The 114,424-nt window shown below is 73.3% G+C and carries 100 protein-coding genes and 1 tRNA gene (1 of these 101 only partly in view); 27 read left to right on the top strand and 74 right to left on the bottom strand.

Going from position 1 to position 114,424, the window contains the following annotated elements; all coding sequences use genetic code 11:
- Window positions 1–771: the 3' portion of an MFS transporter gene (locus LQ327_RS30940; protein ID WP_230740101.1), read on the top strand. Its footprint begins 642 nt before the window's first position; only the last 771 of its 1,413 coding nucleotides appear in the window; its start codon lies beyond the left edge, outside the window; its stop codon occupies window positions 769–771.
- Here LQ327_RS30940 and LQ327_RS30935 read toward each other — a convergent pair.
- The 6 genes from LQ327_RS30935 to LQ327_RS30910 form a co-directional block, all read right to left on the bottom strand.
- A complete protein-coding gene (locus LQ327_RS30935; RefSeq protein WP_230740099.1) occupies window positions 768–2,024 on the bottom strand; it encodes a hypothetical protein in 1,257 nt (418 codons plus the stop codon). The two genes, LQ327_RS30940 and LQ327_RS30935, sit on opposite strands and share 4 nt — an antisense overlap.
- 186 nt (window positions 2,025–2,210) lie before the next feature.
- Entirely contained in the window at window positions 2,211–4,049 is a 1,839-nt protein-coding gene (gene aspS, locus LQ327_RS30930; protein ID WP_230740097.1) for an aspartate--tRNA ligase, read from the bottom strand.
- 73 nt (window positions 4,050–4,122) lie between these two features.
- The gene (locus LQ327_RS30925) at window positions 4,123–4,533 is read right to left on the bottom strand and encodes a PPOX class F420-dependent oxidoreductase (protein WP_230740094.1); all 411 of its coding nucleotides are present in this window, start codon (window positions 4,531–4,533) and stop codon (window positions 4,123–4,125) included.
- Between the two features lie 51 nt (window positions 4,534–4,584).
- Complete coding sequence (locus tag LQ327_RS30920) at window positions 4,585–5,529, bottom strand: NAD(P)H-dependent flavin oxidoreductase (protein ID WP_230740091.1); 945 nt, start codon at window positions 5,527–5,529, stop codon at window positions 4,585–4,587.
- A gap of 70 nt (window positions 5,530–5,599) precedes the next feature.
- On the bottom strand, window positions 5,600–7,234 hold the full coding sequence (locus tag LQ327_RS30915; protein WP_230740089.1) for a sulfatase family protein: 1,635 nt from the start codon (window positions 7,232–7,234) through the stop codon (window positions 5,600–5,602).
- Between the two features lie 99 nt (window positions 7,235–7,333).
- Window positions 7,334–8,893, bottom strand: a complete 1,560-nt coding sequence (locus tag LQ327_RS30910; RefSeq protein WP_230740087.1) for an Rv2578c family radical SAM protein — start codon at window positions 8,891–8,893, stop codon at window positions 7,334–7,336.
- A gap of 111 nt (window positions 8,894–9,004) precedes the next feature.
- Between LQ327_RS30910 and LQ327_RS30905 the strand changes: the two genes are divergently transcribed.
- Entirely contained in the window at window positions 9,005–10,372 is a 1,368-nt protein-coding gene (locus LQ327_RS30905; protein WP_230740085.1) for an acyl-CoA dehydrogenase family protein, read from the top strand.
- A 91-nt stretch (window positions 10,373–10,463) separates the two neighbouring features.
- Entirely contained in the window at window positions 10,464–11,453 is a 990-nt protein-coding gene (locus LQ327_RS30900) for a hypothetical protein (RefSeq protein ID WP_230740083.1), read from the top strand.
- Window positions 11,454–11,455: 2 nt separating this feature from the next.
- Here LQ327_RS30900 and eutC read toward each other — a convergent pair whose 3' ends face one another.
- The 4 genes from eutC to surE all read right to left on the bottom strand — a co-directional run bounded on the left by eutC (window position 11,456) and on the right by surE (window position 16,237).
- On the bottom strand, window positions 11,456–12,187 hold the full coding sequence (eutC, locus tag LQ327_RS30895) for an ethanolamine ammonia-lyase subunit EutC (RefSeq protein WP_230740081.1): 732 nt from the start codon (window positions 12,185–12,187) through the stop codon (window positions 11,456–11,458).
- Window positions 12,184–13,581, bottom strand: a complete 1,398-nt coding sequence (locus LQ327_RS30890; RefSeq protein ID WP_230740079.1) for an ethanolamine ammonia-lyase subunit EutB — start codon at window positions 13,579–13,581, stop codon at window positions 12,184–12,186. Before LQ327_RS30890 ends, eutC begins: the two co-directional genes overlap by 4 nt.
- A 68-nt stretch (window positions 13,582–13,649) precedes the next feature.
- On the bottom strand, window positions 13,650–15,296 hold the full coding sequence (locus LQ327_RS30885; protein WP_230740077.1) for an NAD-dependent malic enzyme: 1,647 nt from the start codon (window positions 15,294–15,296) through the stop codon (window positions 13,650–13,652).
- Window positions 15,297–15,361: 65 nt separating this feature from the next.
- Complete coding sequence (gene surE, locus LQ327_RS30880) at window positions 15,362–16,237, bottom strand: 5'/3'-nucleotidase SurE (RefSeq protein WP_230740075.1); 876 nt, start codon at window positions 16,235–16,237, stop codon at window positions 15,362–15,364.
- Window positions 16,238–16,516: 279 nt separating this feature from the next.
- On the opposite strand from surE, the gene LQ327_RS30875 reads away from it, so the two are divergent.
- Window positions 16,517–17,425, top strand: a complete 909-nt coding sequence (locus tag LQ327_RS30875; protein ID WP_230740072.1) for a DUF8692 domain-containing protein — start codon at window positions 16,517–16,519, stop codon at window positions 17,423–17,425.
- A gap of 61 nt (window positions 17,426–17,486) precedes the next feature.
- Here the strand turns inward: LQ327_RS30875 and hisS are convergent, their stop codons facing one another.
- Both hisS and LQ327_RS30865 read right to left on the bottom strand, forming a co-directional pair.
- On the bottom strand, window positions 17,487–18,755 hold the full coding sequence (gene hisS, locus LQ327_RS30870; RefSeq protein WP_230740071.1) for a histidine--tRNA ligase: 1,269 nt from the start codon (window positions 18,753–18,755) through the stop codon (window positions 17,487–17,489).
- 11 nt (window positions 18,756–18,766) lie between these two features.
- Window positions 18,767–19,459, bottom strand: coding sequence for an MBL fold metallo-hydrolase (locus LQ327_RS30865; RefSeq protein ID WP_230740070.1), 693 nt, complete (start codon window positions 19,457–19,459; stop codon window positions 18,767–18,769).
- A 155-nt stretch (window positions 19,460–19,614) separates the two neighbouring features.
- Here LQ327_RS30865 and LQ327_RS30860 point away from each other — a divergent pair, with 155 nt between their 5' ends.
- The gene (locus LQ327_RS30860; RefSeq protein ID WP_230740068.1) at window positions 19,615–20,418 is read left to right on the top strand and encodes a peptidylprolyl isomerase; all 804 of its coding nucleotides are present in this window, start codon (window positions 19,615–19,617) and stop codon (window positions 20,416–20,418) included.
- Between the two features lie 69 nt (window positions 20,419–20,487).
- Here the strand turns inward: LQ327_RS30860 and LQ327_RS30855 are convergent, their stop codons facing one another.
- The 9 genes from LQ327_RS30855 to LQ327_RS30815 form a co-directional block, all read right to left on the bottom strand.
- Complete coding sequence (locus LQ327_RS30855; RefSeq protein WP_230740066.1) at window positions 20,488–22,020, bottom strand: glutamate synthase subunit beta; 1,533 nt, start codon at window positions 22,018–22,020, stop codon at window positions 20,488–20,490.
- A complete protein-coding gene (gene gltB / locus LQ327_RS30850) occupies window positions 22,013–26,641 on the bottom strand; it encodes a glutamate synthase large subunit (RefSeq protein ID WP_230740064.1) in 4,629 nt (1,542 codons plus the stop codon). Before gltB ends, LQ327_RS30855 begins: the two co-directional genes overlap by 8 nt.
- A gap of 325 nt (window positions 26,642–26,966) precedes the next feature.
- Window positions 26,967–28,058 (bottom strand): prolipoprotein diacylglyceryl transferase, encoded by a 1,092-nt coding sequence (gene lgt / locus LQ327_RS30845; RefSeq protein WP_230740231.1) that lies wholly within the window; start codon window positions 28,056–28,058, stop codon window positions 26,967–26,969.
- 460 nt (window positions 28,059–28,518) lie between these two features.
- Window positions 28,519–29,331: a tryptophan synthase subunit alpha gene (trpA, locus tag LQ327_RS30840; RefSeq protein WP_230740062.1), complete on the bottom strand. Its 813-nt coding sequence runs from the start codon at window positions 29,329–29,331 to the stop codon at window positions 28,519–28,521.
- Window positions 29,328–30,638: a tryptophan synthase subunit beta gene (trpB, locus tag LQ327_RS30835; protein ID WP_230740059.1), complete on the bottom strand. Its 1,311-nt coding sequence runs from the start codon at window positions 30,636–30,638 to the stop codon at window positions 29,328–29,330. Before trpB ends, trpA begins: the two co-directional genes overlap by 4 nt.
- Window positions 30,639–30,667: 29 nt before the next feature.
- The gene (gene trpC, locus LQ327_RS30830; protein WP_230740058.1) at window positions 30,668–31,477 is read right to left on the bottom strand and encodes an indole-3-glycerol phosphate synthase TrpC; all 810 of its coding nucleotides are present in this window, start codon (window positions 31,475–31,477) and stop codon (window positions 30,668–30,670) included.
- 93 nt (window positions 31,478–31,570) lie between these two features.
- On the bottom strand, window positions 31,571–32,275 hold the full coding sequence (locus tag LQ327_RS30825; RefSeq protein ID WP_230740057.1) for a Trp biosynthesis-associated membrane protein: 705 nt from the start codon (window positions 32,273–32,275) through the stop codon (window positions 31,571–31,573).
- Window positions 32,272–33,873 carry an anthranilate synthase component I gene (locus LQ327_RS30820; protein ID WP_230740229.1) on the bottom strand — a complete coding sequence of 534 codons (1,602 nt, stop codon included), beginning with the start codon at window positions 33,871–33,873 and terminating at the stop codon, window positions 32,272–32,274. The genes LQ327_RS30825 and LQ327_RS30820 overlap by 4 nt, the downstream gene beginning before the upstream one ends.
- Before the next feature lie 52 nt (window positions 33,874–33,925).
- Complete coding sequence (locus LQ327_RS30815; protein WP_230740056.1) at window positions 33,926–34,873, bottom strand: DMT family transporter; 948 nt, start codon at window positions 34,871–34,873, stop codon at window positions 33,926–33,928.
- A gap of 74 nt (window positions 34,874–34,947) precedes the next feature.
- On the opposite strand from LQ327_RS30815, the gene LQ327_RS30810 reads away from it, so the two are divergent.
- A complete protein-coding gene (locus LQ327_RS30810; RefSeq protein ID WP_230740055.1) occupies window positions 34,948–35,895 on the top strand; it encodes a LysR family transcriptional regulator in 948 nt (315 codons plus the stop codon).
- A gap of 40 nt (window positions 35,896–35,935) precedes the next feature.
- Here the strand turns inward: LQ327_RS30810 and LQ327_RS30805 are convergent, their stop codons facing one another.
- The 12 genes from LQ327_RS30805 to LQ327_RS30750 form a co-directional block, all read right to left on the bottom strand.
- Window positions 35,936–36,142: a DUF4177 domain-containing protein gene (locus LQ327_RS30805; protein ID WP_230740054.1), complete on the bottom strand. Its 207-nt coding sequence runs from the start codon at window positions 36,140–36,142 to the stop codon at window positions 35,936–35,938.
- Window positions 36,143–36,167: 25 nt separating this feature from the next.
- Entirely contained in the window at window positions 36,168–36,533 is a 366-nt protein-coding gene (hisI, locus tag LQ327_RS30800; protein WP_230740053.1) for a phosphoribosyl-AMP cyclohydrolase, read from the bottom strand.
- Window positions 36,530–37,303: an imidazole glycerol phosphate synthase subunit HisF gene (hisF, locus tag LQ327_RS30795; protein WP_230740051.1), complete on the bottom strand. Its 774-nt coding sequence runs from the start codon at window positions 37,301–37,303 to the stop codon at window positions 36,530–36,532. The genes hisI and hisF overlap by 4 nt, the downstream gene beginning before the upstream one ends.
- Before the next feature lie 46 nt (window positions 37,304–37,349).
- Complete coding sequence (gene priA, locus LQ327_RS30790; protein WP_230740050.1) at window positions 37,350–38,081, bottom strand: bifunctional 1-(5-phosphoribosyl)-5-((5-phosphoribosylamino)methylideneamino)imidazole-4-carboxamide isomerase/phosphoribosylanthranilate isomerase PriA; 732 nt, start codon at window positions 38,079–38,081, stop codon at window positions 37,350–37,352.
- Between the two features lie 90 nt (window positions 38,082–38,171).
- The gene (locus tag LQ327_RS30785) at window positions 38,172–39,452 is read right to left on the bottom strand and encodes an RNA polymerase sigma factor (RefSeq protein ID WP_230740049.1); all 1,281 of its coding nucleotides are present in this window, start codon (window positions 39,450–39,452) and stop codon (window positions 38,172–38,174) included.
- Window positions 39,445–39,882 (bottom strand): YciI family protein, encoded by a 438-nt coding sequence (locus LQ327_RS30780; protein WP_230740048.1) that lies wholly within the window; start codon window positions 39,880–39,882, stop codon window positions 39,445–39,447. Before LQ327_RS30780 ends, LQ327_RS30785 begins: the two co-directional genes overlap by 8 nt.
- An 11-nt stretch (window positions 39,883–39,893) precedes the next feature.
- Complete coding sequence (locus LQ327_RS30775) at window positions 39,894–40,346, bottom strand: YciI family protein (protein WP_230740047.1); 453 nt, start codon at window positions 40,344–40,346, stop codon at window positions 39,894–39,896.
- A 99-nt stretch (window positions 40,347–40,445) separates the two neighbouring features.
- The gene (hisH, locus tag LQ327_RS30770; protein ID WP_230740046.1) at window positions 40,446–41,084 is read right to left on the bottom strand and encodes an imidazole glycerol phosphate synthase subunit HisH; all 639 of its coding nucleotides are present in this window, start codon (window positions 41,082–41,084) and stop codon (window positions 40,446–40,448) included.
- A gap of 32 nt (window positions 41,085–41,116) precedes the next feature.
- The gene (locus LQ327_RS30765) at window positions 41,117–41,779 is read right to left on the bottom strand and encodes a class I SAM-dependent DNA methyltransferase (RefSeq protein WP_230740045.1); all 663 of its coding nucleotides are present in this window, start codon (window positions 41,777–41,779) and stop codon (window positions 41,117–41,119) included.
- A gap of 80 nt (window positions 41,780–41,859) precedes the next feature.
- Window positions 41,860–42,027 (bottom strand): CG2302 family histidine operon protein, encoded by a 168-nt coding sequence (locus tag LQ327_RS30760; protein WP_230740044.1) that lies wholly within the window; start codon window positions 42,025–42,027, stop codon window positions 41,860–41,862.
- A 28-nt stretch (window positions 42,028–42,055) separates the two neighbouring features.
- Window positions 42,056–42,664 (bottom strand): imidazoleglycerol-phosphate dehydratase HisB, encoded by a 609-nt coding sequence (hisB, locus tag LQ327_RS30755; protein WP_230740043.1) that lies wholly within the window; start codon window positions 42,662–42,664, stop codon window positions 42,056–42,058.
- Between the two features lie 61 nt (window positions 42,665–42,725).
- A complete protein-coding gene (locus LQ327_RS30750; protein ID WP_230740042.1) occupies window positions 42,726–44,276 on the bottom strand; it encodes a bifunctional NAD(P)/FAD-dependent oxidoreductase/class I SAM-dependent methyltransferase in 1,551 nt (516 codons plus the stop codon).
- A 95-nt stretch (window positions 44,277–44,371) separates the two neighbouring features.
- Between LQ327_RS30750 and LQ327_RS30745 the strand changes: the two genes are divergently transcribed.
- The gene (locus LQ327_RS30745; protein WP_230740041.1) at window positions 44,372–44,947 is read left to right on the top strand and encodes a helix-turn-helix domain-containing protein; all 576 of its coding nucleotides are present in this window, start codon (window positions 44,372–44,374) and stop codon (window positions 44,945–44,947) included.
- A 306-nt stretch (window positions 44,948–45,253) separates the two neighbouring features.
- Here the strand turns inward: LQ327_RS30745 and LQ327_RS30740 are convergent, their stop codons facing one another.
- Complete coding sequence (locus tag LQ327_RS30740) at window positions 45,254–46,369, bottom strand: histidinol-phosphate transaminase (protein WP_230740040.1); 1,116 nt, start codon at window positions 46,367–46,369, stop codon at window positions 45,254–45,256.
- Window positions 46,366–47,718 (bottom strand): histidinol dehydrogenase, encoded by a 1,353-nt coding sequence (hisD, locus tag LQ327_RS30735; protein WP_230740227.1) that lies wholly within the window; start codon window positions 47,716–47,718, stop codon window positions 46,366–46,368. The genes LQ327_RS30740 and hisD overlap by 4 nt, the downstream gene beginning before the upstream one ends.
- Window positions 47,719–47,828: 110 nt before the next feature.
- Between hisD and LQ327_RS30730 the strand changes: the two genes are divergently transcribed.
- Window positions 47,829–48,419: an NADPH-dependent FMN reductase gene (locus tag LQ327_RS30730; RefSeq protein WP_230740039.1), complete on the top strand. Its 591-nt coding sequence runs from the start codon at window positions 47,829–47,831 to the stop codon at window positions 48,417–48,419.
- Window positions 48,420–48,478: 59 nt separating this feature from the next.
- Here LQ327_RS30730 and LQ327_RS30725 read toward each other — a convergent pair whose 3' ends face one another.
- Window positions 48,479–49,330 carry a GH12 family glycosyl hydrolase domain-containing protein gene (locus LQ327_RS30725; protein ID WP_230740038.1) on the bottom strand — a complete coding sequence of 284 codons (852 nt, stop codon included), beginning with the start codon at window positions 49,328–49,330 and terminating at the stop codon, window positions 48,479–48,481.
- A 152-nt stretch (window positions 49,331–49,482) separates the two neighbouring features.
- Here LQ327_RS30725 and gnd point away from each other — a divergent pair, with 152 nt between their 5' ends.
- The gene (gene gnd, locus LQ327_RS30720; protein WP_230740037.1) at window positions 49,483–50,922 is read left to right on the top strand and encodes an NADP-dependent phosphogluconate dehydrogenase; all 1,440 of its coding nucleotides are present in this window, start codon (window positions 49,483–49,485) and stop codon (window positions 50,920–50,922) included.
- Between the two features lie 71 nt (window positions 50,923–50,993).
- On the opposite strand, the gene LQ327_RS30715 is transcribed toward gnd, so the two are convergent.
- Window positions 50,994–51,701: a hypothetical protein gene (locus LQ327_RS30715; RefSeq protein WP_230740036.1), complete on the bottom strand. Its 708-nt coding sequence runs from the start codon at window positions 51,699–51,701 to the stop codon at window positions 50,994–50,996.
- Between the two features lie 124 nt (window positions 51,702–51,825).
- Here LQ327_RS30715 and LQ327_RS30710 point away from each other — a divergent pair, with 124 nt between their 5' ends.
- Window positions 51,826–52,737 carry a cation diffusion facilitator family transporter gene (locus LQ327_RS30710; RefSeq protein WP_230740035.1) on the top strand — a complete coding sequence of 304 codons (912 nt, stop codon included), beginning with the start codon at window positions 51,826–51,828 and terminating at the stop codon, window positions 52,735–52,737.
- A complete protein-coding gene (locus tag LQ327_RS30705; RefSeq protein ID WP_230740034.1) occupies window positions 52,734–53,327 on the top strand; it encodes a hypothetical protein in 594 nt (197 codons plus the stop codon). Before LQ327_RS30710 ends, LQ327_RS30705 begins: the two co-directional genes overlap by 4 nt.
- Window positions 53,328–53,399: 72 nt before the next feature.
- Here LQ327_RS30705 and LQ327_RS30700 read toward each other — a convergent pair whose 3' ends face one another.
- From LQ327_RS30700 to LQ327_RS30685, 4 genes are all read right to left on the bottom strand, one after another.
- Window positions 53,400–54,224 carry a mycofactocin-coupled SDR family oxidoreductase gene (locus tag LQ327_RS30700; protein WP_230740033.1) on the bottom strand — a complete coding sequence of 275 codons (825 nt, stop codon included), beginning with the start codon at window positions 54,222–54,224 and terminating at the stop codon, window positions 53,400–53,402.
- 78 nt (window positions 54,225–54,302) lie between these two features.
- On the bottom strand, window positions 54,303–55,133 hold the full coding sequence (locus LQ327_RS30695; protein WP_230740032.1) for a PaaI family thioesterase: 831 nt from the start codon (window positions 55,131–55,133) through the stop codon (window positions 54,303–54,305).
- Between the two features lie 2 nt (window positions 55,134–55,135).
- On the bottom strand, window positions 55,136–57,052 hold the full coding sequence (gene typA / locus LQ327_RS30690; RefSeq protein WP_230740031.1) for a translational GTPase TypA: 1,917 nt from the start codon (window positions 57,050–57,052) through the stop codon (window positions 55,136–55,138).
- A gap of 42 nt (window positions 57,053–57,094) precedes the next feature.
- Window positions 57,095–58,114: an NAD(P)/FAD-dependent oxidoreductase gene (locus LQ327_RS30685; protein WP_230740030.1), complete on the bottom strand. Its 1,020-nt coding sequence runs from the start codon at window positions 58,112–58,114 to the stop codon at window positions 57,095–57,097.
- Window positions 58,115–58,150: 36 nt separating this feature from the next.
- On the opposite strand from LQ327_RS30685, the gene LQ327_RS30680 reads away from it, so the two are divergent.
- Window positions 58,151–58,390 (top strand): hypothetical protein, encoded by a 240-nt coding sequence (locus LQ327_RS30680; RefSeq protein WP_230740029.1) that lies wholly within the window; start codon window positions 58,151–58,153, stop codon window positions 58,388–58,390.
- Window positions 58,391–58,628: 238 nt separating this feature from the next.
- Here the strand turns inward: LQ327_RS30680 and LQ327_RS30675 are convergent, their stop codons facing one another.
- On the bottom strand, window positions 58,629–59,504 hold the full coding sequence (locus LQ327_RS30675) for an SCO6745 family protein (protein ID WP_230740225.1): 876 nt from the start codon (window positions 59,502–59,504) through the stop codon (window positions 58,629–58,631).
- 52 nt (window positions 59,505–59,556) lie between these two features.
- On the opposite strand from LQ327_RS30675, the gene LQ327_RS30670 reads away from it, so the two are divergent.
- A complete protein-coding gene (locus LQ327_RS30670; RefSeq protein WP_230740028.1) occupies window positions 59,557–60,411 on the top strand; it encodes an esterase/lipase family protein in 855 nt (284 codons plus the stop codon).
- Between the two features lie 71 nt (window positions 60,412–60,482).
- On the opposite strand, the gene LQ327_RS30665 is transcribed toward LQ327_RS30670, so the two are convergent.
- Window positions 60,483–61,361 (bottom strand): SDR family NAD(P)-dependent oxidoreductase, encoded by an 879-nt coding sequence (locus LQ327_RS30665; protein WP_230740027.1) that lies wholly within the window; start codon window positions 61,359–61,361, stop codon window positions 60,483–60,485.
- A gap of 27 nt (window positions 61,362–61,388) precedes the next feature.
- Window positions 61,389–61,934 carry a hypothetical protein gene (locus LQ327_RS30660; protein WP_230740026.1) on the bottom strand — a complete coding sequence of 182 codons (546 nt, stop codon included), beginning with the start codon at window positions 61,932–61,934 and terminating at the stop codon, window positions 61,389–61,391.
- 82 nt (window positions 61,935–62,016) lie between these two features.
- On the opposite strand from LQ327_RS30660, the gene LQ327_RS30655 reads away from it, so the two are divergent.
- Window positions 62,017–62,481 carry a MarR family winged helix-turn-helix transcriptional regulator gene (locus LQ327_RS30655; RefSeq protein WP_230740025.1) on the top strand — a complete coding sequence of 155 codons (465 nt, stop codon included), beginning with the start codon at window positions 62,017–62,019 and terminating at the stop codon, window positions 62,479–62,481.
- The gene (locus tag LQ327_RS30650; protein WP_230740024.1) at window positions 62,478–64,271 is read left to right on the top strand and encodes a chloride channel protein; all 1,794 of its coding nucleotides are present in this window, start codon (window positions 62,478–62,480) and stop codon (window positions 64,269–64,271) included. The genes LQ327_RS30655 and LQ327_RS30650 overlap by 4 nt, the downstream gene beginning before the upstream one ends.
- On the opposite strand, the gene LQ327_RS30645 is transcribed toward LQ327_RS30650, so the two are convergent.
- From LQ327_RS30645 to LQ327_RS30625, 5 genes are all read right to left on the bottom strand, one after another.
- Window positions 64,211–65,110: a Dyp-type peroxidase gene (locus LQ327_RS30645; protein ID WP_230740023.1), complete on the bottom strand. Its 900-nt coding sequence runs from the start codon at window positions 65,108–65,110 to the stop codon at window positions 64,211–64,213. The two genes, LQ327_RS30650 and LQ327_RS30645, sit on opposite strands and share 61 nt — an antisense overlap.
- Before the next feature lie 57 nt (window positions 65,111–65,167).
- Entirely contained in the window at window positions 65,168–66,190 is a 1,023-nt protein-coding gene (locus tag LQ327_RS30640) for a DUF2705 family protein (RefSeq protein ID WP_230740022.1), read from the bottom strand.
- A complete protein-coding gene (locus LQ327_RS30635; protein ID WP_230740021.1) occupies window positions 66,187–67,254 on the bottom strand; it encodes an ABC transporter ATP-binding protein in 1,068 nt (355 codons plus the stop codon). The genes LQ327_RS30640 and LQ327_RS30635 overlap by 4 nt, the downstream gene beginning before the upstream one ends.
- Entirely contained in the window at window positions 67,251–68,480 is a 1,230-nt protein-coding gene (locus tag LQ327_RS30630; protein WP_230740020.1) for a hypothetical protein, read from the bottom strand. Before LQ327_RS30630 ends, LQ327_RS30635 begins: the two co-directional genes overlap by 4 nt.
- Window positions 68,481–68,582: 102 nt before the next feature.
- Complete coding sequence (locus LQ327_RS30625) at window positions 68,583–69,617, bottom strand: TerC family protein (RefSeq protein ID WP_230740019.1); 1,035 nt, start codon at window positions 69,615–69,617, stop codon at window positions 68,583–68,585.
- 280 nt (window positions 69,618–69,897) lie between these two features.
- Between LQ327_RS30625 and LQ327_RS30620 the strand changes: the two genes are divergently transcribed.
- Both LQ327_RS30620 and LQ327_RS30615 read left to right on the top strand, forming a co-directional pair.
- Window positions 69,898–72,861: an alpha/beta fold hydrolase gene (locus LQ327_RS30620; protein WP_230740223.1), complete on the top strand. Its 2,964-nt coding sequence runs from the start codon at window positions 69,898–69,900 to the stop codon at window positions 72,859–72,861.
- Window positions 72,858–73,724 (top strand): ABC transporter permease, encoded by an 867-nt coding sequence (locus LQ327_RS30615; protein ID WP_230740018.1) that lies wholly within the window; start codon window positions 72,858–72,860, stop codon window positions 73,722–73,724. The genes LQ327_RS30620 and LQ327_RS30615 overlap by 4 nt, the downstream gene beginning before the upstream one ends.
- A 41-nt stretch (window positions 73,725–73,765) precedes the next feature.
- Here LQ327_RS30615 and LQ327_RS30610 read toward each other — a convergent pair whose 3' ends face one another.
- Entirely contained in the window at window positions 73,766–74,911 is a 1,146-nt protein-coding gene (locus LQ327_RS30610; protein WP_230740015.1) for a citrate synthase, read from the bottom strand.
- A gap of 54 nt (window positions 74,912–74,965) precedes the next feature.
- Between LQ327_RS30610 and LQ327_RS30605 the strand changes: the two genes are divergently transcribed.
- From LQ327_RS30605 to glmS, 3 genes are all read left to right on the top strand, one after another.
- Window positions 74,966–76,129, top strand: a complete 1,164-nt coding sequence (locus LQ327_RS30605) for a citrate/2-methylcitrate synthase (RefSeq protein WP_230740013.1) — start codon at window positions 74,966–74,968, stop codon at window positions 76,127–76,129.
- 243 nt (window positions 76,130–76,372) lie between these two features.
- Window positions 76,373–76,630, top strand: a complete 258-nt coding sequence (locus tag LQ327_RS30600; protein ID WP_230740011.1) for a hypothetical protein — start codon at window positions 76,373–76,375, stop codon at window positions 76,628–76,630.
- A gap of 24 nt (window positions 76,631–76,654) precedes the next feature.
- The gene (gene glmS / locus LQ327_RS30595; RefSeq protein WP_230740009.1) at window positions 76,655–78,469 is read left to right on the top strand and encodes a glutamine--fructose-6-phosphate transaminase (isomerizing); all 1,815 of its coding nucleotides are present in this window, start codon (window positions 76,655–76,657) and stop codon (window positions 78,467–78,469) included.
- Window positions 78,470–78,531: 62 nt separating this feature from the next.
- Here the strand turns inward: glmS and LQ327_RS30590 are convergent, their stop codons facing one another.
- The 8 genes from LQ327_RS30590 to LQ327_RS30555 form a co-directional block, all read right to left on the bottom strand.
- Window positions 78,532–80,490 carry an AAA family ATPase gene (locus LQ327_RS30590; RefSeq protein ID WP_230740007.1) on the bottom strand — a complete coding sequence of 653 codons (1,959 nt, stop codon included), beginning with the start codon at window positions 80,488–80,490 and terminating at the stop codon, window positions 78,532–78,534.
- Window positions 80,491–80,557: 67 nt separating this feature from the next.
- On the bottom strand, window positions 80,558–82,297 hold the full coding sequence (locus LQ327_RS30585) for an ABC transporter ATP-binding protein (RefSeq protein WP_230740005.1): 1,740 nt from the start codon (window positions 82,295–82,297) through the stop codon (window positions 80,558–80,560).
- Window positions 82,294–83,796: an ABC transporter transmembrane domain-containing protein gene (locus LQ327_RS30580; RefSeq protein ID WP_230740003.1), complete on the bottom strand. Its 1,503-nt coding sequence runs from the start codon at window positions 83,794–83,796 to the stop codon at window positions 82,294–82,296. The genes LQ327_RS30585 and LQ327_RS30580 overlap by 4 nt, the downstream gene beginning before the upstream one ends.
- 219 nt (window positions 83,797–84,015) lie before the next feature.
- Window positions 84,016–84,324, bottom strand: coding sequence for a hypothetical protein (locus tag LQ327_RS30575; protein ID WP_230740001.1), 309 nt, complete (start codon window positions 84,322–84,324; stop codon window positions 84,016–84,018).
- Between the two features lie 268 nt (window positions 84,325–84,592).
- Entirely contained in the window at window positions 84,593–85,378 is a 786-nt protein-coding gene (locus LQ327_RS30570; RefSeq protein ID WP_230739999.1) for an acetoin reductase, read from the bottom strand.
- A complete protein-coding gene (locus LQ327_RS30565) occupies window positions 85,375–86,430 on the bottom strand; it encodes a 2,3-butanediol dehydrogenase (protein WP_230739997.1) in 1,056 nt (351 codons plus the stop codon). Before LQ327_RS30565 ends, LQ327_RS30570 begins: the two co-directional genes overlap by 4 nt.
- 50 nt (window positions 86,431–86,480) lie before the next feature.
- Window positions 86,481–87,725 (bottom strand): GAF domain-containing protein, encoded by a 1,245-nt coding sequence (locus LQ327_RS30560; protein ID WP_230739996.1) that lies wholly within the window; start codon window positions 87,723–87,725, stop codon window positions 86,481–86,483.
- 76 nt (window positions 87,726–87,801) lie between these two features.
- Entirely contained in the window at window positions 87,802–88,005 is a 204-nt protein-coding gene (locus tag LQ327_RS30555) for an SDR family oxidoreductase (protein ID WP_230739995.1), read from the bottom strand.
- Between the two features lie 25 nt (window positions 88,006–88,030).
- On the opposite strand from LQ327_RS30555, the gene LQ327_RS30550 reads away from it, so the two are divergent.
- A complete protein-coding gene (locus LQ327_RS30550) occupies window positions 88,031–88,327 on the top strand; it encodes a hypothetical protein (protein ID WP_230739994.1) in 297 nt (98 codons plus the stop codon).
- 6 nt (window positions 88,328–88,333) lie between these two features.
- Here LQ327_RS30550 and uvrB read toward each other — a convergent pair whose 3' ends face one another.
- Complete coding sequence (gene uvrB / locus LQ327_RS30545) at window positions 88,334–90,574, bottom strand: excinuclease ABC subunit UvrB (RefSeq protein ID WP_230739993.1); 2,241 nt, start codon at window positions 90,572–90,574, stop codon at window positions 88,334–88,336.
- Between the two features lie 57 nt (window positions 90,575–90,631).
- Window positions 90,632–91,960 carry a DUF5685 family protein gene (locus LQ327_RS30540; protein ID WP_269071256.1) on the bottom strand — a complete coding sequence of 443 codons (1,329 nt, stop codon included), beginning with the start codon at window positions 91,958–91,960 and terminating at the stop codon, window positions 90,632–90,634.
- 162 nt (window positions 91,961–92,122) lie between these two features.
- On the opposite strand from LQ327_RS30540, the gene LQ327_RS30535 reads away from it, so the two are divergent.
- On the top strand, window positions 92,123–92,635 hold the full coding sequence (locus tag LQ327_RS30535; protein ID WP_230739992.1) for a ribonuclease FAU-1 family protein: 513 nt from the start codon (window positions 92,123–92,125) through the stop codon (window positions 92,633–92,635).
- Window positions 92,636–92,686: 51 nt separating this feature from the next.
- On the opposite strand, the gene coaE is transcribed toward LQ327_RS30535, so the two are convergent.
- The 3 genes from coaE to rpsA all read right to left on the bottom strand — a co-directional run bounded on the left by coaE (window position 92,687) and on the right by rpsA (window position 95,535).
- On the bottom strand, window positions 92,687–93,610 hold the full coding sequence (gene coaE, locus LQ327_RS30530) for a dephospho-CoA kinase (protein WP_230739991.1): 924 nt from the start codon (window positions 93,608–93,610) through the stop codon (window positions 92,687–92,689).
- A 40-nt stretch (window positions 93,611–93,650) separates the two neighbouring features.
- Window positions 93,651–93,842, bottom strand: a complete 192-nt coding sequence (locus LQ327_RS30525) for a hypothetical protein (protein ID WP_230739990.1) — start codon at window positions 93,840–93,842, stop codon at window positions 93,651–93,653.
- A gap of 142 nt (window positions 93,843–93,984) precedes the next feature.
- The gene (rpsA, locus tag LQ327_RS30520) at window positions 93,985–95,535 is read right to left on the bottom strand and encodes a 30S ribosomal protein S1 (protein WP_230739988.1); all 1,551 of its coding nucleotides are present in this window, start codon (window positions 95,533–95,535) and stop codon (window positions 93,985–93,987) included.
- Window positions 95,536–95,824: 289 nt separating this feature from the next.
- Here rpsA and LQ327_RS30515 point away from each other — a divergent pair, with 289 nt between their 5' ends.
- Together LQ327_RS30515 and LQ327_RS30510 are read left to right on the top strand one after the other, a co-directional pair.
- On the top strand, window positions 95,825–96,730 hold the full coding sequence (locus LQ327_RS30515; RefSeq protein ID WP_230739986.1) for a class I SAM-dependent methyltransferase: 906 nt from the start codon (window positions 95,825–95,827) through the stop codon (window positions 96,728–96,730).
- Window positions 96,727–97,701 carry a GNAT family N-acetyltransferase gene (locus tag LQ327_RS30510; protein WP_230739985.1) on the top strand — a complete coding sequence of 325 codons (975 nt, stop codon included), beginning with the start codon at window positions 96,727–96,729 and terminating at the stop codon, window positions 97,699–97,701. The genes LQ327_RS30515 and LQ327_RS30510 overlap by 4 nt, the downstream gene beginning before the upstream one ends.
- On the opposite strand, the gene LQ327_RS30505 is transcribed toward LQ327_RS30510, so the two are convergent.
- From LQ327_RS30505 to polA, 3 genes are read right to left on the bottom strand one after another with little or no spacing between them, the layout of a single operon-like run.
- Window positions 97,694–98,539 (bottom strand): NAD(P)-dependent oxidoreductase, encoded by an 846-nt coding sequence (locus tag LQ327_RS30505; RefSeq protein WP_230739984.1) that lies wholly within the window; start codon window positions 98,537–98,539, stop codon window positions 97,694–97,696. The genes LQ327_RS30510 and LQ327_RS30505 overlap by 8 nt on opposite strands.
- 12 nt (window positions 98,540–98,551) lie before the next feature.
- Window positions 98,552–100,078: a flavin-containing monooxygenase gene (locus tag LQ327_RS30500; protein ID WP_230739983.1), complete on the bottom strand. Its 1,527-nt coding sequence runs from the start codon at window positions 100,076–100,078 to the stop codon at window positions 98,552–98,554.
- A 52-nt stretch (window positions 100,079–100,130) separates the two neighbouring features.
- Window positions 100,131–102,818: a DNA polymerase I gene (gene polA, locus LQ327_RS30495; protein WP_230740219.1), complete on the bottom strand. Its 2,688-nt coding sequence runs from the start codon at window positions 102,816–102,818 to the stop codon at window positions 100,131–100,133.
- Between the two features lie 153 nt (window positions 102,819–102,971).
- On the opposite strand from polA, the gene LQ327_RS30490 reads away from it, so the two are divergent.
- Window positions 102,972–103,448: a hotdog fold thioesterase gene (locus LQ327_RS30490; RefSeq protein WP_372460791.1), complete on the top strand. Its 477-nt coding sequence runs from the start codon at window positions 102,972–102,974 to the stop codon at window positions 103,446–103,448.
- A 226-nt stretch (window positions 103,449–103,674) separates the two neighbouring features.
- Here LQ327_RS30490 and LQ327_RS30485 read toward each other — a convergent pair whose 3' ends face one another.
- The 7 genes from LQ327_RS30485 to LQ327_RS30455 all read right to left on the bottom strand — a co-directional run bounded on the left by LQ327_RS30485 (window position 103,675) and on the right by LQ327_RS30455 (window position 111,152).
- Window positions 103,675–104,394, bottom strand: a complete 720-nt coding sequence (locus tag LQ327_RS30485; protein ID WP_230739982.1) for an ABC transporter ATP-binding protein — start codon at window positions 104,392–104,394, stop codon at window positions 103,675–103,677.
- Window positions 104,391–105,287, bottom strand: a complete 897-nt coding sequence (locus LQ327_RS30480; RefSeq protein ID WP_230739981.1) for an ABC transporter ATP-binding protein — start codon at window positions 105,285–105,287, stop codon at window positions 104,391–104,393. Before LQ327_RS30480 ends, LQ327_RS30485 begins: the two co-directional genes overlap by 4 nt.
- Window positions 105,284–106,507: a branched-chain amino acid ABC transporter permease gene (locus tag LQ327_RS30475; protein ID WP_230739980.1), complete on the bottom strand. Its 1,224-nt coding sequence runs from the start codon at window positions 106,505–106,507 to the stop codon at window positions 105,284–105,286. The genes LQ327_RS30480 and LQ327_RS30475 overlap by 4 nt, the downstream gene beginning before the upstream one ends.
- On the bottom strand, window positions 106,504–107,448 hold the full coding sequence (locus tag LQ327_RS30470; RefSeq protein WP_230739979.1) for a branched-chain amino acid ABC transporter permease: 945 nt from the start codon (window positions 107,446–107,448) through the stop codon (window positions 106,504–106,506). Before LQ327_RS30470 ends, LQ327_RS30475 begins: the two co-directional genes overlap by 4 nt.
- A gap of 201 nt (window positions 107,449–107,649) precedes the next feature.
- Complete coding sequence (locus LQ327_RS30465; protein ID WP_230739978.1) at window positions 107,650–108,852, bottom strand: branched-chain amino acid ABC transporter substrate-binding protein; 1,203 nt, start codon at window positions 108,850–108,852, stop codon at window positions 107,650–107,652.
- A 174-nt stretch (window positions 108,853–109,026) separates the two neighbouring features.
- Complete coding sequence (locus tag LQ327_RS30460) at window positions 109,027–110,217, bottom strand: branched-chain amino acid ABC transporter substrate-binding protein (RefSeq protein WP_230739976.1); 1,191 nt, start codon at window positions 110,215–110,217, stop codon at window positions 109,027–109,029.
- 290 nt (window positions 110,218–110,507) lie between these two features.
- On the bottom strand, window positions 110,508–111,152 hold the full coding sequence (locus LQ327_RS30455) for an ANTAR domain-containing response regulator (protein ID WP_230739973.1): 645 nt from the start codon (window positions 111,150–111,152) through the stop codon (window positions 110,508–110,510).
- A gap of 198 nt (window positions 111,153–111,350) precedes the next feature.
- Here LQ327_RS30455 and LQ327_RS30450 point away from each other — a divergent pair.
- Together LQ327_RS30450 and LQ327_RS30445 are read left to right on the top strand one after the other, a co-directional pair.
- A tRNA-Leu gene (locus LQ327_RS30450) sits at window positions 111,351–111,424 on the top strand.
- Between the two features lie 98 nt (window positions 111,425–111,522).
- The gene (locus LQ327_RS30445) at window positions 111,523–112,749 is read left to right on the top strand and encodes a tyrosine-type recombinase/integrase (RefSeq protein ID WP_230739971.1); all 1,227 of its coding nucleotides are present in this window, start codon (window positions 111,523–111,525) and stop codon (window positions 112,747–112,749) included.
- A 440-nt stretch (window positions 112,750–113,189) separates the two neighbouring features.
- Here LQ327_RS30445 and LQ327_RS30440 read toward each other — a convergent pair whose 3' ends face one another.
- Window positions 113,190–114,194 (bottom strand): hypothetical protein, encoded by a 1,005-nt coding sequence (locus tag LQ327_RS30440; RefSeq protein WP_230739970.1) that lies wholly within the window; start codon window positions 114,192–114,194, stop codon window positions 113,190–113,192.
- Window positions 114,195–114,424: the final 230 nt, after the last annotated feature.

Genomic DNA, 114,424 nt, shown 5'->3' with positions numbered 1-114,424 from the left:
CGCATCGACCTCGCCGGCATCGCGCTGTTCACCGTCGCGCTGGTCGCGCTGCTGCTCTTCCTCGTCCACCCGGAGTCCTGGCTGTGGTTCCTGCCGGTGATCGCGGTCCTCGCGGCGGCCGGCCTGGTGTGGTGGGAGCTGCGGGCGTCGTCGCCGTTCCTCGACCTGCGCCTGCTCGGCGGCAACGGGCCGCTGCTCGCGACCTACGCGCGTTCCCTCCTCACCGCGGTGTCGTCGTACTCCCTGCTCTACGGATTCACGCAGTGGCTGGAGGAGGGATCCCCCGACGACGGCGGGCTGGGTCTCGACCCGTCGCTCGCCGGGCTCGTGCTCCTGCCGGTGTTCGGCACCGGGATCCTCGTCTCGACGCTCACCGGCCGGCGTCCCGAGATCCGCGGGAAGCTGCTCGTCGGGGCGGTCACGCAGGTGGTGGTCGCCGGGCTGCTGCTCACCCTCGGGCCGTCGAGCGCGGTGTGGGTCGTCGTCGTGGTCGCCCTGGTGGCCGGGGTGCCGCAGGGCCTCAACAACCTCGCCAACCAGAACGCGGTCTACCACCAGGCCACACCGGAGCGGATCGGCTCCTCGGCGGGCCTGCTCCGGACCTTCTACTACCTGGGCGCGATCGTCGCCTCGACCGCGGGCGGGGTCTTCCTCAGCCCGCGCGCCGACACGCCGGGCCTGCACCACCTCGCCTGGTTCATGATGGGCGCGGCGGTGCTCTTCGTGGTCGTGACGCTGGCCGACCGCTCCCTGGGTGCGCCGCGCACCTAGCGTCCGGAGCACTTCTTGAAGGCCGGGAACGGCGGCAGCGGCTCGTCGCCGCCGTAGGGCTCGAGGGCGGTGACGACGGCGTCGGCGAGGGCCATCGGGGCGTCCTCCCGGTGGCGCTCCGCGTCGGTGCGCAGCCGGCGCCAGTAGCTCGCGAGCACTGCGGCGGCGTACTCGGTCGGGCGTCCGACGACGACCTGCTCCGGTCCGGGCCCATGCCCGACGACGCTCGGGAGCAGCGAGCGGGTGCACACCCACACCCAGAGCGTGGTGGCGGCCAGGTGGCGCGGCCCGGAGACCGTCGGGTCGGCGAGCTCGGGCCACACGCCCGCGACCTCCGACTGCCATGAGGCGTGCATCGCCTCGGCCATGCCGGTCGGCAGGACGGCGGCTCGGCCCCAGCCCGGGAACGGCAGCCGGACCGACGCGGCGGTCAGCGCGACGTCGCGGAAGCAGCCCCACTCGAAGTCCAGGAAGCGGGCCCCGGCCCCGGTGAGCAGGCAGTTGTCCGGGGAGACCTCGGACGGGCTGAACGCGCGGTACTCGGTGCCCCCGAGCAGGCTCGCCGCCGACCGGGCGTGCGAGACCGCCGCCGGCGCGGCCTCCACCCGCAGCAGGTGCGCGAGCAGGTCGGGCACCTCGGCGAGGGCGGAACGGGCGTCGTCCGCGAGCGGGTCCCGCCAGTGCCGGACGCCGGAGCGGCGCAGCAGGGCCCCGAAGTCGCCCTCGCGGGCCGCCGTCACGGCCTGCAGGGTCCCGAGCGCGCGCGTGGCCCCGAGCAGGGCGCGCTCGGCGGCCTTGGGGTCGTCCCCGTCCAGCTTGTCGGCGAGCGTCGAGCAGCGCCCCAGGTCCTCGAGGACCAGCAGGCGCCGCTCGGGATCGTTCGCGTAGAGGGTCGGGGTGGCCCGGTCCTCGGCGGGCAGCGCCGTGAAGAGCTGGCAGCTTGCCGCCTCGTACGGGAACGGGTCGGTCCGGTCGGTGCCGTCCGCCGGACCCGGCGCGCCCACGTAGTGCTTCACGACCAGGGAGCGCGGCAGCGAGAACGGGTTCTCGGACACCCGCACGCGCACCACCCGCGAGCGGGTGCTGCCGCCCAGATCCTCGGCGTCCGCGAGGCGGACCTGCGCCCCGCTGCGACGGGTCAGGAGCTCCTCGGCGAGGGCCACGGTGCGGTCCAGCGCCCCGTCCTCGTGAGGGTCGCCTGGAGCGTCGGACGGGGAGGGAGCACCGGATTCGTCGGCCGTCAGCGGGGTCATCAGACGATGGACCCTACCGTCCACCACGTCTGCTACTCGCGAGTAATAGGAACGTGACGAACTCGGAATCGATGCACGTCCGCGTTCGGACGAACACGGGGCGGTGTCAGCAGGTAACCCTACGTGCGCGGACGGCGGTGACCGATGTGACGTTCGCCGCCCACGGATCCGCAGCTCATCCGCAGCTCAGGCGCCGGTCGCGCCGCCGGAGCCGCTGTCCTCCACCGGCCGCTCCTGCGGCTTCACCGGGTTCGCCGGTGCCGGCTTGGAATCCACCCCGGCCTCCTTGCGCTGCAGTGCGGTGATCGGCGCGGGCGCGGCCGTCAGCGGGTCGTAGCCGCCGCCGGTCTTGGGGAACGCGATCACGTCGCGGATGGAGTCCATGCCGGAGAGCAGGGCGCAGATGCGGTCCCAGCCGAACGCGATCCCGCCGTGCGGCGGGGGGCCGTAGGAGAAGGCGTCGAGCAGGAAGCCGAACTTCTCGCGCTGCTCCTCCGGCGAGAGGCCCATCAGGGCGAACACCCGCTCCTGCACGTCCTGGCGATGGATACGGATGGACCCGCCGCCGATCTCGTTGCCGTTGCAGACCAGGTCGTAGGCGTAGGCCAGTGCGTTCGCCGGGTCGGACTCGAAGGAGTCCACCCACTCCGGGGTGGGCGAGGTGAAGGCGTGGTGCACCGCGGTCCACTGCCCGGACCCGACGGCGACGTCACCGGCGGCGGTGGCCTCGTCCGCGGCCTCGAACAACGGGGCGTCGACGATCCACACGAACGACCAGGACCCCTCCTCGATGAGCTCCAGCCGGCGCGCCACCTCGCCCCGGGCCGCGCCGAGCAGCGCCCGCGCCTCCGAGCGGGCGCCGGCGGCGAAGAAGACGCAGTCGCCCGGGTTCGCGCCGACGGCCTTGGCCAGGCCCTCGCGCTCGGCGTCGGACAGGTTCTTGGCGACGGGGCCGCCCATGCCGACCTGCCCGTCGTCGCCGACCAGCACGTACGCCAGGCCGCGGGCCCCGCGCTGCTTGGCCCACTCCTGCCACCCGTCGAAGGTCCGGCGGGCCTGCGAGGCGCCGCCGGGCATGACGATCGCGCCGACGTAGGGGTTGCGGAACACCCGGAACGGCGTCTCCGCGAAGTACTCGGTGAGCTCGGTGAGCTCGATCCCGAAGCGCAGGTCGGGCTTGTCCGAGCCGTACCGCGCCATGGCGTCGGCGTAGGTCATCCGCGGGATCGGTGTCCGGATCTCGTAGCCGGCCAGCTGCGACCACAGCGCCGACACGATCGCCTCGCCGAGCGCGATGACGTCGTCCTGGTCGACGAAGCTCGCCTCGATGTCGAGCTGGGTGAACTCCGGCTGGCGGTCGGCGCGGAAGTCCTCGTCGCGGTAGCAGCGGGCGATCTGGAAGTAGCGTTCCATGCCGGAGACCATCAGGAGCTGCTTGAACAGCTGCGGGGACTGCGGCAGCGCGTACCAGCTGCCGGGGCGCAGACGCGCGGGCACGAGGAAGTCGCGGGCGCCCTCCGGGGTCGACCGGGTCAGCGTCGGGGTCTCGATCTCGACGAACTCGCGGTCGTGCAGGACGTCGCGCGCGATCTTGTTCGCGTCGCTGCGCATCCGGATCGCCCGCCCCGGCCCCTCGCGGCGCAGGTCGAGGTAGCGGTAGCGCAGCCGGACGTCCTCACCGGGCGTCTCGTCCATCTGGAAGGGCAGCGGGGCCGACTCGGAGAGCACCGTCAGGCCGGTCGCGTTGACCTCGACGGCGCCGGTGGCCAGCTCGGCGTTCTCGCTGCCGCCGGGCCGGGCCTCCACAGCGCCCGTGACCTGCACGCAGTACTCCGAGCGTAGCCGGTGGCTGGCCTCGGCGACCTCCCCGGAGCGGAACACCACCTGCACCACGCCGGAGGCGTCGCGCAGGTCGATGAACACCACGCCGCCGTGATCCCGACGGCGGGCCACCCATCCGGCGAGGGTGACGGTGGCGCCGACGTTCTCGGCGCGCAGCGTGCCGGCGGGGTGCGTGCGCATCATCGGGGGTGAATCTCCTGGTCGTCGCGTCCGGTGTCTGGCGCATACACCAGACAACACCAGATTATTCGACGTCTCAGCCGCTCACGGTCGGGCCCGCCCGGTCGAGGTGGATGCGCACCGCGACCCGCTTCTCGCGCTCCATCGCCGCGTCGAAGTCCGCCCAGTCGGGGTGCTCCCCCGCGACCTGGCGGTAGAGCGCGCGCAGGTGCTCGAGCGCGCCGGGCAGGTCGACGATCTCCACGTCACCCTCGACCTGCGCCCACTCCCCGAAGAACCCGTCGTTGAGCACGGCGAGCCACGCGCGCGGCGTCCGGCGCAGGTTCCTCGTCTTCACCGCGGTCTCCCGGGTGCTGATGACGGCGGCGCCGTCCCCGTCGATCCCGACGGCGACCGGCGAGAGCTGCGGGGCGCCGTCGGAGCGGGTCGTCGCGAGGACGGCGTGGTGGTGGGTGCGGAGGAAGTCGCGTGCCGCGTCGAGGTCCATGTCCCCGGAGTATCCGCCGATCGGGCGGCGCGGGGGTCGTTCGACGGCGCGTCAGTCGACGACGGCGCGCCCGGCCCGGCGCAGCGCGTCCCCGGCCTCCGCGGCGACCGTGCCGACGATCTCGGCGGCGGGGACCAGGTCGGTCACGAGGTCGAGCGACTCCCCGGCCCAGACCACCTCGGTGTCGGTGAACTCCCGCCGTGCCCCGGCGTCGTCCCGGAGCTCCTCCTCGTGGTCGCGCCAGCGCCGGGAGAACGGGGTGCTCAGGGCCCGGCCGGTGTAGCGCCGGGGCCACGCCGACTCCCGGGCGATGTCGTACACCCGCGACCGCTCGGTGTCCTCCCCGCCGCTCTCGAGCAGGGCCTTCCCGTACGCGGCCGACACCAGCGCCTCCGGGCTGGCCAGCAGCCGGGTGCCGATCAGCGCGCCCGCCGCCCCGAGCGTCAGCGCCGCCGCCACCCCGCGCCCGTCGCCGATCCCACCCGCGGCCAGCACCGGGATGCCGCCGGCGAGGTCCGCCACGACCGGGACGAAGCCGAGCGTGCCGCGGGACCCGCCGTGCCCGCCGGCGTCGGAGCCCTGCGCGATGACGACGTCCGCGCCCAGCTCGACGGCCTGCCGCGCCTCCGCCAGATCGGTGACCATGAGGATCAGGGCCGCACCGCTGCCGCGGACCGCGTCGAGGTAGGGCGTCGGGTCACCGAAGGCGAGCATGATCGCGGCCGGTCCGCGCTCGAGCGTCCGCGCCACGAGATCGACGGGGGCCGCCCAGCACTGGAAGCCCGCGCCCCACGGCGCGGTCGTCGTCGCGGTGAGGACGTCGAGCTCGCGCTCCACCCACGCCGGGTCACCACCCGAACCGGCACCGAGCAGTCCCAGCCCGCCGCCGTTCGACACCGCCGCGGCCAGCGCGCCGCCCGCCGCACCGCCCATCGGGGCGAGCGCGATCGGGTGGGAGATCCCGAACCGCTCGGTGAACGTCGTCGACAGCGCCATCGCCGGGCCTCCTCGCGTGATCACGACGGGGCCCACCGTGCCCGACGGCGACGGGATCTCCCACCCGGCGTCAGGCCGACCGCCCGGCCGGCACGGCGTCCCCCCGCCATGTCGGCCAGCCGAGCAGCCGGGGACGCTCCGGGACCCAGGCGCGGGTGTCCGGGCCGATCTCGGCGTCGATGAGGGCCTCCAGGCGTCCGGAGAGCTCGGCGACGAGGTCGCGGTGCGCCGGGTCGGCGGCGAGGTTCACCTGCTCGTCGGGATCGGTCTCGCGGTCGTAGAGCACGACGTCGTTGTCGGCGAGCAGGCCGTCGAGGGTGCGGGGCCGGTTCGGCTCGAGCGGCGAGAAGTACCGCCCGAAGGTGTGGCGCCGGTCGGTGTAGCCGCGCAGGAACCCCCGTTTCGTCCAGTCCGGCCGAAGCTCGCCGGACCGGATCCCCCCGGCTCCCTCGTCGCCCAGGCGTCGCCAGAAGCCCGCGTCGAGGGTCGTGATCGCCTCGACCGCGGTGAGGACCCCCTCGCGGCCGCTCGAGCCGCCGTAGAGCGCGGGGACGAGGGACCGGCCGGGGAGGTCCGGGAACCGGGTGGCGATCTGGTCGCGGTCCAGCCCCGCGAGCTCGAGGACCGTGGGCGCCAGGTCGACCGCGGACGCCAGCTCGTCGGTCCGGGTACCGCCCGGCGCGTCGGGGTGGGCGATGACGAGGGGCACGTGGAAGTTCTCGTCGTAGACGAGGTTGCCCTTCTGGCGCAGGCCGTGCGAGCCGGCGAGCTCGCCGTGGTCGGAGGTGAAGACCACGACGGTCCGGTCGGCCTGACCGCTGGCGGCCAGCGCGTCGAGCACGACGGCGATGTTGCGGTCCACGTCGCGGGTGCAGTTGAGGTAGAAGCTCAGCCCCAGCCGCCAGCTCTGCTCGTCGACGACCGGACCGAACATCGTCCGCATGACGTCCGCGTACTCCCGGACGGCGGGAGCGGCGCCGGTGAGATCGTCGTGGTTGCTGTCGGGCACCTCGACGTCCCACGTCCGCCGGTAGAGCGGGATGTCGGCCGGCGGGCGGACCACCATCGCCTCGGCCAGGTTGGGCGGTGGGGTCACGGCCCGCCGGCCACCGTAGTCGTAGCTCATGACGTCGTGCGGGTTCACGAAGTTCACGGCGAGGAACCACGGCTGCTCGGCCCGCACCGAGGCGGCCCGGTTGCGCAGCCACTTCACCGCCTGCCCGGCGATCACCGGGTCGACCGTCAGTCCGGCCCAGGCCCCGCCGTCGAGGTCGCCCCAGTCGTTGAACTCCGAGAACCCGTACGGCTCGAGGGCGTGCTCGGTGCTGCGGGTGTCACCGGGTGCCCGGTAGGCGTTCGAGAGATGCCATTTCCCCTGGTAGGCGCAGTAGTAGCCGACCTCGCGCATCATCGTCCCGAGCGTGCCCAACGACGGGTCGAGCGGCCGGACGTAGGGCATGTTGTCGTTGTCGTAGATCTCGGTGTTCGGCATGTGGCGGCCGGTGTAGATCACCGAGCGGGACGAGCTGCACATCGCGGACGCCACGTAGTAGTGGTCGAAGGTCGTCCCGTTCTCCGCCAGGCGCTCGCGGGCGGAGAGGGCGAAGCCGTCCGCGCGGGGCAGGCGGTACCGCTCCTCGTCCGTCGTGATCAACAGGATGTTGGGTCGGCCGACGGCCGATCGTTCCGCGTCGTCGAGCGACATCGCCGACTCCTTCCACGATCACATCGGGACTCGGCGCCATGCTCGTGACGTCGCCGGTCCCGCGGCTCACCCACGGGGGATGAGTCGGTCGGGGAGTTGTCACAGCAGCGAGAGCTGCTCCGGCGGTGTCTCGGTGACGACGCGCTCCGGGACCTGCGGCATCGCGCCCTCCGGCCAGCCCTCGGGGTTCTCCGGCGCGGTCGACCGGCCCCCGGCCCGGCCGCCCATGTGGTGCCCCCCGCCGTCGAGCCCGTGACGACGGAGCAGCGGCGCCACCCGCGCCGCGAGGTCCTCCCGGTACGCCTTCTGCACGTAGGCCCCGCGCCGGTAGAGCTCAGCGTACCGCTCGAGCTGCTCCGGGCGCTCCCGGGCGAGCCAGCCGTGGAACCACTCGCGCGTCCCCGGCCGCAGGTGCAGGGCGAGCACCGAGACCCCGGCCGCGCCCGCCGCCGCGATCTCGGCGAGCAGTGCGTCGAGGGCCGCGTCGGAGTCGGTTAGCCCCGGCAGCACCGGCGCGACGAACACCCCGACCGGCAGGCCCGCGTCGGCGATCCGGCGGATCAGGTCCAGCCGGGCCCGCGGGGTCGGTGTGCCGGGTTCGACGGAGCGGTGCAACTCCGGGTCGAGCAGGGCCAGCGAGACGCCGACGCCGACCGGGACGTCCCGGCCCGCCGCGACGATCTCCGGCAGGTCGCGGGCGAGCAGCGTCCCCTTGGTGAGGATCGAGAGCGGGGTGCCCGAGCGTCCCAGCGCCCGGATGATCCCCGGCATCAGCCGGTAGCGGCCCTCGGCGCGCTGGTAGGGGTCGGTGTTGGTGCCCATCGCGACGTGCTCGCGGGTCCAGCGCGACGACCGCAGTTCCCGGGCGAGCACCTCCGGCGCGTTGAGCTTCACGACCACCTGGCGGTCGAAGTCCTCGCCCGCGTCGAGGTCGAGGTAGGTGTGGGTGTTGCGCGCGAAGCAGTTGTGGTGGATCAGGCCGGCGGCCACGTAGTCGCCCGTCCCGGTGCTGACGTCGTAGACCACCTCCCGGCCCGCCGGCTCGACGGCGACCACCGTGCGGTCGGCGCCGCGGGAGTCGGCCAGCACGTCCCGCACCCCGGCGAGCCCGGGCGCGGCCAGCGTCTCCGCCCCGACGAGGACGTCTCCCGGCACGAGCCACACGCCGTCGTCGCCGGCGCACCCCTCGCGGACGACGTGGCGCCACCCGACCGTGGTGAGGACGCGGTGCTCGGGCCCGGTGACGACCTCGGTGCCGTCGGCCAGGCGCATTCGCACCACGTCGACCGTCCGCGACCAGTGGGCGGTGACCTCGGTGCGCACGAGCCGCCGCAGCCCGGCCTCCGCGACGCTCCCGACGACCGCGTCGCCCACCCGCAGCCGCTCCATCGGCACCGTGCCGCCGTCGGCGCGGAGGACCGGCGTCGACCCGATCACGCAATAGGTACAGGCGTGCGAACAGCCGCGGTACGGGTTGACCGTCCACGAGAAGGGCATCGGCGAGCCGCCCGGCACCTTGTTGAGCACCGAGCGGGCCCGGACCTCGTGGAACGTCACGCCCTGGAACTCCGGCGTGCGCACGCTGCGGACGAGACCCTTGAGGGCGGGCATGCCGGGGAGCGCCCCGTCGTCGGTCACCTGCTGCCCCGCCCATCGCATGGCTTCATTCGAACACGTGTTCGCATGAACGGCAAGCGTCGGCCCGCGAGGTTTCGGTACCGCCGGTACGCGGTATTTGCGGTCACCGGATCCGGCAGGAGGCAGCGACCGATGAGCGGCTTCACCCTCGAACTCACGCCCGCCCACCACGAGCTCGTGCGGCGGGCCCACGCGTTCAGCGAGGACGTGATCCGTCCGGCTGCACCCACGTACGACGAGCTCCAGGAGTGCCCCTGGGAGATCGTCGAGGCCGCGGCGCGCGCGGGCTTCTACAACCCGCTCTTCTACGCCGACCTGATCTCGGACCCGACGGGGCTGTCGCTGCCGCTGTTCCTCGAGGAGATCTTCTGGGGCTGCGCGGGCATCGGCCTGACGATCGTGCTGCCCGCGCTCGCGCTCTCCGCGCTGAACCAGGCGGGCACCCCCGAGCAGATCGCCCGCTGGGCGCCCGAGATGTTCGGCTCCCCCGGCGACATCAAGCTCGCCGCCCTCGCGGTCTCCGAACCGCAGGGCGGCAGCGACGTCGCGAAGCTGCAGACGCGAGCCGTCAAGGACGGTGACGAGTGGGTCCTCGACGGCACCAAGATCTGGATCGGCAACGGCGGCATCGCCGACGTCACGATCGTCAACGCCGTCGTCGACCCTGACCTCGGCACCAAGGGCCAGGCCATGTTCGTCGTCGGCAAGGACACGCCGGGGATGGAGCAGGTCCGCCGGCTCGACAAGCTCGGGCACCGCGCGTCGCACACCGCGGAGCTCGCGTTCACCGGCTGCCGCATCCCCGCGGAGAACCTCCTCGGCGGCGAGGGCAAGCTGAACCACAAGCTGGAGAAGGCCCGGCGGGGTGAGGGCCGCTCGGCGGCGCTCGGGACCTTCGAGCAGACCCGCCCGATGGTGGCCGCGATGGCGCTCGGCGTCGCGCGGGCCTCGTTCGAGTACGCCTGCGACTACGCCTCGCGCCGCGAGGCCTTCGGTGGCCCGATCATCGAGAACCAGGGCGTCTCGTTCCCGCTGGCCGACCTCGCCGCGGACATCGACGCGGCCCGCCTGCTGTGCTGGCGCGCGTCGTGGATGGCCGCGAACGGCGTGCCCTTCCACCTCGGCGAGGGCTCGATGTCCAAGCTCAAGGCCTCCGAGGTCGCCGTCCGGGCCGCCGAGCAGGCCGTCCAGGTCTGCGGCGGCTGGGGCTACGTGAGCGACCTGCCGGTCGAGAAGTGGTACCGCGACGCGAAGCTGTACACGATCTTCGAGGGCACCAGCGAGATCCAGCGGATGGTCATCGGCCGCACCCTGGCCACCGAGGCGGTCAAGGGCCCGCAGCACCACCAGCTGCCCGGCGACCACGGCGGGCTGTCGCGGCGGTTCGGGCACGGCTCCCTGGCCCGCGCCCGGGCCGGCGAGGCGTTCCTGAAGCTCGCGAAGAACGCCCCGCACGCGCTGCTCGAGCTCGGCGGACGGCTCGCCTCCCCGGGACGGTGATCATCGCCGCCGCGTCGCCGACGCGGCCCGACCGGCGACCCTCTAGGGTCGGCCCCCGAATCCGCCGCAGGCCCGAACGAGGTGCAGCCCCATGCCGGAGTCCTCGACGCCGAGGTCACCTGCCCCCGCGTCGACCGGGCCAGGGGTGCTCGACACCGTCTACGCGCTGGCCGCGGCCTCGGCGCGCACCGCGGTGGAGCTGACGTTGTCCGGCCCGGCCATCGTCCGGGGGCTGGCCGGGGCCGCGCAGTCGGTCACCACGGACCTCGGACCGCTCGTCGGCGACGCCCTGCGGGCCCTCCCCCGGGTCGCCGTCGTGCTCGAGGCGCTGCTGCCGCTCGCCCGCGACCTGCAGCACTCGCTGGACCGGCTCGCCGAGGTCGGGCCCGACCTGCACGCCTTGGCCGAGGCCGTACCCGCGCTGCAGCAGCTCGGCGGGGCGGCCGAGGACATCCACACCCTGGCGGAGGCCGCCCCGGCGCTGGCGAAGCTCGGCGAGGCCGCGGACGACATCCACGCGCTGGCCGAGGCGGTCCCGGCGCTGCAACAGCTGGGAGCGGCCGCGGAGGACATCAGTGCGCTGCGCGAGGCCGTGCCCGCCCTGGTCCAGCTGGGCGCCGCCGCGGAGGACATCAGTGCGCTGCGCGAGGCCGTGCCCGCCCTGGTCCAGCTCGGCGGCGCGTCGGAGGACATCCGCGCGCTCACCGCCGCCGTCGACCCGCTGACCCGGCTCGCGGCGATGGAGCACGACCTGCGCCGCGTCGCCGACGCCGTCCCCGAGGTCGAGAAGATCACCGGGGCGATCTCCCACGTCGAGGTGCTCGCCCGCCACGCGGACACCACCTTCCCGGAGATGCCGCCCCGGCTGCAGGAGCTCGACAGCTCCCTCTCGGTGGCCGCCGCCGAGCTGGTCAAGGTCACCCCGGACCTGCGCACCGTCGCGGGCCGCATCGAGGAGCTCGACGGACAGATCAAGGTGCTCGCCGACGCCCTCGCTCCGCTGCAGGGCACCACCGAGCGCCTCGGTCGGCTGGTGGACCGGCTGCCGCAGCGCACCCGGCAGCGGGCCGTCGAGGGCTGAGGTCAGCCCAACGCCGCCCCGGTGTCCTTGAGCTCGACCCCGGACAGACCGCGTCGCCGTGACTCGGTCAGCAGCGCGGCGAGCACCTCCGCCGCGTGGTCGTAGGACAGCCCGTGCGGCGGGCGGATGTTGGACACGCAGTTGCGCTCGGAGTCGACCAGGCCCGCTCGCGGGCCCCAGGTCAGGTAGGCGCCCAGCGAGTCCGGCGCGGACATCCCCGGTCGCTCGCCGACGAGCACCAGCACCATGGCCGCCCCCAGCCGTGCCCCGACGTCGTCGCCGAGCGCGACCCGCGCCTGCGTCGCGACGACGGGCGGCGCGACCGCCCAGCCCGCCAGGCGGGGCAGCAGTGCGGCGAGCAGGCCCGCGGCGTGGGACTGCACGGCGCGGGCGGACAAGCCGTCGGCGACGACGACGGCGAGGTCCCATCCGTCCGGTCCGGCGTCGAGCTCGGTGTCCTCGGCGAGGCGTCGTCCCAGGTCGGGACGCTGCAGGTACTCCGCGCGGTCGGCCGCCTCACTGGCCACGCGCACGACGTCGAGCCCGCTCGCCTCCTGCAGGTGCGCCGCGAGCGTGTCGACGTCGAGCGGCGAGTGGACCGCGTCGCGGGCCAGGGCGTGCGCGGCGTCGAGGCGCAGGATCTCCGCGGTGGGCAACGCGTCGCCGGCGCGGCCGAGCCCGACGCGCGCCTGGGTCGCCTGCCGCAGCAGCCGCCAGGCGTCGGGGGCGCTCACCGGCCCAGTCCGCTCGTCAGGGCCGGCAGGGCGCCGGGATCGAGCGGCGGGACGCGCCCGGCGTCGTCGAGCAGTCCGACGGAGGCCAGCCAGGACTCGAACTCCGGGGCCGGGCGCAGCCCGAGCACCTGCCGCACGCCGAGCACGTCGGTGAACGACAACGACTGGTAGGCGAGCATCACGTCGTCCCCGCCCGGCACGCAGATGACGAAGGAGCACCCGGCGGTCGCGAGCGTGACGAGCAGGGTGTCCATGTCGTCCGCGTCGGCCTCGGCGTGGTTGGTGTAGCAGACGTCGACGCCCATCGGGACGCCCAGCAACTTCCCGCAGAAGTGGTCCTCCAGCCCGGCGCGGAGGATCTGCTTGCCGTCGTAGAGGTACTCCGGCCCGATGAACCCGACGACGGTGTTCACCAGCAGCGGGTCGAACGCCCGGCACACCGCGTAGGCCCGGGCCTCGAGGGTCTGCTGGTCGACGGGACCGCCGACGCCGTGGTGCGCGTCGGCGGAGAGCGCCGAGCCCTGCCCGGTCTCGAAGTACATGACCTGGTTCCCGACGATGCCGCGCTCCAGCGCGAGCGCCGCCTCCCGCGCCTCGCTCAGCTGGTCGAGCGTCACCCCGAACCCGCGGTTCGCTGCCTGCGTCCCGGCCACCGACTGGAACACCAGGTCGATCGGCGCACCCTCGGCGAGCAGGTCGAGCGTCGTCGTCACATGGGTGAGCACGCAGGACTGGACGGGGGCGTCGATCCGCTGCCGGGCGTCGTCGATCAGCTCCAGCAGCGCCCGGACGGTCGCGGGCCGGTCGGTGGCGGGGTTGATCCCGACGACGGCGTCCCCGGACCCGTGCAGCAGGCCGTCGACGAGGCTCGCGGTGATCCCCACCGGGTCGTCGGTGGGGTGGTTGGGCTGCAGCCGGGTCGCGAGGCGTCCGGGCAGCCCGACGGTGGTGCGGAACCCGGTGACGACGCGAGTCTTGGCGGCGATCCCGACGAGGTCGGCCACCCGGCACAGCTTGGCGACCGCCGCGACCATCTCCGGGGTCAGGCCGGGGGCGAGCGCGGACAGCGTGGCCGCGTCGGTGTCCCAGGCCAGCAGCCGGTCGCGGAGGCCGCCGACGGTCAGCGAGCGGACCGGCGCGAAGGCCTCGGCGTCGTGGGTGTCGAGGATGAGCCGGGTGACGTCGTCGGTGTCCGGGTCGACGACCGGCTCGTCGAGGAAGTGGGTCAGCGGCAGGTCCGCGAGCGCGGTGCGGGCCGCCACCCGCTCGGCGGCGCTGGACGCGGCACAGCCCGCGAGCACGTCGCCGGAGCGTGGCGGGGAGGCCTTGGCGAGCAGGTCGCGCAGGCCGCCGAAGCGGTAGGAGTGCCCGCCGACGGTCGCCGTCCAGCTCATGTCCGCCAGCCTGACCCGCGCACGCCCGTCGCGGGTGACGGTCAGGTCAACGCCCGGACTCCGTCGTATCAGTAGCCGGGCGACCAGCGGGTGCGACGGATCGCGGCGCGCAGCTCGTCGTCGTCGGCCTTCGGGGCGACCCCGTCCGCGACCGCCTGCGCCGCGACCGCGAGCGCGATGCCGTCCGCGACGTCGCGGACGTCGGCCCAGGCCGGGAGCAGCGGGGCGTGACTGTCGGCCAGGGCGGGTGAGGCGTCGCCGAGGGCGCGGGCGGCGGCGCGCATCATCGCGTCGGTCACCCGGGTCGCCCGCGCCGCGGTCACCGCGAGGCCGACCGCCGGGAAGATGTAGACGTTGTTGCACTGGGCGACGGGGATGTCCCTATCGGCGTGCTCCCCTTTCTGGTCGCGCGACAGTGGCGGGAACGGCGAGCCGGTGGCGATCAGCGCCTTCCCGTCCGTCCAGTCGTCGACGTCGGCGGGACGGGCCTCGGCGTTCGAGGTCGGGTTCGACAGCGGGAAGACGATCGGCCGGTCGACCTTCGCGGCCATCGTCCGGATGATCTCCTCGGTGAACGCGCCCTGCGCGGTGGAGAGGCCGAGCAGCACCCCGACGTCGAGGTGCTCGACGAGGTCGCCGAGCCCGGGGAGGCCGTCCACGCCCCAGCCGGAGACGTCCGACGGGTCGTGGGCGAAGGCCCGCTGGTCGTCGGAGAGGTCGTCGCGGTCGGTGGTGAGCAGCCCGCGGACGTCGACGACCCAGCAGTGCGCCCGGGCCTCGTCGTCGGACGCGCCCTCGTCGATCATCTCCTGGCGGACCATGTCCATGACGCCGATGCCCGCCGAGCCGGCGCCGAGCATGACGACCTGCTGGTCGCGCAGCCGCGTCCCCGCGACCGCGGCGGCCCCCTGCAGCGCGCCGAGGGCGACGGCGGCGGTGCCCTGGATGTCGTCGTTGAAGGTGAGCAGCCGGTCGCGGTAGCGCTCGAGGATCGGCGCGGCGTGCGGCGTCGCGAAGTCCTCCCACTGCAGCAGGACGTCGGGCATCTCGTCCTCGACGGCGGCGACGATGTCCTCGACGAAGGCGACGTAGGCCTCGTCGTCGATCCGGCGGTGCCGCCAGCCGAGGTAGAACTCGTCGTCGAGCAGGTCGGCGTTGTCGGTGCCGACGTCGAGGAGGATCGGCAGCGTGCGGGCCGGGTCGATGCCCCCGATGAGTGTGTAGAGCGACAGCTTCCCGACGGGGATCCCCATCCCGCCGACGCCCTGGTCGCCGATGCCGAGAATGCGCTGACCGTCGGTCACGACGATGACGTCGACGTCGGAGTGCGGCCGGTTGCGCAGCATCTCGCGCAGGTGCTCACGGTCCGGCCACGACAGGTAGAGGCCGCGCGGGCGGCGCCACAGCTCGGAGAAGCGGCGGCAGCCCTCGGCGACCGTCGGGGTGTAGACCAGCGGCAGCGCGGTGGGCACGTCCGCGGCGAGCACCGAGTAGAAGAGGTTCTCGTTGCGGTCCTGCAGCGAGCGCAGATAGACGTAGCGGTCGAGGTCGGTCGCCTGGCGCCGCACCTCGTTCCAGGAGCGGCGCACCTGCTCGTCGAGCGTGGTCACCGAGTGCGGGAGCAGGCCGAGCAGCCCGTGCTCGCGGCGCTGCGCCTCGGTGAACGCGGTCCCCTTGGTGCGGAGCGGATCGTTGAGTAGCGGGCTCGGCTCCATCGTCGGGACTCCGTCCCTCGTGCGTGTGTTTCCGTGTCGGGACACGGAAACACACGCACATGGCGTCAGCCGAACCCTGCGAGCCGATCCCGCACCGAGGGCGGCGCCCCGTCCTTCCCGTCCGCGTCCAGCTCGGCGATCGTGGCCCGGCCGCGGCCGAGCCCGCCGTCGTTGTCGTCGCCCGGGCTGTCGAGCTTCATCCGGTCACCCTCGAGGGTGATCTCCTGCGCGGGCAGCCAGGCGAGGCCGGACGCCTGCTTCACCGGGTGGTTGACGTTGAGCACCAGGCCGGGGGCGAACGGCGGCCGGGCGGTGGCGAGCGCTCCGACGAGCCGTACGACGAAGGCCGCGGTCGGCTCGCAGTCGGACTCGTCCTCGGCGCGGTCGGTGGACACCGCGATCGCGGGGAGCCCGGCGTGCGCCGCGGTCACCGCCGCGCCGACGGTGCCCGACTCGGTGATCCCCGACCCGGTGTTGCGGCCCAGGTTGGTACCCGACACCACCAGGTCCGGCGGCCGGCCCGCCGCCCGCAGCGCGGCGAGTCCGGCGATCACCGCGTCGGCGGGGGTGCCGGTCACGGTGCGGACGCCGGGATCGTCGGTGTTGTGCAGCGTCTGCTTGCCGCTGGTCTCGGCCCCCGACCCGCTCCGGTTGCCGTCCGGGGCCACCGTGCTGACGTCGTAGCCGGCCCGGGTCAGCGCGGCGCGCACCGCCCGGATGCCGCCGGCGGAGTACCCGTCGTCGTCGGTCAGCAGGATGCGCAGCGGGGCGGGCCTCGGTGCGACGGTCGTGGTGGTCCCGGCGACCGGGCTGACCGGGGCGGTGCTCGAGGGCGGGCCGGCGGCCGGCGGAGGTGCCGGGCTCGCGCACCCGGTCAGGGCTCCGACGACGACCGCCACGACGATCAGCAGGGCGCCGGTCGCGGCCCGGGATCCGCTCATGGGGGGTCTCCGGCTGGTCGGTACCGACGGTTCGTGCCGACGGCGCGGGCGGGGATCGGGCGTGATCCTAGGAGGACCCGGGCGAATCGGACGCCTCGACCGGCCGTCCGTCGTGATCGACCCGCCGCCTGCCGACACGGATCATCCGGGCACGACCCGACATCGCTCGTTGGTGGGGTGCTCATTACCCTCCCGTTCACTTCGTCGTTGCGGGAACGACGGCGTTCGTTCAGCGGCGAGCGGGAGCCGCACCCACCGACGGTGATCGGAGGCTCGACCGTGACGACCCCCTCCCCCACGGGAGCTCACCCCGCCGGTCCGGTGCCGGCCGATCGCAGTGACCTGGCCGAGGCGGGCCGGATGCTCCTGCGCTCGGTGCTGCCGGCGGCCGTGTTCCTGGGCATCGCGCTCACGATCTACGGCGGGACCGGGCACGACCTGACGATCGTGCTGCAGGACCGCTTCCCCGAGGACTCCGAGTACTCGGGGCTCTTCACGATCATGTTCTCGAGCGCGCTGATGGTGTGCGCCGGGATCGCGCTCGGCTCGCTCGTCGTCTCCCGCGCGTGGTCCCGCAGCACCGGCGACGAGGGCGCGACCTCACCCGCGCAGACCGCCGGGCTCGCCGTGGCGATCCTGTGCATCTGGCTGGGCTTCGACGACATGATGATGGTCCACGACGCCGTGCTGCCCGGGATGGGGATCCCGGAGAACGCCGGCCTCGCGGTGTACGCCGTGATCGGCATCGTGCTCGTGGCCTGGGCGTTCGGCCCGCTGCGCCGCGAGCGGCTCGGCCTGACCTTCCTCTGCGCCCTCGCCCTGCTCGGCGGCTCGCTCGTGGGTGACGAGGCCGAGGACTTCTTCGAGAACCGCATCCCGCCGTTGGCCACGTTCCTCGGGCACGCGGAGGACGTCGTCAAGTTCCTGGGCTACGTCGCGTTCTGCCACCTGTGCGTGCTGCTCGCCCGCCGGGTCATGGCCCGGACGCTGCAGGCGGCGACGGAGCGGTCGGCGCGCGAGGCGGTGGAGCGCTCCGGCCGGACGGGGCAGGTCCCGATGCGGGTGACATCGTCAGGTCGGCGGAGCGCGACGCCCGCCGCCGACCGACGGGTGGGCGCGGCCGCCGTCGTGCCCGAGGTGCCGTCCCCGGCCGACGATCTGACGACGCCGTTCCCGCAGGTGCGGTAGGTGCGCTTCACGCCTGTGAGCACTGAGTGACGCCCTTGCGTCACTCAGTGCTCACAGGCCGTCAGGCACCCAGCGCCCGGTCCACGGCCGCGACGGCCCCGTCGAGCGGCACCTCGGTCTGCGAGCCGTCGGTGAGGTCCTTGAGCTGGATGACACCGGCCTCGAGGTCGCGCTCACCCAGCACCAGCGCGTAGCGCGCGCCGGACCGGTCGGCGGCCTTCATCGCGCCCTTGAGCCCGCGCCCGCCATAGGCGAGGTCGGCCCGGATCCCGCCGCGGCGCAGGGCCCCGACGATGCCGACCAGCCGGTCCCGCGCCGACTCCCCCAGCGGCACGCCGAACACCTCGACCCGGCGCGCGGGGGCGACCTCGAGCCCCTCGGCCTGGCAGGCGAGCAGGGTCCGGTCGACGCCGATGCCGAAGCCGACCCCGGACAGCGCCTGTCCGCCGAGCTCGGCCATGAGCCCGTCGTAGCGCCCGCCGCCGCCGATCCCGGACTGCGACCCGAGCCCGTCGTGGACGAACTCGAACGTCGTCTTCGTGTAGTAGTCCAGGCCGCGGACCATCCACGGGTTCTCGGTGTACGGGACGCCGAGCTCGTCTAGGTAGCCCAGCACCTTGCGGTGGTGCGCGGCGGCCTCGTCGGACAGGTGGTCGACCATCAGCGGCGCGTCGGCGAGCTGCTCGCGGACCTCCGGTCGCTTGTCGTCGAGCACCCGCAGCGGGTTGATCCGGGCGCGTCCCCGGGTGGGCTCGTCGAGGTCCAGCTTCTCGAGGAACCGGGTCAGCTCGGCGCGGTAGGCCGGGCGCGTCGTCGCGTCGCCGAGGCTGGTGATCTCGAGGCGGTGCCCGGTGATCCCCAGGGCCCGGAACCCGGCGTCGGCGACGGCGAGCACCTCGGCGTCGAGCGCGGGGTCGTCCACCCCGATCGCCTCGACGCCGACCTGCTGCAGCTGCCGGTACCGGCCCGCCTGCGGACGCTCGTAGCGGAAGAACGGCCCGGCGTAGCGCAGCTTGACCGGCAGCGTCCCGCGGTCCAGGCCGTGCTCGATCACGGAGCGGACGACGCCGGCGGTCCCCTCGGGGCGCAGCGTCACCGACCGGCCGCCGCGGTCGGCGAACGAGTACATCTCCTTGGAGACGACGTCGGTGGACTCGCCGACCCCGCGGGCGTAGAGCGCGGTGTCCTCGAACACCGGCAGCTCGAGGTGGGCGTAGCCGGCGCGGTCGGCCTCGCGGATCAGGGTGTCGCGCACCGCGACGAACTCGGGCCCGACGTACTCGGGGATGCCCTTCGGCGCGGTGAAGCCGCCGGGCGGGATCTCGGCCATGCGGCCTTCCTCTAGAGGTTCCTGCCGGGCGCGTTCTGGGGGCCCTGCAGGAAGGGGTTGGTGTGCCGCTCGTCGCCGATGGTGGTCGGCTGCCCGTGCCCGGGCAGCACCGCGGTCTCGTCGGGCAGCGACAGGAGCTTGGTCTGCAGGCTCGTCATCATCTCCTCGAGCGAGCCGCCGGGGAGATCGGTGCGCCCGATGCCGCCCTGGAACAGGGTGTCCCCGGCGAGCACGAACGGCGCGCCGTCCTCGGTGGCGCTGCGGAAGACGACCGAGCCCCGGGTATGGCCCGGGGTGTGGTCGACGGTGAGGCTCAGCCCGGCGAGATCCAGCGTGGCGCCGTCGGTGAGCGTCTCGACCTGCTTCGGCTCCCGGAACTCCAGCCCCGGGTACATCGCGGCGAGCTGGGACCCCATCTCGCCGACGCCCTTGAGCGGGTCGGCGAGCATGAACCGGTCCTCGGGGTGGATCCACGCCGGGATGTCGTCACCGTCGCAGACCGGGGTCACCGACCACATGTGGTCGAGGTGCCCGTGGGTGAGCAGCACCGCCACCGGCGAGAGCTTCCGCTCGGCCAGCACCTTGCGCAGCGGCTCCTCGGCCTCCTGCCCCGGGTCGACCACGACGCAGGGACCGCCCTCGTCGGGCGCCACCACGAAGCAGTTGGTCTGGAAGCTCCCGGCCGGGAATCCGGCGACCAGCACGTCCTCGTCCTCCTCGGTTGGACCTGGACCGCCAGCCTAGTGGTCACCCTCGACGGCGATCGGACTCAGGTGAGCGGCCCTGATCGACGCCCTCCGTGACGCGTCGGTCCTGACCTGGTCGGACTCACCGGAACCTGACTTCCTAGGATGCCGCCGTGCCGACGAACGAGCAGCGCCGGAAGGCCGCCAAGCGCAAGCTGGAGCGACAGATCGAGCGCCGCGCGGAGCGGTCCCGCCGCCGTCGGCAGCGCCTGACGATCGGAGCCGTCGTCGCGGTCGTGGTGGTGGTCGTGGCCGCCGTCGGGATCTACCTCTACACCCGCCCGTCGTCCTCGGAGGCCGCTCCTGCCGCACCCGCGACGGCAGCCGGGGCGTGCCAGTACACGCCCGACGGTCAGGCCTCCCGCCCGGTCCAGGCGCCGGACGCGAACCCGGCCCGGACGGGCACGGTCGGGCTCACTCTGCAGACCTCGCAGGGCGCGATCCCGATGACGTTGAACCGCGCCGAGGCCCCGTGCGCGGTGAACGCGGTGACCTCGCTCGCCCAGCAGGGCTTCTACGACAACACCCCGTGCCCGCGCCTGGTCACCGGCCAGGGCCTCCAGGTGCTGCAGTGCGGTGACCCGACCGGCAGCGGGTCCGGCGGCCCCGGCTACCGCTACGCCGAGGAGCCGCCGACCAACCTCGCGCCGTCGCCGCTGGGCCAGGGCGCCTCGAACTACACCCGCGGTCTGGTCGCGATGGCGAAGTCGTCCGACCCCGACACCACGGGCAGCCAGTTCTTCCTCGTCTACGGCGACTCGGCGCTGCCGCCGCAGTACACGGTGGTCGGCCAGATCGCCCCGGCGGGGCTCGCGGTGCTCGACAGGATCGCGGCCGGCGGCGACGACAACTCGAACCAGGCCGGCGGCGGGAAGCCGAACATCCCCGTGCAGATCACGAAGGCCCAGCTGCAGTAGGTGCCTGACGGCCCGTGAGCAGAAATTGACGCCCTGACGTCAATTTCTGCTCACGAGCGCGAAGCGCACCTATGCCGCCAGCGGCAGCGCCCCCGGATGCACCGGCGACGGCAGGTCGGTGCGGCCGTCCGACGAGAGGTAGGTGTCGACGGCGGCCGCCGCGGACCGGCCCTCGGCGATCGCCCAGACGATCAGCGACGCCCCGCGGTGGGCGTCGCCGCACACGAATACCCCGGGAGCGTCGGTCTGCCAGTCCGAACCGCAGCCGATCGTGCCCTTCCTCGTCCGCTCGATCCCCAGCCCGGGTATCAGCGCCATGTCGTCCGGCCCGGTGAAGCCGATCGAGAAGAGCACCAGGTCGGCGGGCATCTGGTGGACCTCCTCCGAGGTCGGGACGACCTCGCGGGACCCGTCCGCGCCGCGGCGCACCTCCACCGTCGCGAGCTCCACCGCGCGCACGTGACCGCGCTCGTCGCCGACGAAGCGCCGCACCGCCGTCGCGAACATCCGTTCGCCACCCTCCTCGAGGGCCGGCGGGGTGCGGAGGACGTAGGGCCAGGTCGGCCACGGTGAGGTCGTCGGGTCCCGGACGACGGGTGGCGCGGCGTACTGGTCGAGCTGGTGCACCCCGATCGCGCCCTGGCGGGTCGCGGTGCCGTAGCAGTCCGCGCCGGTGTCCCCGCCGCCGATCACGACGACGTTCTTGCCGCGCGCGTGGATCGGGGACGGCCCGTCGCCCTCGCACTCCCGGTTCGCGGGCGTCAGGTAGTCCATCGCGAGGTGGATGCCCTCGAGGTCGCGCCCCTCCAGCGAGGGGTCGTCCCGCCCGGCCAGCGCGCCGACGGCGAGCACCACCGCGTCGTACTCGGCCCGCAGCCGCTCGACGGGCAGCGCGGTGCCGTCCGCCTCGTCGGCATCGTCGCCGCCGACCTCGCAGTTCACGACGAAGCGGGTGCCCTCCGCGCGCATCTGTTCCAGGCGCCGGTCGAGCTCCCACTTCTCGAACTTGAACTCCGGGATGCCGTAGCGCATCAGCCCGCCGAGGCGGTCGTCGCGCTCGAAGACCGTGACGTCGTGGCCGGCCCGGGTCAGCTGCTGGGCGGCCGCGAGCCCGGCCGGCCCGGACCCGACCACCGCCACCCGCCGTCCCGACGACTCCGCGGCCGGCTGCGCCGACACGTGCCCCTCGCGCCACGCGACCTCGGCGATCGACCACTCGACCCGCTTGATCGCCACCGAGCCGGGCTGGCTGGTGATCGAGAGGACGCAGGCCTCCTGGCACGGTGCCGGGCAGAGCGCGCCGGTGAACTCCGGGAAGTTGTTGGTGGCGTGCAACCGCTCGGCCGCTCGGCCCCACTCGCCGAGCCGGACGAGGTCGTTCCACTCCGGGATCAGGTTGCCGAGCGGGCAGCCCGCCGAGCCGGAGTGGCAGAACGGGATGCCGCAGTCCATGCAGCGGGCCGCCTGCTCGCGGGTGCCCGCCTCGACGTCGGGATCGGTGACGGAGGCGTACACCTCGTGCCAGTCGGTGCGACGGACCTCGATCGGCCGCGTGGGGTTGTCCTCGCGCGCGTACGCGAGGAACCCGCGGGGGTCAGCCACCAGCCACCTCCATGATCACCTCGTTGGGGTCGCGGCCCTCGGCCTGCGCGCGCTGCGTCGCGTCGAGGACCCGCTGGTAGTCGGTCGGCATGACCTTGGTGAAGTGCCCGACCTCGGTGTCCCAGTCGTCGAGAAGGCGCGCCGCCTTGGGCGACCCGGTCAGCTCGAGGTGGCGCTCGACGACGCCCCGGAGCCACTCGGCGTCGTCGCCGGTCACCGCGAGCAGGTCGACCATCTCCTGGTTGACCCGCACCCCGGGCAGGTCGTGCACGAACGCGATCCCGCCGGACATCCCGGCGCCGAGGTTGCGCCCGGTGCGGCCGAGCACGACGACCCGCCCGCCGGTCATGTACTCGCAGGCGTGGTCCCCGACGCCCTCGACGACGGCGAGCGCCCCCGAGTTCCGGACGCAGAACCGCTCTCCCACCTGGCCGCGCAGGAACACCTCGCCGCCGGTGGCGCCGTAGGCGATGACGTTGCCGGCGATGGTGTGGTCCTCGTCGGGGATCGGGGCGAGCGGAGCGACGGGGGATGACACGGCCCGACCGCCGGTGAACGGCGCATCGTCCGGCGGACGCACGATCACCCGGCCCCCGGAGAGGCCCTTGGCGACGTAGTCGTTGGCGTCGCCGACCAGGTCGAGCGTGACCCCGGGCGGCAGGAACGCGCCCAGCGACTGCCCCGCGGAGCCGGTGAGCTCGACGTGGACGGTGTCGTCGGCGAGGCCGTCCCGCCCGAAGCGCCGGGTCACCTCGGCGCCGAGCAGCGTCCCGACGGTGCGGTTGACGTTGCGGACCGGGGTCTCGATCCGCACCGGCATGGCGTCGTCGAGAGCGCCCTCGGCGAGCTGGATCAGCGTGCGGTCCAGGGCCTTGTCGAGGCCGTGGTCCTGGGCCTTCGTACATCGCCGGTCGGTCGAGGCGCCCTCGGGCCCCTTCGGCACCGTGAACAGCGGGGCGAGGTCGACGCCCTGGGCCTTCCAGTTGTCGACCGCCTCGCCGGTGTCGATCAGCTCCGAGCGCCCGATGGCCTCCTCGACGCTGCGGAACCCGAGCTTCGCGAGGTACTCGCGGACCTCCTCGGCCACGAACCGGAAGAAGTTCTCGACGAACTCCGGGCGGCCGGTGTAGCGCCGGCGCAGCTCCGGGTTCTGGGTCGCGACGCCGACCGGGCAGGTGTCGAGGTGGCAGACCCGCATCATGACGCAGCCGTTGACGACCAGCGGCGCCGTCGAGAACCCGTACTCCTCGGCGCCCAGCAGCATCCCGACGATCACGTCGCGGCCGGTCTTCATGCCGCCGTCGACCTGGACCGAGATACGGTCGCGCAGGCCGTTGAGGATCAGCGTCTGCTGGGTGTCGGCGAGCCCGACCTCCCACGGCGCCCCGGCGTGCTTCAACGACGTGAGCGGCGCGGCGCCCGTCCCGCCGTCCCACCCGGAGATGAGCACGACGTCGGCGTGGGCCTTGCTGACCCCCGCAGCCACTGTCCCGACCCCGACCGAGCTGACCAGCTTGACGTGGATCCGCGCCCGGTCGTTGGCGTTCTTGAGGTCGTGGATGAGCTGCTTGAGGTCCTCGATGGAGTAGATGTCGTGGTGCGGCGGCGGCGAGATCAGCCCGACGCCGGGCGTCGAGTGCCGGACCTCGGCGATCCAGGGGTACACCTTCTGGCCCGCGAGCTGGCCGCCCTCCCCCGGCTTGGCGCCCTGGGCCATCTTGATCTGCAGGTCGTCGGCGTTCACCAGGTACTCGCTGGTCACGCCGAAGCGCCCGGACGCGACCTGCTTGATCGACGAGCGCTTCGACGGGTCGTGCAGCCGGACCGGGTCCTCGCCGCCCTCGCCGGTGTTCGAGCGCCCGCCGATGTTGTTCATGGCGATCGCGAGGTCGGTGTGCGCCTCGGCGGAGATCGAGCCGTAGCTCATCGCCCCGGTCGCGAACCGCTTGACGATCTCGGTGGCCGGCTCGACCTCGTCGATGTCGACCGGGGGCCGGTCGTCGTAGCGCAGCCGGAAGAGCCCACGCAGCTGGCCGCCCTCGGCGGCGATGCGGTCGCACTCGGCGGTGTAGCGGCGGAAGACGTCGCGCTGTCCGGTCCGCGTCGAGTGCTGCAGCAGGAACACCGTCTCGGGGGTGAACAGGTGCTGCTCGCCCTCGCGGCGGTAGGCGTACTCCCCGCCGACGTCGAGGCGGCGGTGCGCCCGCTCGGTGGGGTTGTCGGGGTAGGCGGTCCGGTGCCGCATCCCCGCCTCGCGGGCGACGACGTCGAGGCCGCCACCGCCGAGCTTCGACGACGTCCCCGAGAAGTACTCGTCGATGAACTCCTGCGAGAGCCCGACCGCCTCGAAGACCTGCGCGGCGGTGTACCCGGAGACCGTGGAGATGCCCATCTTGGACATCACCTTCAGCACGCCCTTCACGCACGCCTTCACGTAGTGCGCGATCGCGGTGCCGGTCTCGAGCCCCTCGAGCTGGCCGGAGGCGATCATGTCCTCGATCGACTCGAACGCCAGGTACGGGTTGATCGCCGCCGCCCCGAAGGACAGCAGCAGCGCCATATGGTGGACCTCGCGGGCGTCCCCGGACTCCGCAACGAGGGCGACCTGGGTGCGCTCCCGCGTTCCGACGAGGTGGTGGTGCACCGCCGAGACCAGCAGCAGCGCCGGGATCGGGGCGCGGCGGTGGTCGGAGTCGCGGTCGGAGAGCACGAGGATCCGCTTGCCGTCCGCGATCGCCTCGCTGGCCTCGCGGCACACCCGGTCCAGGGCCGACGCCAGGGCGTCCTCGCCGCCGTCGACCTCGTAGAGCCCGGAGATCACCGTCGCCGCGAAGCCGGGCATGTCGCCGTCGTCGTTGATGTGGATGAGCTTCGCGAGCTCGTCGTTGTCGATCACCGGGTAGGGCAGCACGACCTGCCGGCACGACGCCGGGCCGGGATGGAACAGGTTCTGCTCGGCGCCGATCGGGCGCGCCAGGCAGGTGACGAGCTCCTCGCGGATCGCGTCCAGCGGCGGGTTCGTGACCTGCGCGAACAGCTGGACGAAGTAGTCGTAGAGCAGCCGCGGGCGCCGGGAGAGCGCCGCCGTAGGGGTGTCGGTGCCCATGCTGCCCAGCGGCTCGGCTCCCGTCCGGGCCATCGGCGCGAGCAGGACCCGCAGCTCCTCCTCGGTGTAGCCGAAGGTCTGCTGGCGGCGCATCACCGACTCGTGGGTGTGCACCACGTGCTCGCGTGCCTTGAGCTGGTCGAGGCGCACCAGTCCGGCGTGCAGCCACTCGCCGTACGGTTCGGCGGCGGCGAGCTCGGACTTGAACGCCTGGTCGTCGAGGACCCCGGCACCGGTCCGCGGGTCGACGAGGAACATCCGGCCCGGCTGCAGCCGGCCCTTCGCGACGACGTCGGCCGGGTCGACCTCCAGCACGCCGGACTCGCTGGCCAGCACCACGCGGTCGTCGGCGAGCTGCCACCAGCGCGCCGGCCGCAGCCCGTTGCGGTCGAGGGTGGCGCCCAGCAGCGTCCCGTCGGTGAACACCACCGCCGCCGGGCCGTCCCACGGCTCCATGAGGCTGGAGTGGAACTGGTAGAACGCCCGCTGGTCGGCCGGCATCTCGGCGTGGTTCTCCCACGCCTCCGGCATCATCATCATCACCGCGTGCGGCAGCGACCGGCCGCCGAGCGAGAGCAGCTCGAGGACCTCGTCGAAGCTCGCGGAGTCCGAGACCTCGTCCGGGCAGACGGGCATCGCCCGCTGCAGGTCGCCCGGGAAGAGGTCGGTGCCGAGCAGCGCCTCACGCGCCCGCATCCGGTTCCGGTTGCCGCGCACGGTGTTGATCTCCCCGTTGTGCGCCATGGCCCGGTACGGGTGCGCCAGCGGCCAGCTCGGGAAGGTGTTGGTCGAGAACCGACTGTGCACGATCGCGATCGCGCTGGTCAGGCGCCCGTCGCGCAGGTCCGGGAAGAACAGCGGCAGCTGGTCGGTGGTCAGCATCCCCTTGTAGGTCACGGTCCGGCTCGACAGCGAGGCAATGTAGAGCCCGCAGCCCTGCTCGACCGACTCCCGCTCGACGCGCTTGCGCACGAGGTAGGCGATGCGGTCGAGCTCGATGCCGGCGAGGGTCCGCTCCGGGTGCGCGACGAGGACCTGCGCGAACCGGGGCATCACCGAGCGCGCGACCGACCCGACATCGGCGCCCTCGGGGTCGGTCGGCAGGTCGCGCCAGCACAGGACCTCGAGGCCCTCCTCGGCGGTGATCCGCTCCAGCAGCGAGACGGCCTTGTCGTACCCGTCGTCGTCGGCCGGGAGGAAGACCACGCCGCACGCGTAGGTGTGCTGCGGCCCGCCGCCGTCCTCGCTCGGGCGCGGTGGCGGCAGCGCGGCGTCGACGGTCGCCCGCAGCAGCTCGTCGGGGAGCTGCACGAGGATGCCGGCGCCGTCACCGCTGGTCGGCTCGCTGCCGGCGGCCCCGCGGTGGTCCAGGTTGTGCAGCACCTGCAGGGCGTCGGCGACGATGCCGTGGCTGCGACGGCCCGTGGTGTCGACGACCGCGCCGACCCCGCAGGCGTCGTGCTCGTACGCGGGGTCGTACAGGCCCTGGGGGCCCGGGGTGGTGGAGAACAGCACGGTGGGCGCCTCCTCGTGGGAACACGGACGGAGCTCGTCGATGCCGTCATCGGGGCGAGCTCGACCGCGTCATGTCGTCGCGAGCCGGTGGTGGAGACGGAGCAGATCCGTCCGCCGGCCGGCGGACAGGGTCTGAGACGGGAATGACCGGGGACGACGGTGGCCCTGGGATGCGCCGGGAGGTGGGTCGGACGGTGACCCGGGACGGCCCGGCGATGCTGGCGGCGGGACTCCGACGTCCCGCGCTGCCGATCGAGTCTAGCCCGCGCCGGGCACGGACGGCCCGTGCTCGGACCGTGACGAGTGCCCGCGCGGCGGGGTCGTCCTAGGAGGAGCCGCGAGTGGCCGAGGGCGGCTCGACCGGGGCGTCCTCCTCCTGGGTCGGGTCGGCGGGTGCGGCGTCGACGCCCGAGGGATCGGCGGCGCCGTGATGCGTGTCGCGGTCCGGTGCGGCGACCTGCTCGCGGTTCTCCCGGGCACGGGTCGCGTCGTCGGTCTCGTCCTGGGCGTCCACGCCCCCCGACGTACCCGACGCCCCGGCCGACGAATCGGGTTCCGGGCCGGGCATGGAGCCCGACAGGTCCTCCCGCGGACCCCGGACGACCAGGAAGTACACCAGCGCCGCCACGAAGACGACGCCCGCGACGACGACGTTGATCCGCACGTCCCCGAACACCCGGGTCGCGGGGTCGCTGCGCATCATCTCGATGACGAAGCGCCCGGCGGTGTAGCCCGCGACGTAGAGCGCGAACGCGCGCCCGCGGGCCAGCTGCATCTTCCGGTCGACCACGACCACGAGGATCGCGACGAGGATGTTCCACACGATCTCGTAGAGGAACGTGGGCTGGACGATCTCGACCGGGACGCGGTCCAGCGCGACGCCGCCGAGGTTGTCGGGCGCGCCGGTGACGGGGTCGACGCGGCGGTAGATCTCCAGGCCCCACGGGAGGCTCGTCGGGTCCCCGTAGAGCTCCTGGTTGAACCAGTTGCCGAGCCGGCCCACGGCCTGCGCGAGCACGATCCCGGGCGCCGCGGCGTCGGCGAACGCGGACAGCGGGACGCCGCGGCGGCGGCAGGCGATCCAGGCGCCGACCGCGCCCAGCGCGATCGCCCCCCAGATCCCGAGCCCGCCGTTCCAGACGTAGAGCGCCGCGATCGGGTCCCCGCCCGGGCCGAAGTAGGTCCGCCAGTCGGTCGCGAGGTGGTAGAGCCGCCCGCCGAGGAGGCCGAAGGGCACCGCCCAGACCGCGACGTCGACGACGAAGCCCGGCGCCCCGCCCCGAGCCACGAACCGCCGGTCGGTCAGCCAGACCGCGAGGACGATGCCCGCGATGATGCAGAGCGCATAGGCCCGCAGCGGGATCGGCCCGACGTGCCACACGCCCTGCGGTGGGCTGGGAATGGTCGCCGGGAGCATCGCTGCGAGCACGGCCCCACGCTATCGGGCACCACCGACACTCATGGTGAGCCGGGGTCGCGCGGGTCGTGTCGGCCTCGGTGCCTCCCTCCCGCTCCCCCGGTCAGCAGTGGCACATTCCGGTCACTGGGCGAGCGAACGGCGCCACTCACTCACCTCGGGCGGGGCACGGCGGTGGCCGGCGAGGGAAGTGTGGTGGTGCGACCGAGTCACGGTGACTCGGTTGCGACGTCGGATTTCGGGGTGCGGGTCGGGTGGCCGCAGTCGGCGCGAGCGCGGATGGGTGCACCTCTGGTGTGCTGCTGATCAAGCCGAGGGGTGGGCGAGGCGCGACGAGGGGCACTGGTGGCAGCTCGGCCGGCCTGCGCGCATGACTGGTGTGCTGCTGATCAAGCCGCGAGGGACCCGCCCCGCCGCCGAGCCGCGAGGGACCCGCCCCGCCGCCGAGTCCTGAACCGGCTCAGCGACCGGTGTGGTTCCCCCGCACACCCGCCGCGAGCTCGCTGGTCAGCCGTGCGACCGCCGCCCGCCCGTGCTCCGCCGCCGAGACCAGCGCCGACCCGACGATCACCCCGTCGGCGAACGACGCCACCTCGCTCGCCTGGCCGCCCGAGCGCACCCCGAGCCCCACCCCGAGCGGCAGGTCGGTGTGACGCCGGGTGCGCTCGACCAGCGCCTTCGCGGTGTCCGAGACGGCGTCCCGGGCGCCCGTGACCCCCATGGTCGACGCGGTGTAGAGGAAGCCCCGGCTCGCGGCGGCGGTGTCGGCGATCCGCTGCTCGGTCGACGACGGCGCCACGAGGAAGATCGGCGCGATGCCGGTCGCGGTGGTCGCGGCCAGCCAGCCGTTCTCCTCGTCCGGGACCAGGTCGGGGGTGATGACGCCGAGGCCGCCCGCCGAGGCGAGATCCCGGGCGAACGCCTCCGGGCCGTAGCGCAGGACGGGGTTCCAGTAGGTCATGACGACGGCGCGCCCGCCGCGGGCGGCGAGGGTCTCGACGACGGTGAGGGTGTCGCGCACCCGCACTCCCCCGCGCAGCGCGGTGTCGACCGCGTGCTGGATCACCGGGCCGTCGAGCACCGGGTCGGAGTACGGCAGCCCGACCTCGACGAGGTCCGCCCCGGCCTCGAGGGCCTGGGTCAGCAGCCCGGTCGAGCCGCGCACCGTCGGGTAGCCGGCGGGCAGGTAGGCGATGAGCGCGGCGCGGTCCTCGGCCTTCGCCGTCGTGAAGACCTCGTCGAGCACGGTGAGGCCCGTCTTCGCGGTGGTCACAGCTCGCGCTCCCCGGTCGCCTCGGGCTGGTCCTGCGCCGGCGGGTCGGTCGGCAGGGCCTCGGCGTCGACCACGTCGAACCAGCGGGCCGCGGTGTCGACGTCCTTGTCGCCGCGCCCGGAGAGGTTGACCAGGATCGTCGCGTCCGGGCCGAGCTCGCGGCCCAGCCGCACGGCACCGGCCACCGCGTGTGCCGACTCGATCGCCGGGATGATCCCCTCGGTGCGGCACAGCAGCCGGAACGCGTCCATCGCCTCGGTGTCGGTGACCGGGACGTACTCGGCGCGCCCGATGTCGTGCAGGAACGAGTGCTCCGGGCCGACGCCGGGGTAGTCGAGGCCCGCCGAGATCGAGTGCGACTCGATCGTCTGGCCGTCCTCGTCCTGCAGCAGGTAGGTCAGCGCCCCGTGCAGTGCGCCGGGGGTGCCGCCGCCGATCGAGGCGGCGTGCCGCCCGGTGTCGACGCCGTCGCCCGCGGCCTCGCAGCCGACCAGCCGCACCGCGCTGTCGTCCAGGAACGGGTGGAAGATCCCGATCGCGTTGGAGCCGCCGCCGACGCAGGCCACGACCGCGTCGGGCAGCCGGTCGTACCGCTCGAGGACCTGCGCACGCGCCTCGAGGCCGATCACGCGGTGGAAGTCACGGACCATCATCGGGAACGGGTGGGGCCCGGCCGCGGTGCCGAGCACGTAGTGGGTGTGCCCGACCGTGGCCACCCAGTCGCGGTAGGCCTCGTTGAGGGCGTCCTTCAACGTCCGGGACCCGGTGGTCACGGGGACGACCTCGGCGCCGAGCAGCCGCATCCGTGCGACGTTGAGTGCCTGGCGTTCGGTGTCGACCTCGCCCATGTAGACCATGCAGTCCAGCCCGAGCAGGGCCGCGGCGGTGGCGGTGGCAACGCCGTGCTGGCCGGCGCCGGTCTCGGCGATCACCCGCGTCTTGCCCATGCGCTGGGTCAGCAGCGCCTGGCCGAGCACATTGTTGATCTTGTGCGAGCCGGTGTGGTTGAGGTCTTCGCGCTTGAGCAGGATGCGGGCGCCGCCGGCGTGCTCGGAGAGCCGCCGCGCGTCGGTGACCGGGCTGGGTCGGCCGGCGTAGTCGCGCTGCAGCCGGTCGAGCTCGGCGAGGAACTCCGGGTCGTGGCGGGCCTTGTCGTACTCCGCGGCCACCTCGTCGACCGCGGCGATGAGCGCCTCGGGCATGAACCGTCCGCCGTAGCGGCCGAAGTGGCCGGTCGCGTCGGGGTCGTGGCCGTGCTCGGACAGACCGTCGCTCGCGGTGGGCAGTCCGCCGGGTGCGGTGGCCATGCTCGAATCCTTCTCGGGTGCCGTGGGGCTCAGCGTGCGGGCTTCGGGCACGCGGGGTGCGACCCGGCCGTGACCAGCTGGCGGACCGCGGCCCGGGGGTCCTCGGCGGTCGCCATGGACTCGCCGACGAGCACCGCGTCGGCGCCGAGTCCCGCGTAGGTCATCAGGTCTCCGGGGCCGCGCACGCCGGACTCGGCGACGCGGATGACCTCGCCGGGCAGGCCGGGCGCGAGGCGGCTGAACACGTCGCGGTCGACCTCCATGGTGGTGAGGTCGCGGGCGTTGATCCCGACGAGCTTGGCCCCGGCGCGGAGGGCCATGTCGGCCTCCTCCTCGTCGTGGATCTCGACGAGGGCGGTCATCCCGAGCGAGTGCACGCGGTCGACCAGGGCGTCCAGCGCGTTCTGCTCGAGCACCGAGCACATCAGCAGCACCAGGTCCGCGCCGTGGGCCCGGGCCTCGTGCACCTGGTAGGTGCCGACCACGAAGTCCTTGCGCAGGACGGGGATGTCCACCGCCGCGCGGACCTCGTCGAGGTCGGTCAGCGACCCCTCGAAGGACTGCTGGTCGGTCAGCACGCTGATGATCCGGGCGCCGCCCTCGACGTACTGCCGGGCGAGCTTGGCCGGGTCGGGGATGTCGACCATGTGGCCCCGCGAGGGCGAGGCGCGCTTGACCTCGGCGATCACGCCGATGCCCTGCCCCTGCAGCGCGGCCAGCGCGTCCCTGGCGGGTGGCGCCGCGGCGGCGGCGGCCTTGACCTGGTCGAACGGGGCGGCGGCCTCGCGGACGGCGAGGTCGGCACGGACCCCCTCGAGGATCTTCTCCAGGACGCTCACGCGGCTGCTGCCCCCATCCCTCGGGCGATCTTCGGTGGTGCTCATCGACCCTCTGACCCCCGGCCCGATCCCGCCGGCCGAGTTCGCTCCATGTTAACCCCGGCCTCCTTCCGCGCCGTCCGGTGCCCTCCCCGCGGAAGGGCCCGCCGGACTCGTGTCGTCGTCGTGCCGCCCGGGCACGGACGGGTCGGCGGCGGGTGGTCCCGTCGTCGGGTCCTCCCCCGCGTCGAGCGCCTCCCAGAGGCCGCGCTCGTCGTCCTCCGGACGCGCGCGGGCGCGTCCGCCGGGTGCGTCGTAGCGCGCGCCGAGCCGCGGCATGACCGAGCCGCGGGCGGCCACCAGGGCGCCGACGGCCAGCAGCAGCAGCCCGCCCAGCGCCCCGAGCAGCGGCCAGACCGGCGTCACGGCGACGCCCACCGCGCGCCCCGCCTGACGGGCCGACGCGGGCAACAGCGCCGGGGCGGGGGCGGCGAGCCCGGACACCGCGCGCAACAGGGCCCACAGTCCGGCGACGCCCACGATGACCCCGACCACCCGCCTGCCCCAGCCCGAGGTGGCGAGCAGCCCGCCGATCGCCGCGAGCGCCAGCAGCGCCCAGGGCACCAGCACCGGCTCGGTGTCGGCTCCGTCGGCCGTGGCCACGACGGTGCCCCGCAGCGGCACCTCCCAGGTCGCGGTGAGCCAGGTGCCCCGCGAGGCGCCCCAGAGCGCGAGCGCGCCGAGCAGCAGCCCCACGACGGCGAGCCCGAGCAGCCGCGATCCGGGGCGGCGCGGCGACGGCGCGGCGGGCCCGGTCACGAGGCGTCGCCTCCCGGGTCGCGGGCCGGCTCCGGTGCCCCGAGGGTGCCCGCCGTCGCGACCGCCGCCAGGACCGCACGGGCCTTGTTGTTGGCCTCGGTGTCCTCCGCGACCGGGTCGGAGTCGGCCACGATCCCGCCACCGGCCTGCACGTGGGCGACGCCGTCGCGCAGCAGCCCGGTGCGGATCGCGATCGCGGTGTCGGCGTCGCCGGCGAAGTCGAGGTAGCCGACGATGCCGCCGTAGAGCCCGCGCCGGGTCGGCTCCAGCTCCTCGATGATCTCCATGGCCTTCGGCTTCGGGGCGCCGGACAGCGTGCCCGCGGGGAAGCAGGCGGCCACGGCGTCGAACGCCGTCCGGCCTTCGGCGAGGCGGCCGGACACCGTCGAGACCAGGTGCATGACGTGGCTGTAGCGCTCGATGTCGAAGAAGCGGTGCACCTTCACGGTCCCCGGCTCGCAGACCCGCCCGAGGTCGTTGCGCCCGAGGTCGACGAGCATGAGGTGCTCGGCGCGCTCCTTCTCGTCGGCCAGGAGGTCCTTCTCGAGGAAGACGTCCTCCTCCGCGTCGGCCCCGCGCCAGCGCGTCCCGGCGATCGGGTGCGTCGTCGCGACGCCGTCCCGCACGGTCACCAGGGCCTCGGGGCTGGACCCGACGATCTCGAACGGCCGCCCCTCGGCGTCGGAGAGGCGCAGCAGGTACATGTACGGGCTCGGGTTCGTGGCCCGCAGGACGCGGTAGACGTCGAGCGCGTCGGCGGACGTCTCGGCCTCGAAGCGCTGGCTGACCACGATCTGGAACGCGTCGCCCGCGCGGATCCGCTCCTTGGCGATCTCCACCGCCTCGAGGTAGCGATCGCGGTCGAACCGGCGGCGGACCTGCGGTGAGCGTCCGGCCAGCGGGTCGTACTGCGCGACGGTGGACGGTGCCGGCGCTCCCAGTTCGGCGGTCATCCGGTCGAGCCGGGCGAGCGCGTCGTCGTACGCCGCGTCGGCCCGCTCCGGGCTGTCGTCCCAGTTCACGGCGTTGGCGATGAGGGTGACGGTGCCCTCGTGGTGATCGAGGGCCGCGAGGTCGGTGGCCAGCAGCATGACCAGCTCGGGGATCTCGAGATCGTCCTCGGTGAGCTCCGGGAGACGCTCGAGGCGACGCACCGCGTCGTACCCCACGTACCCGACGAGGCCCCCGGTGAGCGGCGGCAGGCCGGGCAGCGGCTCGGTGCGCAGCCGCTCGAGGGTCTCGCGCAGCGCGACCAGCGGGTCCGACTCGTCGTCGTCCCCCGTCCCGGGCAGGCCGACCGGCGGCGTGCCCGTCCAGTGCGCCCGGCCGCCCCGCTCGGTGAGGGCGGCCGCGCTGCGCGCCCCGACGAACGAGAAGCGCGACCACGACTCGCCGTGCGCGGCGGACTCCAGCAGGAACGTCCCGCTGCGCCGCCCCGCGAGCTTGCGGTACACCCCGAGCGGCGTCTCGTCGTCGGCCAGCAGCCGACGCACGACCGGGATCACGCGGTGGTGCGCGGCGAGCTCGTGGAACCGCGCGCGGTCGGGCTCCACGGCTCCGAGGGAGATCTGCTGGTCGGTCACGGACACGCCGCCCATTGTGGACGCTCCCACCGACAGTCTCCCGCAGCGGCCTCGCCCACACCCCGCCTCAGGACGACGACGCGTCCGCCGGCGCGGGCTCGGCGCGGGTGCGCGCCGCGAACGCGACCGCCGCGATGACGACCGCGCAGCCGATCAGCTGCCAGACGGTCGGGAACTGGCCCAGCACGAGCATCCCGAGCAGCACGGCCCCGACGGGCTGGAGCAGCAGGATCGACGCACCGGTCGACGACGGGAGCTTCGCCATCCCGCCCGCGATGAGCACCCAGCCCATGCACTGCCCGATCAGCGCGAGCAGCGCGAGCCAGCCGATCGCGGTCCAGCCGGGTGTCAGGTCCACGCCCTCCCACAGGCTGCCGAGCACGAACGAGCTCACCGCCGCGGCCGCCGTCGCGAGGGTCACCGGCCCGGACCGCTGCCCCGGTGCCGATCCGAGCCGCAGGAAGAGCAGGTACCCGGCGTAGGCGAAGGCGGCGAGCAGTGCCAGCACGGTCCCCGTCACGGGGTCGGCCGCGCCACCGCCGCCCCCCGCGAGCCCGCTCGCGAGCGCGACCCCGCCGAGCATCACCGGCACGGCCAGCAGGAACGACAGGCGCACGCGCTCGCCGAGGACGAGGAACGCGAGCAGCGGCAGGATGACCACCTGGACGTTGACCAGCACCGTCGAGACCCCGGCCCCGACGGCGTGGATCGCCCCGGTCCACAGCGTCATGTCCAGGCCCAACAGCAGACCGCCGACGACGACGAGCCACGGACGTCCGGCCGGCATCTCGCCGGCGACCGGGCGCAGCCGCCGCCGCTCGAGCAGCGCCATCGGCACGAGCACCGGCAGCGCGAGCAGGCAGCGGAACACGGTGGCGGTCCCCGGCGACGCGCCGGAGAGGGCGATGAGGATCGGGGAGAGGGCGATACACAGGCTGCCGGCCACCGCGAGCAGGCGGGGGTCGACCTGGCGACGGACGGCGGTGGAGGTGCGGGGGGAGGCGGACGTCGTCACGTCGTCCAGCGTGGGGTCGACGATCGTTCAGGACCAGCGAGTTCTTCTCGCCGGGAACGGTTAGATTCTCTGATGTGTTCGGGATCGCGCGCCTGCAGGCGCTGCACGCCGTCGCCACCCACCGCACCGTCGGGAAGGCGGCCGCGTCCCTGCACCTGACGCCGTCGGCCGTGTCCCAGCAGCTCGCCTCGCTCGAGCGGGAGGCCGGGGCGGCGCTCACCGAACCGGCCGGGCGCGGCATCCGGCTCACCCCGGCCGGGATCGTCCTCGCCGAGCACGCCACGGCCGTGCTCGACCGCCTCGCCACGGCGCGGCGCGACCTCGACCGGCTCGACGACGACGTCGTCGGGCCGGTGCGCATCGGGGCGATCCCGACGACGGTGCACGCGCTCGCCCCCGCGGCGCTGGCCCGGCTGCGCCAGGCGCACCCCGACCTCGTCGTCCTGCTCGACGACGGCGAGGCCGAGGAGACGCTGCCCGCGCTGGTCGCCGGAGACCTGGAGCTCGCCGTCGTCGAGAACTGGGAGGGCCTGCCCGCCCCGGCGCCGGCGCGGACCAGCCGGACCCAGCTCTGCGAGGACGTGCTGGACCTCGCGCTCCCCCGCGAGCATCCGCTCGCCGCGTCGGGGACGGTGGCGCTGGCCGATCTCGCCGACGCCGACCTGACCTGGGTCGCCGACACCCGCAGCACCCGCGCCCACGACTGGCTCATCGACCGCCTGCGCCGCGAGGGCGTCGAGCCCCGGGTGACCTGCCGGGTCTGCGGGTTCGCGATCCACCTCGAGCTGGTCGGGGGCGCGGGGCTCGCGGCGATGGTGCCGCGGCTCGCGCGGCCGGCGATCCCGCACGGCGTGCGGATGGTGGAGACGACGCCGGTGCTCTCCCGCACCGTCGACGCGGTGTGGCGCAGTGACCGCGAGACCCCGGCGGTCCGGGCGGCCGTACGGGCGTTCCGGGCCACCGCGGACGCCCGGAATCCACCGCGGAATCCGTCGATGTCCGGCTGGGCTCCGGCCTCGTGACCCGCCGGAACTCGAGGGTCCCGAACTGGGCTGAGCCGCGTCAGCCGCGGGGTCGCTCGAAGGTGACGAGCACGCCCTCCACGCCGCCGGGACCGATGCGGCCCTTCACCTCGACCCCGGTGATGGTCTTGAGCTGCCAGCCCTGATCCGCGTGCTCGTTGAGCACCTTCTCGAGCTTGTTGCCCGACATCTTCCCGCCCATCAGGCCCTCGCGGAGCTCGACGACCTTGTACTCGTACGACGTCATGCCTCTCCTCCTCGGTACCGGGCCCTCACCGGGCGACGTCGGCGCCGAGCAGCACGTCGGCGTCGAAACAGGTGCGGTCCCCGGTGTGGCAGGCCGCCCCCTGCTGGTCGACCAGGACCAGGAGGGTGTCGCCGTCGCAGTCCAGCCGGACCTCGTGGACGGCCTGGGTGTGGCCGCTGGTGGCGCCCTTGATCCACAGCTCCTGCCGCGAGCGCGACCAGTAGGTGGCCTCGCGGGTCGTGAGCGTGCGGGCCAGGGCCTCGTCGGACATCCACGCGACCATGAGGACCTCGCGGGTGTCGTACTGCTGCACCACCGCGCACACCAGCCCGTCGGGCGTGCGCTTGAGCCGGGCGGCGAGCTCCGGGTCGAGTACGGGAACCGTCGTCATCGGACCTCCACCCCCGACTCGCGCAGCGCGTCCTTCACCTCGCCGATCCGCATGATCCCGAAGTGGAACACGCTCGCGGCGAGCACCGCGTCGGCGCCCGCCTCGACGGCCGGGGCGAAGTGCTCGACGGCCCCCGCCCCGCCGCTCGCGATCACGGGCACGTCGACGAGCGCCCGCACCCGGCGCAGCATCTCCAGGTCGAACCCGTTCTTGGTGCCGTCGGCGTCCATCGAGTTCAGCAGGATCTCCCCGACGCCCAGCTCGGCGCCCTGCTGGGCCCACTCGAGTGCGTCGATCCCGGTGCCGCGCCGGCCGCCGTGGGTCGTGACCTCGAACCCGGACGGGGTCGGCTGCCCGTCGGCGGGCACCCGTCGTGCGTCCACCGAGAGCACGATGCACTGCGACCCGAAGCGGCGGCTGGCCTCGGAGAGGAACTCCGGGCGGGCGATCGCCGCGGTGTTGATCCCGACCTTGTCGGCGCCGGCGCGCAGCAGCTTGTTGATGTCGTCGTTGGTCCGGACCCCGCCGCCGACGGTCAGCGGGATGAAGACCTGCTCGGCGGTGCGGCGGACGACGTCGTAGGTGGTCTCGCGCTCCCCCGAGGAGGCGCTGACGTCGAGGAACGTGAGCTCGTCCGCGCCCTCGGCGTCGTAGAGCCGCGCCATCTCGACCGGGTCGCCCGCATCGCGCAGATCGACGAAGTTGACGCCCTTGACCACCCGCCCGGCGTCGACGTCCAGGCAGGGGATCACGCGGACGGCCACACCCATGGGGCCCAGCCTAGGTGAACGATCTCGGTCGTCCCCACGACGGACATCACTCACATGCGCGCAGCGCCTCGGGCAGGGTGAACGCGCCCGCGTAGAGCGCCTTGCCGATGATCGCACCCTCGACGCCGGCCGGGGCGAGCGCCGCAAGCGCCCGCACGTCGTCCAGCGTCGCGACGCCGCCACTCGCGACGACCGGCGCGTCCGTCCGCTCGCACACCGCCGACAGCAGGTCGGTGTTCGGGCCGGTCAGCGTGCCGTCGCGGCCCACGTCGGTGACGACGTAGCGCGCGCAGCCCTCCTCGTCGAGCCGCGCGAGGACCTCCCAGAGATCGCCGCCGTCGGAGACCCACCCGCGCGCCGCGAGCCGGTGCTCGCCGTCGCGGATCTTCACGTCGAGGCCGACGGCCACGCGGTCGCCGAACTCGGCGATCGCCTTGGCGCACCAGTCGGGGTCCTCGAGCGCGGCGGTGCCGATGTTGACCCGCGCGCACCCGGTGTCGAGGGCGCGGCGCAGCGAGTCGTCGTCGCGGATGCCGCCGGAGAGCTCGACCTTGATCGGCACGCTCTCGACCAGCGACGCCAGCAGCGCCGCGTTCGACCCCCGCCGGAACGCCGCGTCGAGGTCGACGAGGTGGATCCACTCGGCGCCGTCGTCGACCCAGGCGCGGGCCGCCTCGAGCGGGTCGCCGTAGCCGGTCTCGGTGCCCGCCTCGCCCTGCACGAGGCGGACGGCCTGGCCGTCGACGACATCGACGGCGGGGAGAAGATCGAAGCTCACGGGCAACCACCCTAAGGGCACGTCAGGACGGCGCCGTTCTGACGTCTCGTGTCAGCAACGGACCATCGCTGACGTGGGGGTGGGGCGGTTTCACCCCCGCCCCAGCGCCGTCTCCCGCAGGTCGTCCAGCCGGCGGCGCAGCAGCGCCCGCTCGGCATCGTTGGACGCCATCTCGGCCGCCCGCTCCAGCTCGGCCGCCGCCTCCTCGCGCCGCCCGAGCTGGGTGAGCAGGTCCGCGCGGACCGCCGGCAGCAGGTGGTAGCGGGCGAGGGCCGGCTCGTCGCGCAGCGCGTCCACCACCTCCAGCGCGGCTTCCGGGCCGTCCGCCTTCCCGACGACGACCGCCCGGTTCAGCTCCACGACCGGCGACGGCGTCACGACGGCGAGCTCGGCGTAGAGCGCCGCCATCGCCGCCCAGTCGGTGGCCTCCACCGAGCCGGCCCGGGCGTGACAGGCCGCGATCCCGGCCTGCAGCGTGTACGGGTCCCGACGACGGGTGCCCGTCGCGGCTTCCGCCCGCGCGAGCCCGTCGAGCCCGCGCCGGACGAGCAGGTGGTCCCAGCGGCCGCGGTCCTGGTCGGCGAGCAGCACCGGCTCGCCGTCGGGACCCACCCGCGCCCGCAGCCGCGAGGCCTGCAGCTCCATGAGCGCGAGGAGCCCGTGGACCTCGGGACGCTCGGGCATCAGCGCCGCCAACCGCCGTCCCAAGCGCATCGCCTCGTCGCACAGGTCGGCGCGGACCCAGTCGGCGCCCGTCGTCGCCGCGTAGCCCTCGTTGTAGATCAGGTAGACGACCTCGAGCACCGCGCCGATCCGGCCCTCGAGCTCTTCGCCCACCGGAATCTCGAGATCCACGCCCGCCGCCGAGAGCCGCTTCTTCGCCCGGGAGATCCGCTGGCCGACGGTCGTCGAGCCCACGAGCAGCGCCCGCGCGATCTCGTCGGTGGTGAGACCGCCGAACAGCCGCAGCGTCAGGGCCACCCGCGACTCCCGGGCCACCAGCGGGTGGCACGTCGCGAACAGCAGCGCGAGGACGTCGTCGCCGACCGCGCGGACCGGGTCGGCGACCACCTCGGCGGCGTCGGGCGCGGTTCGTCGCGACTCCTCATGGCCGACCTGTTCGGCCTTGCGGGAGAAGTTCTGCTCCCGCCGGATCAGGTCGATCGCCCGGCGCCGTGCCGTGGCGGCGAGCCAGGCGCCCGGGTTCTCCGGGACACCCTGGGAGGGCCACTGCTCGAGCGCGGCGACGAGGGCGTCGTGCGCGAGCTCCTCGGCGCGGCCGACGTCGCGCACCACGCGCGCGACGCCGGCCACGATGCGCGCGGACTCCGCGCGCCACACCGCGTCGAGGACGGCGTAGGCGTCAGCCACCGTGCTGCTGCTCGGCCCGCTCGCGCAGCTCCTTCTCCTGTTCCAGGACGCTCTCCGGCGCGATCCCCTCGAAGTCCTCGGCCTCGGTGACCCGCCGGACCTCGATCCGCTCGCCGGCGCGGAACGGTGCCTTGCGCGCCCAGGAGACCGCCTCGTCGAGCGAGTCGACCTTGAGGATCCAGAATCCGCCGATCAGCTCCCGCGCCTCCGTGAACGGGCCGTCGCTGACCGTGGTGCCGTCGCCGCCCGAGTCGGGGAAGGTGACGACGGCGCCCTGCGAGCTCGGCGCGAGGCCCTCCCCCGCGAGCAGGACCCCGGCGTCCACCATGGCGGTGTTGAACCGGCCCATCTCCTCGAAGATCGCCGGGTCCGGCGGCGTGGCCATCGCGACGGCCTCGTCGTACTTCAGGACCAGCATGTAGCGCGCCATCAACATCCCCCTCAGGAACCGGACTGCTCGTACTGGGCTGCGCGCTCGGCGACCCGGGACCGCAGCGCGGCCTCGGCGTCGAGCACCTCGGGCGGCGCGATGCCCTCGAGGTCGTTCATGTCGTGGATGCGTCGCACCTCGAGGCGCACGCCCGGCCCGATCGGGCAGCGCCGCGCCCACTGCTCGGCCTCGCCGCGGGTGGCCACGTCGAGGATCCAGAATCCGGCAACGAGCTCCCGGGCCTCGGCGAACGGCCCGTCGGTCACGGTCGGGCTCTCGCCGTCGTTTGTCAGCTCGAACCCTTCCGCGGAGGGGCCCAGGCCCTCGGCGGCGAGCAGCACCCCGGCTTCGACGAGGGCGGTGTTGTAGCGGTTCATCGCCTCGAACACCTCGGCCGGCGGCGGGCCGTCGACCTCGCCGACGCTCATCGTCTCCGGAGCCTGCATGATCATCATGTAGCGCATCGGGTCCTCCCGGGCCCTCGGTGGTCGGGTCTCTCCCCGGCCGTCACCAGGGCGTCGAACGGGGTCCGGGGTCTTCGACAGCCGCGGCGGAAGAAAGTTCTACAGGCTCTCGAGCCAGTTCACGAGGAGCCGCCGCCCGGCCTCCCCGGACTTCTCCGGGTGGAACTGCGTGGCCGCGAGCGCACCGTCCTCGACCGCCGCGACGAAGTCCTCGCCGTGGTGGGCCCAGGTGACCTTCGCCGGGAGGAACGGCTCCTGCGGCTCCACCTCCCAGCGCCGCGCGGCGAAGGAGTGCACGAAGTAGAAGCGCTCGTCGGCGGGCATGCCGGCGAAGAGCACCGAGTCGGCCGGGGCGCGCACGGTGTTCCAGCCCATGTGCGGGAGGACGTCGGCCTGCAGCTTCTCGACGGTGCCCGGCCACTGGCCCGCGCCCGTGGCCTCCTCGCCGAACTCGACGCCGCGCTCGAACAGCACCTGCATCCCGACGCAGATGCCCAGCACCGGGCGTCCGCCCGCGAGCCGCTGCTCGAGGATCCGTTCACCGCCCACCGCGCGCAGGCCCGCCGCGCACGCCGCGAACGCCCCGACGCCGGGAACGACGAGGCCGTCCGCCTCCTGGGCCGCCCGGGCGTCGGCGGTGACCTCGACCTTCGCTCCGGCGCGCTCGAGGGCGCGCTCGGCGGAGCGCAGGTTGCCCGAGCCGTAGTCGAGCACGACGACGGATGGAGTTCCCGGCATACCGCTCACGCTACCGAGACCCTCCGACGGCCTCACCGGACCGGGCGCACCCCCGCCGACGACGCCACGACCTCGAGGACCGCCACGACGTGCTGCTCCCCGGTCGAGGGATGCAGCAGGACCTCGGAGGTCTCCACCACCCGCGCCACCCGTCGCGCCGCCAACTGCTGCACGTGGCGCTCGATCTCGTCGCGCCGGTCGTCGCCCACGGTGAGGACGACGTGACCGCCGCGGTGCACCACGCGGGCGAACTCGACGAGCGCGGAGCGGGGCAGGTGACCCGTCCCGAACGCGTTCACGCAGGTCACGACGCCGAACTTGTCCGCGGCGCCCGGCACGCGCTGGCCGAGGTCGGCCGGGCCGAGGTCGTGGTAGACCTGCCGCGCCCGTGCCCGGGCCAGCATGCGGCGCGAGACGTCGAGACCGTCCACCGAGCGGAAGCCCTGCCTCGCCAGGGCCGCGCCGACCAGCCCGGTGCCGCAGGCGACGTCCAGGACGTCGGCCGAGCGGTCCTGGAGGCGGGCGACGACGTCGGCGACGATGCCGGGCAGCGGGTAGTCGTCGCCGTCCGGGCCGGCGAGGTCGGTGTCGTAGGTGGGGGCCCAGGCGTCGTAGAGCTCCCGGGCCTCGTCGGCCGAGGTGAGGGCGCGCGCCCGTGCGGCGTACGTGCCCGCCCCGTCCGGCTCCGTCTCCACCGTCGTCCCACCGCCTCCCGCCGTCCGATCTCGACGATGGTGCCCTACCGGACACGATTCGCGGACCGCCGGACGACCCCTCAGGTGGGGATCAGCCGCAGGACACCCGCGGCGACCGCGAGCGCGGCGAGGACCGCGAGCACGACGGCGGCGATCCACTTGCGCTGGCGGCCGAAGGAGACCACGCCCCCGACGAGGAACCCGCCCACCAGCAGGAGCCCGAGGGCGAGGATCTCGTTGCCGCTCACCGGCCGTCCCCGGTGCCGTGGCGGGTGCTCACGACTCCAGGACACCCTTGGTCGACGCGGTGCCGCCGGCCAGTCGTGCGTCGGGCTCGGTGGCCGCGCGCAGCGCCCGGGCGATCGCCTTGTACTCGGCCTCGGTGATGTGGTGCGGGTCCCGGCCGCCGGTGACCCGGACGTGCAGCGCGATCCCGGCGTGGAAGGCGATCGACTCGAAGACGTGCCGGTTCAGCACCGTCGGGTAGTTCCCGCCGACGACGAAGCCGGCCATCGAGTCCGGCTCCCCGGTGTGCACGCAGTACGGCCGGCCGGAGACGTCCACGACGGCCTGGGCCAGCGCCTCGTCCATCGGGATCCAGGCGTCACCGAACCGGCGGATGCCGGACTTGTCGCCGAGCGCCTGCTTGAGGGCCTGACCGAACACGATCGCGACGTCCTCGACGGTGTGGTGGGCGTCGATCTCGGTGTCCCCGGTAGCCCGTACGACGAGGTCGAGGCTGCCGTGCTTGCCCAGCGCGTCGAGCATGTGGTCGAAGAACGGCACCCCGGTGGCGACCTCGGTGCGCCCGGTCCCGTCGAGGTCGATCTCGACGAGGACGCTCGACTCCTTGGTCACGCGCTCCACACGTCCGGTCCTGCTCACGATCACCAGTGTGCCCTACGGGCATGTGCGTGGATGTGGACGCCCGGACGTCCACTTCCACTCACATGCGGCGCAGCCGCAGCACCTCGTCGGTGATCGTCGCCTCCTGCCCGTCCGGCCCGGTCGCGGTGCGCTCCGGAGACTCGCAGCGCACGACCTCCCAGGCCGCGTCGTCGAGCGCCAGCGACGCCAGCACCTCGGGCGCGGTCGCCATCCGCAGCGACGGGTCCCACGACCACGGCGCCAGCCGGCCGTGCCCGACGACGAGCAGGGTTCCGCCCGGAGCGACCGCCTCGGCCGCCCGGCGCAGGATCGCGGTGCGCGGGAAGTCGGCGTTCGGGGAGTGCAGGTACTGCGCCGAGACCAGGTCGTACGAGTCCTCGGGGAAGGACTCGGTGAGGTCGTGGCGCTCGGTGCGCACGGGGAGATCGCCGGCGCGCTCGACGATCCGGTCGCACGCTGTCTGCGCGACGTCGACCGCGGTCACCTTCCAGCCCCGCCCGGCCAGCCAGAGCGCGTCGCCGCCCTCACCGGCACCGAGGTCGAGCGCCGTCCCGGGGGCGAGGTCCTCGGCGGTCGCGGCGAGGACCGGGTTGGGTCGCCCGCTCCACACCTGGTCGCGGTCGGCGTAGAAGCGCTCCCAGAACGCCGGGCTCCCGTCGCGGTGCGCCATCAGGGCCAGGCGGCCGTCCTCCGCGACCAGGTCCGCGTTCACCATCGCGCCGGTCTTCGTCCCGGCGGCCGCCGAGGCGATCACGGTGGCGGACACGTCCGTCGCGTTGCCGACGGCCCAGACACCGGACACGGCGGTCTCGCCGCGCGCGTCGACCTCGAGGATCTCGCCGAACAGCGTCCCGCCCATCCGCTGCTCGGTGGTGGAGAGCCCCAGCATCGTGGCCACCTCGGCCCGGGCCCGGACGACGGTCGGCACGAGCAGCGCGTCGAGGGTCACGACGGTGCCGTCGGCGAGCCGGACCCCGCGCAGCGCGTCATCGACGACCTCGAGCGACGACACCGCGCCCGTCACCACCTCCACGCCGCGGGCATCGAGCTCGTCGGCGGCGTGGCGCTCGGGCGCGTACGCGTCGTTGAGGAAGAGCACGAGGTCGTCCGTGAGCTGGCGCATCAGTCCGACGTGGTGCATCGCCATCGGGCTCGTCGCGAGCACCCCGACCCGGCGGTCCCGGACCTCCCAGCCGTGGCAGTACGGGCAGTGGATCACGTCGCGACCCCAGCGCTCGCGCAGGCCGGTGACCCCGGGCAGCTCGTCGACGACGCCGGTCGCGAGGACCACCCGCCGCGCCCGCGCCGACCCGCCGTCGTCGAGGCCCAGCAGGAAGCCACCCTCGTGGGACGGCGAGGCCGACACGACCCGCCCGGTGCGGACCACTCCCCCGTAGTTCTCCACCTCGGCCCGGCCGATCGCGGTCAGCTCGCCCGGCGCGCTCCCCTCGCGGCCGAGGTAGTTGTGCACGCCGTCCGCCGGCGCGTTCCGCGGCTCCCCCGCGTCGACCACCAGCACCCGCCGTCGGGACCGCGCCAGCGTCAGCGCCGCCGACAGCCCGCCCGCGCCGCCGCCCACCACCACGACGTCCCAGCGTTCCTCGTTCATCCCGGTCTCCTCCCGCTGTGCTCCGATGGGACCGAGCCTGCGCCGGCCGACGTCATACTGGCAAACATCCTTGCCGTAGTGGCAAAATCTTGGGCATGAGTGAGTTCGCCGAGGTCCTCGACGGGGTCGGGCCCCGCCTGCGCGCGATCCGTGGCGCCCGCGGGATGACGCTGACCGAGGTCGCCGACGCCACGGGGATCTCGCTGTCCACGCTGTCCCGGCTCGAATCGGGCGGACGGAAGCCCACCCTCGAGCTGCTGCTCCCGCTCGCGCGGGCGTTCCAGGTCGCGCTCGACGAGCTCGTCGACGCCCCGCAGACCGGCGACCCGCGCGTCCGGATGCCCGCCGTGCAGCGCGGCGGGATGACCTTCGTCCCGCTGACCCGGCGCCCGGGCGGGCTGCAGGCCTACAAGCTGATCATGCCGGTCGGCTATCCGGGGCGGACACCGACCCAGCAGTCCCACGAGGGCTACGAGTGGGCCTACGTGCTCTCCGGGCAGGTGCGGCTCTGGCTGGGCGACGACGACGTCGTGCTGCGCCCCGGCGAGGTCGTCGAGTTCGACACGCACGTCCCCCACGCGTTCGCCAACCCCGGGGACGAGCCCGCGGAGATGATCGCGCTCTTCGGTCCGCAGGGTGAGCGGGCGCACGTGCGGACGCGGTCGTCGTGATCGGAGCGTCGAGGGGCGACCGGCCCCGCCGTCGAGGGGCACACCACGCATGTGCGCCGGCTCTCAAAGCTGCGCCCAGTGCTCCTGATCATGATGAGGGAGTTGATCTGCTCACCGGCCCACGACGAGGGGCACAGCACTCATGCCTGAGGCGCTTCCCGGGTGCGCTGAGTGCTCTTGATCATGGGGGTGGGCCGAATTCTCCGCCCCACTCCGACGAAGGGCACACCAAGCATGCGCGAGGCGCCTCCGAGCTGCGCCGAGTACTCCTGATCACCGGCCGCACGGCGGCCTGGCCCGAGTGAATCAGCGCAGGGCGGCGCTGACCTCAAGGAAGCGGTCGTTCTCCTCCGGCGTCCCGACGGTGACCCGCAGGTGCCCCGGAATCCCGACGTCGCGGATGAGCACGCCCTCGTCCAGGTAGGCCTGCCAGGCGGCGTGCGCGTCGGCGAACCGTCTCGGGAACCCGCCGTAGAGCAGGAAGTTCGCCGTCGACGGCACGACGCGGTAGCCCATCGAGTCCAGCCCGGCGGCGATGCGGTCGCGCTCCTTGGACAGCGTGTCGACCAGCGCGAGCGTCTCGTCGGCGTGGCGCAGCGCGGCAAGCGCGGCCGCCTGGGTGAGCGCCGAGAGGTGGTACGGCAGCCGGACAAGCATCAGGGCGTCGACGACGGCGGGTGCGGCGGCCAGATAGCCCAGCCGACCGCCGGCGAACGCGAACGCCTTGGACATCGTCCGGCTCACCACGAGCTTGTGACCGTGGGTCTCGAGCAGCTCGCACGCGCTCGGACCGGACGAGAACTCCACGTAGGCCTCGTCGACGACGACGATCCCGGGGGCGGCGTCGGCGATGGTCGCCAGCTCGTCGAGGTCGATCGACTGGCCGGTGGGGTTGTTCGGCGTGGTGACGAACAGCAGGTCGGGACGGCGTTCCCGGACGACGTCGACCGCGGCGGCGGCGTCGAGCGAGAAGTCGTCCCGACGGGGCGCGGGCAGCCAGTCGGTTCGGGTGCCGGCGGCGAGGATCGGGTGCATCGAGTAGCTCGGCTCGAAGCCCAGCGCCAGCCGCCCCGGCCCGCCGAAGGCCTGCAGGAGCTGCTGGAGCACCTCGTTCGACCCGTTCGCGGCCCAGAGGTTCTCGGTGGCCAGCGGCACGCCGGTGGCCCTCGTCAGGTACTCCGCGAGCGCGGTGCGCAGCGCGACGTGGTCCCGGTCGGGGTAGCGGTGCAGGCTCGCCGCGGCCTCGCGGGTGGCCGTGGCCACGTCGTCGACCAGCGCCGCCGGGGGTGGGAACGGGTTCTCGTTGGTGTTCAGCGCGACCGGGACCTGCAGCTGTGGCGCGCCGTACGGGCTGCGCCCGCGCAGGTCCTCGCGCAGCGGGAGGTCGTCCAGGCTCACCGCAGTGCCGATGATGTCGCTCATGCCCCGGTCCCCGGGTAGCTGCGGCGGGTGCCGAACCGGGCGGCGACCGCCTGACCGTGCGCCGGCAGGTCCTCGGCCTCGGCGAGCGCGACGACCCGGTCGGCCACCTCGCGCAGCGCGTCGGCCGAGTAGTCCACGACGTGGATGCCGCGCAGGAAGGTCTGCACCGACAGCCCGCTCGAGTGCCGCGCACAGCCGCCGGTGGGCAGGACGTGGTTCGACCCGGCGCAGTAGTCGCCGAGCGAGACCGGGCTGTGCGGGCCCACGAAGATCGCCCCGGCGTTGCGGACCCGCGCGGCGACAGCGCTCGCCTCGGCCGTCTGGATCTCGAGGTGCTCGGCGGCGTACGCGTCGACCACCCGGACCCCGGCGTCGAGATCGGCCACCAGGATCGTCCCGGACTGCGGGCCGGAGAGCGCGGTGCGTATCCGCTCGTCGTGCTTCGTGGTGCCGACCTGGGTGACGAGCTCGGCGTCCACCGCGTCGGCGAGCTCGGGGCTGGTGGTGACGAGCACCGAGGCGGCCGCCGGGTCGTGTTCCGCCTGGCTGATGAGGTCGGCCGCCACGTGGATCGGGTCGGCCGTGGCGTCGGCCAGGATCGCGATCTCGGTGGTGCCGGCCTCGGAGTCGATGCCGATCCGCCCGCGCAGGGTCCGCTTGGCGGCGGTGACGTAGACGTTGCCGGGGCCGGTGACCATGTCGACCGGCTCCAGCAGAACGCCGTCGGCGGCTTCCGTGTCCACGCCGCCGTAGGCGAGCAGCGCGACCGCCTGGGCCCCGCCGACCGCCCACACCTCGTCGACGCCGAGCAGCGCGGCCGCGGCGAGGATGAGCGGGTGCGGCCGCCCGCCGAACTCGCGCTGCGGGGGCGAGCAGACGACGAGGCCCTCGACCCCGGCCGCCTGCGCGGGCACCACGTTCATGACGACGCTCGACGGGTAGACCGCGAGCCCGCCCGGCGCGTAGAGCCCGACCCGCGACACCGGCACCCACCGTTCGGTCACCGTGCCGCCGGGGACGACCTGCGTGGTCGAGTCGGTGCGCCGCTGGTCGGCGTGCACCGCGCGGGCCCGTTCGATCGAGGTCTCCAGCGCCGCACGCACCTGCGGGTCGACGCCCTCGAGAGCCTCGTGCAACGCCGTCGTCGGGACCCTCACCGACTCGGAACGGACCCCGTCGAACCGCTCGCCGTACTCCAGCACCGCGTCGACGCCGCGATCACGGACGTCGTCCAGGATCGGCCGGACCTTCTCGACGACCGCGTCGACGTTCATCTCCGCGCGCGGCAGCATCGCGCGCAGCTCGGCGGGTCCGGGGACGCCGCCGCGCAGGTCGGATCGCGTCAGCAGTGGTGTCGTGTCGGCCACGCGTACCAGCCTAAACGCGGCCCCCAACAGCGCCGGAGCCCACAGGAGAGCAGGATGGTTGTGGCAACAACCGTCCCGACCCGAGGAGACCCATGACGGACGCCGACCGCCGCCCCCTGCTGCAGGTGATCGTCGCCAGCACCCGGCCCGGGCGCGTGGGCGAGCCGATCGCGCGCTGGTTCGCCGACTACGCGCGGAACCACGAGGCCTTCGACGTCGAGATCATCGACCTCGCCGAGGTCGACCTCCCGATGTTCGCCGAGCCCGAGCACCCCCGCTTCGGCCGGTACACGCTGGACTCGACGAAGGCCTTCAGCGCGACCATCGCCCGCGCGGACGCCTACGCGATCGTCCACCCCGAGTACAACCACAGCTACAACGCCGCGATCAAGAACGCGCTCGACCACCTCAACCAGGAGTGGGCGGGCAAGCCGGTCACGCTGGTCGGGTACGGCGGGGTGGCCGCGGGCGCTCGTGCGGCGGAGGCGCTGGTCCCGGTGCTGGTCGGCCTGCGGATGGTCGTCGCCGGCTCGGTGCCGATCCCGTTCGCGGGGCAGCGCGTCTCCGGCGAGGGGGCCGAGCGGGTCTTCGACGCCGCCCCGGAGACCGAGGCGGGCGCGAAGGCGGCGCTGGACGGGCTCTCGGAGTGGATCGGGACGCTGGGCTTGCGCGGTTCGCGCTGACGCGCACGTGCGTGCGTTTCCGTGTCCAGACACGGAAACGCACGCACGTGGGCGAAGCCCTAAGCGCCGTTGCGGGTCACCGAGAACGAGTTGGTGCGCAGCCCGGTGCCGCCGGTCCACGGCTCGAACCCGGCCTGCACGCTCGTCAGGTACCAGTTCGACCTGACCACGCCGCGCAGCATCGCGTCGCGGGTGAAGAGTTCGATCGGCAGGTTGGTCACCGACGTCGTCGCGGTCTTGCGCACGTAGGAGATGACCGGCAGGTCGGTCTTGCCGTACCAGACGGTGTAGACGGTGCCGCCGATGTTCACGTCGTAGTACGGCTTGCCGATCGGCTGGACCCACGAGGTGCGGTTGAGCCAGATCATCATCTCGGCGCCGGTGTTGCGGCCGTTGTTGGTCTTCGTCGGGTCGAACCAGATGTCGTACGCGGTGTTGTACTGCTGCGTCCCGCCGGCCGTAGGGCCGTGCGTCGACCAGTTCGAGCGGACCGTGCCGAGCGACGAGACCTGCGCCGGGAACGGCGAGCCGGCGGTGCAGTAGCCGTAGTTGCAGCCGCGCAGGATCGACGGGTAGCCGGCCGGGCCCTTGTTGTTCACGTGCTGCGCGACGTCGACGTTGAAGCCGGTGTCGAACGGGGTGATGCACTGCTGCGTGGTGGCGCCCCACCGGTCGTTCTGCACGGTGTACTTGCCGCCGGCGACCCCGGTGGATCCGAACTGGTCGCAGATCTGCGCGGGCGCCGCCGGCGTCGCCGCCGAACCCACCGCGTTGCCGACCAGCACGGTCCCCAGTGTCACGCCCACGGCGAGCAGGGCGGCGAGCAGGTACCGGGTCCGGCGGGTGGCGCGGGCGGCGGCCCGGCGCACCTGCGCGCGACCCCCGACGACACGTGGCGTCTGGTCCGTCATGGTCTGTTCGTTCCCCCCGTGACCTGCGCTGGGCCGGACGGCCGAGGCGCTTCGGACGGTTCCTCGCGCAGCGTGGCCGAACTGTTAGCCGATCTCGGGAATGTCACTCACCCGTGCGCATCAACGCCTTCGGGTCGGGCATCCTGGGCGGCGTGAGCCAGACAGCGGAGATCGGCGTCAGCGGCCTCGCCACGATGGGCCGCAACATCGCACGCAACCTCGCCCGGCACGGACACACCGTCGCCGTGCACAACCGGACCGACCAGCGGACGAAGGAGCTGGTCGAGCACTTCTCCGACGAGGGGACCTTCGTCCCCGCCTACTCCGCCGAGGACTTCGTGCGCTCGCTGGAGCGCCCCCGCCGCATCGTGCTCATGGTCCCGGCCGGGAAGGCCACCGACGCGGTGATCGACGAGTTCACTCCGCTCCTCGATCAGGGCGACGTGATCATCGACGCGGGCAACGCGCACTTCGCCGACACCCGCCGTCGGGAGAAGGCCCTCTCGGACATGGGGCTGAACTTCGTCGGGATGGGCGTCTCGGGCGGCGAGGAGGGCGCCCTCAACGGACCCTCGATCATGCCGGGCGGCCCGAAGGAGGCCTACGACTCGCTGGGCCCGCTCCTCGAGGACATCTCGGCGAAGGTCGACGGCACGCCCTGCTGCACCCACATCGGCGCCGACGGCGCGGGCCACTTCGTGAAGATGGTCCACAACGGCATCGAGTACGCCGACATGCAGCTCATCGCCGAGGCCTACGACCTGCTGCGTTCCGGCCTCGGGATGGACCCGAAGGCGATCGCCGACGTCTTCACGACGTGGAACCGGGGTCGCCTCGACTCCTACCTCATCGAGATCACCTCGCAGGTGCTCGCGCACACCGACGCGGCGACCGGCAAGCCGTTCGTCGACATCGTCGCCGACGAGGCCGAGCAGAAGGGCACCGGCCGCTGGACGGTGCAGGCCGCGCTCGACCTGGGCGTCCCGGTCACCGGCATCGCCGAGGCCACGTTCGCCCGCTCGCTGTCGGGCAACCGGACGCTGCGCGACGCGGCGAAGGGCCTGCCGGGCGTCTCGGGCGCGAAGCTCGAGGGCGCGGCCGCGGAGGGGTTCGCCGAGGACATCGAGCAGGCCCTCTACGCCTCCAAGATCGTCGCGTACGCGCAGGGCTTCAACGAGATCCAGGCGGGGGCGACCGAGTACGGCTGGTCGATCGACCTCGGCCAGGTCGCGAAGATCTGGCGCGGCGGCTGCATCATCCGGGCGAAGTTCCTCAACGAGATCACCGCGGCGTACGACCGCGAGCCCGGCCTGACGACGCTGCTCACCGACACCTCGTTCGCCGAGGCACTCGGCGGGGCGCAGGACTCGTGGCGCCGCGTGGTGGCCTCCTCGGCGCAGCTCGGCATCCCGACGCCCGGGTTCTCCTCGGCTCTCGCGTACTACGACGGGATCCGCGCGGAGCGCCTGCCGGCGGCGCTGGTCCAGGGCCAGCGGGACTTCTTCGGCGCCCATACCTACCGGCGCGTCGACAAGGCGGGGACGTTCCACACCGCGTGGGCGACGGACGACCGGGCGGAGTCCGAGGCATAGGTGCGCTGACGCGCTTGTGAGCACAAATTGACGCTATAGCGTCAATTAGTGCTCACAAGGCCGAAGGCCACCTACCGAGGTACCCCACCCACCGCATCCACCACGGCGTCCCACCCGGTGCGCCTGCCCTCCGGGTAGCGCGCCCGGGCGCGGACGTCCTTGCTCGAGCCCTCCCGGTAGCGCCGCTTCGCCCACGGCGACCCGGGACGGGCGAGCCGGATCGCCCCGACGACGGCGGCCGGCACGAACACCACCCCGATGACGGCCAGCGCCGGCCTCCCCTTCAGCGCCGCGACCACGGCGAACGCGAGCGTGACCGCCGCGGCCGCGATCACGGTCGGCGCGTTGTCCTCGCTGGCCGCGCCGAACGGGTTCGCCCCGAGCACGAGCAGCGCCCCGACGGCGGCGACCACGAGCACCGCGTCGACCGAGAGCCGGCCCTTCTCGCTCCAGTAGACGTCGTCGAGATGCAGCCAGAGCGCGAACTCGTCGAGCGTCAGCGCCGCTCCGGCCCCGAACGCGACGGCGAGCACGATCCCCCACGCGCCGTCGGGCCGGTAGAGGAACTCCCCCGCCCCCGCGACGAGCATCAGCACGATGCCGTGCACCAGGTGGTGGATGTGCACGCCGCCGATCGCCTGGTTGCGGAACGGCCCGCGTCCGGCCCGGATCATCCGGACGATCGCCCGCGTGACGAGGAAGACCACGAGGAACGACCCGAGCATCCACGCGGCGATGATCCGCGTCTCGTCCAGGCCGAGATCCAGCTGTACGTCCATCCGAGTCCCTTCCCCCGCCGTCGACGACCCAGGGTGACCGACGTCCCGCATCGATGCGATATCGACGCTGGTCACGGATTGATCGCTCTCGACCTTCGCGGCTCGACGCGCCACGATCACTCCTGTGCCGGGCATCGAGGACACGTCACGTGATCGCCGTCTCCTGCTCGTCTCGGTGTGGGCGTCCGCCGGATTCGCCGTCGTCTCCTGCGTGTGGGGGGCCCTCTCCGGCTCCTCGATGATCGTCTACGACGGGCTGTACTCGTTCGCCTCCATCGGGCTCTCGCTGCTCGCGGTGGCGGCGCTGCACGTCTCCCGACGCGGGCCGGACGCCACCCACCCCTGGGGCCGGGAGGAGTGGGAGCCCGTCGTCGTGGTGGTCAAGGCGCTCGCACTCGCGGCGCTGTCGATCTACGCCGTCGTCGGGGGCATCACCGACCTGCTGGCCGGCGGGCGCGAGGTCGCCACCGGCTGGGCGCTGGCGTACGCCGTGCTCGCGACGGCGGGCGGCGTCGTCGTGACCCTCGTGCTCCGCCGGGGTGGGCGCGGCGGGCTCGTGAAGGCGGAGGCCGCCGAGTGGCAGGGCGACACCCTGCTCTCGATCGGCGTGCTCGTCGGGTTCGGGATCGCCGCCGGGCTCGTCGCGGCCGGCCGGCCGGACCTCGCCGCCTACGTCGACCCCGGCATGGTCGTGCTGGTGTCGCTGCTGTTCCTGCGCGTGCCGGCCGGGCTCGTGGTGCGGGCGATGCGCGAGCTGCTCGCCATGTCCCCGCCGGAGGAGACGATGCGCGAGCTGCAGAGCGCGGTCGACGAGGTCCGGGACCGCTACCGGATGCGCGAGTCGTTCCTGCGCGCCTCGCAGGTGGGCGCCCGGATCGACGTGGAGATCGACTACCTCGTCGACGACGGGTCCGCGGTGCACACCGTCGCCGACTGCGACGAGGTCCGCGGCGACCTGCACGAGCGGCTCGCCGCCCTCGGCCACGAGCGTTCCGTCGTCGTGGCGTTCACGACCGACCGGAGGTGGGCCGGATGAGCACGTGGAGCACCGTGGGCACGTCGGAGTCCACCCGGCCCCGCGAGGAGATCATCGTCCACCTGGGCTCCCCGGACGAGCTGCTCGCCGTCGACCCCCTCGCCCCGCTGCACGCCCCCGCCGGCGTCAAGGTCCGCGGGGCCCCCGGGGTCGACGAGATCCTCGGCGAGCTCCTCGGCCGGCCCCGCGTGCGGCGGTCCCGCCGGGTTGTCCTCACGCTGCCCACGGCCGCCCTCGACGACACGGAGCTCCCCGGGCGCCTGGAGACGGGCCTGCGCCGCTGGTGCGCCGCCCGCACCGAGCGCATCGAGCGGGAGAGCCGAGCCCAGTGGCGGCAGGGCCTGTGGGCGCTGCGCAGCGGCCTGGCGCTCTTCGTCATCGGGCTGGTGCTCTCGACCGAGCTCCTCCAGCCCGACGTCCCGCAGTTCCTCCAGGACCTCCTCGGCAACGGGGTCTTCTCCGTCATCGCGTGGATCGGGCTCTGGTACCCGCTGGACCTGCTGTTCTTCGCCCGCTCCCCCGCCAAGCGCGAGATGCGGGCCCTCGACGCGCTGGCCACGCTGCCCGTCGTCGTCCGCGCCCGGCCGTGACACACCGACACTCTCCGGGGTCGACGACGGGCGGGCGCCCCTCGCCCTGGATCCGGGCGAGGGGCTCCGGGGTCAGCGGTTGAGGTAGCCGGCGTCGACCGGGAACGTCACGCCGGTGACGTAGCGGGCCTCGTCGGACGCGAGGTAGACCATCGCGTTGCTGACGTCGATCGGCTCGATCAGCGGGACCGGCATCGGGTTCTGGTAGTTCGGGCTGCCGGCGATCTCGGGGTAGGTCTGCACGAACACGCCGTAGGGCTCGTTCATGACCATCGGGGTCGCCACTCCGGTCGGGTGGATCGTGTTGACCCGGATGCTGTGCTTCGCCAGCTGCGAGGCGTACAGGCGCATGAGCCCGACGACGCCGTGCTTGGCGGCGACGTAGGCGGCCTGGCCCGGGATGGTGTTGAGCCCGATGCTCGAGAGCCCCGCCGCGGAGCTGGTGATCAGCACCGAGCCGCCCCGGCCGCGCTCGATCATCCCCGGCAGCGCCACCTCCATCGTCTGCCAGACGCCGGTCAGCGCGGTGGCGATGGTGTCGTGCCAGGCCTGCTCCTGCTCACCCTCGTTGATCACCGGCATGATCCCGGCGTTCGGCAGCACGGTGTCGACGTGCCCGAACTCGGCGATCCCGGTGTCGTAGGCGGACTGGATCGAGGCCTTGTCCCGGACGTCGGCCACGGACGCGACGATCCGCCCGCCCACGGCCTCGACCTGCGCGACGGTCTCGTCGAGGTCGGCCTTGGTCGCCATCGGGTAGAAGACCGAGGGGATCTGGTCGCAGATGTCGAGGGCGATGATCGAGGCGCCCTCCTCGGCCATCCGCACCGCGTGCGAGCGGCCCTGACCCCTCGCCGCGCCCGTGATGAAAGCGACCTTGCCCTCGAGACGACCCATGGGTGTTCCTTCCTCCGGCGCCGGTGACCAGGGGATACTAAACCCCTTAGGTTTATTGGCCCAGAACCGAGGCCGGACTCAGGGAGCTGCGCGCCCGATCACCGAGGCGGTCGCACACCGCCGCCCGTCCGCCCGCCACACGGTGACGTGGACCAGCGAGAGCGCCCGGCCTCGGTGAACGACGTCGGCGGTGAACGTGAGGCCGCCGTCGAGCACGGCCGGGCGCAGGAAGGTGACCCGCAGCCCGCTGGTGACCAGCGGGTGCTCCGGGCCGTGGACGGCCGCCGCGGCGGTGACCTCGGCGGCGCACGCCAGCACCCCGCCGTGCCCGTTGCCCGTCGCGTTGGCGACGACGGGTCCGGGCGGCAGGGCCATCGTCGTCCGGCCGTCCTCGTGGCTCAGCGAGGCGTCGAGGAGCGCCCGGACCGTCGTCGAGGCCCGGGCGTGCTCGAGGGCGTCGTCCGCGTCGGGCTCGACCGCGGCCGGCCCGGGCGTGGCGGGGGTGTTCCGCGTCCAGACGGTGCCCAGGGCGAGCAGGCCGCCCGCGGTCCACACCTCGCCCCGCCCGGTGCCGGTCGTCGGGTCCGCCGCCGCCAACGTGCTGGACACCTCGAGCTCGGTCCCCGGGCCGGGCATCGGCGCGACGACGTCGATGGAGAGCTCCGTAGTGACCGGCCAGCGGCCCGCCGGGCAGGCGCACAGCGTGGCCTGCCCGACGACGTCGTCGACCAGCAGCCCCAGCGGCCCGGGGGTCGGGCGCCCGTCCTCGCCGTGCATCCACCCGGCGGTCGTCATCCGGGACCGCGCCCCGGCCCCGACGATCTCGATCGGGCCGACCCCGAACACCTTCTCCGGCACCCCGATGGGGGTGACGAACGGGTCGCTGACGAGCAGACCGGGGTCGATCACCCCTACGCGCGGCCCTGCTTGGCGCGGGCGCGCTGCCGGTTGCGCAGGTGCGAGTCGAGCTCGACCTTGCGGATGCGCACCGCGGCCGGGGTGACCTCGACGCACTCGTCCTCGGAACAGAACTCCAGGGCCTGCTCGAGGGACAGGATCCGCGGTGGGGTGAGCCGCTCGAGGACGTCCTGGCTGGACTGGCGCATGTTGGTCAACTTCTTCTCGCGGACGATGTTGACCTCCATGTCCTCGGAGCGCGAGTTCTCCCCGATGACCATGCCGGTGTACACCTGGGTGGTCGGCCCGACGAAGAGGTCGCCGCGGTCGGCCAGCAGCCCGACGGCGTGGCCGGTCACCGCGCCGCCGCGGTCGGCGATCAGCGAGCCGGAGATCCGGGCGCGCAGCTCCCCCACCCACGGGCCGTAGCCGTCGAAGAGCTGGTTGGCGATGCCGGTGCCGCGGGTCTCGGTGAGGAACTCGGTCCGGAAACCGATGAGGCCGCGCGAGGGCACCCGGAACTCCATGCGGACGTGGCCCGAGGCGGAGTGGGCCATCTCGAGCATCTCGCCCTTGCGGGAGGCGAGGAGCTGCGTGACCGCGCCCAGGTACTCGTCGGGCACATCGACCGAGAGCCGCTCGAACGGCTCGTGCAGCTTGCCGTCGACCGTCTTCGTGACGACCTCCGGCTTGCCGACGGTCAGCTCGAAGCCCTCACGGCGCATCTGCTCGACGAGGATGGCCAGCGCCAGCTCGCCGCGGCCCTGGACCTCCCAGGAGTCGGGCCGCTCGGTGGGCAGCACGCGCATCGACACGTTGCCGACCAGCTCGGCGTCGAGCCGGTTCTTCACCAGGCGGGCGGTGAGCTTCGTGCCCGGCTTCGGGTCGCGGCCGGCCAGCGGCGAGGTGTTGATGCCGATCGTCATCGCGATCGCCGGCTCGTCGACGGTGATCCGCGGCAGCGGGTGCGGGTCCTCCGGGTCGGCCAGGGTGTCGCCGATGGTCACCTCGGCGATCCCGGCGACGGCGACGATGTCCCCGGCGTCGGCGTAGTCGGTGGGCACCCGGTCGAGCGCCTCGGTGCGCAGCAGCTCGGTGATCTTGACGCGGGTGACGCTGCCGTCGTCGCGGCACCAGCCGACCTGCTGGCCGCGGCGGATCCGCCCGGAGCGCACGCGGCAGAGCGCGATGCGGCCGAGGTAGGCCGACGCGTCGAGGTTGGTGACGTGGGCCTGCAGCGGGCCGTTCGGGTCGTCCGCCGGGGCCGGGACCTCGGAGAGCAGCAGCTCGAACAGCGGCTCGAGGTCCTCGGAGTCGGGCACCTCGCCGTCGGTGGGCCGCTCCAGGGAGGCCTTTCCGGCACGCGCGGACGCGTAGACGACCGGGAGCTCCAACAGCTGCGCGACGACGTCGTCGTCCATCCCGAGGTCGGTCGCGAGCTCGAGCAGCAGCTCCAGCGACTCGTCCACGACCTCCCCGCACCGGGCGTCGGCACGGTCGGTCTTGTTGACCACGAGGATGACCGGCAGCCGGGCCGCGAGGGCCTTCCGCAGCACGAACCGCGTCTGCGGCAGCGGGCCCTCGGAGGCGTCCACGAGCAGCACGACGCCGTCCACCATCGAGAGCCCGCGCTCGACCTCGCCGCCGAAGTCGGCGTGGCCGGGGGTGTCGATGATGTTGAAGGTGACACCGTCGCGCTGCACGGCGGTGTTCTTCGCGAGGATCGTGATGCCCTTCTCGCGCTCCAGGTCGCCCGAGTCCATGACCCGGTCGACGAGCTCGGCGCGCGCGGAGAAGGCTCCGGACTGACGGAGCATGGCGTCGACGAGGGTGGTCTTGCCGTGGTCGACGTGGGCGACGATCGCGATGTTGCGCAGGTCCGTGCGCAGACCGGGATCGGACGCGGGCCGCTCGAATGCGGTCGTGGTCACGAGGGAGACTTCCTGGGTGAAGGGAGTGCGGTCCCTCCCAGGTTACCGACCGTGATCCGCCAGGTCCGGAGGCGTCCCGATGGCGTGCGCCACGCCGTCGGACTCGACCGCGTCCGCCAGGTTCTCCCCGAGCAGCGGCGCGAGCTTGGCGAGGTTCTCGCCCCAGAGCACGTGGACGTTCCCGACGCGGGCCGTGTGGACCCCGTCAGCGCCACCCGCGGTCGGGAGGCAGTGCAGCTCACCGACCGGTTCCGGCTCGAGCTCCGGGATGCGCGCGACGACGTGGGCGGTGATCGCCTCGTAGGAGCGGCGGCGGACCTCGTCGGCGGTGTGGTCGACGCTGGTGAGCTGGTCCGGCAGGTGGCCGCCGATCGCCCAGTGTCCCTCGGGGGTGCGGTGCTGGTACGTGGAGGCGAGCTCGGGGCCGGGGGTGCCGTCGAGGTGCGTCGGCGGGATCGCCGTGATGGGCACGGCCGGGCGGAACGAGAAGCGCACGTGGTGGCAGAGCTCGCGCGGCACCTCGATGCCGAGCGGCGCCACCAGCTCCGCGGTGCCCGCGCCGGCCGTCACGACGATCGCGTCGCCGACCAGCTCGTCGAGGTCGACCACCCGGCCGGGCCGCATGATCGACTTGTGGGCGTCGACGAGCAGACGGCCGGCACCGGCGAGGTCGAGCGCGCCGCCGTGCGGGTCGGTGAGCACCGGGCCGTGGGCGTGCCCGAGGAGCTCCGGCGGCGCGTCGCCGAGGGTGTGCTCCGCGCCGGCCTCGGCCATGGCTCGTGCCCAGTCGTGCGCTCTCGGGCCGGAGACGACGGTGCCCTCGGGGCCGATGAGCGGGCGCCCAGCGCGGGTCGAGTACTGCTCCCAGAGCTCTTGTGCTTTGTGGGCCGCCTCGACCAGGGCGGGCTCGGCGTGGGCCAGCCGGAAGACCCGGGACGCTCCCGCGCTGCGTGCCCCCATGGGTCGGTCGGCCTCGAGGACGGTCACCTGGTGGCCGCGGCGGACGAGCGCGTCCGCCGTCGCGAGGCCGACGATCCCGGCCCCGACGACGGTGATCTTCATGGGCACCCCCTGACTGGGAGTTCAGGGTGCACCCCGATGTCGCGGGTCGGCAGCGCGGGCAGGCTCGACGTCATGAAGATCGTGGTGTGGGTCCTGGTCGGAATCGGCGCTCTCGTGGTGCTCGGGGGGGTGGTGCTCCCGCTGGTGCACTGGCTGCTCGGGGCGCTGGGCTGGCTGATCGCGGGTGCGCTCGTGATCGGCGGCGGCATCTGGCTCGCGAAGCGGGCCGGGCACAAGGGGGTGGACGCCTCCGGCGAGGCGCAGCGGCTGCCGTGATGCCGGCGCCCGGTTCCCTCGAAGATCAAGGAGTCGCTGCGCGGCTCGACGGAGATCCGATCGCCGTGCAGTGACTCCCTCGTCGCCAGGGCAACGGTCCGACCTGGACAGCGAAAGGTCCCGGAGCAACCGAGTCACCGTGACTCGGTTGCGCCATACCTCTGGCGCACCCGGGACCGGTCGAGTGGACGCCCGGAGCTGCACGGACAGTCCCAGAGGTCCACTCGGCGACCGCCAGCTACGGGGTCGACGCCGCCGACCGGTCCGAACCGGGCGAGAAGATGCCGTCCGGGAACGCGCCGGCCGCGAGGACCGTGCGCGTGAGCCCGCCGGCCAGCTCACCGAGCTCGGCCGCGTCGGTACCCAGCGACTCGTACGGCGCCGTCGAGAGACGTGAGGTCTCGGCCTCGATGCCGTCGCGGAAGGTCGTGCCCGCCTCGGTGAGCCACCCGTCGTCGTCGATGAGACCCCGCTCGCGCAGCCCGGCGGACGCCTCGCCCCACTGCTCGGCCGACCAGCCGCGGGTCGCCTGGGCCACCTCGGGGAGGAACCCCTTCCCCGTCGCGGTGTGCATGATCAGCGCCTCGAGGCCCGTCAGGTCGCCGCCGAGCAGGGCGTGCAGGTGGGCGTCGCCGCGGTACTCGCGCAGCAGGGTGATCGCGTGCCAGAGCACCAGGTGCGGCTCGTCGGGCCACGGCAGATCGGCGTGCGCGGCATAGAGGGTCCGGTCCTCCGGGCGGCAGGCCTCGGTGGCGCGGCGGGTCAGGACGGACGCCCGCTCGGCCTCGCGGGAGGACACCGCGTCGCCGAGCAGCCGGCGCAGCGCCCCGTCGGCGGCCCGGAGCCGGGCGTTGAGCACGTCCGCGGGCGAGGCGGTCGCCCAGATGCCGGGCACGAAGCGCGCGATCAGGGCGGGGTTGAAGTTGAAGTAGGTCGCGGCCACGACCCCGGCCCCGACGGCACCCATCGCCGCCGAGCGCTGGGCGAAGTACTGCGCGCGGGGGTGGGTGATGCCGAGCTCGCCGAGCTCGGAGCCCACCTCGGGCGCGAAGTAGATCATCGAGTGCAGCGGTTCGAGGCGGCGGGCGAGGCGGGTCACTGTGTGGGGGTCGATCACGCCGCGCACGCTAACGCCTGTCCGAACGGCGCGCGGGCACACTGGGGTCGTGACCCGTTGGCCCGACCGCGCCCCGCTCGGCGGTCTCGCCCCCCGCCGTCGGCTGTTCGTGCTGGTCGTGACCGGTGTGGTACTCGCCGTCGCGGTGCTCGTCGGGGTGTCGGTGGCCCGCGAGTACGCGGTGCCGCCGAAGGCCGACCCGGCCGACATGGGCCCCGTCGTGCTGGTCCCCGGGTTCGGGGGCAGCACCGACGCGCTGCAGGCGCTCGCGCTGCGGCTGCGGGTCATCGGGCGCCCGGCGACCGTCGTCGAGCTCCCCGACGGCGGCACCGGGGACTTCTCCGGCCAGGCCGCGGCGATCGACGACGCCGTGCGCGCCCTCATCCGCCACGACGGCGCCCGCAGCGTCGACCTCATCGGCTACTCGGCCGGCGGGGTCGCGTCCTGGCTCTACCTGCAGACCGGGACGACCGCGCCGGCCATCCGCCGCCTCGTGACCATGGGCTCGCCGCTGCAGGGCGCCGACATCGCCGCGGCCGGCGGCGCACTGGTGCCGGGGGCGTGTCCGCGGGCCTGCCAGGAGCTCGCGCCGGGCAGCTCCCTGCTCAGCCGGCTCGACGCGGGCCCGCGCCCGGACATCCCGTGGCTCTCACTGTGGACCGACCAGGACGAGACGGTCACGCCGCCGCAGTCGGCCGCCCTGCCCGGCGTGCGCTCGATCCGGCTCCAGTCGGTCTGCGACGGCATCCTGATCAGCCACGGCCAGCTCCCGACGGCGGGTCTGACGATCGGGCTGACGCTGCGGGCCCTGGGCACGAAACCGCTCCCGGTGCCGGTGCCGGGCGACTGCTCGAAGCTGCAGTCCGAGGGGGTCGGGCGCCCGGTGCTGACGGGGACGTCATAGGTGCGCTGCCGCGCCTGTGAGCACTCATTGACGCCAGGGCGTCACTGAGTGCTCACGAGCGCGAAGCGCAGCTACGCACCCATGCCCGCCTCCACCGAGTCCGCGATGCAGGTCGGGCGCACCGAGTCGGCGCCGAAGTGCAGGATCTTCTCCCAGCTGCCGGCGAAGTCCTCCGGGGCGGGCCGCTCCCCCGCGACCCGGACGCCCTCGGACCGCTCCCAGCGCAGCGCGCCGACCCATCCCCCGCCGGCCTCGAGGACCTGACCCGACACCGGGCAGGACGGGTGGACGAGGGCGAGAACGACCGGTGACACCCGCTCCGCGGTGAGGACCTCGCCCTGGGCGTCGTCGAGGACGTTCTCGGTCATGTCGGTCATCGCCATCGGGGCGACGACGTTGGCGCCGATCCCGTAGGGCGCCCCCTCCGCCGCGAGGGTCAGCCCGAGCCCGACGACACCCGCCTTCGCCGCGGCGTAGTTGGCCTGCCCGCGGTTGCCGAAGAAGCCCGCGCCCGAGCCGGTGAGCAGGATCCGCCCGGCGCCCTGGGCGCGCATCGCCGACCACGCCGCCGCGGTCACCGCCCGCGCCCCGTCGAGGTGCACCCCGAGCACGTCGGACCACTCCTCGTCGGTCATCCGGCCGAAGGAGCGGTCCCGCGTCTGACCGGCGTTGACGATCATCCCGTCGACCCGCCCGAAGGCCTCCAGCGCGGTCGTGACGGGGGCCTGGCCGTCGCGGGCGTCGGCGACGCAGGCGACCGCGTCACCACCGGCCGCACGGGCTTCGGCGACGACCGCCGACGCGGTCTCCCCGTGCCGGGCGCACACCACCACCCGGGCACCGCGCGCGGCGAGGTCCAGCGCGTAGCGGCGGCCGAGGCCCCGGCCGGCTCCGGTCACGACGACGACGAGGTCGCCGAAGTCGAGGGATCCCTGCGCTCCGGTGCTCATGGCGCGGAGTCTGCCCGGAACGATCGTTCACGGCCAGACGAGGTGCGCTGCCAGCACCGTCCGCGCCCCCGCCCCGAGCAGCACCACCGCGCTGACGATCCCGGTCACCAGCAGGATTCGAGCGTCCCCGAGCCCCACCAGCCCGACGATCAGCCCCAGCCCCGCGCCGGCGATCATGAACACGCCGATCGTCGTGAACACCTGGGCGAACGCCCGGCCGAACGCGAGGAAGTGCACGCCCACGACGAACGCGGTCCACGCGATCACGAAGGCACCGAGCCCGAACCGGCCCAGCAGGACGTTCCCGACGACGATCGCGACCACCTCGGCCGCGACGATCACCCGGTAGGCCCGGCTGGTGAACAGCGAGCCGTCCCCGCGGTCGCCCGACGGTGCTCGCCGGGCCAGCACGACCGCGGGCACCACCACGGCCAGCCCGAGCACGATCCCGAGCGCCACGAGCACCCCGTGCGCGGTCCCGTCCAGCCCGCTCGCGGCCCACACCGCCCACAGTCCGCCGAAGCCGCCCGCGATCGCCGCGCCGATCAGCGCCGCGCGAGTCGGAGATCCCACCGGCGCAGTATGACGTGCGCCACCGTGGCCGGGACCACGCAGCGGCTGACCAGAACACTTGCGTAGTGCAACGCTTGCGTATGTGAACGATGACGACGACGCCGTCGAAGCACTCATGACGGCCACCCGCGTGCTCGTCGGGGTCGCGACCGGCGCGATGGAGGAGCTCGGGGGCGTGGTCACGCTGCCGGGCTTCCGGCTGTTGCTCGCGCTCGACGAGCTCGGTCCGTCCCCCGGCAACGTCGCCGCCGCCCGGCTCGGTACCGCCGCCTCGTCGGTCACCCGGCTCGGCGACTCCCTCGAGGCCTCCGGCCACCTGACCCGTCGTCGGGACCCGGCCAACCGCAGCGTCGTGCTGCTCGAGCCCACGCCGCGTGGCACCGAGGTCGTCCACGGGGTGCTGCGCCGGCGGCGGGAGGCGTTGCGCACCGTCGTCACCCGCGTCCCCACGAACGAGCGCCCCGCGCTGACGAGCGCCCTGCACACCCTGCGAGACGCCGCCGGATCCGATTTCGGCGCCGGCCCCCTGGAGCTGACCGCGCTGTGACCACCACGAGCGACCCCGACACCCGCCCGAGCGCCGACCCCGCGTTCGACTTCGCCTCCGACACCGAGGGCCCCCGTCGCCGGCCCGGCCCGCTGCGCGACTTCACGGTCTCGCCGCGGGTGCTCGTGATCGTCGCCTGGGCGCTCCCGGTGGGTGCGCTCGGCGCGGGCGCCGCCTGGGTCCTGCTGCGCCTGATCGGGCTCATCACGAACGTCCTGTTCGCCGGCCGGATCGCCACCGACACGGTCAATCCCGGCGCCGTCGGCGCGCCGTGGTGGGTGATCCTCGGCGCGCCGGTGCTCGGCGGCGTCGTCGTCGGGCTGATGGCCCGCTACGGCTCGGAGAAGATCCGCGGGCACGGGATGCCCGAGGCGATCGAGGGGGTGCTGTTCCGCCGCGCGGTCGTCGAGCCGAAGGTCGCGGTGCTCAAGCCGACCTCCGCGGCCATCAGCATCGGCACCGGCGGCCCGTTCGGCGCCGAGGGCCCGATCATCATGACCGGCGGCGCGATCGGCTCGATCGTCGCGCAGCGCCTCGCGGTCACCGACGACGAACGCCGCGTCCTCATGGTCGCCGGCGCGGCCTCCGGCATGGCGGCGGTGTTCAACGCCCCGCTCGCCTCGGTCCTGCTCGCGGTGGAGCTGCTGCTCTTCGAGTGGCGCCCGCGCAGCTTCCTGCCCGTGGTCGCCGCTGTCGTCGTCTCGACCATCCTGCGCGGCCCCATGCTCGGCTACGCGCCGATCTTCCCGCTGGACACCGCCACCTGGCACATCACCGCCGGAGCCGACGTGCTCTGCGTGGTCGCGGGTGCGCTCGGCGGGCTGCTCGCGGTGGCCGTCACCGCACTCGTGTACGCCTCCGAGGACGGCTTCCTGCACTTCGGGCGGCGCATCCACTGGATGTGGTGGCCGGCGATCGGCGGGCTGATCATCGGGGTCGGCGGGCTCATCGTGCCGCGTGCCCTCGGCGTGGGCTACGACGTGATCGGCGACCTGCTCTCCGGGAAGGCGGCGCTCTCGCTCGTCGTCGGGATCCTCGTCGTGAAGAGCCTGATCTGGGGTCTCTCACTGGGCTCGGGGACCTCCGGCGGCGTGCTCGCGCCGACGTTCATGATCGGCGCCGCGCTCGGGGCGCTCGAGGGGTTCGTGCTGCCGAGCGCGGGTCCGGGGTTCTGGGCGCTCGTCGGCCTGGCCGCGACCGTCGGCGGCGTGATGCGTTCCCCGCTGACCGGGGTGGTGTTCTCGCTCGAGCTGACCCACGCCTGGCCCGCGCTGCTGCCGCTGCTGATCGCGTCCGCCGCGGCCTACGGGGTGTCGGTGCTGATCCTGGGCCGCTCGGTGCTCACCGAGAAGATCGCGCGCCGGGGCAGGCACCTCTCGCGGGAGTACACCGTGGACCCGCTCGAGTACGGGTTCGCCGACGAGGTCATGGACCCCGCACCCGCCGTCGTGAAGGTCGGCGAACCGGCCCCCGACCTGCCCGAACGGCAACGGCTCTTCCCGGTGCTCGACGGCGAGCGGCTGGTCGGCGTCGTCGGCCGCGGCGCCCTGCGCCGGGACCCGGTGGGCTGGATGGCGCACGTCGTCACCGACCCCGTCGTCGTCGGCCCGCACGACACCCTCGTCGTCGTGCGGGACCGGCTGGCCGCCGCCGGTGTCACGATCGCGCCGGTGGCCGAGGACGGGCGACTGCTCGGGCTGATCGGCGTCGACGAGCTCCTCGAGCGCCGTCAGGCGTCGGCGTCGGCCGGGGCCAGGCGCGCCAGGGCGTCCGCCGGCGGCACGACGTAGTACGCGCCCGTCAGCGGCCGGGTGTAGCGGGTGAGGGCGTCCCGGGGGCCGTCCTTGCCCGCCATCGCGTCGAGCATCGTGGCCAGGGGCCCCTGCTCCGCGCAGAACCCGACGAACATCGTCCCGTGGCTGCCCGTGGTGCCGTAGGCGGTGTTGCGCCGGAAGATGTGGCCGTAGGTGTCCTGGTCGGTGCGGGCGGCGTGCGCGTCGGCGGGCTTCGGGTCGAGCTCGACGCTGTCCGGCTTCGTCCGCCCGATCACCGCCTCCTGGGCCTCCTGCTTCAGCGCGAACCAGTCGGACGCCTCGTGCTCCCAGCGCTGCAGCAACCACACCGAGCCGCCCGCTCCCGAGGCACCCTCGGGCCGCGTCACAACCCCGGGCGCGGTGGCCGCCGGCGGGTTCTCGGTGCCGTCCTCGAAGCCGGTGAGGTCGCGGTCGTGGTGGTGCGACCACCCGATGGTCTCGTCGGCGAGCACCGCCACGTGGCCCAGCGCGGACACCGCGTGCGCGGCGGTGTCGAACACGACGGACCGGTCGCCCGCGGCCGCCCACAGCGCCACGTCGTGCTGCGTGGCGGGCATGGTGAACCCGTCCGGGCCGGCCACCGGGTCGTCGAACCCGTGGACGCCGTCGGGCGCCGACCCCGGCGCGACGGCGCGCCAGAGCTCCGGGCGGATCCCGACGACGAGGCTCGCGGCGCCGGTCGTCTTGACCGTCGCGCCGAGGGTGGCGGCGGCCGTGACGAGGTCGGCGTCGGTGGTGCCGGGCACCCGGTCGAACTCCAGGTAGGCGTGCGCAGAGGTGCCGAGAGCGAGGATGCCGGACTGCGGGATCGCCAAGATGACCTCCGGTCACGTGGTGGTGGGCCGATCACCGCCGAACGTACCGACGCCGGGCTAGGCAGCCACGTCCTTCGTCGTGAAGTTCGCCCACGACGCGACCATGAGGACCAGCACGTAGGCCAGCTGGACGAGTACTCCCGACCGGATGTCGCGCAGGAAGATCGGGTCGCGGAAGAAGTCGATCCAGGCGAGCCAGTAGCGGGTCGGCAGGTACGGGGTGACCGACGCGGCCGCGTCGAGCGTGACCAGCACCTGCGAGGTGATCAGCGCGGCGAGCGCCCCGAGCGTGGCTCCCAGTGCCGATGCCGTGGCCGTCGACAGGAAGAACGCGATCGCCCCGACGCCGAGCATGGAGATCGTGATGTACCCCATCGCGCCGAGCAGTCGCAGCGCGAGATCGCCCGGCGACAGCGGCGCCCCGGACAGCGAGGAGACGGAGTCGGCAGCCCGGTCGCGGGCCTCGGTCGGGTCGAGGCCCGTGCTCGTGCCGGTGCCCGGGGTGCCCGCCGCGGGTGGCGACGCGCCGGGCGCCGCCGGGGCGGCCGCCGCAGGGCCGTTCGCGGTACCGCCCGAGCTCGAAGAACCCGAACTCGACGACGACCCGCCCCCACCCGGCCCGCCGATCTGCGGGATCGCGTTCACGACGGCGATCGGGTCGCCCGCGCCGAAGAGCGTCACCCCGACGACGTACGACGAGCCGGCGACCGCGGCGACCGTGACCACCACGAACACGATCACCGAGACGAGCTTGGCGCCCAGCAGCGCGGTGCGCCGGACCGGGCGTACCAGCAGGTAGCGCAGCGTCCCCGCCGTCGACTCCCCCGCCACCGCGTCCCCGGCCACGACGGCGACCGCCACGGGCAGGAAGATCGGCAGCACCAGCGCGAGCGCCGCGGCGGGGTAGAGCGACCCGGACTCGAGCACCGCCGAGAGGAACGCCGCGCCCTGCCCGGGCGGCGGCGTGATCCGGGTCGAGGCCAGGAACGCCGCGACGATCGCCGGCAGCAGGCACAGCAGCCCGATCGTCACCCAGGTCCGCGGGCGCCGGAAGAGCTTGCGCAGTTCGACGACGATCACCAGGGGTTCCTCCCGGTTCCGTCGCTGCCCGCCGCGCGGTCGTCGCCGGGTCCGGTCAGGTCGACGACGACGTCCTCGAGGCTGACCCGCTCGGGCTCGAGCGCGTCGAGGCGGACCTCGTGGGCGATCAGGTGGCGCGCCAGCCCGTGCGAGCCGTCGCCGTCGGGAGGGGCGACGACGATCCCGCCGGACTCGGTGCGGTCGACCACGGCCCGGCCGAGCACGCCGAGCGCCCGGTCGACGTCGGGGGTGACGACGATGATCCGGCCGGTCGTGCGCCGCACCGAGTCCATCGGCTCCTCGAGCACCAGCTTCCCGTGGTCCACGACGCCGACCCGCGTGCACAGCGCCTCGATCTCGGCGAGCAGGTGGCTGGAGAGGAAGACCGTGGTGCCCTCCTCGTTGAGCTCGATGAGCAGCTCGCGGATCTCCCGGATGCCGTGCGGGTCGAGGCCGTTGGTGGGTTCGTCGAGGACGAGCAGGTCCGGGGTGGTCAGCAGCGCCCCGGCCAGGCCGAGGCGCTGGCGCATGCCCAGCGAGTACGTGCGGACCGGGCGCCGGTCGATGCGGGCGAGCCCGACCCGCTCGAGGGCCTCCTCCACCCGGCGCTTGCGCCCGGAACGGCCGCCGGGGCCGGAGGCGTCGAGCAGGTCGAGGTTGGCGCGCCCGGAGAGGTGGCCGTAGGCGGCCGGGCCCTCGACCATCGCGCCGATCGACGGCAGCACCTCGTGGACCTGGCTCGGGACCTCCCGGCCGAGCACCCGGATCTCCCCGCGGGTGGCGTAGACGAGCCCGAGCAGCATCCGCACCAGGGTCGTCTTGCCCGAGCCGTTGGGGCCGAGGAAGCCGTAGCGGTCGCCCTGCGCGACGTGGAGGTCGACGTCGTCGACGGCGGTCCGCGACCCGTACCGCTTGGTCAGGCCGTGGGTCTCGATGACCAGCGGGGCCTCGATCGCCGCGGGACCGGGCAGCGCGAGGGCCTGCCGGGCGCGCCGCCGCTGCGCGGGGAGCGGGTCCTCCGCCGTCGTCGGCCGGCTGTCCTGGGCCTCGCGGTTGGCGCTCACGTGGCACTCCCGGCGACGTCCGAGACGGCGCGGTCGAGGACGGCGTCGGGCACCAGACCGCCGATGGCCCAGGCGCGGTCGCCGACCCGGACGACGGCCAGCTGCAGCAGCGACGAGGACAGCGCGCCGGCCTGGGTGCTGGCCGTCTGACCGCGGGCCGTCGGCTGCTGGTCGACGGCGATCGTGCGGGCCGCCGAGCCCCCGCGACTGATGTTCGAGAGGAGCGATGTCGCGAGATCGGACGGCAGCGGCACCACGACCAGCTGGGACAGCGACGTCCCGTACTTCCCGATCGCGCTGAACCGGCGCTCCGGCGGCTCGCGGTCGACGCCGTCCACCCGGCCGGGCACCGCGGCGGGGCTGCCGCGGCCCAGGATGCCGAAGAGATCCGAGGTGGGACTGCGGGTGGTGCCCGCGCCGGGGCCGGCGTGGGGCTGGAGAACCGCGGGATCCGGCGAGGACTGGTCGAGGTCGAGCATCGTGCTCACGACGACGGGTCCGTCCGCCAGCCGGCCGGCGGTGTCCTTGGTCCGGACCTCGACTCCCACCGGCAGCCCGCTGACCGGGTCGGCCCACACGTCGACGGCGCCCACGGTGGTGCGCGGATCGGCGACGGTGACCCGGAACCCGGCGGCGTCCACCCCGGCGAGGCGGCGGGCGGGCAGCGGGGACACGGCGTCGTCCGGCGCGGTCCCGGAGAGCAGTCGGCGCGCGAGCTCCGGTGGGGGCAGGTCGTCGGGACGGGGCAGCCGCACCACCGGGTCGCGGCGCACGAGGGTGAGCAGCTGGGCGCCGTAGTCCCAGACGGCCTGGCCGTTCGGTGTCGTGTAGCGGCTGCGCTCGCCGGTCGGGTAGAGCTGGTCGACCCGGGACTCGTCCGGGGCCGCGTACCAGACCCGCAGGCGGGAGGTGCCCGAGAGCAGGGTCGTGACGTCGGAGAACTGGGAGACGTCGGGGAGGTTGAGCCCGCCGGAGGCCTCGGCATAGCCGCTCCACGGGACGTCCGACGAGGCGGTGACCCGGTCACGCAGCTGGGCCGGGGACAGCGTCGTCGCCGGGCTCACCGGCCAGGACGAGATCACGACGGGGATCGCGACGACCAGCGCGAGCACGCCCACGGCGACCGCCCAGCGCCGGCGCCGCACGGCCGCGATCGGTGGGGGCCCGCCGGGGGACGTCGATCCGGCCGGCCCGCCGTCGCGGAGCCGGTCGAGAAGTGCTGTCACCCGCGCTCCCGTTCGGTGCCGTGCTGGGCCCGCCTGCCCACGCGCTCCCCCGTCGAGAGTGCCAGCGTCGAGGCGGGGGCGCCGTGAGTACGCGCGGTCGGCTCAGACGGCGGCGCGCTCGCGCAGCCGTGTGCGCAGCAGGCTCGCGACGGTGGTGACGGCGAGCACACCGACGATGACGCCGAGAGAGACCTCGATGCCGATCAGCGGGACCGGGACGGGGCGACCGCCGTTGACGAACGGCAGCGTGTTCGTGTGCAGGGCCTCGAGCACCAGCTTGATCCCGATGAAGAGGAGGATCAGGCCGAGGCCCCACTTGAGATAGACCAGGCGGGCGAGCAGCCCGTCGAGCAGGAAGTACAGCTGGCGCAGCCCGAGCAGGGCGAACGCGTTGGCCGTGAAGACGATGTAGGCGTCCTTGGTGAGGCCGAAGATCGCGGGGATGGAGTCGAGCGCGAAGAGCAGGTCGGTCAGCCCGATCGCGATCATCACCATGAGCATCGGGGTGACCCAGCGCTTCCCGTGCTCGACGACGGTCAGCCGACCCTCGCGGTAGGAGTCGGTGACCGGCAGGACCCGGCGGACGGACCGGACGAGGAGATTCTCCCGGTACTCAGCATCGTCGTCCTCACCCCGGCACACGCGGTACGCGGTGATCACGAGGAACGCGCCGAACAGGTAGAAGACCCACGAGAAGCGGGAGAGCACCGCGGCGCCGGCGACGATGAACCCGCCGCGCATGACCAGCGCGATGAGGATGCCGACCAGCAGCACCCGGTGCTGGTACGCCTTCGGCACCGCGAACGTCGTCATGATCAGCAAGAAGACGAAGAGGTTGTCCACCGAGAGCGAGTACTCGGTGACGTAGCCCGCGATGAAGGAGGTCGCGGCGTGCTGCCCGCCGAACACCACCAGACCGGCGGCGAAGAACACCGCGAGCCCGACGTAGATCGCCACGCCCCGCGCGGCGGCGGCCATCGTGACCTCACGCGCCCGCCGGCCCGCCCACAGGTCGACCGCGAAGATCACGATCAGGCCGCCGATCGTCGCTGCCCAGACCCAGAACGGCTCGCCGCCGGGGGGCGGGAGCGACGGCGTGATCGCGGGTTCGGGTAGGGGTGGCGCTGCGGGGAGCACGAGGCGCACTTCTCCTCCGGTGGGTGTCACTGATCCACACCGGAGGTCTCTCCCGTCGCCGCGGACCCGGGGTCGGGCCGCGGCGCTGGGCGCCCCGGACATCTTTCCGCTGTCGTGCTGACGAGGCGCCCGCAGGCCGTCTGGGGATACTCCCCTCCTGCGCACAGCATGGCACGGAGTCCTCAGGGGTTCACTCGGGGTGTCCCATCCCACGCACAGGGTGCTGAGGGATGCGCTCCGCACGCCGAGCACACCAGCCGCACCTAGGGTTTCGCGGGTGATGCGCCCTCGTGGCTCCCGCACCCTCGCGGCCGCCGTCGTGCTGCCCCTGGTGGCGCTGCTGGTGACGCTCGCGGCGCCGGTGGCCGTCGCCCAGGACGCCGGGGCGCCGGGGTCGCCCCGGGAGCAGGCGCTGCGCATCGACGTCCGCGACGGGCCGGGACGCACCGAGGCGCAGTCGCTCGACGCCACCCTCTACCTGCCCGCGAGGACGCCCGCGCCCGCGGTGCTGCTCGCGCACGGCTTCGGGCAGACCAAGGACTCGGTCGCGGGTGAGGCGCGGTCGCTCGCGGCCCGCGGGTACGTGGTGCTCGCCTGGTCGGCGCGGGGCTTCGGCGCGAGCACCGGGCAGATCGCGCTGAACAACCCCGACGACGAGGTCGCCGACGCCTCGCAGCTCGTGGACTGGCTCGCGAAGCGGCCCGAGGTCCGGCTCGACGGCCCGGGCGATCCCCGGGTCGGGGTCACCGGCGGCTCGTACGGCGGTGCGCTGTCGCTGCTGCTCGCCGCGTACGACCCTCGCGTCGACGCCACGGTCCCGCTGATCACCTGGAACGACCTCGGGCAGGCGCTGTTCCCGAATGACGGCGCCGCGACCACCCCGGCCGCCGGCACCCCCGCCGTCGGGGCGGACGGCGCCGACGGGGTGTTCAAGCAGTCCTGGGCGTCGCTGTTCTTCGGCATCGGCCAGCGCTCCCCCGGGCAGGCGACCCCAGACGTGTGCGGCCGGTTCACCCCCGAGGTGTGCGCGGGCTACGTCGACGCGGTCCGGACCGGGCGCGAGCCGCCGGCGTTGGCCGCGTACCTCGCCCGCTCCTCCCCCGCCTCGGTGGCCTCGCGCATCAAGGCCCCGACGCTGCTCGTCCAGGGCGAGAACGACACCCTGTTCGGCCTCGACCAGGCCGACGCGACGGCTCGGCAGATCGCCGGCGGGGGCGGCACCGTCGCCGTCGCCTGGTACAACGGCGGGCACGACGGCGGGTCCCCGGACGACCGCACGAACGCCCGGATCGCCGGGTGGCTCGACCACTACCTGCAGGGCACCGGGTCCACCCCACCGACGGACTTCACCTACGTCGTGCCCTCCGGCGTGCGCAGCCGCTCCACCCCGACGCAGCGGGTGGTCACGGCGCCGTCCTACCCGGGCCTGGCGGGGACCGCTCCCGTCGCCCGGCAGGACCTGGCGCTGTCCGGGGCGGCGCAGACCGTGGTCGCGCCGGCCGGTGGTGTCCCGGGGTCGATCTCCACCGTGCCGGGGCTGACGGCAGCGCTGGCCGGCGGTGCGTCCGGGTCGTCGGGCTCCGGCGGCGGTGGAGGCTCCGGAGGTGGTGGTTCCGGCGGCTCGGGCGGTGGCTCCGGGGGCGCAGGTGCCCTGCTGGGGCGCCTGGCCTCCGACCTCCCGGGTCAGGCGGCGACGTTCAGCACCGCGCCGCTGCCGGACCGCACGGTGATCTCCGGGTCGTCCCAGGTACGGGTGACGGTGGCGGGAGCGCCCTCCACCGCGACCCCGGGGGTGACGAACCCGGTGACCAGCCCGGTGCTCTTCGGCAAGGTCTACGACGTGGGGCCCGCGGCCGACGGGGCCGCCCCGACCCGCACGCTGCTGGGTTCCGCGGTCGCCCCGGTGCGCCTGCCCGCCCTCCCGGCCGACGGCGCCGCCGTCCCGGTCACGGTGACGCTGCCCGCCGTCGTCGCGACCGTGGCGGCGGGGCACCACCTGGAGGTGGCGCTCGCGACCACCGACCAGGGCTTCGCCTCCTCGCCCGACCCGGCCGTCTACCGCATCGACCTCGACCGCTCCGTGCCCGTGGCGCTCTCCGTCCCGAGCGTGCCCGGCAGCGAGGCGAGCGGGACGAGCGTGCCGCTCGGACCCGTCGTCGCCGTGGGGATCCTGCTCGCGGGCGTGGTGACCGCGGTGATCGTCGGGCGGGTGGTGGCCGCGCGCCGCCGTCGTCGGGACCTCGAACCCGGCGGGGACCTCGCCGTCGACCCGGACCTCGTCGAGGTCCCGCTGGTGGTTCGCGGGGTCGCGAAGACCTTCCGCAACGGGTTCGTGGCGGTGCGGGACGTCGGGTTCCGCGTCGAGCGGGGGCAGGTCCTCGGGCTGCTCGGGCCCAACGGCGCGGGGAAGACGACGACGCTGCGCATGCTGATGGGCCTCATCCGTCCCACGGCGGGCGAGCTGCGGGTCTTCGGGGTGCGGGTGGTCCCGGGCGCGCCGGTGCTCGGGCGGCTGGGGTCGTTCGTCGAGGGCCCGGGCTTCCTGCCGCACCTGTCCGGGCGGTCCAACCTCGAGCTCTACTGGGCCGCGACCGGCCGGCCGCTGCCCGAGGCCCGGATGGAGGAGGCGCTGGCGATCGCCGGGCTGGGCACCGCGATCGACCGGACCGTGAAGACCTACTCGCAGGGCATGCGCCAGCGCCTCGCGATCGCGCAGGCGATGCTGGGGCTGCCCGACCTGCTCGTGCTCGACGAACCCACCAACGGCCTCGACCCGCCCCAGATCCACGCGATGCGCGAGGTGCTGCGCAGCTACGCGGCGGGGCGGACCGCGGACGGGTCGGTGCTCGGCGACGGTCGGCTCCGCACCGTCCTGGTGTCGAGCCACCTGCTCGCGGAGGTCGAGCAGACCTGCAGCCACGTCGTCGTCATGCACCTCGGCGAGGTCGTGGCCTCCGGCGAGGTCGCCGAGCTGGTCGCCGGCGGGCAGCTGGGGATCACCGTCCCCGCGGCCGAGCGGGACCGCGCCGTCGCGCTCGTCGCCGCCGGCGAGCACGCGGCGGAGGCGGACCGGGACCGCGACGACGTGGTGGTCGTCGACGTGGGCCGTGACGCCGGGCCGAGCGAGCGGGCGGCGGTGGTGAAGGTGCTCGTGGACGCCGGGATCGACGTGCTCGGGGTGGGGCCGCGGCGCCGGCTCGAGGACGCCTTCCTGGCACTGATCGGCGAGGAGGGCCCGTCGTGAGCTCGGACGTCTCGGACCACCGGCTGGGGCCCCGGCTGGCGTCGCCGGGGGCGACGCTGCCGGTGCGGATCGAACTGCTGCGCCAGCTGCGGCGCCGTCGCACCCAGATCACGCTGGGGCTCGCCGTCGTGCTGCCGGTGGTGCTGTGGATCGCCTTCTCGGTCGGCAACTCCTCGCCGCCCGGGGCGGCCGGGGTGTCGCTGACCGACCTCGCGCAGACCTCCGGGCCGAACTTCACCGTCTTCGCGCTGTTCTCCTCGGCGAGCTTCCTGTTCGTGGTGGTCGTGGCGCTCTTCTTCGGCGACACCGTGGCGAGCGAGGCGTCGTGGTCGTCGCTGCGCTACCTGCTGGCGATCCCGGTCCCACGCGTGCGGCTGCTGCGCCAGAAGGTGATCGTCGCGGGGATCCTGTCGGCGTCGGTGCTCGTGCTGCTGCCGGTGATCGCCCTCGCGCTGGGGACGCTGGTCTACGGCGACGGCGCCTACTCCTCGCCGACCGGTGAGACGCTGACCTACGGCGCCGCGGTGCTGCGGATCGTGCTCGCCGTCGTCTACCTGGCGCTGAACCTGGCGTGGGTGGCGGGCGTCGCGACGCTGCTCTCGGTGGCCACGGACGCGCCGCTCGGGGCGGTCGGCGGCGCGGTGATGGTCTCGATCCTGTCGCAGATCCTGGACACCATCGACGCGCTCGGCTCGATCCGCGACGCGTTGCCCACCCACTACGCGTTCGCGTGGTCGGACCTGTTCGCGATGGACGTCGACGCCGGCGACGTGGTCCGCGGAGTGCTCTCCGGCCTGGTGTGGGCGACGGCGTTCGGGGCGACGGCGGTGTGGTGGTTCCGGCGCAAGGACATCACCAGCTGACGCATGTGAATACTTCTGGTCGCTCTGGCGACCACAAGTATTCACATGGGCCTCCGGCCCACATAGGCGCCCTCGACCCGGAACCGCAGCCCCGGCTCGGCGTACTGCTCCAGCGCGTGCGCGATCCACCCGACGGTGCGCGCCACCGCGAAGATCGCCTCGCCGGCCTCCGGTCGCATCCCGTGCACGTGCTGCACGGCCGCGAGCGCCAGGTCGACGTTCGGGAACACGCCCGGCCGGTCCGCCACCGCCGCCGCGAGCCGGTCCACGAGCGCGGCCGCCTCGGTCCCGGGGATGAGATCGAGCAGCACCGCGGCCCGGGGATCGCGCTGCCGGTAGATCGAGTGCCCGAACCCGGGCAGCCGCTCGCCCGCGCGGAGTCGCTCGGCCACCGCGGCCTCCGGGTCGTCCAGGGCCTCGGCCAGGAACCGGAACGCCGCCGTGCTCGCAGTGCCGTGCACCGGACCGTCCAACGCCCCCAGACCGGCCGAGACCACCGCGTACGGATGCGCCCGCGCGCTCGCCGCCACCCGGGCGGCCATCGTGGAGGCGGCCAACCCGTGGTCGGCCAGCAGGACGAGCGCCGTGCGCAGCACCTCGGGCGGCTCCGGCGTGGTCGGGTCGGTGGCGAGCGCCGGCCACAGCCCGCCCTCCCCCAGCGCGCCGACCATGCCCCGCCGGCACCGCATGCCCGTCGCGACGACGGCCGTGGGCTCGAGGTCGAACCGCCACGGGTCCAGTGCGGCCAGCGTGGCGACGGCGACCCGCAGTCGGTCCGTCGACCGCGGCCGCCCCGGCATCCGGGAGACCAAGTCCCGGACCGGCCCGACGACGTCGTCCGCGTCCGGCTCCGGGAGATCCGCGTCGAGGTCGCCGAGCCAGAGCAGCGCCGCGACGCGCTCCGGGGTCTCGGTCCGGGCGAGGTCCGTGGCCCGTAGCCCGCGGAAGAAGTACTCGTCGTCCTCGAGCAGCGTCAGCCGCGTCGTGATCGTCTCGGCGACCCCGGTGGGTCGGCGGGTGGCGCCGCGGCGGGTGGCGAGGGCGTCCACCTCGGCGGCGTCGAACGTGCTGGCCCGCCCGCCCGTGCCGCGGGTGGAGCTGAGCAGGCCGCGGCTGACGTACGCGTAGAGCGTGTCCGGTTTGACGCCGAGCCGCGCCGCCGCCTCGGCCGTGGTCAGGGGCGTCACGAGGTTGACTCTATCAAGATTGACTGGCTTGATCGGCGAGCGGATCGTCGAGTCATGACCACGATGGAGAGCGTCCCCGCCGGACTCCGCGGGGTGGCCGTCAGCGACACCGCGATCGGCGACGTGCGCGGCGCCGAGGGCTTCTACCACTACCGGGGCCGCTCGGCGGTCGAGCTCGCGCGGACGAGGACGTTCGACGACGCCGCGGCGCTGGTGCTCGACGGCGAGCTTCCCGACAGGGATCCAGGACAGCACGCCGATAGGGACGGCCTCGCGCGGTTCCGTGCCGAGCTCGCCGAGCGGCGGGAGCTGCCCGACGCCGTGCGCGCCGTGCTCCCGACGCTCGCCACGGCCGGGCGGGACTTCCAGCCGTTGGCCGGGCTGCGCGCGGCCCTGTCCACCCTGGGCGCGGCCGACGGGTTCTCGCCGACGTGGGGGGCGGCCCCACGGGATCGGCGGGCCGACGCGTTGCGCGTCGTCGCGACCACCCCGACGATCCTCGCCGCGCTGTACCGGCTGCGTCGCGGCCTCGAGCCCGTCGCCCCGCGCGACGACCTGCACGGCGGCGCCGCCTGGCTGTACCTGCTCGACGGCACCGAGCCCGACCCGCGGGCCGCCGCCGCCGTCGAGCGCTATCTCGTCGCGACGATCGACCACGGGTTCAACGCGTCGACGTTCACCGCGCGGGTCGCGGCGTCGGCGGCCACGGACGTGGCCTCCGCGGTCGTCGCCGCGCTCGGGACGTTCGCCGGCCCGCTGCACGGCGGCGCTCCGGACCGCGCGCTCGAGGCGGTGGACGAGATCGGCTCGCCCGAGCGGGTCGAGCCGTACGTCCGCGCCAAGCTCGAGACCGGCGACCGGATCATGGGCTTCGGCCATGCGGTCTACCGCACCGCCGATCCGCGGGCGGTGATGCTGCGAGAGGTCGCCCGCGAGCTGGCCGACCGGCCGGGCGGGGAGATCGTCGCGCTGGCCGAGACCGTCCAGGAACGGACCGAGGCGCTGCTCGCCGAGTACCGGCCGGGCCGCGACCTGCGGGCGAACGTGGAGTTCTGGGCCGGCGTGGTGATGCAGCTCGCCGGGGTGCCGCGAGAGATGTTCACGCCGACGTTCGCGGTGAGCCGGGTCGTGGGGTGGTGCGCCCATGTGCTCGAGCAGGCGGAGTCGTCGACGATCATCCGGCCGTCGGCGCGCTACGTGGGCCCGTCGCCGGCCTGAGCGTCCGGCCGGTTCCGAGCGAAGGGCACCTTCGGGCGATAGAACGGTCCGTGGGCGCCCGTCGCCGGAATGCGTCCCGCCCGCCGTTGTGAGCGGAGGGCCCCTTCAGTCGACTAGATCGACCGAAGGGGCCCTTCGCTCAGAACGCACTGGAACTCCTCCCAGCAGACGATCAGCCGATTCCTGCCCGCATTCGGGCAGGAAAGTGGCGCGCGCGCCGCTGTTCCGGGCAGGCTCGTCGTCATGGACCCGGAGCTCGTGCGCCATGTCGCCGAGTCGACGGGACTTCCCGGGCCGGTCGCCGCACGCGTGGTGGCCGACGTCGTCGCGTACTTCTCGGAGACCACCGAGGAATACGTGCGCCGCCGTCACCGGGAGCTGCAGGCGCGCGAGAAGCGCAACGCGGAGATCTGGACCGTGATCGCCGACGAGCTCACCCGGCGACCCGTCGCATCCGGATCCCTGTCCGAGCGGCGCCTGCGACGCATCGTCTACGGCTGAGAGGCCAGGGGGAGGAGCACGCGTATGTGCGGCATCGTGGGGTACGTCGGCACCCGACCGGCATCGAAGATCCTGGTCGAGGGGCTCGCCCGCCTGGAGTACCGCGGGTACGACTCGGCCGGGCTCGCCGTCGCCCACCGGAAGGCACTGAAGACGACGAAGGCGGTCGGGCGGGTCGACGACCTGCGCGCCGCGGTGGGTGACGAGCCCAGCCCCGGCAAGGTCGGGATCGCCCACACCCGCTGGGCCACCCACGGCGAGCCGAGCGAGCGCAACGCGCACCCACACATCGATGCCGCCGGCCGGATCGCGGTGGTCCACAACGGCATCGTCGAGAACGCCGAGGACCTGCGCGCGAAGCTGGTCGCCGACGGCGTGACCTTCGCGAGCGACACCGACACCGAGGTCCTCCCTCACCTCATCGCGAAGGCGGCCGCCGACGACGAGTCCCGCAGCCTCGAGGACGCCGTCCACGAGGCCCTGCGCGGGGTCGAGGGGACCTACGGCCTCGTCGTCCTCGACGCGAAGCGCCCCGACGAGCTCGTCGTCGCCCGCAACGGCAGCCCGATCGTGCTGGGGCTCGGCGACGGCGAGATGTTCGTGGCCTCCGACGTCGCGGCCCTCGTCCGGCACACCCGCCAGGTCGTGTTCCTCGCCGACGGCGAGCTCGCCACCGTCACCGCCGCCGGCTACGAGGGGTCCCGGCTCGGCCCGCCGACCACGGTCGACGTCGATGACGACGACTACGACCTCGACGGCCATGTCGACTTCCTCTCCAAGGAGATCCACGAGCAGCCGGCGGCGCTGCGTCGCGTCCTCGCCGGGCGGCTCGACACCCGGTTCGCGACGGCGAGGCTCGACGGCCTGCGGCTCGACCCCCGCGAGCTGCGCGGGATCCGCCGCGTCACGTTCCTCGGCTGCGGGTCGGCGCTCTACGCCGGGCAGATGGGCGCTGCTCTCGTCGAGGAGCTCGCGCGCGTCCCGGCCGACGCCGAACAGGCCAGCGAGTTCCGCTACCGGAACCCGATGGTCGACCCCGACACCCTCTACGTCGCGGTCAGCCAGTCCGGCGAGACCATCGACACCCTGGCCGCCGTCGAGGAGCTGCAGCGCAAGGGCGGGCGGGTCGTCGGGTGCGTCAACGTGATCGGCTCGGCGATCGCCCGCCAGTGCGGGGCGGGCATGTTCCTGCACGCCGGTCCCGAGGTGAGCGTCGCCTCGACGAAGGCGTTCAGCTCGATGACGACGTCGTTCGCGCTGCTCGCGCTGCTGCTCGGCCGGGTGCGCGACCTCTCGGCGGCGCACGGGACGCGGCTGGTGGACGGGCTGCGGCGACTGCCCGACGCCGTCGAGCACACCCTGGCCGGGGAGCCGGAGGTGGCGGCGGTCGCGCGGAAGTACGCGCACGCGAAGTCGATGTTCTACCTCGGGCGGGTGCGGGGATCGGCGGTCGCGCGGGAGGGCGCGCAGAAGCTCAAGGAGATCTCCTACGTGCACGCCGAGGCCTACCCCGCCTCGGAGCTCAAGCACGGCCCGCTGGCGCTGGTCGACGCGGCGATGCCGTGCGTGGTGGTCGTGCCCGACGACGAGGTGGTCGCCAAGAACGTCTCGACGATCGAGCAGGTCAAGGCCCGCGGCGGTCCGGTGATCGCGGTGACGAACGCCGACCTGCCCGACGGGCTCGCCGACGCCGTCCTGCGGGTCCCGCGTCTGGAACCCGAGCTCGACCCGATCCTGCTCGGCATCCCGCTGCAGCTGCTCGCGTACCACTGCGCCGCCGAGCTCGGTCGCGACATCGACAAGCCGCGCAACCTGGCGAAGTCGGTGACGGTCGAATAGGTGCGCTCCGCGCCTGTGAGCAGTAATCCGTGCCCGGGCACGGATTACTGCTCACGAGCGCGTCAGCGCACCTCGAACGTCAGCCCCGCCCCGGACGTGTCCACCACGATCTCCGCCCCGGACGGCGCCGCCCCGGCCACGATCCGCCGCGCGATCGGGCGTTCCACCTCGCGGGCGACCACCTGACGCAGCCCGCGGGCCCCGGCCTTGCGATCGGCCCGGCCGGCCAGCAGCGCGAGCGCCTCCGGCGTCACCCGCAGCGTCACGTCCTGCGCCGCCAGCCGCTCGCGGGTGCCGCCCAACTGCAGCGAGACCACCTCCGCGAGCAACGCGTCGGACAGCGGCCGGAACAGCACGACGTCGTCGACCCGCCCCAGCAGCTCCGGGCGCAGCGAGCGCCGCAGCACCGTCATCACCGGCTCACGCGCCGCCTCGACGTCCTCCCCCGCCACCGCCAGCTCCGCCGCGGCCAGGTTCGACGTCATGATCACGACGGTGTCGGTGAACGACGCCGTCCGGCCGTGCGTGTCGGTGAGCCGGCCGGCGTCGAGGATTCCCAGCAGCACGGCGACGACGTCCGGATGCGCCTTCTCGATCTCGTCGAACAGCACCACCGACGACGGCCGGCGCCGCACCGCCTCGGTGAGCTCGCCCGGCCGGTCGTGCCCGACGTACCCGGGGGGCGCGCCGGTCAGCCGCGAGACGGTGTGCTTCTCGGCGAACTCGGCCATGTCGAACCGCACCAGCGCGTCCCCGGACCCGTGCAACGACGCCGCCAGCGCCCGCGCCAGCTCGGTCTTCCCGACACCGGTCGGACCGACGAACAGCAGCGACGCGATCGGTTTCGAGGGATCCGCCAGGCCCGCCCGCCCGGCCAGCACCGCGTCGGTGACCGTGTCGACCGCCGGATCCTGTCCGACCACCCTCGACCTCAGCCTCGCGTCGAGATCGAGCAGCCGGGTGCGCTCATCGTCGGTGAGGTCGGCGACCGGCAGGCCGGTGGTGTCCGCGACGACCTGCGCGACGTCGGCCGAGGTGACCGTCGGGGTGCCGGGCGTGCCGTCCTCCGAGGCCCGGGTGCGGACGCGCGCGGCGGCGCGGTCGAGCGCGTCGAGCGCCTTGTCGGGCAGCCGCCGCTCGTGGACGTGCTTCGTCGTCAGGTCGACGGCGGTCCGCCGGGTCGCGGGCGGCACGACGACCCGGTGGTGGGCCTCGTAGCGCCCGACGATCCCGTCCAGGACCGCGAGGGCCTGCTCCGGCGTCGGCTCCTCGACGGTGATCGTCGCGAGCCGGCGGGCCAGCGCGGCGTCCGGCTCGACGTGGCGGCGGTACTCGGCCGTCGTCGTCGCCCCGATCAGGCGCAGCGCGCCGCGTGCCAGCCCCGGCTTGAGCATCGACGCCGCGTCCATCGGGCTGTCGTGGCCCGCGCCCGCTCCGACGATCAGGTGCAGCTCGTCGACGAACAGCACCACGTCCGGGTGCGCGGCCTCCGCCAGCACCGCGGTCAACCGCTCCTCGAACTCGCCGCGGTACTTCGTCCCGGCGACCATCCCCCCCAGGTCGACCGCCACGATCCGCACTCCCCGCAGCACCTCGGGCACCCGCTCCTCGACGATCCGCGTCGCGATCCCCTCGACGATCGCGGTCTTCCCGACCCCGGGCTCCCCCAGCAGCACCGGGTTGTTCTTGCTCCGCCGGGCCAGCACCTCCACGACCTGCGCGATCTCGGTGTCCCGCCCGACGACGGGGTCGAGCCGGCCGGCCCGCGCGTCGGCGGTGAGGTCGTGACCGTGCCGGTCGAGGGCCGGGGTGCGCCGCGGCGGGTGGCCGGTTCCCGAGGTCCGGTTCGGCTCGTCGGGTCCCGACGACGGCGGGTCGCGGCGGTCCCGCTCGGCGTCGGGATCCCCGAAGAGCACGCCGAGGTCGAGGTCGACGAGGCGGCCGACGAGGTCGTCGAACAGCGAGCCGCCGGGCTCCGAACCGTCGGGACCGGAGCGGGCGCCGTCGGGGGTGTCGGGCAACGGGTCCTCCTCGCCGGCAGGGTGACCGCTCCAGAGTGCCCCCGCGCGGGCGCTCGCGCCGCTCGACTCATCCCGCGGCCGCCACCAGCTGCGCGTACGGCCCGCCCGCGGTCAGCAGCTCGTCCGGGGCGCCGAGCTCGACGATCATCCCGTCCGCCATCACGGCGACCCGGTCCGCCGCGGCCGCGGTGTGCAGCCGGTGCGCGATCGCGATGACCGTGCGCCCGGCCAGCACCCGCTCCAGCGCCCCCTCGGCCCGACGGGCGGCGGCCGTGTCGAGCAGCGAGGTCGCCTCGTCGAGGACGACGGTGCCGGGGTCGGCCAGCACGACCCGCGCGAGCGCGAGCTGCTGCGCGACCGGCGCCGGCACGGTCACCGCCCCGGACCCGACCGCGGTGTCGAGACCGTCGGGCAGCGTCGCGAACCAGTTGCCGAGACCGACGAGTTCCACCGCCGAGCGGAGGTCGTCGTCCGGGAACTCCCCGGCCGGCAGCGCCAGGTTGTCCCGCACCGAGCCGGCGAAGACGTGGTGCTCCTGGGTCAGCAGCAGCACCTCGCCGCGCAGCGTGTCGTCGTCGAACGACCCGACGTCGCGCCCGTCCAGGCGCACCGACCCCGACGTCGGCCTCGAGACGCCGGCGATCAGCCGGGCCAGCGTCGACTTCCCCGCGCCCGACCCGCCGACCACCGCGAGCCGCTCCCCCGGCGGCACGTGCAGGTCGATCCCGCGCAGCACCGGTCGGCCCGACCGGTACGCGAACCCGACGTCCTCGAGAGCCAGCCCGCGCTCGCCGTCGTGTCGCTCGCCGGTGACGACGGGTGTCCGCGACGGCACCCGCACCCCCAGGACCCGGCGCAGCGCCACCACCGCGACCATGAGGTCCTCGACCCACCACAGCGCGGTGTCCAGCGGCATCGCGAGTGCCTGGACGTAGACGACCATCGTCGTGACCTCGCCGAGCGACGCGTACCCGGCGGCGTAGGCCCACGACCCGAGCACCAGCGTGGCCGCGAGCGGGAGCACGTGCGAGATCTCCAGCCACGGCGTCCAGCGCACGTGCAGCGAGCGCAGATCCCGCTCACGGTCCACCCCGGCCACGAGCGCCGCGTCGTCGCCGGCCACCCGACGCTCGAGGAGCCCGAGCGCGTCGAGGGTCCGTGCCCCGGCGGTCGACTCGTGCGCCCGCGACGTGAGCGCGGCCCACGCGTCGAGCATCCGCTGCATGGCCGGGAGCAGCCGGCGCCAGAGCCACCGGGTCGGGAGCACGACCGTCGGGACGGCGACCAGCAGCGCGAGCGCGAGCAGCGGCGACGTCACGACCATCGCGATCACGGTGAGGAGCACCGTGACCACCGCGGTGAGGACCTCCGGGACACCCTGGCGCAGCGCGTTGTCGATGCGGTCCAGGTCCGTGGTGGCCCGTGAGAGCAGTGCTCCGGTGCCGACCGACTCGACGGTCGCCAACGGCAGCGCCAGCGCCCGGTCGACGAGCTGCGTGCGGTTGGCCGCGAGCAGCTCCTCGCCGAGCACCCCGGCCCGCCACCGGGCCGAGCGCCGCAGCACCGCCGTGGCGAGCAGCGCCGCGAGGAACGCGCCCGCGAGCAGGTCGATGCGCACGGTGGAGCGGCGCCCGGTGGCCACCTCGTCGACGAGCGCGCCGAGCAGCTGCGGCCCGACGAGCCCGGCGGCGGTCGCGGCGAGGAAGCACGCGGCCGTCGCGCTCGCCCGGCCCCGGTGGACGCGCAGCACGCCGCGCGCCCACACCCACGCCTCGCGCGGGGTGGCGTAGTCCAGGACGGCGGTCACGGGGTGCTCCTCTCCAAGGTGCGGGTGAGGTCGACGACGTGGTCGGCGACGTGGCGCCACGGCGCGCCCTGGGTGAGGACGACCGTGGTGCGGCCGCGGCGCAGCACCGCGATCCGGGCCGCGATCCACGCCTCGGTGTGGGCGTCGACCGCGGAGGTGGGCTCCTCGAGCACGAGGACGTCGGCGTCGGTGAGCAGCGTCCGGGTCAGCGCCAGGCGCTGGCGCTGCCCGCCCGAGACCTCCCGGCCGCGCTCGCCGAGCGCCTCGTCGAGGCCGGCCGGGAAGCCGTCGAGGATCTCGGTCGCCGCGGCCGCGTCGAGCGCGGCGTCGACGTCGAGGGCGCCGTGCACGACGAGCTCGTCGCGCAGCCGTCCCGAGAACCACAGGTCCTCGGGGTGGGCGTGGACCACCCGGCGTCGCAGGGCCGACAGATCAACCTGGTCGACCGGGACCCCCGCCACCCGCACCGCCTCGTCGTCGTCGGCGAAGCGCGCCAGCCGGGCGGCCAGCGCGGACGCCCCCGACCCGGCGTCGACGACCGTGAGCGCGCCGGCGGGCGCGTCCAGGCCGGTGACCGGATCGTGCAGATCCGGCGGGCCGGGCGGGATCGCGACCGGGTGGACCGGGACGGCCAACAGCGGCCGCAGGCCGAGCAGCCGCACGATCCGGCGCCCGCCCGCCAGCGCGGCGGCCAACGAGCCCGCCGTCTCGGTCGCGGTCGTGACCGGGACGACGAGGAACGCCGAGGCCCCGTAGACCGCCACGAGCTCGCCCGGGCTGATGGTGCCGGCGACGGCGAGCCGCGCCCCGAGCCAGGTGATCACGACGAGCACGACACCCGGCAGCGCGACCTCGGCGGCCGCCAGCCAGGCGGTGCTGCGCGCGACGAGGATCCCGGCGTCCCGGACCCGGGTGGTGGCCTCACCGACCCGGGTCGCGAACCGTGCCTCGCCGCCGACCCCACGCAGGATCCGCAGCCCGGCCACGATGTCGGCGGCCAGCGCGTTCACCGCGGTCAGCTCGCTGCGCTGGTGGTCCAGACGGCGTTGCAGCGGCGCGAGCAGCGGGCCGATCCCGGCGACGGCGAGCGGCACCCCGACGAGCGCGACCGCCCCCAGCAGGGGCGAGCGCAGCACGAGACCCACGCCGACCACGCCGAACGCCACCACGGAGCCGGCGAGCCGTCCGGCGGTCTCGAACAGGTTGCCGACCTTGCCCAGGTCGGACGTCGTGACCGCGGTGACGTCGCCGCCGCCGGCCTGCGGCGCCAGCGAGGCGCCGAGGCGCAGGACGTGGGCGTTGACGGTGCGCTGGGTGGCGGACGCGCCGTGCAGCCACATGCCGTGGCCGAGGAAGTCGAGCGCGCCGCCGCTCGCCATCTGGGCGAGCCCGAGGGCGACGACGACGGCGACGTCACGGACGAGGGCCGCGGTGTCGCCGCCGGCGACCCCGGCGTCCACGGCCGAGCCCGCGACGAGCGGGATCAGCGCGCCGGGCACCAGCCACAGGGTCCCGACGACGACGGTGCCCGCCGCCAGCCAGGGGCGTGACCGCAGGATCGCGAGCAGGAAGCCGCCCGGCGTCAGCGGGTCGGGCAGGGTGGGCGTCGGCGCGGGGTGCGGGCGTCGTCGCGGGGGGACTCAAGAGTCGGGGCGAGGAAGCATGGCCCCGACGCTAGGGCTCCGGTGCGTGGCCCCGCGACCGGATTACCGAGCGGCCTAGAACGGCTCGACGCTGACGACCCCGGGCAGGAGCCGGACGCGGTCGGCGAACTCGTCGTGCTCGCTGCTCGTGAGCGCGACGGTGCACGAGACGCTCGAGCAGGAGACGCCCTCGTGGACGTCGACGGAGAAGTCCGGGACCCGGTAACCGAGCTCGCAGAGCCGCGAGGCGAGGGTCATGACGCCGGGCATGCCACCGGTGGTGACGATGGTCCACGGGCGCGGGAGGCGCGAGACCCGACGACCGGGGCCGTTGACGGCCCGCTCGATGTCCGCGGTGGGGATGGTGGGTTCGAGGGTGGTCACGACAAGCTCCTGGAGAAAACTGGATCCGCGTACTGGAATCCGAGCCAGGTTCTCGGGGGTCGTGCGTGGCCCACGGTCGCGCGGCCGTTCTGCGCGCCGGGAGCCTGGCTCACCCGACGCGCCGGAGTACTACCTCTCCCCGTCGCGCGATCATGACGGTGATGTTACCCAGATCATCTCGACGTGCAACACCGGGGTGGGTGGCCTCCGGCCATGTGAGCACTGATCCGTGCTCCGGCACGGATCAGTGCTCACGAGCCGGAGGCAGCTAGACCATCACGATCCCGCCGTCGATCATCGGCGCCTGCCCCGTCATGTAGTCCGCGCCCGGGCTCGCCAGGTACGAGACGAACGAGGCCACGTCCTCCGGGGTCTGCACCCGGCCGAGCGCGATGAGCTGTGAGTACTGCGCCAGCGCCTCGCCCTTGCCGGTCCCCAGGTACCGGCCGAGCCCGACGTCGATCTCGTCCCACATCGTCGTGCCGACGATCCCCGGGCAGTAGGCGTTCACCGTGATCCCGTGCGGCGCGAGCTCCTTCGCCGCGGCCTGGGTGAGCGCCCGGACCGCGAATTTCGAGGCCGAGTAGTGGCCCAGGTGGTCGAAGCCCTGGTGCCCGGCGATGGACGACGCGGAGATGATCTTCCCTCCGCCTCCCTGGTCGATCATCGCCTCGGCGGCGGCCTGCAGGCACCACAGGACCCCGCCGACGTTCACCCCGAGCATGCGCTCCAGGTCGGTCGGCGAGACCTCGAGCAGCGTCTTGACCTGCGCGATACCGGCGTTGGAGACCATGACGTCGAGCCCGCCGAACTCCTCGCGGGCGGCGGCGACCAGCGCGAAGCAGGCGTCGCGGTCGGACACGTCGGCGACGTGCGAGGCCGCCCGGCCGCCGTCGGCGGTGATCGCCTTCGCGGTGTCGGCGGCGGTCCCCGCGTCCATGTCGGACACCATGACCGCGAACCCGTCGGAGGCCAGCCGCCGCGCGATCGCGGCCCCGATCCCCCGGCCTGCTCCGGTGACGACCGCGACCCGCTGCTGTCCCGGCGCGCTCACGGCTGCACCAGGATCTTCACGTTGGACTCCTTGTGGTCGATCAGCTCCCGGAAGCCCCGGTCGACGATGTCCTCGAGCCCGATCCGCCCCGTGATGAACTGGTCGACGTCGACCGTGCCCGAGCGGATCAGGTCGATCACCTCCTCGTGGCGGTTCGCGTAGGCGAGCGATCCGACGAGGTGGATCTCCGAGAAGACCAGCGAGTTCACGTCGAACGTCGCGGGGTGGCCCCAGATGGAGACGTTCACGCAGGTCCCGCCCGGCCGGGTGCTCGCCACCGCCGCGGCCAGCACCTCGTTCACCCCGGCGCACTCGAAGGTCACGTCGGCGCCGCGGCCGTCGGTGAGATCGCGGATCGCCTCGGGCACGTCGACCTCGGTCGGGTCGAGGACGTGGTCGGCGCCCGCGCCCGGCGCCTTGGCCTTCCGGGCCTCGGCCGGCTCGACGACGATCACCTGCCCGGCCCCCGTGGCGCGCAGCGCGGCCGCCGTGACCAGGCCGATCGGCCCGGAGCCGAACACCGCCGCCGACCCGCCCTGCGGCAGGCCCGACAGCTTCGTCGCGTGGTACCCGACGGCGAGGGGCTCCACCAGGGCGCCCTGCTCCGGGGTCAGGCCGTCGATGCGGTGGACCCAGCGGGTGTCGACGATCATCTTCTCGGCGAACCCGCCCTGGTCGCCGTCGAGCCCGATGAAGCCGAGCCGGCGGCAGATGTTGTAGCGCCCGTCCTTGCAGGCCGAGCACTTCCCGCAGACGTCGTAGGGCTCGACGACGACCCGGTCGCCCTCGGACAGGCCGGTCACCCCGCTGCCGAGCTCGGCGACCACCCCGGAGAACTCGTGGCCGAGGGTGATCGGTACGCCCCCACCGGTCAGCGGGTGCGGGTTCGCCGGGGTGGGCGCGAAGATCGGCCCGTCGAGGAACTCGTGCAGGTCGGTCCCGCAGATCCCGCACCACTCGACGGCGATCTGCACCTGTCCCGGTCCCGGATGGGGCTCGGTGAGCTCCTCGACGCGGACGTCGCCGCGTCCGTGGAAGCGCGCAGCCTTCATGGGTCCTCCCTGGAGATAGCGAGGACCTCATCCCACGGGAGTGACCGCCGTCACGACCAGGGTTGCAGCGGTGTTGCAGGGCCCAGCAGCCGGCCCAGCACCGTCGGGTCGGGCGGGACGATCTCGACGCCGGGCGCGATCCGGTAGGGCCGCGCCGCGATCAGCCCGCCCAGCACCCGCCGGAGCCGCGAGAGCTCCGCGCGGACGGTGACGAGGTGGTCGGCGTCGTCGTAGAGCGCCCGACTGAGGGCGGCGGCGTCCAGGCCCTCGACCCCGGCGCGCATGAGCAGCGCGAGGATCTGCTGGTGGCGCCGCGACAGCGCGTGCCGCCACTGCTGCCTGCCCTCGACGACGACGCCGGGCGGGTCGCCGTCGGGGTCGAGGCGCAGCCGGGTGGCGCCGTCGCCCGCCGCGCTCGGGCGCAGCATCCAGCCGCCGGGCACGCGCTCGGGCAGGCACGCGCCGAGCCCGTGCACGAGCTGCGCCTCACCGGCCCTCGGTACGGCCACCCGGTCACGGGGCGCGAGCCCGGTGGACGCGGCGACCCAGCCGTGGTCGTCGACGACCAGGGCAGGACCGTGCTCGCGCGCCAGCAGCGGGGCGGCGACGGCGCGCAGCCCGTCGAGGCGGGCCTCGTGCTGGGTCCACAGCCCGGACTCGGCGAGCCGGACCGCGGTGTGGACGAGCGCGACGGTCGTCGGGTGCACGGTCGGCGCCGGCCCCGAGAGGTCGACGACGCCGAGCATCTCGCCGGTGCGCGGGTCGTGGATGGGGCTCGCGGTGCAGGTCCACGGGTGCTGGGCGCGCACGAAGTGCTCGGCGGAGAACAACTGCACCGACGCGTGCTCGGCGAGCGCGGTCCCGATGGCGTTCGTCCCGACGGAGGCCTCGGTCCAGTCGGCCCCGGGCAGGAACCCGAGGTCGTCGGCGAGGCGCCCGACGCGCGTGGCGCCCTCCCGCCACAGCACGAACCCGTCGGCCGCGGTGATGACCATGATGTGCTCGGCGTCCTCGGCCACCGCGGTGAGGCTGGCGCGCAGCTGCGGGAGGACCTTGGCGATCGGCGACTCGGCCCGGCGGCGCTCGACGGCCTCCGGTCCGGCGGGCTCGTCGAGGGTGCGTCCGTCGGGGGCGACGCCGTAGGAGAGGACGCGATCCCAGGAGCGGCTGACGACCTTGCGCAGCCCGGTCTGGGACGCAGAGCCGGACAGTCGAGCGTCGTGGGCCTGGTGGAGCAGACGAGCGTGTCGGCGCAGGTCCGTGCTCCGCGTCACCGCGCAGACGCCGTCGTCCACCACGCGCACCTCCGGCAGGGACGCCCTGTCCCTGTGACCCGGAGCATAACCGCGAGGGCCTCGTCGGAGGCAGGGCTCAGACGGCCTTCGTCACCCCGCCGTCGAGCACGAGGTCGACCCCGGTCAGGTTCCCGACCCGAGGCGAGGCGACGAACGCGACCAGCGCCCCGACCTCGGCGGGCTCGGTGAACCGCCCCGTCGCTGCGCCCATCCAGCCGGGCAGCTGCGCCATGAAGTCGTCGAACCCGAGGCCGGACCGCCGCGCCATCTCGGCGGTCATCCCGTCCGGGTCGGTCCACGCGTCGGTGAGGGTCGGACCCGACGGTGGCCGCGCCGTCCGGCCCGCCGAGGTCGGCGACGAGGACGTCCGCGACGGCGGCGAGCTCGGGGGTGTCGGTCCGGGTGACCCCGAGGACCCGGGCACCTTCGTCGGCCAGTGCCTCGGCCGTCGCCAGCCCGATCATCCCCCGCCCGGCGCCGGTGACCACCGCCGAGCACCCGTCCAGCCCCAGCTCCATCCCGACCCCGCCGTCCGCCACGTGCCGCCGCACCCGATGATGGGCAGGGTCCGACCAGGAAACGACCAGTTCCGGCCGGTCTGAGCGGGTTCAGCTCACCCCGGCGGCGTCCATTCCCCGCATCTCCTTCTTGAGGTCGGCGATCTCGTCGCGCAGTCGGCCCGCGAGCTCGAACTGCAGGTCGCGCGCCGCCGCCATCATCTGGTCGGTGAGCTGCTGGATGAGATCGGCCAGCTCGGCGCGGGCCATGCCCTCGGTGCTGCGGTGCTCGACGACGCCCGAGTGGCCGCGCCCGCCGCCCGCCTCGCCGGCCGCGCGTCGTCCGCGGGAGGCGTTGCGGGCCGAGCCGGCGATCTCGACCTCGGTGTCCTCGGCCTCGCGATAGACGCGGTCGAGGATGTCGTTGATGTCCTTGCGCAACGGCTGCGGGTCGACGCCCCGCTCGGTGTTGTAGGCGATCTGCTTCTCGCGGCGCCGGTTGGTCTCGTCGATCGCGTACTGCATCGACTCGGTGATGGTGTCGGCGTACATGTGCACCTGGCCGGACACGTTGCGGGCGGCGCGGCCGATCGTCTGGATGAGCGACCGCTCGCTGCGCAGGAAGCCCTCCTTGTCGGCGTCGAGGATGGCCACCAGCGACACCTCGGGCAGGTCGAGTCCCTCGCGGAGCAGGTTGATGCCGACGAGCACGTCGTACTCCCCCGCCCGCAGCTGGCGCAGCAGCTCCACCCGGCGCAGGGTGTCGACCTCCGAGTGCAGGTACCGGACCTTGATCCCCAGCTCGAGCAGGTAGTCGGTGAGGTCCTCGGCCATCTTCTTGGTCAGCGTGGTGACCAGCGTGCGCTCGTCCTTGTCGACGCGGGACCGGATCTCGGCCACGAGGTCGTCGATCTGGCCCTTCGTCGGCTTCACGACCACCTCGGGGTCGACGAGACCCGTCGGCCGGATGACCTGTTCGACGAACTCGCCGCCGGCCTGGCGCATCTCGTAGTCGCCCGGCGTCGCCGAGAGGTACACCGTCTGCCCGATGCGGTCGGCGAACTCCTCCCAGGTCAGCGGGCGGTTGTCGGTGGCGCTCGGGAGCCGGAAGCCGTACTCGACGAGGTTGCGCTTGCGGGACATGTCGCCCTCGTACATGCCGCCGATCTGCGGCACGGTCACGTGCGACTCGTCGATGACCAGCAGGAAGTCGTTCGGGAAGTAGTCGATCAGCGTAGCCGGGGCGGTGCCCGCGCCGCGGCCGTCGATGTGCCGCGAGTAGTTCTCGATGCCCGAGCAGAACCCGACCTGGCGCATCATCTCGACGTCGTAGTTGGTGCGCATGCGCAGCCGCTGGGCCTCGAGCAGCTTGCCCTGGTTCTCCAGCTCGGCGAGGCGCTCCTCGAGCTCCTGCTCGATGGCCTTGATCGCGCGCTCCATGCGCTCCGGGCCCGCGACGTAGTGCGTCGCCGGGAAGATGCGGACGTCGTCGACCTGGTTGACCACGTCGCCGGTGAGCGGGTTGAGGTAGTACAGCGACTCGATCTCGTCCCCGAAGAACTCGATCCGGATCGCGAGCTCCTCGTACGCCGGGATGATCTCCACGGTGTCCCCGCGCACCCGGAACGTGCCGCGGGCGAACGCCATGTCGTTGCGCTGGTACTGCACGTCGACCAGGGCCCGCAGCAGCTGGTCCCGGTCGATCTCCTCGCCGACCTCGAGCTTGACGGAGCGGTCGAGGTAGGACTGCGGCGTGCCGAGGCCGTAGATGCACGACACCGACGCGACCACCACGACGTCCCGGCGCAGCAGCAGGTTCGACGTCGCCGAGTGCCGCAGCCGCTCGACGTCCTCGTTGATCGAGGAGTCCTTCTCGATGTAGGTGTCGGTCTGCGCGATGTACGCCTCGGGCTGGTAGTAGTCGTAGTACGAGACGAAGTACTCGACGGCGTTGTTCGGCAGCAGCTCGCGCAGCTCGTTCGCCAGCTGCGCGGCCAGGGTCTTGTTCGGCGCCATCACCAGCGTCGGCCGCTGGACCCGCTCGATCAGCCACGCCGCCGTGGCCGACTTGCCGGTGCCGGTGGCGCCGAGCAGCACGACGTCGTGCTCGCCGCCCTTGACGCGCCGCTCGAGATCGTCGATCGCGGCCGGCTGGTCGCCCGCCGGGGAGTACGGGCTGACGACCTCGAAGTGCCCGCCCGTTCGCTCGATCTCCCCGATCGGCCGAAACTCGGACTCGGCCAGCGCGTCGTCGGGCAGACCCTCGGGGTTGTCGAGGAGCGTGCCCGTCTCCTCCTCGCCGTGAGCGTGAGCATCACGGGCAGCCCCGGGGACCTCGGTCGAGAACGCCATGTCACCGAGGCTAACCGCACCCCCCGACAGTCTCGTCCGGCTCGGGTCGATGGCCCGTCAGGAGCAGTCGCAGCAGTCGCAGCACCCGTCACCGTCGGAGCAGCAGTCACAGCAGTCGCACCCGCAGCTGCAGGTGTCCGCGCAGCTCCCGCACCAGGCGTTCCGCGGCCGGCCCGACCACGGCCCGACGAACTCGTCGCTGCAGCACAGCTGCCCGGTGCAGCACAGCCCGGCCGCCGCGGCGCAGCCGCCGAGAAGCCCGCGAGGCGGGTGGGACGGCCGCTCGGGGGCCTCGTCGTCGGGACCCGGGTCGTCGCCGGGCTCGTCCGCGGGGTCGGTCGGCGCCGACGGATCCCACGGCGGCAGCGGCCGCTCCGGCGGCTCCGCGCCCGTCGTCGTGCCCGCGCCCGCCGTCGTCGTGCCCGCCGTCGCCGGCCCGAACGGCACGAACGGCACGAACGGGCCGTTGGTCACCCAAGAAGGTGACGAACGCGCCGTTCGTGCCGAATGACCGGAACCCCCGACCCCGGCGGCCGTCCGCTCGACCGCCCGCCCCGCCTCGTGCACCAGCAGCTGATGGGCCAGCTTCCGGGCGGTCGCCCCCTCCCGCGCGAACGACACCCGCCGCAGCGCCGCCCGGATCCCGGCGACGGCGTCGCGGCACCGGTCGAGCGCGATCGCGCGGCTCGTCCCGGTCGCCGCGAGCGGGTTCCACCGGCCGTGCGCGGCGTCGTCGTCGAGGTCCGCGACCGCGTCCAGCAGGTGCGCGAGCCGGCCCAGCAGCCGTCCCGCCTCGTCGAGGGGCTCGGCGTTCTCCGGCCGGCCGGCCAGCGTGGCGGTGTGGGCGAGCGCGGACCCGACGGCGGCCTCGGTCGGCGCGGTCACCGACTCCAGGCCCACGACGAGACCGGACTCCGCCTCCCGCTGCCGGGCGGGCACGGCGAGCAGGTCCGCCGGGTCGAACCCGACCCCGGACGCCGTCCGGGACCCGGCCCGCGACCACGTCGTCGCCACCCGCGATCCGGCGAGTGCTGCGGGGTGCCGCGCGAACGGACCGTCGCCGTCGGCCACGTGGTCGGCGACCGCGTCCGACGCCAGCAGCAACGCCGTGGACGCCGCGAGGCGTGCACCGACCCCGACGACGACGGGTGCCGCCCGCATCCCGCGCAGCGGGCACGGGCCCGCCCGACGGCGGCCGCCCACGCCCTGGGCCTCGGCGAGCACCGACACGACGAGCGCGTCGACGTGCGTCGTGGCCCGCGCGAGCTGCCCCGCCTCGTCGCGCAACGTCAGGCACAGCCCGCACAGGTGCTCCGACCAGCGGGCATGGAGTTCGGGACTCAGATGATGGCGGCACGGGCGCAGGAAGCCGAACACGAACGCCATGATCGTGGTTGCGCTGTGTGGCGACCAGCGGCCGTTCGGGTCGGCATGTCCGGTTCGTTGGGCACGGCGGCGTGGCGGACCGTCACACGCCCGATCCACAGCACGCCGGGCCGCGGCCGACTGCTCGTCCTCCGTCGGCGTCGCTGGTTAGGGTCCCGGGCCGTGGCGCTGCATCCCCCGAAGGTCGAGACCTTCGCCGTGGACGAGGGCACGAACACCGACCCGAAGGGCTTCGTCCGTTCCGTCGACCTGTACCGCGAGGAGCCGTTCGGGCTCTACCTCAGCCGCCCGATGCCGGATCACCCGTCGCTCGACCACATGCGGTCGTGGCTCCTGCCCGACCTCGGCATCCGGGTCACCGACTTCCGGTTCCTGCCCGGCCACGAGCGCAAGCAGGACTACTACGTCGACATCGCCGACGTCGAGCGCGACGGCCCGGTGTGGACGACGACGGACCACTATCTCGACCTCGTCGTGTACACCGGGGAGCGCACCGAGCTGCTCGACGTCGACGAGTACGTCGAGGCGATCGCCGCCGGCCTGCTGGCCCCGGACGCCGCCGAACGGGCGCTGACGACGGCGTCGACGGTGCACGCCGGGGTCGCGGAGCACGGCCACGACCTCGACGCCTGGCTGGCCACCCGCGGTGTGGTGCTGGACTGGCCGTTCGAATAGGTGCGCTCCGCGCTTGTGAGCACAAATTGACGCCAGAGCATCAATTTCTGCTCACGAGCGCCGAAGGCGCACCTTGGCGGGCCGGGCCGGATCGGCGCTGCCGTGCACCCCGTCCTCCACGGCCGGGAATCCGGCTCCGGCCAGGGCGGCGGCGAGCTCACCGGTGTCGGTCCGCTTCTTGGTCCGCACCAACACGTCGATGACGTCGGGTGCGGCCCGGCCGGGCTCGGCGGTCGGCCCCACGTGCTCCACGCTCTCGACGTGATCCACGCCCGCGACCTGGATCCGGGCGGCGAGCCGACGGGCCTGCTCCGGCCACGTCGGGTCGGCGTCGACCACCTCGGACGGCCACGGCGCGGCCTGCCCGGCACGCACGCCGGCCTCGAACGGCACGATCCGCTCCGACCACAGCGCGCGCACCACCTCGCCGACCTCGGAGACGTCCCCGACGTTGTCGATCCACACGTCCGCGGCCGCCCGGCGCGCCTCCTCGGTCGCCTGGGCGCGGATGCGGGCGCGCGCGTCCTCCTCGGGCATGTCCCGGGTCTCGGCGAGCCGCGCGACCCGGACGTCCTCGGGCGCGTCGACCACGATCACCAGCGAGAACGCAGGCCCCATGCCGTTCTCGACGAGCAGCGGCACGTCGTGCACGACGACGGCGTCGTCGGGTGCCCCCGCGACCAGCTCCGCCGTCCGGGCTCCGATGCGGGGGTGCAGGATGCCGTTGAGTCGCTCCCGGGCCGTGTCGTCGGCGAAGACGACCCGTCCCAGCGCCGGCCGGTCGAGCCGACCCTCGTCGTCGAGCACGTCCTCGCCGAAGGCGTCCACGACCGCCGCCAGCCCGTCCGTCCCCGGCTCGACGACCTCGCGGGCGATCCGGTCCGCGTCCACGACGACGGCGCCGAGCGCGGAGAGCTCCGCCGCGACCGTCGACTTGCCCGCGCCGATACCTCCGGTCAGACCCACACGCAGCACGGCGCGCAGTCTGCCCGATCGGGCGGCCGGGCGCCGTGGGTCAGGCCGGCACGGCGATGGCGTGGCGCGCGGTGGCGAACAGCGTCTCGAAGAGACCGCGGCGGGTGAACGCCGGGCCCGCGAGCGTGGCGGCCACCCCGACGTACTCGCGGCACCAGGTCAGCCCCGAGGAGCCGAGGCGGTGCCGGGCGGAGCGGGCAGAAGCAGCGTTGCGACGACGTCCCCAGGCCATGCCAATCCCCCTGCTCCCGTGATGTTGCTGTGACGGAGGATAACGATGTGGCGCACGGGGTCAAGATCAACCGACCCTGACACGGCGACGGGCCCCCACCCCCGGGAGGGGTGAGGGCCCGTCGGTCGAGCGTGCTACCGGATCAGTTGCCCGAGAGCTTCTCCCGCAGCGCGGCGAGCTGCGCGTCGCTGGCGAGCGCGCCGCCACCGGAGGCCGAGGGCGGGCCCTGGCCCGGGTCCTCGTCGACCGCGGCCGGAGCGGAGGACGACTCCTCCGACTCCTCCGACTCGTCCTCGTCCGAGGAGGCCGGGCCGCCCGAGGAGTAGTTGGCCGGGGCCGCCTCGGCGGCCTCCGCCTCCTGCTCCGCGGTGCGCTGCAGCTGCGCGATGTGCTGCTGGTAGCGGTTGTAGGCCGCCTGGTACTGGCGCTCCCACTCCTCGCGCTGGGACTCGAAGCCCTCGCGCCACTCCCCGGAGTCGGGGTCGAAGCCCTCCGGGTAGATGTAGTTGCCGGCGTCGTCGTACTCGGCGCCCATGCCGTAGAGGGCCGGGTCGAACTCGGTCTCGGTCGTCATGCCCTCGTTCGCCTGCTTCAGCGAGAGCGAGATGCGGCGACGGTCGAGGTCGATGTCGATGACCTTGACCATGACGTCGTTGCCGACCTGGACGACCTGCTCCGGCACCTCCACGTGGCGCTCGGCCAGCTCGGAGATGTGGACCAGGCCCTCGATGCCCTCGTCGACGCGGACGAACGCACCGAACGGCACCAGCTTCGTGACCTTGCCGGGCACGATCTGGCCGATCTGGTGGGTCCGCGCGAACTGGCGCCAGGGGTCCTCCTGCGTCGCCTTGAGCGACAGCGAGACCCGCTCGCGGTCCAGGTCGACGTCGAGGACCTCGACCGTGACCTCCTGGCCGACCTCGACGACCTCGGAGGGGTGGTCGATGTGCTTCCAGGACAGCTCGGAGACGTGGACCAGACCGTCGACGCCGCCGAGGTCGACGAACGCACCGAAGTTGACGATCGACGAGACCTGACCCTTGCGGATCTGGCCCTTGGCGAGCTGGTTGAGGAACTCGCTGCGGACCGCCGACTGGGTCTGCTCCAGCCAGGCGCGGCGGGACAGGACCACGTTGTTGCGGTTCTTGTCCAGCTCGATGATCTTGGCCTCGATCTCCTTGCCGACGTACGGCTGGAGGTCGCGGACGCGGCGCATCTCGACCAGCGAGGCGGGGAGGAAGCCGCGGAGGCCGATGTCGAGGATGAGGCCACCCTTGACGACCTCGATGACGGTGCCCTTGACCGGCTCGTCGTTGTCCTTGAGCTGCTCGATCGTGCCCCAGGCGCGCTCGTACTGCGCACGCTTCTTGGACAGGATCAGTCGACCTTCCTTGTCCTCCTTCTGGAGGACGAGGGCTTCGACCTCGTCGCCGACGGCGACAACTTCGTGGGGGTCGACATCGTGCTTGATGGACAGCTCGCGCGAGGGGATGACGCCCTCGGTCTTGTAGCCGATGTCGAGCAGGACTTCGTCGCGGTCGACCTTGACGATGGTGCCTTCGACGATGTCGCCATCGTTGAAGTACTTGATCGTCTTGTCGATGGCAGCGAGGAAGTCCTCTTCCGACCCGATGTCGTTCACAGCCACCTGGGGGCTGGTCGTGTTCGGGGCGGTGTGGGTGTCGATGGACATATAGGGGACGGCTCCGGGATGGGCAGGTCTCGGTCGGGTGGGCTGTTCCCACGAGGGCGGACGTCGTCCTGACGCTGATCGGCACCCGGGGGGCCGAGGGGATCGCTACCCAGCCGGAAGGAACCCGACAGTGCGGATCCGGACAGGGCGAGACCACTGACGTGGACCTCCATCGTATCCATCCCGTGAAGCGTCCGGCAAACGGGTCAGACCTCGCCTCTGGCCCGCGTGTCGTCAACCGTGTCGCCTGGTCAACAGGACGTCCGGGCAGGCGTGCCAGGATGCCTCCATGAGCGCCGGCTCCGCGATACCTCCCCCGGGTTCGCAGGCCCCGGCAGGCGTGGTCACGCGGCCGGTGGGGCCCGAGGAGTCGGCCGCCGCGTCGCGGCGCTGGTGGGACGACGACGCCGCCGACTACCAGGCCGAGCACGGCGCGTTCCTCGGTGACGTCGACTTCGTGTGGTGCCCGGAGCGCCTGCGCGAGGCCGACGCCGCCCTCCTCGGCGACCCGGCATCGCTGATCGGGAAGCGGGTGCTCGAGGTCGGCTGCGGCGCGGCGTCCTGCTCGCGCTGGCTGATCGGGCGCGGTGCGGACGCCGTCGGGCTCGATCTGTCCGCCGGGATGCTGCGCGAGGCCCGCGCGGCCGACGCCCGCGCCGGCGTCGACGTCCCGCTGGTCCAGGCCGACGCCGCGCACCTGCCCTTCGCCGACGCCTCGTTCGACCTCGCCTGCTCGGCCTTCGGCGCCGTGCCCTTCGTCGCCGACACCGCCGCGCTGATGGTCGAGGTCGCGCGCGTGCTGCGCCCCGGCGGGCGCTGGGTGTTCGCGGTGAACCACCCGATGCGCTGGATCTTCCCGGACGACCCGGGCGAGGACGGGCTGTCCGTCGTGCAGTCCTACTTCGACCGCACGCCCTACGCCGAGGCCGACGACGACGGCCGGATCACCTACGTCGAGCACCACCGCACCATCGGCGACCGGGTCGCCGACGTCGTCGGGGCCGGTCTGGTCCTCGAGGGCATCGTCGAGCCGGAGTGGCCCGAGGACCTCGACGAGGTGTGGGGCCAGTGGTCGCCGCTGCGCGGAGCGCTGTTCCCGGGGACCGCGATCTTCCGGTGCCGCGTGCCCGACGGGGCCGGCGGGATCGGCGGGGCCGGCGAGATCGGCGGGCAGGCGTCCGGGCGGGCGCGATGACCGGCGGGCCGCGCGCCACCGTCCCGGACTCCCCGGCCCAGGTCATGACCGACCTGCTCGGCGTGCAGCGACGCCGGTTCGCCGCGCTCGACCCGCGACTGCCCGAGGCCCCCGCTCCCCCGCCCGGGGACATCATCGTCGTGGGGACACCCCCGCACCGGGTGGCGGGCGTCGTCACCCACCACTCCTGGCCGGCCGGCAGCGGTCCGTTGCTGTGGTCGGCGGCGCAGGTCTCGGAGCTGCACCCGGTGATCGGCGGCGCCGGGCACGGGCCCCTGCACACGCTGGTCGACGCGTGGCGCGGGCACCTGCTCCCCGACGTCCTGCGCGATCACGACTCCGCCGCGACCGTCATCTGGCCCAGCCGCGACGTCGTCGCCACCCGGGTCTTCCTCGACCGCGGGCTGATGCCGCTGGCCGTCCTCGCCGTGCGGCCCTGCGGGCCGTTCCCCGAGCCGGAACCGGACCCGTCGCTGGTCGTGCGCCCCGCCGGACCCGACGACCTCGAGGTCTGCGTCCGGCTCGCGCTCGAGGAGCTCGCGTACTCCAGCCAGGTGGGCGGCTCGCTGATGCGTCCCGACGCCGAGGGCGTGAAGCGGACGATGATCCGCGACCGGTTGGGCCGCGGCGAGCCGACATGGCTGGCCGAGCGGCACGGGAACGCCGTCGGGATGATCGAGTGCGGGCACGCGGACGCCGCGCCCGGCGCCTGGCTGGCCAACCTGCTGCCCGGCGGCGTGTGGGGCTACGTCAACTGCGCCTCGGTGACGCCGTCGGAGCGCGGCAGCGGGGTCGGGACGCACCTGGTCGCGACGGCCGTGGCGTCCCTGGAGTCGAGCCGGCGCGGGGTGCGCGGCACGTACCTCTACTACAACCCGCCGAACCCGATCTCCTCGGTGTTCTGGCCGCGCGCGGGCTACTCACCGCTGTGGACGCTGTGGGAGGTCCGCCCGGCCGCCGGGCTCAGGTAGGGCGCAGGTTCCCGACGTCGGGTGTGGCCGGCAGGTCCTCGGGTCGGCTCGTGCCGTACGAGCTCGTCGCGAGACGCCGGTAGACCTCGGCCATCGCGGCGAAGAGGTCCGGGGTCAGGCCCGCCCCGGCCTGGGTGGCGGCGATCTCGTCCATCTCGTCGGCGAACCGCCACGCCTTGGTCGCCGCGACGGCGGCGTGGCGGACGTCGTCGTGCGGGAAGTCCAGCGCCAGGTCGGCGAGCACGGTGTCGGTGACTCCGTGGTGCTCGGCAGTGAGCAGGGCGTGTGCGAGCAGGGCCTGGTGGCCCTTGCGCACCGACGCGGTGCACATCTTCGCGGCGCTGGCGGCGCCCGGAGAGCCGTCGATCTCCACCCACCGCACCCCGGGCACGACGAGGGCCGCGACCTCGGCGGTGCGCGGACCGGCCACGAAGATCCGGGTGGGGTGCTCGACATCGGGGCGCGGCGGTGGCCCGGAGATCGCCGCGTCGACGACGTCGAGGCCGACGACCTCGGCGATCTCGGCGACGGTCCCCGGTGAGACGGCGTTCGCCTCGACGACGAGCGGGTGGGCGGACGTCCGCCGCGCGCTCGCCGCGAGTTCGTCGGCCACCGGGCGGGCCTGGGCCGGCGGGACCACGCTGAGCAGCAGGTCGGCGCCCGCCACCACGGCGTCGAGCGACCCGGCGTCCTCGATGCCCGCCGCCGCGAGCCGGTCGGCCGTGCCCGGCGAGCGGCCGACCGCCGTCATGAGCACCCGGTGCCCGCCCGCCGCGGCGCAGCGGCCGAGCGCGGTGCCCATCGCCCCGGGCGCCACGATCCCGACGACGCCGGCCATCGGATCAGCGCCTCATGCCCGGACCCGCGCCCGGGCCGGCTCGAACCGCATGCCCTCGTCGACCCGGGCGCGGCGCAGGGTGACCGCGTCGATCGCGTAGTTCATGGCGAGGGTCCACGGCGCGCGGTCGCCGCCGGTGGGCAGCTCGTGCAGGGAGCGCTTCACGTACCCGGCGTCGAAGTCGAGCAGCGGGCGCTCCTGCACCGCGGGGTCGCGCTGCGGGACCGCGACGGCCTTGCCGTGGGTGTCCATCCAGCCCAGCAGGCGGCAGAAGTACTCGGCGACGAGGTCGACCTTCAGCGTCCAGGAGGCGTTGGTGTAGCCGATCATGAACACCAGGTTCGGGATGCCGGAGAGCATCATGCCCCGGTAGGCCATGGTGTCGGGCAGGTTCACCGGCTCGCCGTCGACCTCGAGGTCGGCCCCGCCGAAGAGCTGCAGGTTGAGCCCGGTTGCCGTGATGACGATGTCCGCCTCGAGCTCCCGGCCGGACTGCAGCCGGATCCCGGTCCCGGTGAACGTCTCGATCCTGTCGGTGACGATGTCGGCGTCGCCGCGGCGGATGGCCTTGAACAGGTCGCCGTCGGGGACCATGCACATCCGCTGGTCCCACGGGTCGTACGGCGGGTTGAAGTGGGTGTCGACCGCATAGCCCTCGGGGAGCTGGGCGGCGGCGCCCTTGCGCAGCAGGCCCTTCACGAAGCGCGGGAACCGCTGCGAGATCTGGTAGAGCGCGATGAGCTGCGTGATGTTCTTCGTCCGCACTATCGGGTCCGCGACCCACGACGGCACCCACCGGTTGAGGAACTCCGCCACCGGGTCGGTCCGGCCGATCGACAGCACGTAGCTCGGCGTGCGCTGCAGCTGCGTGACGTGGGCGGCGCGGCCCTCGCCCTGGGTCATCGCGGGGACCAGGGTGACCGCGGTGGCGCCCGAGCCGATGACGACGACCCGCTTGCCCGCGTAGTCCAGCTCCGGATCCCAGTGCTGCGGGTGGATGACCGTGCCGCCGTAGTTCTCGATCCCCGGCAGCTCCGGGGTGTACCCGGCGTCGTAGCGGTAGTAGCCCGAGCACCACAGCAGGAACGAGCAGGTGAGCAGCTTCTCCCCCGCCGCGGTGGTGAGGGCGAGCGTCCAGCGCTGGTCCTCGCTCGACCAGGCGGCGTGGGTGACGCGGGTGCCGTAGCGGATGCGGCGGTCGACGCCGTACTCCTCGGCGGTGTCCCGGACGTACTCCAGGATCGACGCCCCGTCGGCCAGCGCCACGGTGTCGGGCCAGGGGCGGAACTTGAACCCGAGGGTGTGCATGTCCGAGTCCGAGCGGATCCCGGGGTACTGGAACAGGCTCCACGTGCCGCCGAGGTCCTCGCGGGCCTCGAGGATCGCGTAGTCGCGACCCGGCTGCTCGCGCTCGAGGTGGCAGGCGGTGCCGATGCCGGAGAGCCCGGCGCCCACGATCACGACGTCGAGGTGCTCGGGCTCGCTCCCGCCCCCGCGCGCTCCGGTGGTGTCGACGGGCGCGTCCACATCGGTACTCATACGTACCAGCCTACCTCTCGGTACTGCGGCGTACCAGCCCCGGATTCGCTGCCTAGTGCGCTGCCTGGTCCCAGGTGCGGCCGAAGCCGACCGAGACCTCGAGCGGGACGTCCAGGTCGAAGGCCGCGCCCATCTCGCGGCGCACCAGCTCGGTGACCTGGTCCCGCTCCCCCGGCGCGACCTCGAGCACGAGCTCGTCGTGGACCTGCAGCAGCATCCGGCTGCGCAGGCCCTCGTCGCGCAGGGCGGCGTGCACCCCGAGCATCGCGACCTTGACGATGTCCGCCGCGCTGCCCTGGATCGGGGCGTTCAGCGCCATCCGCTCGGCCATCTCGCGCCGCTGCCGGTTGTCGCTGGTCAGGTCGGGCAGGTAGCGACGGCGCCCGAGGATCGAGCTGGTGTAGCCGTCCTTGCGGGCCCGGTCCACCACCTGCTGCAGGTAGTCCCGCACCCCGCCGAACCGGGCGAAGTAGTCCTCCATCAGCTCCTTGGCCTCGTCGGTCGAGGTGCGCAGCTGGGCGGAGAGCCCGTAGGCGGACAGGCCGTACGCCAGCCCGTAGTTCATCGCCTTGATCTTGGCGCGCTGGCCCTGGCTCACCTCGTTCTCGGCCACCCCGAACACCTTGGCCGCGGTGACCGAGTGGAAGTCCTCCCCGGACTTGAACGACTCGATGAGCTCGCCGTCGACCGACAGGTGCGCCATGATCCGCATCTCGATCTGCGAGTAGTCCGCGGTCATCAGCTCGGCGTAGGCGCCGTCGGCGGAGTCTGCCCCAACGACGAACGTGTCGCGGATCCGCCGGCCGGCCTCGGTGCGGACCGGGATGTTCTGCAGGTTCGGCTCGGTCGAGGAGAGCCGCCCGGTGCGGGCGATCGTCTGGTTGAACGTGGTGTGGATGCGGCCGTCGTCGGTGACGCTGTCGAGCAGGCCCTTCACGGTCACCCGCAGCCGCGTGGCGTCGCGGTGCTCCAGCAGGTGCTCCAGGAACGGGTGCGGGTTGGTCTCGTTCAGCGTCTGCAGCGCGTCGGCGTCGGTGGTGTAGCCGGTCTTGGTGCGCTTGGTCTTCGGCATCTGCAGCTCGTCGAACAGCACGACCTGCAGCTGCTTCGGCGAGCCGAGGTTGATCTCCTTGCCGATGACGTCGTACGCGGACTGCGCCGCCGCCTGCACCCGGGCCCCGAACTGAGACTCCAGCTCGTGCAGCGCGCTGATGTCCACGGCCACGCCGGCCGCCTCGAGGTCGGCCAGCACCCGCAGCAGCGGCAGCTCGAGGTCGGTCAGCAGCGCGGTGCCGCCGAGGTCGGCGAGGTCGGTGTCGAGCGCGTCGGCCAGGTCGGCCACCGCCCGGGCCCGCAGCATCTCGGTCTGCGCGGCCGTCTCGTCGGCCTCCTCCTCGCCCCCGTCGAGGGTGAGCTGCTCCCCTCCGCCGGCGTCGGACTCCTCGGCCCGCAGCTCCCGGCGCAGGTAGCGCAGCACCAGGTCGGCCAGGTCGAAGCTGCGCTCCCCCGGCCGGGCCAGGTACGCGGCCAGGGCGGTGTCGCTGGTGACGCCCTCGAGCTGCCACCCGCGGGCCCGCACGGCGTGGGTGGGGCCCTTGATCTCGTGCCCGGCCTTGGGGAGCTCCGGGTCGGCCAGCCAGGCCGCGAGCGCGGTCTCGTCCTCGGGGCTCAGCGCCCTGACGTCGACCGACGCGGCCTCGCCGTCGGACGCGGCGAGCGCGATCCCGTGCAGGTCCCCGGTGCCCTGACCCCAGCTGCCGGTGAACGAGAGCCCGACCCGGCTGCCGTCGCGGGCGTGCTCGTCGAGCCAGTCCCCGACCGCACCGGGCTCCAGCACCACCCCGTTCAGCTCGAAGCCCTCCTCGGCCTCCGGCTCGGCGGCGGTCAGGGTGGAGAAGAGGCGCTCGCGCAGCACCCGGAACTCCAGCTCGTCGAACAGCCGGTGCACCGCGTCGCGGTCCCAGGAGCGGACCTCGAGCTGGTCGGGCGTCACGTCCAGCTCGACGTCCCGGACGAGCTCGGTGAGCTGACGGTTGAGCACCACCGACGACAGGTGCTCCCGCAGCGCGTCGCCCGCCTTGCCGCGGACCTCGTCCACGCGGTCGACCAGGGAGTCCAGCGACCCGAACTCCCGGATCCACTTCTGCGCGGTCTTCTCCCCGACCCCGGGGATGCTCGGCAGGTTGTCGCTCGGGTCCCCCCGCAGCGCCGCGAAGTCCGGGTACTGCGCCGGGGTGAGCGTGTAGCGCTCCTCGACCGCCTCCGGCGTGTAGCGGACCAGGTCCGAGACGCCCTTGCGCGGGTAGAGCACCGTCACCTGGTCGGTCACCAGCTGGAAGGCGTCCCGATCCCCGGTACAGATCGACACCTGCATACCCTCGGCGGTGGCCTGCGTGGTCAGCGTGGCGATGACGTCGTCCGCCTCGTATCCCTCGCGGGTCACGACGGGGATGTTCAGCGTCGCCAGGATGTCCTTGATCAGGTCGATCTGGCCGCGGAACTCGTCCGGGGTGGCGCTGCGGTTGGCCTTGTACGCCGCGAACGTCTCCGACCGGAAGCTCTGCCGCGACACGTCGAACGCCACGCAGACGTGCGTCGGCGCCTCGTCGCGCAGCAGGTTGATCAGCATGGACGTGAAGCCGTAGACCGCGTTGGTGGTCTGGCCCGACGTCGTCGAGAAGTTCTCGGTGGGCAGGGCGAAGAACGCGCGGTACGCGAGGGAATGCCCGTCGAGCAGCAGGAGCCGGGCACCGCCCGCCTGCTCCCCCGGAGCGCTCGTCGTGCTGCTCTGGGACTTCTCCGGCGTCGTCGTCGCAACCACGGACCCGAGTCTGCCAGGGGGGTCCGACAGCCTCCGTCGGCCTCGTCGCGTTCCCGCCCTAGCATGATCGCCGTGTCAGGAGACGAAGCGGAGCGGAGCTCGACCCATCGGCCCGACGCGCCGCGCACGCCCGAACAAGAGGCCATCCCGGAGCTCCAGGTCGCCTACCCCGACGAGCAGCTCGCCGTCCGGATGGGCATCGAGATCACCGAGTGGGTCCCGGAACGCCTCGTCGCGACGATGCCGGTCGCGGGCAACCGGCAGCCGTTCGGGCTCCTGCACGGCGGCGCGAACGGGGTGCTCGCCGAGACGCTCGGATCGACCGGGGCGTACCTCAACCGGATCGGGGACCGCCGTCCGGTCGGCCTCGAGCTCTCGTGCACCCACCACCGGTCGGCGACGTCGGGCAAGGTCACCGCGGTGTGCACCCCGCTGTCGGTGGGCCGCACCGTCGGGACGTTCGAGATCGTCATCTCCGACGACGAGGGACGCCGGGTCTGTACCGCGAAGCTCACCTGCCTCTACCGGGCGAGCACGCCGCCGACGTAGGGGCGATATCGGCGTCGGTGCTCGGCGACGTGGGGCACTGCACGCACGTCCGCCGGCCGTCTGACCTGCGTCAGGTGCTGATGATCACCGGCGGAGGGTCGGGCGTCCGACGAGGGGCGGGTCGGGCCTTCGACGAAGGGCACTGGAAGCAGAGCCCAGCGCCTCGCGGGCTGCCCCACGTGCTCTTGATCATGGCCGGCGAGCCCGCCGACGCCGCGCAGCGCACCTACGAGACCCCCAGGTACGCATCCTGGATCGACGGGTCGGCGAGCAGCTCCGACCCCGGCCCGGAGCGGGTGACCTCCCCCGTCTCCAGCACGTACGCCTGGTGCGCCAGCCCGAGTGCCTGCGTCGCGTTCTGCTCGACCAGCAGCACCGTCACACCCTCGGCGTTGATCTCCTCGATCACCCGGAAGATCTGCGCGATGAACTGCGGGGCGAGCCCCATCGACGGCTCGTCGAGCAGCAGCAACCGCGGCCGGGCCATGAGCGCGCGACCGATGGCCAGCATCTGCTGCTCGCCGCCGCTCAACGTCCCCCCGACCTGGTTCCGCCGCTCGGCCAGCCGCGGGAAGTAGGTGAACGCCCGCTCCAGGTCCTCGGCGAACGCCGGCGTCCGCCGGTCGGAGCGGACGAACCCGCCCATGTCGAGGTTCTCGAGCACCGTCATGCCCGGGAAGATCCCCCGGCCCTCCGGCACCTGGCAGATGCCCTGGCGCACCCGCAGGTCGGCCCGGATCCGCGTCAGGTCCTCGCCGTCGAACGTCATCCGGCCCGACTGCAGCCCGAGCAGTCCGGAGATGGTCTTCATCGTCGTCGTCTTCCCGGCCCCGTTGGCGCCGATGAGCGAGACGATCTGCCCCTCCCGGACCGACAGCGTGACGCCGCGGAGCGCCTGGATCCGCCCGTAGGCGACGTTGACGTCCTCCAGCTCGAGCAGGGTCACTCCTCCACCGCCCCTCCGAGATACGCCGCGACGACGGCGGGGTCGCGCCGGACCGAGTCTGGGTCGCCGTCGGCGATCTTGCGGCCGAAGTCCAGGACGACGAGCCGGTCGGTCACCCCGAGCACGACCCGCATGTCGTGCTCCACCAGCACCACCGTGTACCCGTCGTCGCGAATCTTGAGGATCAGCTCCGACAGCGCGTCCTTCTCCACTGCCGAGAAGCCGGCCGCGGGCTCGTCGAGGCAGAGCAGCTTGGGCTCGGTCGCCAGCGCGCGGGCGATCTCGAGCCGCCGCTGGTGGCCGTAGGGCAGCGACGTCGCCTTGTCGGCGGCACGGTCCGCGATCCCGACGAACTCCAGCAGTGCCATCGCCTTCTCGGTCGCCTCGCGCTCCTCGCGGCGGTGGCGGGGCAGCCGCAGCAGCGCGCCCGGCACCGACGTCCTGTGACGCGCGTCGGCGCCGACGACGACGTTCTCCAGCGCCGTCATCGCGCCGAAGAGCCGGATGTTCTGGAACGTGCGCGCGACGCCGGCCCGGATGATCCGGTAGCGCTTCATGCGGGCCAGCGACTCGCCCTCGAGCCGGACGTCCCCGACCGTCGGTCGGTAGACGCCGGTGACGATGTTGAAGCAGGTCGTCTTGCCCGCCCCGTTCGGTCCGATCAGACCGAGAATCTCGCCGCGCCTGACGTCGAACGAGACGTCGTCGAGGGCGGTGAGCCCGCCGAAGCGGACCGTGAGGCCGTCCACCGCGAGCAGGGTCTCCCCCGCCGAGACCTCGAACGCGCGGTCCGGGGCGACCTTCTCGGAGACCTCCGCCTCGTGCTCGGCGCGCTCCGCGGTGTCCATGTGCTCGAGGGCCTCCAGGAGGCCCTCGCCGGCTGGTTCGCTCATTCCCCACCTCCCCGCGGCGACGTCCCGGCATGGTCGTCGGGCGTCGTCTCCACGGCGTCGCCCCGACCGCGCGACGACGCCGTCAGCCCCGTCGGCGCCACGCCGGTGCCCGCCCCGAAGAGCCGCTGGTAGGCCTCCCGTCCGTAGGTGAGCAGGTGCTGGCGCATGCCGAGGAGTCCCTGCGGCCGGAAGATCATCAGGATGATCAGCGCGAGACCGAAGATGAGGAACCGGTACTCCGGCTCGAACTGGAACCGGTCCGGGATGTAGGAGACCAGGAAGGCCCCGACGATGACGCCGACCTTGTTCCCCTGCCCGCCGAGGACGACCGCGGCGAGATAGAGGATCGAGGTGGTGACGTCGAAACGCTGGTTGTTCACGAAGCCGACCTGCGCCGCGAACAGCGTCCCCGAGAGACCACCGACCGCCGCGCCGATCGCGAACGCCCAGATCTTGAACCGGTACGTCGGGACCCCGGTGAGCTCGGCGGCGTCCTCGTCCTCACGCACCGCGATCCAGGCGCGCCCGACCCGCGAGCGCTCCAGGTTCCCCATGAACAGCAGCACGATGACGATGATCGTGACCGACAGCCAGTAGAACCCCTGCGCGTCGTTCTGCGTGAAGATCGGCGTCCCGTCGGGGTACGTGCCGCCGGGGCGGGCGATGTTCTGGAAGCCCCGGTTGCCGCGCAACGGGTCGATGTTGTCGGCCAGCAGTCGGACGAGCTCACCGAAGCCGAGCGTGACGATCGCGAGGTAGTCGCCGCGCAGCCGCAGCGTCGGCGTCCCGAGGATGACCCCCGAGATCATCGTGATGACCATGGCGATCGGGACGATCACCAGCCACGGGAACCGGACGCCGAGCTCGGAGTCGGGCGAGGAGAGCACCGCCGCGGTGTAGGCGCCGATCGCGAAGAAGCCGACGTAGCCCAGGTCGAGCAGACCGGCCTGCCCGATGACGACGTTCAGACCGATCGCGATGAGCGCGAACACCGAGGCGTTGAACAGCGCGATCGAGAAGTCGGTCGCCGGCTCGGTCGTGATGATCGGCGGGTTGATGACCGGCAGGAAGTAGATGAGGACGACGACCGGGACCAGCAGGCCCCACTGCTGTGGCCGGCTGCGCGCGTTCCACCAGCGCGATCCCTCGGCCCACCGCTCGCGCAGCGTCGGCCCGGAGGTTCCCGACGACGGGTCGGTGCGGGGCTGGGTGGTGGTCATACCCGCGCCTTCCCCAGCGACTCGCCCAGGATCCCCGTCGGGCGGAACATCAGGACGCCGACGAGCAGGACGAACGCGACGACGTCGCGCCAGTCGCCGCCGAAGAGCGACTGCCCGTAGTTCTCCACGATGCCGAGGATGAGCCCGCCGAGCAGCGCGCCGCGCAGGTTCCCGATGCCGCCGAGCACGGCCGCGGCGAACGCCTTGATGCCGAGCAGGAAGCCGCCGTTGAAGACCGCGCCCTGCGGGATCGTCATGAGGTAGAAGAGCGCGGCCGCTCCGGCGAGCAGGCCGCCGAGCAGGAACGTGATCATGATGACCCGTTCGCGGTTGACCCCCATGAGTGTCGCCGTCGCCGGGTCCTGCGCGACGGCCCGCACCCCGCGGCCCAGCCGGGTGCGGTTCACGAACCCGTCCGCGGCGAAGAACATCGCGAACGACGCCAGGATGATGATGATCTGCAGGTTGGTCACCGGGGCGCCGAAGATGCGGAAGACCGGGTCGGGCTGCAGTAGCCGGATGGTGCCCTCGGGGTTCGACCCGCGGAAGATCCGGAAGATCTGCTGGATCACGAACGACGCCCCGATCGCCGTGATCAGGAAGGCCAGGCGCGGCGCGTTGCGCCGTCGCAGCGGCCGGTAGGCCACCCGTTCCAGCAGCACCGCCGCGACGCCGGCGAGGATCATGCCGACCGCACCGGCGAGCACCAGGTCGGCGATGATCCCACCGATCGGGATGTTCGGGGTCGCGCCCGGGACGAAGCCCAGGGCCAGGAACGTGAAGTACACGCCGAAGACCCCGATCACGAAGATCTCGGAGTGGGCGAAGTTGATCAGCTGGAGCACCCCGTAGACCAGGGTGTAGCCGAGGGCCACGAGCGCGTAGATGCTCCCGTACGAGAGCCCGTTGATCGTGTTGGCCCAGAAGCGGTCGAGGAACAACCCGACGTCGAAGTTGATCCACGGCCCGGTGTCCTGCGTGATCAGGTCCGTGACGGCGGTGAGGGTGTGGATGACGCTCTCCTGTGGGGGCGCCGGAGGTGACCCGGCCGGGGGCGCGGCGCTCGTGGTCGAGGCGTCGCGAGCGGACGTACGACGGCCGCGCCCGGGGATCGACCCGGACGCGGCCGTCGTCGGGGTGGATCAGCTGATCGGCGAGTCCGTGACGATCTTGTCGCCGTCGACCCGGTAGACGTACACCGGAGTCTCCGAGAGCTCGCCGTTGGGCTGCCACTGGAACTTCTTCGTCAGACCCTGGCCGTTGTAGGTCTTGACGTAGTTCAGCAGCGCCGGACGCGAGTTGGCGCCCTTGTCGATGCCGGACAGCAGGATCGTCGCGCTGTCGTAGGCCTCGGCCGAGTAGGTCTGCGGGGCGACGCCGTAGGCCTGCTGGTAGGCCTGCGTGAAGGCGGTGAAGCCCTCCTGCGGGACGCACGGACAGGTCAGGTACGCGCCGTTGGCGGAACCGGCGGCGTTGACGACGAACTGCTCGTCCTTGACGCCGTCGGGGCCGACGAACGGGGCCTGCACGCCGGCGTCACGCAGCTGCTGGACCAGCGGCGCGGCCTCGGTGTAGTAGCCCGCGTAGAAGATCGCCTGCGGGTTGGCCTGCTGGACCTGGCCGACCGTCGCGGAGAACTCCTTCTGGTTCGTCTTGACGTTGCCCTGGCAGGCGGCGACCTGCGGGCCGAGAGCCTGGGTCACCGCGTTGGCCAGCCCGATGCCGTAGTCCGAGTCGTCCTTGATGACGCAGATCGACTGCGGGTTGAACTTGGTCTTCATCCACTTCGCCGCGGCCGGACCCTGCACCGCGTCGTTGCCCAGACCGCGGAAGAAGTTCGTCCAGCCGTTCCCGGTCAGGCCCGGGTTGGTGGCCGACGGCGTGATGTTGACCAGACCGGCGGCGTTGAGCGAGGGCCCGACGGCCTTCGACTCACCGGAGAACGGCAGCCCGACGATGCCCAGGACGGCGGGGTTGTTGATCACGGCCTGCGTCGGGCCGACGGCGGTGTCCGGCGTGCCGCCGGAGTCGGCCTTGACCAGGGTGACCTGGCAGCCCGGGTTGGCCTGGTTGTGCTGGTTGACCGCCAGCTCGGTCGCGTTCGCGATCGCCTGTCCCAGGGCGGCGTTCTGACCGGCGAGGGTGCCGACGTACGCGATCGAGGTGCCGGGCGCGCACTTGCCCTGGCCGTTGCCCGCGGGGAGCGCGGCGTTGTTGGGCTGGGCGGGGGCGGGGGCCTGGCTGGTCTGCGCCGCGCCACCTCCGCCCTGGTTGGCGCAGCCGGAGAGCACCAGGGCCGCTGCTGCGACCAGGGCGCCCGCGGCGGCGAGGCGACGTCGGACCACTGAACAACCTCCCGTTGCTGCTGTGTGCTCACAGAGCGACCGGCAAGTTCCAAACTCCTCCGGTCGGGTGGGAAAGATAGACCCAAATCCCGGAGGGGAACAGGTGTGGTCCAGTGTGTATTCGAGCCGTAACCTCAAGACCCGGTCAAGGCCGGGTGATCATCGTGAGAGGTCTCAGGGCTGGGTGCGATCGGGGATCCATCGTCCGCCGACCAGCTGATACACGGTCACGGCATCTGTTCCGACGTCCCCGAACCGGTCGAACGAGATCGGCCCGGTGATGCCGTCGCCGTCGTACGACTGGACGGCCTGGTCGACGGCCGGACGCAGACCGGTCGACCACTCGCCGTCACCGCGGGCGTCGATCACTCCGGCGACGGACGTCATGACGACGTTCGCGGCGTCGAAGCTGAAGGCGCCGTACTGCCCGTAGCTCTCCCGGTAGCCCGCGGTCCGGTAGGCGTCGATGAAGCCCTTGGCGCCCGGCAGCGTCTCGGTCGGGGGCCCGACGGAGGTCCCGAGGTCGCCGCTGCGCCCGCCTGCCGTCACGTAGTCGGGGTTCACGATGCCGTCCCCGCCCATGAGCGGGATGCCCAGGCCGGACAGCGCCCGCGACAGCGGTCCGCCGTCGGGGTACTCCCCGCCGTAGAACACCGCGTCCGGCCGCGTGCGGGAGACCGCCGCGACGGCGGCGTCCGGCGCCGTGCCCGCCGGCAGCGTCATCCGCATGACGACCTGGCCGCCCCGGGTGCCGAACTGCTTGGCGAACTCGTTCGCGATGCCCTCGCCGTAGGTCTGGCCGTCGCTGACGACCGCGACCTTCGTCTTGCCGATCGCCGCGAGGTGGTCGGCGGCCGCCGGGCCCTGGACGGCGTCGGTGGCGACCACACGGAAGTAGGTCTGGTACTGCCGCAGCGGGGCCGAGACCGGGTTGGCCCCGCGGGTCAGCGAGATGTTGGTGTTGCCGGGCGACACCTGCACGATCCCCGCGTTCCCGAGGACCGGCTGCACCGTCTGCGCCGTCGACGAGTTGTAGGTCCCGACGACGCCGATCAGCGTCGGGTTCGCGGCGAGGTCCTTCGCGGCGGCCGCGCCGGTCGCCGGGTCGCCCCTGTCGTCCCGGCTCTGCAGCTCGAGGCGGTAGCCCTGGACGGCGCAGCGGTCGTTGGCCTGCCGGACGGCGAGGTCGGCCGAGTTCCTCATGCCCAGGCCGATGTTGGCCAGCTCGCCGGACAGCGGGGCGATGAGCCCGACCGTGAGGGTGCCCTTGTCGGTGTCGCACTCCCCGTTGGCGCTGCCGCCCGAGCCGCATCCGGTGAGCGCCAGCGCCGCCGCCGTCAGCGTGACGGCCAGCAGGCCGGCCACCCGGCGCGGACGTCGCGGGTCCCGTGTCCTGCCCGGCTCCGCCGACCCGCCCCACGCCCGACCCACCTGCGACCTCCCGGACCCACCGCCGACACTGAACGCGGCCACCGTAGGTCACGATCGAGTGACCCCTGTCGGCGGGTCGCGGCGTCGGCGCTGGTCAGCGGCCGATCACTCACAGGGCTGAATGACGCACGGTCACCGATCGGGCCTCTGTGAGCGACGACAGCGTCCGGGTGACCGTTTCGTCCCCGTTCAGCGGTAGATCTTCGCCCGGGTGTCTGGCCGACTCAGCCGAAGGTCTCGACGACGGCGTCGGCGACGACCTTCATCGTCGTGCGGCGGTCCATCGCGGTCCGCTGGATCCAGCGGAAGGCGTCGGGCTCGGTCATCTTCTTCTTGCTCATCAGCAGGCCCTTGGCGCGCTCGACCGCCTTGCGGGTCTCCAGGCGCTCGGTCAGCCCCGCGACCTCGTCCTCGAGCGCGGTGATCTCGGCGAACCGGCTTGCGGCCACCTCGATCGCCGGGACCACGTCGGTCTTGGTGAACGGCTTGACCAGGTAGGCCATCGCGCCGGCGTCGCGCGCCGAGTCGACGAGGTCGCGCTGGCTGAACGCGGTGAGCATGACCACGGGCGCGATCCGCTCCTGCGCGATCGTGGTGGCCGCCTCGAGCCCGTCGGTGCCGGGCATCTTGATGTCCATCATGACGAGGCCCGGCTTGAGGCTGCGGGCCAGCTCGATCGCCTGGGCGCCGTCCCCGGCCTCGCCGACGACGTCGTAGCCCTCCTCGCGGAGCATCTCCACGAGGTCCATGCGGATGAGCGCCTCGTCCTCGGCCACCAGCACGCGGAGCGGCTCGCGCGGTGCCGGCTCCTCGGGCACCTCGACGGCCGCGTCGGCTGCAGCGGCGATCTCCTCGGCCTGCTGGCTCATGGCGGTCCTCCTGTGCGCGTCGCTGCGTCCGGCCCGTGGTCCCGGGGCCGACCGATCCACACCGACCCGCCGGTCCCCCGCACCAGGCCGGTTCGATTCAGCCGACCCTACCGGGCTAAGCTGCGCGTCCGTCGGCGACGAGCGACACGGTGTGGACGAGGTAACACTGCGGCCACCCGGCGAGGGTCGGCGCGTCCAGCCCCCGTAGTCCAACCGGCAGAGACAGCGGATTCAAAATCCGTCCAGTGTGGGTTCGAATCCCACCGGGGGCACTCATCCTTGCAGGTCAGGGCCACGGCGTGCTTCCCTATAAACGACTCGCTGGTCGTTTACTGGTCGGAAACTCGTCTCGCTGGCGCTGGGAGCTCCGATGGCCCGTCCTCCCCTAGCCCTGGGCACCCCCGGCAGCATCAAGGTCGCGGAGGAGTCCGCGGGCGTCTGGGTGGCGCGATGCAGGTTCCGTGATCACGACGGCGTGACGCGGCGGATGGCGAAGTTCGCCGGGTCCAAGACTGCCGCGCGAACCGCGCTGCACCGGGCCGTCGAACAGCGGCAGAGAGGAGCGACCCGGGCGGCCGGCGCACTCTCACCCACGTCGACCTTCGCCGACGCGGCCGAGATCTACCTCGACAAGGTGAAGCGGAAGCGCCAGGACACGACGTACGTGGAGTACAAGGCCCGGTTAGACAACTACGTCCTCCCTGGGTTGGGTTCGCTCCGGCTCCGGGAGTGCTCGCCCGCTCGCCTCGATGGTTTTTTCGAGCAGCTCGGGCTGCGCTACACCGCGAACACGCGACGCAACGTTCGGACGGTCGTCAGCGGCGTCATGCAGCAGGCCGTGCTCCACGACGCGCTCGATCAGAACCCGGTCCGCGAACTCGACCGCATCGAGCAGGTCAGGGGCAAGCGCAAGGCGTCGCCGCGAGGGCTCACGCTCGACGAGCGCCAGCGCCTCTTCGACTGGCTCGACTCCTCCTCCCCCGACCCAGCGGTGCGGCGCATCCAGGAGGTCGCCCGCCGCGCGGAACTCCCCGAGCTCGTTCGCTTCTTTCTCGGCACGGGACTCCGGATCGGTGAGGGTCTCGCGGTGCGACGGCTCGACGTGAACCTGGACGGCTTGCCGGTTGGACAGGGCATGCCTCCAGTGCCCGTCGTGACGGTGACCGAGAACCTAGTGTGGGTGAAGGGGAAGGGGCTCGTTCGGCACGATGGCAAGAGCGACGCCGCCCTGCGCATCATCCCGCTGCCGTCGTTCGCGGTGGACATCATCAGCGCCCGACTCGAGCTCCCTGGGGACCCGTCCTGGCCGCTCTTCCCGACGACGAGCGCGAGCGGAGACATCACCTACAGGTGGCCGGCCAACGTGCGCCGGACGCTCCGCAAGGTCAGGGAACAGGTGGGCCTCGAGTGGATGACTCCGCACACCTGGCGGCGGACCTACGCGACCATCCTTGATGACGAGTTGACGCTCACGGACCGGATGAAGGCCGACCTGATGGGTCACGCCAAGTTCCTCAAGAACGAGTACGTGAGTCGGGGAGAGCTCCATCCAAGCGCCGCAGTCGTGGTGCAGAGCGCGCTGAGCGCCCACCGTTGAGGTGGGTGGTGCTTTGAGCGCCGACGCCTGCTCGTCGGACTCGTTCATCAAGTTGCTCGAACCGAGACCGGCTGTGTGCATCAGACGGTGACGGTCGTCGGTGGCAGGTAGCGAGAGGCAACAGGTGCCGCGATTTCCGTCGCGGCGCACTTGACCCACCGGGGGGTGACCTCGACACGTTCCGCCTGCCACGCCGGGTCCTGCTCTGGGGGCGTGCGGAACATGAGGTCGGCTCGGGTGAGGGCGCGTGGTCCCCGGGTGATCGCGCTGACGGACCGGATCTTTGAGAACTCAACAGTGTCTGCAGGCTGGCTCGACCAACGTCCGTGGGCTCCGATCTGCCTGCCCACGTGCGCCGAGCAGCAGCCGGTAAGTCGCATCAAGGTTGAGGTTCGGCCGAAGGGCAGCCATTTGAATGTCTCTTGCCCGAGCTCTCTCTGTCAGCAGCCTGATCCACCGACACCCGGCGTCACCTGGGAGTACGGTCCGGTTGGAGCGATTGCCCAGGCGGTCCTGTAGCCGGTCAATGGCCGCTGAGCTGTGTTCGCATCAGGATCAAATGAATTCGGAGTAGCGGGACCTGTGACCTCAAAGGGCGTCCCCTGGTCGCTGACTTCGTAGGTGCCATGATTGCTGGGCGTGTCCCAATCGACATCTACTATAAATTTCGCATGGTGCAGTTTGGTTCGGAAATGAAGGTCGAAAGTCAAAAGTTCGTCGTGCTGCAAGGTGTACTGCTTAGCGGAGAACAGTGGTTGTCCGGTCGGCGCACCGCCGATGTCGGCGACCTGAGCGACCGGATCACTTGAGTCGAGATCGAAGGCAACAGCATCCACGGGCCCTCCACCTTGGTTATCCTCACAAAATACGCCACCATTCCAGGTCGCATCGCGCTCGACGAACTTCACTCGCATATTGCTTAAATGTACGGTTTCGTTGCTCAACCCGCGCAAGGTGGCCAACGTCTCGACCTCGCCGATACTAATCCCGTGATACTTCGCGGCAATATTGAAATATCGGCTTGAACGCTGCTCGGCGACGGGATCGCCCACCGCACCATCAGGCGTCATTGGATAGGCATCCTGAGATGCAAAGAAGGCGCGTTCTTCCGGGGTCAAGTTGAGGGGTTCCTTGAATGCGAACTCGCCCTTGGTTCCATAGAGACCGCCACCGTACAGGCCGGCAGGCGTTGTCGAAACTGAGAAGGGCTGTGCCGCAAAAGAATCGACGACCTGTCCGGGGGGCTCAATTAATTTGAGCAGTTCGAGCCCGTAGCCTGTGCCGACGCTAAGAATCAAAGTGATCACTGCCGTGATCGCGGCCGTCTTGGCCGAACTCCACTGACGAGGAGGGGAGCTCGGTGACTGCCGTGCGATATCCAGATGCTGGCGAGGGATGCGGACGGTGTCGGCATCCCCGTCCAACTCGTCGGGTCGGACGTACACGGTGTGCCCCCTGGTTCACAAGACCCGCAGCTGCTGCGGCCCAGCTGGGAGATCGCCCGCGTACTTGCTAGCGCTTCAACCCGACAAGAACTTCCTCCGGACGGACTAATCGCCGGGGCTCTGACCCGACGACTTAGCATGGAGCACCACCTTGGAACGCTGCGCTGCACTCGGGCCACGGGGGTTCGTCCAAACGGCATGGCCACGCCACGGGCCCACATCAGGTCCGC

The organism is Actinomycetospora endophytica (genome assembly GCF_021026375.1).
Lineage (GTDB): Bacteria > Actinomycetota > Actinomycetes > Mycobacteriales > Pseudonocardiaceae > Actinomycetospora > Actinomycetospora endophytica.
The sequence above is the reverse complement of the archived record's forward strand: the minus strand, read 5'-3'. Positions and strand labels throughout refer to the sequence as shown.

Excerpts from the sequence above, each read along its gene's own strand:
- LQ327_RS30935 (WP_230740099.1), bottom strand. The coding sequence starts at position 2,024 with ATGACCCCGCTGACGGCCGACGAATCCGGTGCTCCCTCCCCGTCCGAC.
- aspS (WP_230740097.1), bottom strand. The coding sequence starts at position 4,049 with ATGATGCGCACGCACCCCGCCGGCACGCTGCGCGCCGAGAACGTCGGC.
- LQ327_RS30925 (WP_230740094.1), bottom strand. The coding sequence starts at position 4,533 with ATGGACCTCGACGCGGCACGCGACTTCCTCCGCACCCACCACCACGCC.
- LQ327_RS30920 (WP_230740091.1), bottom strand. The coding sequence starts at position 5,529 with ATGGCGCTGTCGACGACGTTCACCGAGCGGTTCGGGATCTCCCACCCG.
- LQ327_RS30915 (WP_230740089.1), bottom strand. The coding sequence starts at position 7,234 with ATGTCGCTCGACGACGCGGAACGATCGGCCGTCGGCCGACCCAACATC.
- LQ327_RS30910 (WP_230740087.1), bottom strand. The coding sequence starts at position 8,893 with ATGCGATGGGCGGGGCAGCAGGTGACCGACGACGGGGCGCTCCCCGGC.
- LQ327_RS30905 (WP_230740085.1), top strand. The coding sequence starts at position 9,005 with ATGAGCGGCTTCACCCTCGAACTCACGCCCGCCCACCACGAGCTCGTG.
- LQ327_RS30900 (WP_230740083.1), top strand. The coding sequence starts at position 10,464 with ATGCCGGAGTCCTCGACGCCGAGGTCACCTGCCCCCGCGTCGACCGGG.
- LQ327_RS30890 (WP_230740079.1), bottom strand. The coding sequence starts at position 13,581 with ATGAGCTGGACGGCGACCGTCGGCGGGCACTCCTACCGCTTCGGCGGC.
- LQ327_RS30885 (WP_230740077.1), bottom strand. The coding sequence starts at position 15,296 with ATGGAGCCGAGCCCGCTACTCAACGATCCGCTCCGCACCAAGGGGACC.
- surE (WP_230740075.1), bottom strand. The coding sequence starts at position 16,237 with ATGAGCGGATCCCGGGCCGCGACCGGCGCCCTGCTGATCGTCGTGGCG.
- hisS (WP_230740071.1), bottom strand. The coding sequence starts at position 18,755 with ATGGCCGAGATCCCGCCCGGCGGCTTCACCGCGCCGAAGGGCATCCCC.
- lgt (WP_230740231.1), bottom strand. The coding sequence starts at position 28,058 with ATGCTCCCGGCGACCATTCCCAGCCCACCGCAGGGCGTGTGGCACGTC.
- trpB (WP_230740059.1), bottom strand. The coding sequence starts at position 30,638 with ATGGCCACCGCACCCGGCGGACTGCCCACCGCGAGCGACGGTCTGTCC.
- LQ327_RS30820 (WP_230740229.1), bottom strand. The coding sequence starts at position 33,873 with ATGGGCGGCGTGTCCGTGACCGACCAGCAGATCTCCCTCGGAGCCGTG.
- LQ327_RS30805 (WP_230740054.1), bottom strand. The coding sequence starts at position 36,142 with ATGACGTCGTACGAGTACAAGGTCGTCGAGCTCCGCGAGGGCCTGATG.
- hisI (WP_230740053.1), bottom strand. The coding sequence starts at position 36,533 with ATGACGACGGTTCCCGTACTCGACCCGGAGCTCGCCGCCCGGCTCAAG.
- hisF (WP_230740051.1), bottom strand. The coding sequence starts at position 37,303 with ATGGGTGTGGCCGTCCGCGTGATCCCCTGCCTGGACGTCGACGCCGGG.
- LQ327_RS30780 (WP_230740048.1), bottom strand. The coding sequence starts at position 39,882 with ATGGCGCGCTACATGCTGGTCCTGAAGTACGACGAGGCCGTCGCGATG.
- LQ327_RS30775 (WP_230740047.1), bottom strand. The coding sequence starts at position 40,346 with ATGCGCTACATGATGATCATGCAGGCTCCGGAGACGATGAGCGTCGGC.
- hisH (WP_230740046.1), bottom strand. The coding sequence starts at position 41,084 with ATGCCGGGAACTCCATCCGTCGTCGTGCTCGACTACGGCTCGGGCAAC.
- LQ327_RS30750 (WP_230740042.1), bottom strand. The coding sequence starts at position 44,276 with ATGAACGAGGAACGCTGGGACGTCGTGGTGGTGGGCGGCGGCGCGGGC.
- LQ327_RS30745 (WP_230740041.1), top strand. The coding sequence starts at position 44,372 with ATGAGTGAGTTCGCCGAGGTCCTCGACGGGGTCGGGCCCCGCCTGCGC.
- LQ327_RS30740 (WP_230740040.1), bottom strand. The coding sequence starts at position 46,369 with ATGAGCGACATCATCGGCACTGCGGTGAGCCTGGACGACCTCCCGCTG.
- LQ327_RS30730 (WP_230740039.1), top strand. The coding sequence starts at position 47,829 with ATGACGGACGCCGACCGCCGCCCCCTGCTGCAGGTGATCGTCGCCAGC.
- LQ327_RS30725 (WP_230740038.1), bottom strand. The coding sequence starts at position 49,330 with ATGACGGACCAGACGCCACGTGTCGTCGGGGGTCGCGCGCAGGTGCGC.
- LQ327_RS30715 (WP_230740036.1), bottom strand. The coding sequence starts at position 51,701 with ATGGACGTACAGCTGGATCTCGGCCTGGACGAGACGCGGATCATCGCC.
- LQ327_RS30705 (WP_230740034.1), top strand. The coding sequence starts at position 52,734 with ATGAGCACGTGGAGCACCGTGGGCACGTCGGAGTCCACCCGGCCCCGC.
- LQ327_RS30700 (WP_230740033.1), bottom strand. The coding sequence starts at position 54,224 with ATGGGTCGTCTCGAGGGCAAGGTCGCTTTCATCACGGGCGCGGCGAGG.
- LQ327_RS30685 (WP_230740030.1), bottom strand. The coding sequence starts at position 58,114 with ATGAAGATCACCGTCGTCGGGGCCGGGATCGTCGGCCTCGCGACGGCG.
- LQ327_RS30680 (WP_230740029.1), top strand. The coding sequence starts at position 58,151 with ATGTCGCGGGTCGGCAGCGCGGGCAGGCTCGACGTCATGAAGATCGTG.
- LQ327_RS30665 (WP_230740027.1), bottom strand. The coding sequence starts at position 61,361 with ATGAGCACCGGAGCGCAGGGATCCCTCGACTTCGGCGACCTCGTCGTC.
- LQ327_RS30620 (WP_230740223.1), top strand. The coding sequence starts at position 69,898 with ATGCGCCCTCGTGGCTCCCGCACCCTCGCGGCCGCCGTCGTGCTGCCC.
- LQ327_RS30605 (WP_230740013.1), top strand. The coding sequence starts at position 74,966 with ATGACCACGATGGAGAGCGTCCCCGCCGGACTCCGCGGGGTGGCCGTC.
- LQ327_RS30600 (WP_230740011.1), top strand. The coding sequence starts at position 76,373 with ATGGACCCGGAGCTCGTGCGCCATGTCGCCGAGTCGACGGGACTTCCC.
- glmS (WP_230740009.1), top strand. The coding sequence starts at position 76,655 with ATGTGCGGCATCGTGGGGTACGTCGGCACCCGACCGGCATCGAAGATC.
- LQ327_RS30565 (WP_230739997.1), bottom strand. The coding sequence starts at position 86,430 with ATGAAGGCTGCGCGCTTCCACGGACGCGGCGACGTCCGCGTCGAGGAG.
- LQ327_RS30555 (WP_230739995.1), bottom strand. The coding sequence starts at position 88,005 with ATGACCGCCGAGATGGCGCGGCGGTCCGGCCTCGGGTTCGACGACTTC.
- uvrB (WP_230739993.1), bottom strand. The coding sequence starts at position 90,574 with ATGGCGTTCTCGACCGAGGTCCCCGGGGCTGCCCGTGATGCTCACGCT.
- LQ327_RS30540 (WP_269071256.1), bottom strand. The coding sequence starts at position 91,960 with ATGGCGTTCGTGTTCGGCTTCCTGCGCCCGTGCCGCCATCATCTGAGT.
- LQ327_RS30525 (WP_230739990.1), bottom strand. The coding sequence starts at position 93,842 with ATGGCCTGGGGACGTCGTCGCAACGCTGCTTCTGCCCGCTCCGCCCGG.
- rpsA (WP_230739988.1), bottom strand. The coding sequence starts at position 95,535 with ATGTCCATCGACACCCACACCGCCCCGAACACGACCAGCCCCCAGGTG.
- LQ327_RS30515 (WP_230739986.1), top strand. The coding sequence starts at position 95,825 with ATGAGCGCCGGCTCCGCGATACCTCCCCCGGGTTCGCAGGCCCCGGCA.
- LQ327_RS30510 (WP_230739985.1), top strand. The coding sequence starts at position 96,727 with ATGACCGGCGGGCCGCGCGCCACCGTCCCGGACTCCCCGGCCCAGGTC.
- LQ327_RS30505 (WP_230739984.1), bottom strand. The coding sequence starts at position 98,539 with ATGGCCGGCGTCGTCGGGATCGTGGCGCCCGGGGCGATGGGCACCGCG.
- LQ327_RS30500 (WP_230739983.1), bottom strand. The coding sequence starts at position 100,078 with ATGAGTACCGATGTGGACGCGCCCGTCGACACCACCGGAGCGCGCGGG.
- LQ327_RS30480 (WP_230739981.1), bottom strand. The coding sequence starts at position 105,287 with ATGAGCGAACCAGCCGGCGAGGGCCTCCTGGAGGCCCTCGAGCACATG.
- LQ327_RS30475 (WP_230739980.1), bottom strand. The coding sequence starts at position 106,507 with ATGACCACCACCCAGCCCCGCACCGACCCGTCGTCGGGAACCTCCGGG.
- LQ327_RS30455 (WP_230739973.1), bottom strand. The coding sequence starts at position 111,152 with ATGAGCCAGCAGGCCGAGGAGATCGCCGCTGCAGCCGACGCGGCCGTC.
- LQ327_RS30445 (WP_230739971.1), top strand. The coding sequence starts at position 111,523 with ATGGCCCGTCCTCCCCTAGCCCTGGGCACCCCCGGCAGCATCAAGGTC.